This window comes from Cellulosimicrobium sp. XJ-DQ-B-000, assembly GCF_031119065.1.
Taxonomy (GTDB): Bacteria; Actinomycetota; Actinomycetes; order Actinomycetales; family Cellulomonadaceae; genus Cellulosimicrobium; species Cellulosimicrobium funkei.
Map to the genome: position 1 here is coordinate 448,565 of NZ_JAVHYN010000001.1, position 115,343 is coordinate 563,907.

General features: G+C 74.4%; 105 protein-coding genes (2 of these 105 running past the window's edge). 36 read left to right on the plus strand and 69 right to left on the minus strand.

What is annotated here, in order from left to right:
* The 9 genes from RDI86_RS02400 to RDI86_RS02440 all read right to left on the minus strand — a co-directional run.
* Window positions 1–856 carry the 5' portion of a WxL protein peptidoglycan domain-containing protein gene (locus RDI86_RS02400; protein WP_308820613.1) on the minus strand. 368 nt of this gene lie to the left of the window's left edge, so the window shows 856 of its 1,224 coding nt (coding positions 1–856); it begins with the start codon at window positions 854–856; its stop codon lies beyond the left edge, outside the window.
* Between the two features lie 132 nt (window positions 857–988).
* Window positions 989–1,603: a hypothetical protein gene (locus RDI86_RS02405; protein WP_076405409.1), complete on the minus strand. Its 615-nt coding sequence runs from the start codon at window positions 1,601–1,603 to the stop codon at window positions 989–991.
* 189 nt (window positions 1,604–1,792) lie between these two features.
* Entirely contained in the window at window positions 1,793–2,368 is a 576-nt protein-coding gene (locus RDI86_RS02410) for a hypothetical protein (protein ID WP_308820614.1), read from the minus strand.
* Window positions 2,365–2,838: a TadE/TadG family type IV pilus assembly protein gene (locus RDI86_RS02415; RefSeq protein ID WP_308820615.1), complete on the minus strand. Its 474-nt coding sequence runs from the start codon at window positions 2,836–2,838 to the stop codon at window positions 2,365–2,367. The genes RDI86_RS02410 and RDI86_RS02415 overlap by 4 nt, the downstream gene beginning before the upstream one ends.
* A complete protein-coding gene (locus RDI86_RS02420) occupies window positions 2,835–3,242 on the minus strand; it encodes a TadE/TadG family type IV pilus assembly protein (protein ID WP_061267678.1) in 408 nt (135 codons plus the stop codon). The genes RDI86_RS02415 and RDI86_RS02420 overlap by 4 nt, the downstream gene beginning before the upstream one ends.
* A gap of 1 nt (window position 3,243) precedes the next feature.
* A complete protein-coding gene (locus tag RDI86_RS02425; RefSeq protein ID WP_061267677.1) occupies window positions 3,244–3,459 on the minus strand; it encodes a hypothetical protein in 216 nt (71 codons plus the stop codon).
* A gap of 68 nt (window positions 3,460–3,527) precedes the next feature.
* Window positions 3,528–4,469 carry a type II secretion system F family protein gene (locus RDI86_RS02430; RefSeq protein WP_308820616.1) on the minus strand — a complete coding sequence of 314 codons (942 nt, stop codon included), beginning with the start codon at window positions 4,467–4,469 and terminating at the stop codon, window positions 3,528–3,530.
* Window positions 4,466–5,326 (minus strand): type II secretion system F family protein, encoded by an 861-nt coding sequence (locus RDI86_RS02435; RefSeq protein WP_076405276.1) that lies wholly within the window; start codon window positions 5,324–5,326, stop codon window positions 4,466–4,468. The genes RDI86_RS02430 and RDI86_RS02435 overlap by 4 nt, the downstream gene beginning before the upstream one ends.
* A gap of 2 nt (window positions 5,327–5,328) precedes the next feature.
* Window positions 5,329–6,612: a CpaF family protein gene (locus tag RDI86_RS02440; protein ID WP_128957593.1), complete on the minus strand. Its 1,284-nt coding sequence runs from the start codon at window positions 6,610–6,612 to the stop codon at window positions 5,329–5,331.
* A 199-nt stretch (window positions 6,613–6,811) separates the two neighbouring features.
* Between RDI86_RS02440 and RDI86_RS02445 the strand changes: the two genes are divergently transcribed.
* A complete protein-coding gene (locus RDI86_RS02445; RefSeq protein WP_308820617.1) occupies window positions 6,812–8,035 on the plus strand; it encodes a pyridoxal phosphate-dependent aminotransferase in 1,224 nt (407 codons plus the stop codon).
* Window positions 8,036–8,041: 6 nt separating this feature from the next.
* Here the strand turns inward: RDI86_RS02445 and RDI86_RS02450 are convergent, their stop codons facing one another.
* Both RDI86_RS02450 and RDI86_RS02455 read right to left on the minus strand, forming a co-directional pair.
* Entirely contained in the window at window positions 8,042–9,409 is a 1,368-nt protein-coding gene (locus tag RDI86_RS02450) for an LCP family protein (RefSeq protein WP_241005624.1), read from the minus strand.
* Window positions 9,410–9,488: 79 nt separating this feature from the next.
* A complete protein-coding gene (locus RDI86_RS02455; RefSeq protein WP_308820618.1) occupies window positions 9,489–10,724 on the minus strand; it encodes a multidrug effflux MFS transporter in 1,236 nt (411 codons plus the stop codon).
* Window positions 10,725–10,858: 134 nt separating this feature from the next.
* Between RDI86_RS02455 and RDI86_RS02460 the strand changes: the two genes are divergently transcribed.
* A complete protein-coding gene (locus RDI86_RS02460) occupies window positions 10,859–11,626 on the plus strand; it encodes an SOS response-associated peptidase (protein ID WP_061267671.1) in 768 nt (255 codons plus the stop codon).
* Window positions 11,627–11,680: 54 nt separating this feature from the next.
* On the opposite strand, the gene RDI86_RS02465 is transcribed toward RDI86_RS02460, so the two are convergent.
* Window positions 11,681–12,763 (minus strand): adenylate/guanylate cyclase domain-containing protein, encoded by a 1,083-nt coding sequence (locus RDI86_RS02465; RefSeq protein ID WP_369824877.1) that lies wholly within the window; start codon window positions 12,761–12,763, stop codon window positions 11,681–11,683.
* Between the two features lie 132 nt (window positions 12,764–12,895).
* Complete coding sequence (locus RDI86_RS02470; protein WP_168945759.1) at window positions 12,896–13,771, minus strand: biotin--[acetyl-CoA-carboxylase] ligase; 876 nt, start codon at window positions 13,769–13,771, stop codon at window positions 12,896–12,898.
* A gap of 154 nt (window positions 13,772–13,925) precedes the next feature.
* Between RDI86_RS02470 and RDI86_RS02475 the strand changes: the two genes are divergently transcribed.
* The 8 genes from RDI86_RS02475 (at window position 13,926) to RDI86_RS02510 (ending at window position 22,523) form a co-directional block, all read left to right on the plus strand.
* Complete coding sequence (locus RDI86_RS02475; protein ID WP_308820619.1) at window positions 13,926–15,557, plus strand: acyl-CoA carboxylase subunit beta; 1,632 nt, start codon at window positions 13,926–13,928, stop codon at window positions 15,555–15,557.
* A 61-nt stretch (window positions 15,558–15,618) separates the two neighbouring features.
* Window positions 15,619–16,128, plus strand: coding sequence for a hypothetical protein (locus tag RDI86_RS02480; RefSeq protein WP_076405268.1), 510 nt, complete (start codon window positions 15,619–15,621; stop codon window positions 16,126–16,128).
* Entirely contained in the window at window positions 16,125–16,391 is a 267-nt protein-coding gene (locus RDI86_RS02485) for an acyl-CoA carboxylase epsilon subunit (RefSeq protein WP_244550457.1), read from the plus strand. The genes RDI86_RS02480 and RDI86_RS02485 overlap by 4 nt, the downstream gene beginning before the upstream one ends.
* On the plus strand, window positions 16,388–17,101 hold the full coding sequence (locus RDI86_RS02490) for a hypothetical protein (protein ID WP_163184679.1): 714 nt from the start codon (window positions 16,388–16,390) through the stop codon (window positions 17,099–17,101). The genes RDI86_RS02485 and RDI86_RS02490 overlap by 4 nt, the downstream gene beginning before the upstream one ends.
* A 10-nt stretch (window positions 17,102–17,111) precedes the next feature.
* Complete coding sequence (locus tag RDI86_RS02495) at window positions 17,112–18,854, plus strand: DUF885 domain-containing protein (protein WP_061267666.1); 1,743 nt, start codon at window positions 17,112–17,114, stop codon at window positions 18,852–18,854.
* 72 nt (window positions 18,855–18,926) lie between these two features.
* The gene (locus RDI86_RS02500) at window positions 18,927–19,847 is read left to right on the plus strand and encodes an AEC family transporter (protein ID WP_061267665.1); all 921 of its coding nucleotides are present in this window, start codon (window positions 18,927–18,929) and stop codon (window positions 19,845–19,847) included.
* Window positions 19,848–19,882: 35 nt separating this feature from the next.
* A complete protein-coding gene (locus tag RDI86_RS02505; RefSeq protein WP_168945758.1) occupies window positions 19,883–20,542 on the plus strand; it encodes a nucleoside triphosphate pyrophosphatase in 660 nt (219 codons plus the stop codon).
* 181 nt (window positions 20,543–20,723) lie between these two features.
* Window positions 20,724–22,523: a biotin carboxylase N-terminal domain-containing protein gene (locus tag RDI86_RS02510; protein ID WP_233140235.1), complete on the plus strand. Its 1,800-nt coding sequence runs from the start codon at window positions 20,724–20,726 to the stop codon at window positions 22,521–22,523.
* Between the two features lie 148 nt (window positions 22,524–22,671).
* Here RDI86_RS02510 and RDI86_RS02515 read toward each other — a convergent pair whose 3' ends face one another.
* Entirely contained in the window at window positions 22,672–23,970 is a 1,299-nt protein-coding gene (locus RDI86_RS02515) for an MFS transporter (protein WP_061267663.1), read from the minus strand.
* Between the two features lie 108 nt (window positions 23,971–24,078).
* Between RDI86_RS02515 and RDI86_RS02520 the strand changes: the two genes are divergently transcribed.
* The 4 genes from RDI86_RS02520 (at window position 24,079) to RDI86_RS02535 (ending at window position 27,858) form a co-directional block, all read left to right on the plus strand.
* Window positions 24,079–24,615 carry an NUDIX domain-containing protein gene (locus RDI86_RS02520; RefSeq protein ID WP_374990513.1) on the plus strand — a complete coding sequence of 179 codons (537 nt, stop codon included), beginning with the start codon at window positions 24,079–24,081 and terminating at the stop codon, window positions 24,613–24,615.
* A gap of 91 nt (window positions 24,616–24,706) precedes the next feature.
* Window positions 24,707–26,719: an endonuclease/exonuclease/phosphatase family protein gene (locus tag RDI86_RS02525; protein ID WP_308820621.1), complete on the plus strand. Its 2,013-nt coding sequence runs from the start codon at window positions 24,707–24,709 to the stop codon at window positions 26,717–26,719.
* Between the two features lie 82 nt (window positions 26,720–26,801).
* Window positions 26,802–27,275 (plus strand): hypothetical protein, encoded by a 474-nt coding sequence (locus tag RDI86_RS02530; protein ID WP_034653947.1) that lies wholly within the window; start codon window positions 26,802–26,804, stop codon window positions 27,273–27,275.
* A 1-nt stretch (window position 27,276) separates the two neighbouring features.
* Complete coding sequence (locus RDI86_RS02535; protein WP_308820622.1) at window positions 27,277–27,858, plus strand: shikimate kinase; 582 nt, start codon at window positions 27,277–27,279, stop codon at window positions 27,856–27,858.
* A gap of 30 nt (window positions 27,859–27,888) precedes the next feature.
* On the opposite strand, the gene RDI86_RS02540 is transcribed toward RDI86_RS02535, so the two are convergent.
* Window positions 27,889–29,328, minus strand: coding sequence for an NAD(P)H-quinone dehydrogenase (locus RDI86_RS02540; protein WP_143311159.1), 1,440 nt, complete (start codon window positions 29,326–29,328; stop codon window positions 27,889–27,891).
* A gap of 145 nt (window positions 29,329–29,473) precedes the next feature.
* On the opposite strand from RDI86_RS02540, the gene RDI86_RS02545 reads away from it, so the two are divergent.
* Both RDI86_RS02545 and RDI86_RS02550 read left to right on the plus strand, forming a co-directional pair.
* On the plus strand, window positions 29,474–30,325 hold the full coding sequence (locus RDI86_RS02545; protein ID WP_031316850.1) for a purine-nucleoside phosphorylase: 852 nt from the start codon (window positions 29,474–29,476) through the stop codon (window positions 30,323–30,325).
* Window position 30,326: 1 nt separating this feature from the next.
* Window positions 30,327–32,171: a phospho-sugar mutase gene (locus RDI86_RS02550; RefSeq protein ID WP_308820623.1), complete on the plus strand. Its 1,845-nt coding sequence runs from the start codon at window positions 30,327–30,329 to the stop codon at window positions 32,169–32,171.
* Between the two features lie 101 nt (window positions 32,172–32,272).
* On the opposite strand, the gene deoC is transcribed toward RDI86_RS02550, so the two are convergent.
* The 14 genes from deoC to RDI86_RS02620 all read right to left on the minus strand — a co-directional run bounded on the left by deoC (window position 32,273) and on the right by RDI86_RS02620 (window position 46,151).
* Complete coding sequence (gene deoC / locus RDI86_RS02555; RefSeq protein WP_061267656.1) at window positions 32,273–32,998, minus strand: deoxyribose-phosphate aldolase; 726 nt, start codon at window positions 32,996–32,998, stop codon at window positions 32,273–32,275.
* Window positions 32,995–34,125: an adenosine deaminase gene (locus tag RDI86_RS02560; protein WP_043651295.1), complete on the minus strand. Its 1,131-nt coding sequence runs from the start codon at window positions 34,123–34,125 to the stop codon at window positions 32,995–32,997. The genes deoC and RDI86_RS02560 overlap by 4 nt, the downstream gene beginning before the upstream one ends.
* 63 nt (window positions 34,126–34,188) lie before the next feature.
* The gene (locus RDI86_RS02565) at window positions 34,189–34,428 is read right to left on the minus strand and encodes a hypothetical protein (protein WP_009863298.1); all 240 of its coding nucleotides are present in this window, start codon (window positions 34,426–34,428) and stop codon (window positions 34,189–34,191) included.
* A gap of 28 nt (window positions 34,429–34,456) precedes the next feature.
* Window positions 34,457–35,416: a hypothetical protein gene (locus tag RDI86_RS02570; RefSeq protein ID WP_009863297.1), complete on the minus strand. Its 960-nt coding sequence runs from the start codon at window positions 35,414–35,416 to the stop codon at window positions 34,457–34,459.
* Window positions 35,413–35,763, minus strand: a complete 351-nt coding sequence (locus RDI86_RS02575) for a DUF202 domain-containing protein (RefSeq protein ID WP_076405250.1) — start codon at window positions 35,761–35,763, stop codon at window positions 35,413–35,415. The genes RDI86_RS02570 and RDI86_RS02575 overlap by 4 nt, the downstream gene beginning before the upstream one ends.
* The gene (locus RDI86_RS02580) at window positions 35,760–36,101 is read right to left on the minus strand and encodes a YidH family protein (RefSeq protein WP_081599759.1); all 342 of its coding nucleotides are present in this window, start codon (window positions 36,099–36,101) and stop codon (window positions 35,760–35,762) included. The genes RDI86_RS02575 and RDI86_RS02580 overlap by 4 nt, the downstream gene beginning before the upstream one ends.
* A gap of 68 nt (window positions 36,102–36,169) precedes the next feature.
* Window positions 36,170–37,504 carry a thymidine phosphorylase gene (locus RDI86_RS02585; protein WP_061267697.1) on the minus strand — a complete coding sequence of 445 codons (1,335 nt, stop codon included), beginning with the start codon at window positions 37,502–37,504 and terminating at the stop codon, window positions 36,170–36,172.
* Between the two features lie 29 nt (window positions 37,505–37,533).
* On the minus strand, window positions 37,534–37,998 hold the full coding sequence (locus tag RDI86_RS02590; protein WP_076405248.1) for a cytidine deaminase: 465 nt from the start codon (window positions 37,996–37,998) through the stop codon (window positions 37,534–37,536).
* Between the two features lie 7 nt (window positions 37,999–38,005).
* Complete coding sequence (locus tag RDI86_RS02595; protein WP_061267651.1) at window positions 38,006–39,301, minus strand: ABC transporter permease; 1,296 nt, start codon at window positions 39,299–39,301, stop codon at window positions 38,006–38,008.
* Complete coding sequence (locus RDI86_RS02600; protein ID WP_076405246.1) at window positions 39,298–40,614, minus strand: ABC transporter permease; 1,317 nt, start codon at window positions 40,612–40,614, stop codon at window positions 39,298–39,300. Before RDI86_RS02600 ends, RDI86_RS02595 begins: the two co-directional genes overlap by 4 nt.
* Window positions 40,611–42,233: an ABC transporter ATP-binding protein gene (locus RDI86_RS02605; protein WP_061267649.1), complete on the minus strand. Its 1,623-nt coding sequence runs from the start codon at window positions 42,231–42,233 to the stop codon at window positions 40,611–40,613. The genes RDI86_RS02600 and RDI86_RS02605 overlap by 4 nt, the downstream gene beginning before the upstream one ends.
* A 204-nt stretch (window positions 42,234–42,437) precedes the next feature.
* A complete protein-coding gene (locus RDI86_RS02610; protein ID WP_061267648.1) occupies window positions 42,438–43,550 on the minus strand; it encodes a BMP family protein in 1,113 nt (370 codons plus the stop codon).
* Between the two features lie 226 nt (window positions 43,551–43,776).
* The gene (locus tag RDI86_RS02615) at window positions 43,777–45,006 is read right to left on the minus strand and encodes an amidohydrolase (RefSeq protein ID WP_076405241.1); all 1,230 of its coding nucleotides are present in this window, start codon (window positions 45,004–45,006) and stop codon (window positions 43,777–43,779) included.
* Window positions 45,003–46,151, minus strand: coding sequence for a mannose-1-phosphate guanylyltransferase (locus tag RDI86_RS02620; RefSeq protein ID WP_308820624.1), 1,149 nt, complete (start codon window positions 46,149–46,151; stop codon window positions 45,003–45,005). Before RDI86_RS02620 ends, RDI86_RS02615 begins: the two co-directional genes overlap by 4 nt.
* 234 nt (window positions 46,152–46,385) lie before the next feature.
* Between RDI86_RS02620 and sdhC the strand changes: the two genes are divergently transcribed.
* The 4 genes from sdhC to RDI86_RS02640 all read left to right on the plus strand — a co-directional run bounded on the left by sdhC (window position 46,386) and on the right by RDI86_RS02640 (window position 49,898).
* Entirely contained in the window at window positions 46,386–46,769 is a 384-nt protein-coding gene (gene sdhC, locus RDI86_RS02625) for a succinate dehydrogenase, cytochrome b556 subunit (RefSeq protein WP_021481379.1), read from the plus strand.
* Complete coding sequence (locus RDI86_RS02630; protein ID WP_021481378.1) at window positions 46,769–47,227, plus strand: succinate dehydrogenase hydrophobic membrane anchor subunit; 459 nt, start codon at window positions 46,769–46,771, stop codon at window positions 47,225–47,227. The genes sdhC and RDI86_RS02630 overlap by 1 nt, the downstream gene beginning before the upstream one ends.
* A 71-nt stretch (window positions 47,228–47,298) precedes the next feature.
* Entirely contained in the window at window positions 47,299–49,131 is a 1,833-nt protein-coding gene (gene sdhA / locus RDI86_RS02635; RefSeq protein WP_076405240.1) for a succinate dehydrogenase flavoprotein subunit, read from the plus strand.
* A complete protein-coding gene (locus RDI86_RS02640; RefSeq protein ID WP_034651163.1) occupies window positions 49,131–49,898 on the plus strand; it encodes a succinate dehydrogenase iron-sulfur subunit in 768 nt (255 codons plus the stop codon). Before sdhA ends, RDI86_RS02640 begins: the two co-directional genes overlap by 1 nt.
* A gap of 216 nt (window positions 49,899–50,114) precedes the next feature.
* Here the strand turns inward: RDI86_RS02640 and RDI86_RS02645 are convergent, their stop codons facing one another.
* The 7 genes from RDI86_RS02645 to sigE form a co-directional block, all read right to left on the minus strand.
* Window positions 50,115–51,290, minus strand: coding sequence for a YihY/virulence factor BrkB family protein (locus RDI86_RS02645; RefSeq protein WP_076405238.1), 1,176 nt, complete (start codon window positions 51,288–51,290; stop codon window positions 50,115–50,117).
* Window positions 51,291–51,300: 10 nt separating this feature from the next.
* Entirely contained in the window at window positions 51,301–51,864 is a 564-nt protein-coding gene (locus RDI86_RS02650; RefSeq protein ID WP_061267643.1) for a 2'-5' RNA ligase family protein, read from the minus strand.
* A complete protein-coding gene (gene trpS, locus RDI86_RS02655) occupies window positions 51,861–52,952 on the minus strand; it encodes a tryptophan--tRNA ligase (RefSeq protein WP_076405236.1) in 1,092 nt (363 codons plus the stop codon). Before trpS ends, RDI86_RS02650 begins: the two co-directional genes overlap by 4 nt.
* A 67-nt stretch (window positions 52,953–53,019) precedes the next feature.
* Window positions 53,020–53,361, minus strand: a complete 342-nt coding sequence (locus RDI86_RS02660; RefSeq protein WP_163184652.1) for a twin-arginine translocase TatA/TatE family subunit — start codon at window positions 53,359–53,361, stop codon at window positions 53,020–53,022.
* A gap of 9 nt (window positions 53,362–53,370) precedes the next feature.
* Window positions 53,371–54,810 carry a S1C family serine protease gene (locus RDI86_RS02665; RefSeq protein WP_251177068.1) on the minus strand — a complete coding sequence of 480 codons (1,440 nt, stop codon included), beginning with the start codon at window positions 54,808–54,810 and terminating at the stop codon, window positions 53,371–53,373.
* Window positions 54,807–55,775 (minus strand): zf-HC2 domain-containing protein, encoded by a 969-nt coding sequence (locus RDI86_RS02670; RefSeq protein ID WP_076405233.1) that lies wholly within the window; start codon window positions 55,773–55,775, stop codon window positions 54,807–54,809. The genes RDI86_RS02665 and RDI86_RS02670 overlap by 4 nt, the downstream gene beginning before the upstream one ends.
* The gene (gene sigE, locus RDI86_RS02675; protein WP_061267693.1) at window positions 55,772–56,389 is read right to left on the minus strand and encodes an RNA polymerase sigma factor SigE; all 618 of its coding nucleotides are present in this window, start codon (window positions 56,387–56,389) and stop codon (window positions 55,772–55,774) included. Before sigE ends, RDI86_RS02670 begins: the two co-directional genes overlap by 4 nt.
* 243 nt (window positions 56,390–56,632) lie before the next feature.
* Between sigE and RDI86_RS02680 the strand changes: the two genes are divergently transcribed.
* Complete coding sequence (locus RDI86_RS02680; RefSeq protein WP_369824879.1) at window positions 56,633–57,238, plus strand: O-methyltransferase; 606 nt, start codon at window positions 56,633–56,635, stop codon at window positions 57,236–57,238.
* A 41-nt stretch (window positions 57,239–57,279) separates the two neighbouring features.
* Here RDI86_RS02680 and RDI86_RS02685 read toward each other — a convergent pair whose 3' ends face one another.
* The 6 genes from RDI86_RS02685 to dapE all read right to left on the minus strand — a co-directional run bounded on the left by RDI86_RS02685 (window position 57,280) and on the right by dapE (window position 63,396).
* Window positions 57,280–58,905: a M17 family metallopeptidase gene (locus tag RDI86_RS02685; RefSeq protein WP_308820625.1), complete on the minus strand. Its 1,626-nt coding sequence runs from the start codon at window positions 58,903–58,905 to the stop codon at window positions 57,280–57,282.
* On the minus strand, window positions 58,906–59,073 hold the full coding sequence (locus RDI86_RS02690) for a DUF3117 domain-containing protein (protein WP_064506638.1): 168 nt from the start codon (window positions 59,071–59,073) through the stop codon (window positions 58,906–58,908). It abuts the gene before it with no gap.
* Window positions 59,074–59,195: 122 nt separating this feature from the next.
* Window positions 59,196–60,413 (minus strand): hypothetical protein, encoded by a 1,218-nt coding sequence (locus RDI86_RS02695; RefSeq protein WP_308820626.1) that lies wholly within the window; start codon window positions 60,411–60,413, stop codon window positions 59,196–59,198.
* Window positions 60,410–61,405, minus strand: a complete 996-nt coding sequence (gene folP, locus RDI86_RS02700; RefSeq protein WP_083711866.1) for a dihydropteroate synthase — start codon at window positions 61,403–61,405, stop codon at window positions 60,410–60,412. Before folP ends, RDI86_RS02695 begins: the two co-directional genes overlap by 4 nt.
* A gap of 13 nt (window positions 61,406–61,418) precedes the next feature.
* Window positions 61,419–62,258, minus strand: coding sequence for a TIGR00730 family Rossman fold protein (locus RDI86_RS02705; protein ID WP_061267638.1), 840 nt, complete (start codon window positions 62,256–62,258; stop codon window positions 61,419–61,421).
* Window positions 62,259–62,268: 10 nt separating this feature from the next.
* Entirely contained in the window at window positions 62,269–63,396 is a 1,128-nt protein-coding gene (dapE, locus tag RDI86_RS02710) for a succinyl-diaminopimelate desuccinylase (protein ID WP_251177071.1), read from the minus strand.
* A gap of 36 nt (window positions 63,397–63,432) precedes the next feature.
* On the opposite strand from dapE, the gene dapD reads away from it, so the two are divergent.
* Entirely contained in the window at window positions 63,433–64,425 is a 993-nt protein-coding gene (gene dapD / locus RDI86_RS02715) for a 2,3,4,5-tetrahydropyridine-2,6-dicarboxylate N-succinyltransferase (RefSeq protein WP_308820627.1), read from the plus strand.
* A 32-nt stretch (window positions 64,426–64,457) separates the two neighbouring features.
* Window positions 64,458–65,435, plus strand: a complete 978-nt coding sequence (locus tag RDI86_RS02720; protein WP_206158305.1) for a hypothetical protein — start codon at window positions 64,458–64,460, stop codon at window positions 65,433–65,435.
* 102 nt (window positions 65,436–65,537) lie between these two features.
* On the opposite strand, the gene RDI86_RS02725 is transcribed toward RDI86_RS02720, so the two are convergent.
* The 3 genes from RDI86_RS02725 to fdxA form a co-directional block, all read right to left on the minus strand.
* Complete coding sequence (locus RDI86_RS02725) at window positions 65,538–66,836, minus strand: citrate synthase (protein ID WP_308820628.1); 1,299 nt, start codon at window positions 66,834–66,836, stop codon at window positions 65,538–65,540.
* A gap of 115 nt (window positions 66,837–66,951) precedes the next feature.
* A complete protein-coding gene (gene dapC, locus RDI86_RS02730) occupies window positions 66,952–68,094 on the minus strand; it encodes a succinyldiaminopimelate transaminase (protein ID WP_308820629.1) in 1,143 nt (380 codons plus the stop codon).
* A 19-nt stretch (window positions 68,095–68,113) separates the two neighbouring features.
* Window positions 68,114–68,431: a ferredoxin gene (fdxA, locus tag RDI86_RS02735; RefSeq protein ID WP_024841122.1), complete on the minus strand. Its 318-nt coding sequence runs from the start codon at window positions 68,429–68,431 to the stop codon at window positions 68,114–68,116.
* A 153-nt stretch (window positions 68,432–68,584) separates the two neighbouring features.
* On the opposite strand from fdxA, the gene RDI86_RS02740 reads away from it, so the two are divergent.
* Window positions 68,585–68,887: a hypothetical protein gene (locus RDI86_RS02740; protein ID WP_034651460.1), complete on the plus strand. Its 303-nt coding sequence runs from the start codon at window positions 68,585–68,587 to the stop codon at window positions 68,885–68,887.
* 97 nt (window positions 68,888–68,984) lie between these two features.
* On the opposite strand, the gene RDI86_RS02745 is transcribed toward RDI86_RS02740, so the two are convergent.
* From RDI86_RS02745 to RDI86_RS02785, 9 genes are all read right to left on the minus strand, one after another.
* Window positions 68,985–69,986: a prephenate dehydrogenase/arogenate dehydrogenase family protein gene (locus tag RDI86_RS02745; RefSeq protein WP_308820630.1), complete on the minus strand. Its 1,002-nt coding sequence runs from the start codon at window positions 69,984–69,986 to the stop codon at window positions 68,985–68,987.
* Entirely contained in the window at window positions 69,983–70,930 is a 948-nt protein-coding gene (locus RDI86_RS02750) for a prephenate dehydratase domain-containing protein (protein WP_240696653.1), read from the minus strand. Before RDI86_RS02750 ends, RDI86_RS02745 begins: the two co-directional genes overlap by 4 nt.
* Window positions 70,927–71,826 (minus strand): hypothetical protein, encoded by a 900-nt coding sequence (locus RDI86_RS02755; protein ID WP_168946174.1) that lies wholly within the window; start codon window positions 71,824–71,826, stop codon window positions 70,927–70,929. The genes RDI86_RS02750 and RDI86_RS02755 overlap by 4 nt, the downstream gene beginning before the upstream one ends.
* A gap of 31 nt (window positions 71,827–71,857) precedes the next feature.
* Complete coding sequence (locus tag RDI86_RS02760) at window positions 71,858–75,148, minus strand: VanW family protein (protein WP_308820631.1); 3,291 nt, start codon at window positions 75,146–75,148, stop codon at window positions 71,858–71,860.
* A gap of 76 nt (window positions 75,149–75,224) precedes the next feature.
* Complete coding sequence (locus RDI86_RS02765; RefSeq protein WP_174526024.1) at window positions 75,225–75,674, minus strand: hypothetical protein; 450 nt, start codon at window positions 75,672–75,674, stop codon at window positions 75,225–75,227.
* Between the two features lie 10 nt (window positions 75,675–75,684).
* Complete coding sequence (locus RDI86_RS02770; protein WP_240696654.1) at window positions 75,685–76,695, minus strand: PIG-L family deacetylase; 1,011 nt, start codon at window positions 76,693–76,695, stop codon at window positions 75,685–75,687.
* A 13-nt stretch (window positions 76,696–76,708) separates the two neighbouring features.
* Window positions 76,709–78,619 (minus strand): translational GTPase TypA, encoded by a 1,911-nt coding sequence (gene typA / locus RDI86_RS02775; RefSeq protein WP_021479795.1) that lies wholly within the window; start codon window positions 78,617–78,619, stop codon window positions 76,709–76,711.
* Between the two features lie 182 nt (window positions 78,620–78,801).
* Window positions 78,802–80,619, minus strand: coding sequence for a BCCT family transporter (locus tag RDI86_RS02780; protein WP_374990510.1), 1,818 nt, complete (start codon window positions 80,617–80,619; stop codon window positions 78,802–78,804).
* A gap of 282 nt (window positions 80,620–80,901) precedes the next feature.
* Window positions 80,902–82,734, minus strand: coding sequence for an ABC transporter ATP-binding protein (locus tag RDI86_RS02785; RefSeq protein ID WP_076405225.1), 1,833 nt, complete (start codon window positions 82,732–82,734; stop codon window positions 80,902–80,904).
* Between the two features lie 65 nt (window positions 82,735–82,799).
* On the opposite strand from RDI86_RS02785, the gene RDI86_RS02790 reads away from it, so the two are divergent.
* Window positions 82,800–83,378 (plus strand): PH domain-containing protein, encoded by a 579-nt coding sequence (locus tag RDI86_RS02790; protein WP_308820632.1) that lies wholly within the window; start codon window positions 82,800–82,802, stop codon window positions 83,376–83,378.
* 65 nt (window positions 83,379–83,443) lie between these two features.
* Here the strand turns inward: RDI86_RS02790 and RDI86_RS02795 are convergent, their stop codons facing one another.
* The 6 genes from RDI86_RS02795 to RDI86_RS02820 form a co-directional block, all read right to left on the minus strand.
* On the minus strand, window positions 83,444–84,481 hold the full coding sequence (locus tag RDI86_RS02795) for an ABC transporter permease (protein ID WP_061267630.1): 1,038 nt from the start codon (window positions 84,479–84,481) through the stop codon (window positions 83,444–83,446).
* Window positions 84,478–86,007, minus strand: coding sequence for an ABC transporter permease (locus RDI86_RS02800; RefSeq protein ID WP_061267629.1), 1,530 nt, complete (start codon window positions 86,005–86,007; stop codon window positions 84,478–84,480). The genes RDI86_RS02795 and RDI86_RS02800 overlap by 4 nt, the downstream gene beginning before the upstream one ends.
* Before the next feature lie 239 nt (window positions 86,008–86,246).
* On the minus strand, window positions 86,247–88,103 hold the full coding sequence (locus RDI86_RS02805; protein WP_061267628.1) for an ABC transporter family substrate-binding protein: 1,857 nt from the start codon (window positions 88,101–88,103) through the stop codon (window positions 86,247–86,249).
* A gap of 326 nt (window positions 88,104–88,429) precedes the next feature.
* On the minus strand, window positions 88,430–89,515 hold the full coding sequence (gene ychF, locus RDI86_RS02810; RefSeq protein ID WP_061267627.1) for a redox-regulated ATPase YchF: 1,086 nt from the start codon (window positions 89,513–89,515) through the stop codon (window positions 88,430–88,432).
* 51 nt (window positions 89,516–89,566) lie between these two features.
* Window positions 89,567–91,153 carry a hypothetical protein gene (locus RDI86_RS02815; RefSeq protein WP_308820633.1) on the minus strand — a complete coding sequence of 529 codons (1,587 nt, stop codon included), beginning with the start codon at window positions 91,151–91,153 and terminating at the stop codon, window positions 89,567–89,569.
* Complete coding sequence (locus tag RDI86_RS02820) at window positions 91,135–92,013, minus strand: ABC transporter ATP-binding protein (protein WP_168946179.1); 879 nt, start codon at window positions 92,011–92,013, stop codon at window positions 91,135–91,137. Before RDI86_RS02820 ends, RDI86_RS02815 begins: the two co-directional genes overlap by 19 nt.
* Before the next feature lie 120 nt (window positions 92,014–92,133).
* Between RDI86_RS02820 and rmuC the strand changes: the two genes are divergently transcribed.
* Window positions 92,134–93,642 (plus strand): DNA recombination protein RmuC, encoded by a 1,509-nt coding sequence (rmuC, locus tag RDI86_RS02825; RefSeq protein ID WP_308820634.1) that lies wholly within the window; start codon window positions 92,134–92,136, stop codon window positions 93,640–93,642.
* 45 nt (window positions 93,643–93,687) lie between these two features.
* On the opposite strand, the gene RDI86_RS02830 is transcribed toward rmuC, so the two are convergent.
* Window positions 93,688–94,716 carry a 4-hydroxy-3-methylbut-2-enyl diphosphate reductase gene (locus RDI86_RS02830; protein WP_308820749.1) on the minus strand — a complete coding sequence of 343 codons (1,029 nt, stop codon included), beginning with the start codon at window positions 94,714–94,716 and terminating at the stop codon, window positions 93,688–93,690.
* A 248-nt stretch (window positions 94,717–94,964) separates the two neighbouring features.
* Here RDI86_RS02830 and RDI86_RS02835 point away from each other — a divergent pair, with 248 nt between their 5' ends.
* From RDI86_RS02835 to RDI86_RS02850, 4 genes are all read left to right on the plus strand, one after another.
* Window positions 94,965–96,371, plus strand: a complete 1,407-nt coding sequence (locus tag RDI86_RS02835; RefSeq protein WP_308820635.1) for a polysaccharide deacetylase family protein — start codon at window positions 94,965–94,967, stop codon at window positions 96,369–96,371.
* Window positions 96,372–96,453: 82 nt separating this feature from the next.
* The gene (gene xseA / locus RDI86_RS02840; RefSeq protein ID WP_374990511.1) at window positions 96,454–97,782 is read left to right on the plus strand and encodes an exodeoxyribonuclease VII large subunit; all 1,329 of its coding nucleotides are present in this window, start codon (window positions 96,454–96,456) and stop codon (window positions 97,780–97,782) included.
* Window positions 97,783–97,839: 57 nt separating this feature from the next.
* The gene (locus tag RDI86_RS02845; protein ID WP_051028398.1) at window positions 97,840–98,133 is read left to right on the plus strand and encodes an exodeoxyribonuclease VII small subunit; all 294 of its coding nucleotides are present in this window, start codon (window positions 97,840–97,842) and stop codon (window positions 98,131–98,133) included.
* A complete protein-coding gene (locus tag RDI86_RS02850; RefSeq protein ID WP_308820636.1) occupies window positions 98,130–99,089 on the plus strand; it encodes a carbohydrate kinase in 960 nt (319 codons plus the stop codon). The genes RDI86_RS02845 and RDI86_RS02850 overlap by 4 nt, the downstream gene beginning before the upstream one ends.
* A gap of 132 nt (window positions 99,090–99,221) precedes the next feature.
* Here RDI86_RS02850 and RDI86_RS02855 read toward each other — a convergent pair whose 3' ends face one another.
* From RDI86_RS02855 to RDI86_RS02870, 4 genes are all read right to left on the minus strand, one after another.
* A complete protein-coding gene (locus tag RDI86_RS02855) occupies window positions 99,222–100,475 on the minus strand; it encodes an ABC transporter ATP-binding protein (protein ID WP_021482413.1) in 1,254 nt (417 codons plus the stop codon).
* A 91-nt stretch (window positions 100,476–100,566) separates the two neighbouring features.
* Window positions 100,567–101,418: a carbohydrate ABC transporter permease gene (locus RDI86_RS02860; RefSeq protein WP_061267621.1), complete on the minus strand. Its 852-nt coding sequence runs from the start codon at window positions 101,416–101,418 to the stop codon at window positions 100,567–100,569.
* Window positions 101,418–102,464 (minus strand): carbohydrate ABC transporter permease, encoded by a 1,047-nt coding sequence (locus tag RDI86_RS02865; RefSeq protein WP_082774421.1) that lies wholly within the window; start codon window positions 102,462–102,464, stop codon window positions 101,418–101,420. The genes RDI86_RS02860 and RDI86_RS02865 overlap by 1 nt, the downstream gene beginning before the upstream one ends.
* Window positions 102,461–103,753: an extracellular solute-binding protein gene (locus tag RDI86_RS02870; protein ID WP_308820637.1), complete on the minus strand. Its 1,293-nt coding sequence runs from the start codon at window positions 103,751–103,753 to the stop codon at window positions 102,461–102,463. The genes RDI86_RS02865 and RDI86_RS02870 overlap by 4 nt, the downstream gene beginning before the upstream one ends.
* Window positions 103,754–103,882: 129 nt before the next feature.
* On the opposite strand from RDI86_RS02870, the gene RDI86_RS02875 reads away from it, so the two are divergent.
* Together RDI86_RS02875 and RDI86_RS02880 are read left to right on the plus strand one after the other, a co-directional pair.
* Window positions 103,883–104,560 carry a carbonic anhydrase gene (locus tag RDI86_RS02875; protein WP_076405215.1) on the plus strand — a complete coding sequence of 226 codons (678 nt, stop codon included), beginning with the start codon at window positions 103,883–103,885 and terminating at the stop codon, window positions 104,558–104,560.
* Window positions 104,561–104,705: 145 nt separating this feature from the next.
* Entirely contained in the window at window positions 104,706–106,151 is a 1,446-nt protein-coding gene (locus RDI86_RS02880) for a class II fumarate hydratase (protein WP_043659762.1), read from the plus strand.
* Between the two features lie 90 nt (window positions 106,152–106,241).
* On the opposite strand, the gene RDI86_RS02885 is transcribed toward RDI86_RS02880, so the two are convergent.
* Complete coding sequence (locus RDI86_RS02885; protein ID WP_061267618.1) at window positions 106,242–106,730, minus strand: MarR family winged helix-turn-helix transcriptional regulator; 489 nt, start codon at window positions 106,728–106,730, stop codon at window positions 106,242–106,244.
* 75 nt (window positions 106,731–106,805) lie between these two features.
* Here RDI86_RS02885 and RDI86_RS02890 point away from each other — a divergent pair, with 75 nt between their 5' ends.
* Window positions 106,806–108,149, plus strand: coding sequence for an FUSC family protein (locus tag RDI86_RS02890; RefSeq protein ID WP_308820638.1), 1,344 nt, complete (start codon window positions 106,806–106,808; stop codon window positions 108,147–108,149).
* Window positions 108,150–108,208: 59 nt separating this feature from the next.
* Here RDI86_RS02890 and RDI86_RS02895 read toward each other — a convergent pair whose 3' ends face one another.
* From RDI86_RS02895 to RDI86_RS02905, 3 genes are all read right to left on the minus strand, one after another.
* Window positions 108,209–109,585 carry a PhoH family protein gene (locus RDI86_RS02895; RefSeq protein ID WP_061266974.1) on the minus strand — a complete coding sequence of 459 codons (1,377 nt, stop codon included), beginning with the start codon at window positions 109,583–109,585 and terminating at the stop codon, window positions 108,209–108,211.
* 341 nt (window positions 109,586–109,926) lie between these two features.
* Window positions 109,927–111,567, minus strand: coding sequence for a DHA2 family efflux MFS transporter permease subunit (locus tag RDI86_RS02900; protein ID WP_083711861.1), 1,641 nt, complete (start codon window positions 111,565–111,567; stop codon window positions 109,927–109,929).
* A complete protein-coding gene (locus RDI86_RS02905) occupies window positions 111,564–112,184 on the minus strand; it encodes a PadR family transcriptional regulator (RefSeq protein WP_228485268.1) in 621 nt (206 codons plus the stop codon). Before RDI86_RS02905 ends, RDI86_RS02900 begins: the two co-directional genes overlap by 4 nt.
* 211 nt (window positions 112,185–112,395) lie before the next feature.
* Between RDI86_RS02905 and RDI86_RS02910 the strand changes: the two genes are divergently transcribed.
* The 3 genes from RDI86_RS02910 to nhaA all read left to right on the plus strand — a co-directional run.
* On the plus strand, window positions 112,396–113,850 hold the full coding sequence (locus RDI86_RS02910; RefSeq protein ID WP_308820639.1) for an amidase: 1,455 nt from the start codon (window positions 112,396–112,398) through the stop codon (window positions 113,848–113,850).
* The gene (locus RDI86_RS02915) at window positions 113,847–114,401 is read left to right on the plus strand and encodes a DUF1697 domain-containing protein (RefSeq protein ID WP_043655497.1); all 555 of its coding nucleotides are present in this window, start codon (window positions 113,847–113,849) and stop codon (window positions 114,399–114,401) included. The genes RDI86_RS02910 and RDI86_RS02915 overlap by 4 nt, the downstream gene beginning before the upstream one ends.
* A gap of 161 nt (window positions 114,402–114,562) precedes the next feature.
* Window positions 114,563–115,343: the 5' portion of a Na+/H+ antiporter NhaA gene (gene nhaA, locus RDI86_RS02920; RefSeq protein WP_137280203.1), read on the plus strand. 536 nt of this gene lie beyond the right edge of the window; only the first 781 of its 1,317 coding nucleotides appear in the window; it begins with the start codon at window positions 114,563–114,565; its stop codon lies off the right edge, out of view.

Genomic DNA, 115,343 nt, shown 5'->3' on the forward strand with positions numbered 1-115,343 from the left:
GCGGCTCCGCCGTCGCCTCGTCCGTCACGGCGCCGAAGAGGGCGGACGTCGCGACCTGGCCCTCGGCGCCGAGGCGCACGTTGCCGTCGTTGGCGACGTCGTAGGAGACACTGAGGTCGCCCGCGGCGAACGGGTTCCACGACGGCGCGTAGGACGCCTTGACGTCCTCGACGGCGAGCGCGGGCTGGACCTCGCCGGTGACGCGCGTCGTGACGCGGAACCCGACACGGCTCTCGACGCCGACGCTCGTCCCGCCCTCGCCGCCGCCCGTGCTCGTGACCGACGCGGCGATGCCCGCCGGGTGGTCGCCCGGGGTCGCGTTCTCGGGGACCGTGATCGTGTACGGGACGACGACCGTCTCCTTCGGGCCCACATCGACGCTCTCCTGGACGGTGAACCACGTCCCCGCGTCGGTGGACTCCTGGTCCGAGGAGAGCATGTTGAAGCGCCCGTTGGCGGTGAGGTAGCCGTCCGCGGCCTTGAGCGCGAACGTGGCCGGCACGTCGCTGAAGTTCGAGACGGCGATGTGCTCCTCGACCGTCGTGCCCGGGTCGGCGACGAGGTCGACGCCGCGACGCCCGTCGGGACCGTTCGCGTCCGCGGGCTTGGCGCCCCACGTGATGCGGTCCTCGGTGTCGAGGGGCAGCGCCGTCGGCAGAGCGCTCACGACGTCGGCCTGCGCGTTCGTGACGCCGGCGTGCGCGCTCGTGGCGGCGGTCGTCGCGGACGCGCCGACGGCGAGCGGGGTCGCGGGCAGGAGGCCGAGGGCGAGGGCGGTCGCGGCCAGGACGAGACGACGCCCGCGGCGGCGGGACGGGGACCCGGTGCGGGCGGGGTGCGTTGGTGCGGGGATCACGCAGGGGCTTCTCTCCGTACGACGACGGGTCGCCCGCCCGGCACGACCGTGGTCGTGCGGGACGGTGCGACCCGTCGTGTGACTACTCGGTCGGTGCCCGGTCGGAACCGGTCACCGGGACGTCGGGACGGCTCAGTCCTCGAACAGGGACAGCGTGATGGTCGAGTTGTACGCGCCCGGCGCGACGTCCTCACCCGTGCGCAGCGTGAGGTTCGCGCCGGCGGTCCAGGAACCCTCGGGGTTGACCTCGGCCGAGTCGAACGTCGAGACCAGGAGCTCCTGGTCGACGAGACCCGGGCCGTTCTCGAGGGAGGGCTCGACCGGCTCGCCCTCGGAGACCAGGCCGGTGTCGCCACCGTCGACGAGGGTCGGGGCCCAGCCGAGGTTGTCGGCACCGATCTCGCCCGCGTCGCCCGTGAAGGCCGACGCGCTGCCCAGCACGTACCAGTAGGCGCCCTCGGGCACCTCGGTCCGCGTGTCGGTGACGGTGACCTCCGGCAGCGCACCGTTGAACTCGCGCGTGCCCTCGACCGACGACTCGTCGGCCTCGGTCAGCGTGGTCGAGCTCGCGGCGACGGTGAGGGCGAGGTTGCCCGGCTCCACGTTGGACTCGATCTCCACGGAGACGTCGACGTCGGTGCCGTCCACCGGGTCGGCGGAGGCGGCGGACGCGAGGGCGACCGTGCCGATGAGCATCGCACCGAGGGCACCCCCGGCGACGAGCTTCTTCGTTGCTCGTGCGTTCATGTTGTAGCTCTCCATCGTTGGAGTTGTTGTCGGACCGGATCACCATAGCGGCGAACCTGGGGTTTTGACAGGGCCGAACCAGAAGTGGCCATCCAAAGTTAAGAAAGTGAACAAAGGCGCGCGAGCGCGCTCACGCGACGTTGCGGTATTCCTTTCCCTGGACGTTCTTCGTCGAACAGCAACAGGTGCTCACCACGCTCTGGCACGTGACTCTGCACGCACGATGATGCCATCACTCCACGCCCCGGTCACCCAGCTGATCATCGCGGGTCGCGCCCGCGCGGCGAGGCCGACCGACGCCGTGCGCCCGTCGCCGGTCGACGCTTCGGTCACCGCGACCTCGCTCAGACCGGCGAGCGCCGCGGGGTTCCGGGCGAGATAGTCGTCGACGTCCGCGCGGATCCCGGCGTCGGTCAGCGTGAGGACGGCACCCTCGACCGGCGGCGCGGCGCCGCCGGAGTAGAACGTCTCAGGGGTCGTCGAGTCGGCCGCCGTGAGGGCGAGCGCATCCGCGAGCGCGTAGAGCCGCTTGCGTTCGAGGTGCACCTCCGTGGCGCTCACCACGACCGTCACGAGGAGCAGCGCGAACGCGACGAACGCGCTCGTGAGCAGCAGGATGCGGCCGTCCTCCTCCCGCTCGTCCGAGCCCCGGAGCCGCGCGACGAGCGCCGCCGACCCGCGGACGACCGCCCCGGACCGTCGCCCGGCGACGGGTCCGGGCGCATCACCCGGCGCCGGGGCGCCCAGGGGTGTCGGGGCGCTCACGGCCGCCGCGCCGCGTACGCGTCGACGGACGCGACGTGGCGCGCCTCCACGGGGACCGCGAGGGGGACGACCCCCCGCACGAGCTCGGGCACGAGCGGGAGCGGCACGTCGAGCCGGACGTGCGCCGTCACCTCGCCGCCCGGCTCCAGGCAGACCTGTGACGAGCAGGCGATCGTCAGACCGCCCGCGCTGGGGGCGAACCCCTGGTCGCCGAGCGCCAGGGCCACGGCCGCCGAGGCGAGCCGGGCGCCGTCGTCGCTCGACGGCGCCGTGACGAACGCACGCGCCGCCTCGCGGGAGGCGCCCTCCACGGCGAACGTCGCGGCCTGCACCCGCCCCACCGTGAGCACGAGGTACAGGACCGGCAGGAGGAGGACGAGCGCGACACCGAGGAACTCGACGACCGCGCTCCCCCGGTCCGCGCGCTGCCCCGTCAGCCTCGCGCGGAGCCGAGCGAGCAGGCGCGTCACGGGGCCTCCTCCAGCGCGTGACCGCGGACGGTGAGTGCTCCGGCCGGGCCGAGCAGTCCGACGACCGGGAGCGGCGCGGTCACGGTGACCTCGACGACGGGCAGACCGTCCACGACGGTCCGGCGCGCGACGACGTCCTGCGCGTACCGCGCCGAGAGCGCGGACACGACGAGGTCGCGCGTGCGGTCCGCGCCGTCGTGCGGGCCACGGTCGGCACGGCCCGCGACGCGGGCACCTTCCGCCGCGCAGTCCACCAGCGTCGCGCGCACGTGGACGGCGAGCGCGACCTGGACGACCCCGAGGAACAGCACGAGCACGAGGACGGAGACGAGGGTGAACTCGACGACGGCGGAGCCCCGCTCCGGGTCCTCGACGCCGGCTCCCGGACCACCGCGACGCACCATCTCAGGGGGCGCCGACGCTCGAGATGGCGTTGCTGAAGGCCTGCGTCAGCGCCGGCCCGGCGACGGCCCAGAGGGCGATCACCAACCCGGCCGTCATCAGGGTGATGAGCACCCAGCCCGGCACGTCGCCGCGTTCCGGGTCCTGACCGGTCAGCCGCCCGAGCGCGCCGCGCGCTGCGGCGCGCACCGCCTGGTTCCCTCGATTCCACCCCTGCATGGTTCTCCTTCGTCGTCGTTTCGATCGGTCGTGCCGGGCGGTCGTCCCGGACACTTGGTCGCTGCTGCTCAGAAGCCGAGCCGCAGGGTCGCGAGCGACGGGAAGACGGCGTAGACCACCGTCACGGGGAGGATGAGGAAGACGACGGGGACCATCATCAGGACCTCTTTCCTCCCGCCCGCCTCCATGAGCGCGCGACGTCCCGACTCACGAACGTCCTGCGCCTGCGCCCGCAGCACGTCGGCGAGCGGGGTCCCCCGTTCCACGGCCACCGCGACACCCTCCGCGAAACGGGTGAGGCTCGGCAGCCCGGTGCGGTCGGCGAGCTGCTCGAGCGCCCGGGCGAGCGGGGTCCCGGCACGCACGGTCGCGAGGGTCGTGCGCAGCTCGCCGGAGAGCTCGCCGTGCGCGGTGGTCGCGACGCGCTCGAGCGCCGCGACCGGCCCCTCGCCCGCGTTCACCGCGAGCGCCAGGAGCTCGGCGACCGTGGGGAACTCGGCGAGCATGCGCTCCTCCCGACGTCGCACGGCGCGGGTCAGCGCGTGGTCGCACGCGAGCACACCGCCGACGCCGCACAGCAGCACGAGGACCACCAGTGCGGCGACGGACGACCCCCGCGTCGCCGCGAGCAGCACGGCGAGCGCCGTCCCGCCGCCGAGCCCGACGACGCCCCACACGAGCTGCCGTGCGCGGAACTGCTCGACGCTGCGTCCGCGGCCGGCACGGTCGAGGCGGCGCCGGACGTCGGACGCCGTCGAGCCGAACCGTTCCAGCGCGCGGCCCGCGTCGGCGAGCAGCGGCGCGAGGAGTCGTTCGAGGGTCGGGAAGGGTGATCGCACGGGGTGGTCGCGCAGCAGGACGGACGTGCGGTCATGGGTGCGCAGATAGGGCGCGAGCCGCTCGTCGAGGCGGATCGACCGCCCCCGGAGCCCGGCGACCACGAGGAGGACACCCAGCCCGCCGAGCGCGCCGAGCGCGGCACCGGTCCAGGACACGTCGACGGCGCTCATCGCAGCACCCGCTCTTCCTCGGGCAGCCGCCCGATCCGCAGCATCAGCTGGTACGCCGCCGCGGAGCACGCGGCGCCGGCGGCCAGGACGACCGCACCCGCCATCGTGTTGTACGCGGCCGCCGTCTCCGGGCGCGTCGCGAGGAAGCCGAGCACGACCCACGGGCCGGCGACCGCGAGGCGCGCCCCGTTCACGGTCCACGACTGGCGGGCCTCGAGCTCACCGCGCGTGCGGGCGTCCTCGCGCAAGAAGGTAGACAGGGTGCGCAGGAGGCGACCCAGGTCGGTGCCGCCGACGTCCCGCGTGATGCGGAGCGCCTCGACGATGCGGTCGGCGACAGGGTCCGCGAGCCGGTCCTTGAGCAGGTCGAGGCACTCCCCGAACCGGCCGGACGCGCGGTAGTCCCGCGCGAACTGGGTGAACGGCTCGCGCAGCTCGACCGGACCGCGCTCGCCGAGCTGACCGACGGCCTCGGGCAGCGACAGCCCCGCGCGCACGCCCGAGGACAGGTGGTCCAGCACCTCGGGCCAGACCTCCCGGAGCCGCGCACGCCGCCGCCGGGCGCGGGACCGCACGAGGAGGGAGGGCGCTCCCGCGGCGATCACACCGAAGCAGGCCGCGATCGTCCACGACCGCGCGAGGACGGTCCCGACCACGAGGACGACGAGCCCGACGCCGACGCTCGCGACCACCAGGGCACCGGGTGTCACTGCCGGTGCGCCGGCCTGGACGAGCAGGTCCTGCGTGCGTGCCGCCCACCCGTCGGCACGACGCACGCGCGGGGGCCCGGGCGCCCAGAACGACCACCAGACGCAGAACAGCCCCGCGCCGAGGAGGAGGCCCACCGCCACGCCCACGGTCAGCCCACCCTCGTCGGCGCGGCGCCGTCGAGCACGTCGGCCCCGGCCGGGCCCGCCCGCAGGACCGCTGCCAGGTCGATGCCCGCGCGGGCGAAGCGCTCGGCGCGCGGCGGGAAACCGCCCGCGCGCACCAGACGGTCGCCCGAGCGGACGAAGATCTCCGCGGCCTCCACGACGCCCTGCTCGACGCGGCCCGTCACACCGAGGATCTCGCGCACGCCGCGACGCCCGTCGGCGTCGACGCCCAGGTGCACGACGAGGTCGATCGCGGACGCGACCGTCGGCACCACGAAGCGGTCCGAGACGTTCTCGCCCGCGAGCAGGGGCAGCGTGCACATCTTGGTGATCGCCTCCCGGGCGGAGTTCGCGTGGATCGTGCACATCCCCGGGACTCCGGCGTTCAGCGCGACGAGCAGGTCGAGGCTCTCCGCCTCGCGGACCTCGCCGATGACGATGCGGTCCGGGCGCATGCGCAGCGCCTCCTTCACCAGGCGCCGCAGGGGGATCTCGCCCGTGCCCTCGAGGCTCGGCTGCCGGCACTGGAGCGACACGACGTCGCGCACGGCGAAGCGCAGCTCGAACACCTCCTCGCACGTGACGACGCGCTGCGCGGGCGGGACCGACCCGGCGAGGGCGTTGAGCATCGTCGTCTTGCCCGCCTGCGTGGCTCCCGCGACGAGGATGTTCAGCCCGGCCCGCACGGACGCGTCGAGGAAGGCGGCGGCCTGGGGCGGGAGCGCGCCGAGCCGGACCAGGTCGTCCAGGTGCGACGCCCGGACGACGTGCTTGCGGATGTTCACCGCCCACTCGCTGCGCGTGACGTCGGGGATGACGACGTGCAGCCGCTCCCCGCCCGGCAGGCACGCGTCGACGAACGGGCTCGACAGGTCGAGCCGACGCCCGGACGACCGCAGCATCTGCTCCACGAGGTCGCGCACCTGCTGTGCCGTGAGGATCGTCGTCGTCAGCTCCGACGAGCCGCTGCGCGCCACGAACACCTGGGAGGGCGCGTTGATCCAGATCTCCTCGATCTCCGGGTCGTCGAGGTAGGGCTGGAGCGGCCCCAGCCCGGCGACGGCGTCGACGACCGCGCGACCGGCAGCGGCGGGGTCGGCGAGCGGCGCGACGGCCCCGAGCGCGCTGCGCGTCTCGTAGTCCGCGACGACGTCGCGCACGAGCTGGTCGACGGCCGCGCGGTCGCGCGCGGGGTCCACCCCGCGCCGTCGGACAAGCTCGCGCACCTCGCCCTCGAGCACGCCGACGGCGTGCGTGTCCGTAGACATGTCGAGCATTCCCCCTGCTCCGTCGGCCGGCTGCCCCGCCGGTCGTCAACGATCTGCGCCAGAGAGTAGGGCATGGACGCGCCCCCGTGAACCGCCCCTGTGGACAAGGTCGCGGGCGCCCCGGAATCCCGCGCCGTCGAGAGGGGACCCCCCTTCCGGCGTCCCACATCGTGGTCGTCGCGACGGCTAGGGTCGGGCCATGACGGACCTCCCGCCCGGCCGCTGGCAGGCCGCCGCGCGCGCCACGGGCCTCCTGGGGGCCGACGGCGCGGTCGCGGCGACGATCTTCGCCGAGATGACGGCGCTCGCGCAGCGCACCGGGGCGATCAACCTCGGGCAGGGCTTCCCGGACGTCGACGGCCCGGCCGCGGTGAAGCACGCCGCGGTGCGCGCGATCGAGGACGGCCACAACCAGTACCCGCCGGGCCCGGGCGTCCTCGAGCTGCGCAACGCCGTCGCGAGCCACCAGCTCCGCCACTACGGCCTGGACCCGGACCCGGAGACCGAGGTGCTCGTGACGACGGGCGCCACCGAGGCGCTCGCGGCGACGATCCTCGCGCTCGCCGGGCCGGGCGACGACGTCGTGACGCTGGAGCCGTTCTACGACTCCCACGCCGCGTGCATCGCGCTCGCGGGTGCGCGCCACGTCACGGTTCCCCTGCTCCCCGGCCCCGACCGCTTCCGGCTCGACGTGGACGCGCTGCGCGCCGCTGTCACCGACCGGACGCGCCTGATCGTCGTGAACTCGCCGCACAACCCGACGGGCACGGTCCTCGACCTCGACGAGCTCGACGCGATCGCCGCCGTCGCGCGCCGGCACGACGTCGTGGTCGTCACGGACGAGGTGTACGAGCACCTGACGTTCGACGACGCCCGGCACGTGCCGATCGCGACGCTGCCGGGGATGCGGCAGCGGACGATCACCATCTCCTCGGCCGGCAAGACGTTCTCGTTCACGGGGTGGAAGGTGGGGTGGCTGCACGGGCCCGCGCCCCTCGTGACGGCGGTCCGCACGGTGAAGCAGTTCCTCACCTACACGTCGGGCGCGCCGTTCCAGCCCGCGATCGCCGACGCGCTCGCGGACGACGAGACCCCGCGCGCGCTCGCCGACTCGCTCGCCGCACGCCGTGACCTGCTGTGCGAGGGCCTGGTCCGCGCGGGGTTCGACGTCGTCGTGCCGCAGGGCACGTACTTCGTCATCGCCGACGGCGCCGCGCTCGGATTCGAGGACGGCACAGCGCTGTGCCGCGAGCTGCCCGCCCTCGCGGGCGTCGTGGCCGTCCCCGTGAGCGCGTTCTGCACCCCGGGGTCGACGACGGCGCGCGCGCTCGCGTCGCGCGTCCGGTTCACGTTCGTCAAGCGCGAGGACGTCCTGCACGAGGCCGTGCGACGCCTGGCCGCGCTCGGCGCGTCGCGGCCCTGAGCGACGTCAGGGGCACACGCCGTCGCGTGGCGCTTCCGTCGCGCCGGCACCCGGGTCGGTCCCCGCTCCCGGGTCCGTCGCGCCCGTGCCAGGGTCGACGGCACCGGTCCCGGGGTCGGTGGTGCCCGGGTCGGTCCCCGCTCCGGGGTCGGTCGCGCCGTCCGCGGGGGCCGTGGCGTCGTCGCGCGGGTCCGTGACGGGCTCGTGGCCGGGCGGGGGTGCGTCGTCGATCAGCCGCTGCCAGATCGCGTCGGCCTCCGCCGTCCACTCGACGCGGTTGCGGTCGCTCGCCGCGTCCACGACGGGGACCTGGGTGAAGACGACCTCGGAGGGCTTGATGGCCCGCAGGCTGAACGCGAGCCCGGCGAGCGCCGTCGGGTCGGCGATGGTGGGGTCCGCGCTGATCGAGCCGAGCACGGCCTCGATGACCCCGTAGAGCTGGGGCGAGTTGGTGATGATGTTCTGCGAGAGCAGCTCGCGCACCGCCGAGTCGATGAACGCCTGCTGCCGGGCGATGCGCGTGAGGTCGGAGCCCATCTCGAGTCCCATGCCCTTGCCGTGCCGTGCCCGGAGGAAACCGATCGCCTCGTGACCGTTGAGCGTGTGCTCGCCGGCGGGCAGGTCGAGGGTGCCGTACCGCGGATCCTCCTTGATCGGCTCCGGGAAGCACATGGTCACGCCGTCGATAGCGTCGACCACGCCGACGACCCCGGTCATCTTGACCACGACGTGGTTGGTGATGGGCACGCCCGTGAGGCTGTAGACCGACGAGATCGTGCAGCCGGCGGCCGCGTCCATGTCGTCGACGCCGCCCGACCCGATCTGGAACGCCTCGTTGAACATGGTGTTGCGGCGCGGCGAGGACATCGACCCGTCGGGAAGCTTGCACGCGGGCAGGTCGACGAGCGAGTCGCGCGGGATCGACACGACCTCCATGCGCGTGCGGTCGCCGGACACGTGCACGATGAACGTGGTGTCGGACCGCATTCCCTCCTCCTCGCCCGCGAGCGCGGCGTTCTCGGCGTCGCGGTAGTCCGTGCCCATGACGAGGATGTTGAGCGCCTTGCCGGCGAACGGGTCGGACGGGTCCTTCGGTGGTTCCTCGGTCGGCATGCCGACCACGTACTCGGACACGTCGCTCACGGTGATCTTCGACTTGAGGTCGAGGTACACGGCTCCGGCGCCGACGGCCAGGAAGACGAACGCGCCGGTGAGGACCAGCCCGATCGCCCGGGCGACGCGGTGCGAGCGGAGCGCGCGGGCGTGGTGCGGGCCCCCGGCGGGCTTGTCCGTCGCCCCCTTGCGGGAGCGTGTCTCCTGCGTCGCGCGGGACCTCGCGCGTGCGGGCGGCGAGGCGGGGGCGGTCTTCGGCACGGTCCGAGAGTAGAGGGTCGGGCGCGAATGCGTGCGCCGGACCAGCGGGAGGACGTGTGAAAGGGCGGCGAAGACCGGGTCAGACGGGCGTGTGCCAGCCCCCGCGGCGGAACGCCGGCGTGGCGAGCGCGAGCACGAGGATCGACGCGACGACCGCCCCGAGCATGACGGTGGACATCGCGACGGCGTCGCCGCCGAGGACGCCGACGAGCGGGCTCACGAGCCCCGCGACGCCTGCCTGGAACGCGCCGATGACCGCGGCGGCGGTGCCGGCGATCTCGCCGTGCCGGGTCAGCGCGAGCGCGGAGGCGTTCGCGGGGATGAGGCCCTGCATCGACAGGACGAGGAACAGCGCGGCGACGATCCCGACGATCCCGCCCGCCCCCGTCAGGGCGACCACGAGGAGGCCGACGGCGAACACGCCCTGCACGACGAGCGCCGTCCGCAGCAGCCGCACGGGTGCGACGCGGCGGACGAGCGCGGCGTTCGCCTGCGCCGACAGCACGAGCCCGATGCCGTTCACGGCGAACAGGAGCGCGAACTGCCCGTGGCTCAGCCCGTACCCCTCCTGCAGGACGAAGGGTGAGCCGACGACGTAGCTCATGAGGACGGCCTGCCCGAGGCCGGGGAGCACGGCGAGCGCGACGAAGTGCCGGTCGCGCAGGAGGCCTGCGTACCCGCGCAGGACGGTGCGCGCCCCGGCGGGGCGACGCCGCTCGAGCGGCAGGGACTCGGGCATGAAGAACAGGACGATCGCGCCGAGGACGACGCCGCCGAGCGCGAGGACCCAGAAGACCGCCCGCCAGGTGGCGTGCGCGCCGATGAACGACCCGAGGGAGGGCGCGAGGAGCGGCGCGAGCCCGATGACGAGCATGAGCCGCGACAGGACGCGCGCGGCGTCGGACCCGGTGAACCGGTCGCGGATGGCGGCGATCGCGACGACGGACGCGGACGCGTTGAAGAACCCCTGGAGCACGCGCAGGCCGACGAGGATGCCGATGTTGGGCGCGAACGCGCACAGGAGCGACGTGACGACGTGCAGCGAGAGCCCGACGAGCACGGGCAGACGACGGCCGTAGCGGTCGGAGAGCGGCCCGATGACGAGCTGCCCGACCGCGCCACCGAGGAGCATGCCGGACAGCGTGAGCTGCGCGAGGGAGTCGGGCGCACCGAGCTCGGCGCCCACCTCGGGCAGGAGCGGGAGGTACATGTCCACCGTGAGCGCGGGCAGCGTGGCGAGCGCGCCGAGGAGCAGGACCCAGCGGGCGGACGATCTCGGTCGGGGCACGGCGGGGTCGACCGAGGAGGGTGGCATGACTCCCATCGTAACGATTCGATCGCGTGCGGACCGGGCTTCCGGGCGTGACCCTGCTCTCCCCCGGCGGCCCTCCCCGTGCGCGCGCCCGCCGGCCCGGCGCGAGCGTGGGTGGCGTGCGGCACCCTGGAGGCATGTGCGGACGCTATGCCTCCTTCCGGGACGCCCAGGACCTCGCGGACGAGTTCGCGATCGCCGACGTGGCCGACGACGCGCGCCTCCTCCCGCCGTCGTGGAACCTCGCGCCGACGGACCCGGTGCGAATCGTCGTCGAGCGCGCCGCGAAGGACACGGGAGAGGTGCGCCGCTCGCTGCGGCTCGCGCGCTGGGGCCTCGTGCCGTCGTGGTCGAAGGACCCGAAGGGCGGCGCGCGGATGATCAACGCGCGCGCGGAGTCGATCCTGGACAAGCCGGCGTTCGCCAAGCCGTTCGGCGTGCGACGGTGCCTCGTGCCCGCCGACGGCTACTACGAGTGGCGCGTCCTGCCCGACGGCGCGTCCCCCGCCGGGTCCGCGGGCGCGCCGGCGCGCCGGGGCAAGGTCCCCAAGCAGCCGTACTGGATCGCGCCCGGCGACGGGCGCAGCGCCGCGTTCGCGGGGCTCTACGAGTTCTGGCGCGACCGCACCAAGGCGGACGACGACCCGGACCGCTGGCTCGTCTCGACGACCATCATCACGACCGACGCGGCGCCCTACCTCGCCGAGATCCACGACCGCATGCCGCTCGCCCTGCCGTCCGACGCCTGGGACGCGTGGCTCGACCCGGCGGTCGACGCGCGGGGCGCCGCCGACCTCCTCGGGCTCGGCGGCCCGCACGACGACGTCCCCATGGTCGCGCGCGAGATCTCGACCCTGGTCAACTCGGTGACGAACGACGGCCCGGGGCTCCTCGAGGCCGTCTGACCGGGCCCTGCGCTGGCGGGCGGACGTCGGCGACCGCGCGCCCGGCGCAGCCGGTCAGCCGCGGTAGGCCCACTGGAGGCGCACGGGCTCGATCGTGCCGAGACCCTGCACCTCCGTCTCGGGCTGCGCCGTGAGCGCGAACCGCTGGTCGCCGGCGAGCAGGCCCGCGGTCTCGCGGTCGACGAGCACGGTCGTCGGGTCGGCGATGTCGACCAGTCGCGCCGCGAGGTTGACGCTCGGGCCGAACACGTCGCCGAACCGGGACAGCACGCGTCCCCACACGAGGCTCACGCGCACGGGCGGCACGTCGACGTCCTCCTCGCGGCCGCCCGCCGCGGCCAGGCCGAGCGCGACGCGCGCGCCGGTCGCGACGTCGTCGGCCACGTAGAGCACCGCGTCGCCGATCGTCTTGACGACGCGACCGCCCGCCGCGGTGATGACGTCGCGCGCGCTCGTCTCGAAGAGCTGCACGAACTCGGCGAGCTCGCTCGAGCCGAGCCCGCGCGTGCGCTGCGTGAAGGAGACGATGTCCGCGAACCCGACCGCACGCGGGAGCGGGAGCTCGTGCTCGTCGACCGCGGTCGCGCGGGCGTCGGAGAACTCGACCGCGAACCTCCCGGCGACGGCCGCGAGCTGGCGCCGCCACGCGTGCAGGAGCTGCTCCTCGAGGACGGGCGCGAGCTCGGGCAGCCGGTCGAGCACGAGCAGGCGCGCGCTCGTGTCGTCGAGGTCGAAGCGCCGCGTGAGGTGCTCGACGAGCGCCTCGACCTGCCACAGCACGAGGCGCTCGGTCGTGTGCCCCGTCGAACGGATGAGCGTCGTGAGCGCGCGCTGGTCGAGCTGCTCCTGCTCGGCGAACGCGAACACGTCCGCGAGCGCCTGCGCGTCGCGCTCGGTGAAGGCGTGCTCCTCACCCTCGGTGAGCGGGAGGCCGAGCGCCTGCCAGTAGGCGCGGACGCGGTCCTCGTCGACGCCGGCCCGCTCGGCGAGCCGTTCGACGGTCAGGGTGCGGGGTCCTCCGAGGAGCGCCTCGTCGAGCACCGCCTCGGTCGCCTCGGCCTCGGTGGTCGGCGCGCCGTCCTCCGCGGTCGTCGCGGACGGTGCGGGGGCGAGCTCGTTCTCCGGGTCCACTGGCACCCGGCGATCCTATTCCTCGGCCGGGCTCGTCGACGTCGGCAGGCGCACGCGAGATCGGCACGCACGACCGCCGATCCGGCCGCGGACCGCCGATCTCGGGGGGCCGTCGGGGGCCGGTCAGGCGTGGGCCGGTCAGGCGTGGGGGCGCAGGTGGTGCACGTCGCCGCTGTGGTGGACGGTCGTCGTGCCGTCGTCGAGGCGGACCTCGAGGCCGCCGTCGGGGGCGAGCCCGGTCGCGAGCCCGACGACGTCCCCGCCCGCGACGCGCTCGACGCGCACGCGCGTGCCGAGCGTCGCGCTGACCTCGGCGCAGTCGGCGTCGAGCCCGGCGGCGTGCGCGTCGCCCCCGGCGTCCTGCCAGCGCGCGAGGACCTCGCCGAAAGCCTCGTGCAGCGCGACGAGCACGACCTCCCGGTCGGTGGTCGCGGCTCCGGCGAGGGCGAGCGAGGTGGCGGTCGGGACGGGCAGCTCGTCGCGCCGCTGCGCGACGTTGAGGCCGACGCCGACGACGACCCCGCCGTCGGGCAGCACCTCGGCGAGGATGCCGGCGACCTTGCGCAGCGGTGCGGGCTCGCCCGCGCCGGGGTCGGGGACGAGGACGTCGTTGGGCCACTTGACGACGGCCTCGACGCCGGCGGTGGCGCGCAGCGCGCGGGCGGTCGCGAGCCCGGCGAGCAGCGGGAGCCAGCTCAGGGCCTCGCGCGGCACGCCGGGCCGCAGGAGGAGGGAGCCGAGCAGGGCGGTGCGGGGCGGCGTCGTCCACGAGCGGCCGAGCCGGCCGCGGCCCCCGGGCTGGTGCTCGGCGACGAGGAGCGCGGGAGCGGGCCACGCCGCCGGGTCGCGCGCGACGGCGTCCGCGAGCTCCGCGTTGGTGGACGCGGACTCGGGCACGACCTCGAGCCGGGCGAGCGGCCCGGCGGGCGCCACGAGCAGCTCGCGCAGGAAGTCGGCCCGCAGCGGGGGTCGCTCGTCGCCGGACGGGGTCTCGGGGTCGTGCGCGGTCGCCATGCCCGCCATCCTCGCGCACCGCGCGGGCGCCGCACGAGGCGGGGACCGGCCGACCTGCGACCGGCCGAGTTGTGGGTACCCACCAACCCAGGCCCCCGCGGTGCTGGCGGCGGCCGCATCGAGTGGGTGCGATCCTCCAACTAGGCTCGGGTGCGTGACGGACTCTGCGACGACCTCGCCCGCGACGACCGAGAGCGCCGACGCGCCCCGCCTCACCGGGACCGCGGCGAAGCTCGCCGACCTCGACCGCCGTCGTGCGGAGGCGGTCGGGCTGCCCGAGGAGGCAGCGCGGACCAAGCAGCACGCGCGCGGCAAGAAGACGGCCCGCGAGCGCATCGACGCGCTCCTCGACGAGGGGAGCTTCGTCGAGCTCGACGCGTTCGCGAAGCACCGCTCCCACAACTTCGGTCTGGAGAAGAAGCGGCTGGCGGGCGACGGCGTCGTCGTCGGTCACGGCACGATCGACGGCCGCCAGGTGTGCGTGTACTCGCAGGACTTCACGGTGTTCGGCGGCAGCCTCGGCGAGGTCCACGGGCAGAAGATCACCAAGGTGCAGGACCTCGCGCTGCGCACCGGGGTGCCGCTCATCGGCATCTCCGACGGCGGCGGGGCCCGCATCCAGGAGGGCGTCGCGGCGCTCACGCAGTTCGCGGAGATCTTCCGCCGCAACGTCGCGTCGTCGGGCGTGATCCCGCAGATCTCGCTCATCCTCGGCCCGAGCGCGGGCGGCGCGGTGTACTCCCCGGCCCTCACGGACTTCATCGTCATGGCCGACAAGACGTCGAACATGTTCATCACCGGGCCGGACGTGATCCGCGCGGTGACGGGCGAGGACGTGGGCTTCGAGGAGCTCGGGGGCGGCCTGACGCACAACGAGAGGTCCGGTGTCGCGCACTACCTGGGCAGCGACGAGGACGACGCGATCGACTACGTGCGCCACCTCGTGTCGTACCTGCCGCAGAACAACCTGTCGGACGCGCCGTCGTTCCTGCCCGACGACGTCGAGCTCGCGGTCACGGAGGAGGACGAGGAGCTCGACGCGCTCGTCCCGGACTCGGACTCGCAGCCGTACGACATGCGCACGGTGATCGAGCACGTGCTCGACGAGGGCGCGTTCCTCGAGGTGCAGCCCCTGTTCGCGAAGAACGTGCTGGTCGGGTTCGGGCACGTGGAGGGCCAGTCGGTCGGCGTCGTCGCGAACCAGCCGCTCGCGATGGCGGGCACGCTCGACATCGACGCGGCCGAGAAGGCGGCGCGGTTCGTGCGCACGTGCGACGCGTTCAACATCCCCGTGCTCACGCTCGTGGACGTCCCGGGCTTCCTGCCGGGCGTCGACCAGGAGCACCAGGGCATCATCCGCCGCGGCGCGAAGCTCATCTATGCCTACGCGGAGGCCACGGTCCCGCTCGTCACGGTCATCACGCGCAAGGCGTACGGCGGCGCCTACATCGTCATGGGGTCCAAGCAGCTCGGCGCGGACGTCAACCTCGCGTGGCCGACGGCGCAGGTCGCCGTCATGGGCGCGGGCGGCGCGGTGAACATCCTGCAGCGCGCGGCGCTCAAGCGGACGGCCGACACGGGCGACGACGTCGAGGCGGAGCGCGCGCGCCTCGTCGCCGAGTACGAGGACGCGATCGTCAACCCGTGGGACGCCGCGGAGCGCGGCTACGTGGACGCGGTGATCCGCCCGTCCGAGACGCGCGTGCAGGTGGTGCGTGCGCTGCGGGCGCTGCGGACCAAGCGCGCGAGCCTGCCGCCCAAGAAGCACGGCAACATCCCCCTGTGAGCGTCGCGGACCGCACGCCCCCGACGACCCGCCGCACGAGCGGCCCGAGAGAAGGACGGTCATGAGCCACGAGGACGCCACGCACGGCCCCGCGCCGCTCGGCGCTGTCGACCCGGCACCGATGCACGCCGTCGTCGACGCGCTCGCCGCGGCGCTGCACGAGTACGTCGGCACCGCCGTGGGGGTGCGCGCCGAGTTCGGGGCGTCGGAGGCGGACGAGGACCCGCGCGTCCTCGCGCTCGAGGCGCGCGTCGGCGCGCTCAACGCCCAGCTCTTCGACGTGCTGCACGAGGCGCTCGGCATCCACCCCGACCTCACGTCGTCCGTGTGGGAGCCGACGGAGGGCGAGGAGGCCGACGACGCGGACGCCGCGCCCGCGGACCTGGAGGACGACACGTTCACCCTGGAGTACGTCGTCGTCTCGCGCCCCGGCGGCCCGGACCTGGACGACGTCGTCGGGCTGCTGGACTCGTGGGGCCACGAGGCGCAGGCGCGCCTCACCGAGGCGGGCTACGACGTCCCGGAGTGGGGCGTGGGCCGCGGCACGGACGAGCACGAGGACGACGCGTGAGCGAGCAGCAGCCGGTGGGCGCCACCCCGAGCGTGCGCGTCGTGCGCGGCGCCCCGGACGAGCTCGAGGTCGCCGCGCTCGTGGCCGGGCTCGCCGCGGCGGCCGCGGCCGGCGACGAGCCCGACGACGTCGCGCCCGTGGACGAGTGGACCAACCGGGCGCGCGTGCTGCGCGGGACGGGCGACGGCGCGACGGCGAAGAGCTTCGGTGGGCGCTCGGGACGGCACAACGCCGACTCCTGGCGCTGGAGCCTGCGCTCGTGACGACGCCCGGCACCTCCCCGCGCGTGCGTCGGCTGCCCGAGCGGGCGGTGCTCGTGGAGCAGGCTCCGACGGCCGACGCCGTCGAGACCGACCCGACGGCGCTGCCGCCCGTCGCGCCCGTCGCGGCGTGGCGACGCTGGGCCTGGGCGGTCGCCTTCGTGCCGACGGTCGCGCTCCTCGTCTACCAGCGCGCGGGCGCGTCGCGCGGCTGGCCCGTGCCGGAGGCGCTCGTCGTCGTCGCGACCTTCGGCCTGCTGCTGACGGCCGTGCTCGCGCTCGTGCGCTACCAGGACGACCGCGCCACGGCGCGCCTCGCGCGCGGTCGCGACGCGCTGCTCGCCGCCCCCGTCCGGGCCACGGGCACGCTCACCGTGCCCGCACCGGCCACCGACGCCCCGCAGCCCGGTGCGCACGACGTGCGCGGGACGCTCGTCGTCACGACGAGCTCGGGCGCGGCGACGGCGCGCCCGGTGCGCGTCGTCGCGCCCACCGGCACGGCGGGCCCGCGCCCGGGTGACCCGGTCGCCGTCTGGCACGCGACCGACGACGAGGACGCGACCGGCGTGCTGCTCGTGCGCTACCACCGTGACTGGGCCGACGACCTGCTCGCCGCGCTGCGCGGGGGACGCCCGGTCGCGGGCGACGGGGCACCTCAGGACGGGCCGAAAGTCCCGGAGGATCCGACGGAGCGCCCGCCCCGCGCCGAGTAGTCTCGTCCGGGTGAGCGACACCACCACCACCCCCGCCGGCGCCTCCGCCGGGACCCCCGACCGCACTCCCACGCCGATCGACGCCGTCGCCGAGGCGTACGTCACGCAGGTCGCCGAGCTCGACCCGCTGGCCGCCACCTCGATGGGCCTGTCCGGCTACGACCACCTCGTCACCGACCTGTCCCCCGCCGGGCACGAGGCGCGCGCCGAGGCCGACCGCGCGGTGCTGCGCGAGCTCGACGGTCTCGAGCCGGTCGACGACGTCGACCGCGTCACCCTCGCGGCGATGCGCGAGCGCATCGGCCTGCAGCTCGAGCTGCACGAGGCCGGCGAGCCGCTCGCGAGCCTCAACAACATCGCGTCGCCCGTGCAGGAGCTGCGCGACGTCTTCGACATCATGCCGACGGGCACGGTCGAGGCGTGGGAGAACATCGCGGCCCGCCTGAACGGCCTTCCCGGCGCGATCGACGGCTACATGGCGTCGCTCGCGGAGGCGGCGTCGCGCGGCAACGTCGCCGCGATCCGCCAGGTGCGGATCGGCGTGGCGCAGTCACGCGAGCTCGCCGACCCGCAGGGCTCCTTCTTCACGACGTTCGTCTCGGGCCCCGAGGCCGACGCCGTCCTCGACGACTCCGCCGCGTGCTCGCTCGTGCGCAAGGAGCTCGAGCACGGCGCCGCCGCCGCGCGCGAGGCGTACGGCCGGCTCGCGGACTTCCTCGAGACGACCCTCGCCCCGCAGGCCCGCACCGAGGACGCCGTCGGCCGCGAGCGCTACGCCCTCTTCTCGCGCACGTTCCTCGGCGCCGAGGTCGACCTCGACGAGACGTACGCGTGGGGTCTGGAGGAGCTCGCGCGCGTCGTCGCGGAGCAGGAGGAGATCGCGCGCCGCATCGCCGGCCCCGGCGCGAGCGTCGAGGACGCGGTCGCGGCGCTGGACGCCGACCCGAGCCGCAAGCTGCTCGGCACGGACGCGCTCAAGGCCTGGATGCAGGAGACCTCGGACGCCGCGGTCACCGCGCTGAACGGCGTCCACTTCGACATCCCGGCGCCGGTGCTCGACCTCGAGTGCATGATCGCGCCGACGCAGACCGGCGGGATCTACTACACCCCGCCGAGCGACGACTTCTCCCGCCCGGGCCGCATGTGGTGGTCCGTGCCCGCGGACGTCACCGAGTTCAACACGTGGCGCGAGAAGACGACCGTCTACCACGAGGGCGTCCCCGGCCACCACCTGCAGTGCGGCCAGGCCGTGTACGCGCGCGCGACGCTCAACACGTGGCGCCGCCTCGCGTGCTGGGTCTCGGGCCACGGCGAGGGCTGGGCCCTGTACGCGGAGCGCCTCATGGCGGACCTCGGGTTCCTCGACGACGACGGCGACCGCCTCGGCATGCTCGACGCGCAGCGCATGCGTGCCGCGCGCGTCGTGCTCGACATCGGCGTGCACCTCGGGCTCCCCGCCCCGCAGGAGTGGGGCGGTGGCACGTGGGACGCCGACAAGGCGCTCGCGTTCCTGCGCGCGAACGTCAACATGCCCGACTCGTTCGTGCGGTTCGAGCTCGACCGCTACCTCGGCTGGCCGGGGCAGGCGCCGTCGTACAAGGTCGGGCAGCGCCTGTGGGAGGCCACGCGCGACGACGCGCGCGCCGCGGCGCAGTCCCGCGGCGAGCAGTTCGACGCGAAGGCGTTCCACGAGCGTGCGCTCAACCTCGGCTCCGTGGGCCTCGACGTGCTGCGCGACGCGCTCTCGTCGTGACCCCCGCGCACGGCCGGCCCGGGACGGCGGCGCGCCGTCCCGGGCCGGTGGGCGCCCGGGTGCTCTGAGCCCATGGGCGCCGTCCTCACCGGCTTCGCGGTCATCGCCGTCGTCGTGGCCGCCGGGTACGTCACCGCACGTCTCGACGTCGGGGGCCCTGACGCACGGACCGCGCTCAACCGCGTCGGATTCTTCGTCGCGAGCCCGGCGCTGCTGTTCACCGTCCTCGCCCGGGCCGACGTCGGCGCGCTGTTCCATGCGCCCCTCGCGGTGGCCGCGACCTCCGCCGTCGTCACGGCCGGCGTCTTCGTGGCCGTCGACCGGCTCTGGCTGCGGCTGCCAGCCCCGGAGGCGACGGTCGGCGTCGTCGGCTCGGGATACGTGAACGCGAACAACATCGGCCTGCCCGTCGCGGTCTACGTGCTGGGCGACGCGACGGCCGTCGTGCCGGTGCTCCTGCTCCAGCTCCTCGTGCTCGCGCCGCTCACGCTGCTCGTGCTCGACGCGACGACGACCGGACGGACGTCGTGGCGGCTCGTGCTCGCCCAGCCCGTGCGCAACCCGATCATCCTCGGGTCGCTCGCGGGCGCCGTCGTCTCCGTGAGCGGCTGGACGCCGCCGGTCGCGGTCATGGCCCCGCTCGACATCCTCGGCGGCGCCGCGATCCCCATGATCCTGCTCGCGTTCGGCATGTCGCTGCACGGCACGCGCCCGCTCCGGCGCGGCGAGCCGCGCGCGGCCGTCGGCGTCGCGAGCGCCGCGAAGCTCGTCGTGATGCCGGTGGTCGCGTTCGTCGTCGCCCGGCTCGTGCTCGGGCTCGACGACGCGGCCGTCGCCTCGGCGGTCACGCTCGCCGCGCTGCCCACCGCGCAGAACGTCTACAACTACGCGGCACGGTTCGGGCGCGGCGAGATCCTCGCGCGCGACACGATCCTCGTCACGACGGTCGGCTCGCCCGTCGTGCTCCTCGCTGCCGCGCTGCTCCTGGCGTAGCCGGGGCCGCGAGCCGCGCCGGGTAGTCTGCGCGGGTGCTCCGACTGCTCCTCGCCTCCCGCTCCCCCGCCCGCCTCGCGACGCTCCGTGCGGCCGGCGTCGACCCGCTGGTGCGCGTGTCCGGGGTCGACGAGGACGCCGTGCTGCGCGACGCCGCCGCGGAACGTGGTGGGCTCGCGCCCGTCGACGCCGTGCTCGTGCTCGCGCGCGCCAAGGCGGAGGAGGTCGTGCGCACGCTCGACGCGACCGCACCAGGGACGCCGGAGGACGACGCCGCGCTGCTCGTCGGGTGCGACTCGATGCTCGAGCTCGACGGCGAGGTGCTCGGCAAGCCCGCCGACGCGGACGACGCGCGCGCCCGCTGGCGCGCCATGCGCGGCCGGGCCGGCGTCCTGCACACCGGGCACTGGCTCGTGGACCTGCGCCCGGCCGACGCCGGGGGGACGGGTGCGGCGGTGGGCGCGACGAGCTCGACCGTCGTGCACTTCGCCGACCTCGCCGACGACGAGATCGACGCCTACGTCGCCACCGGCGAGCCGCTCCACGTGGCCGGCGCGTTCACGGTCGACGGCCTCGGCGGCCCGTACGTCGAGCGGATCGAGGGCGACCACCACGGCGTCGTCGGGATCAGCCTGCCGCTCGTGCGGTCGCTCCTGCGCGAGGTCGGCGTGGCCTGGCACGCGCTGCGCGCCTGACGCGCTGCGCGGCGCCCGTTGTCGAGGCCGGACAACGCCGCGCACCTCACGGAGCCCAGGGACGGGCCGCTATGGAGGTTTCCGACAACCGCCCTCGGCGCGGCTTGGTTCGTTCTCCAATCTTGTCCGGTACCGCGCGCAGGAGCGTGAACCGCGCCGTGCGCACGCGTTACCGTGAGCCGTGCCCGCGAACCCCACCCGCCCCCTGAGCAAGGTCCTCGTCGCCAACCGTGGCGAGATCGCCGTCCGGATCGTGCGCGCGTGCGCCGACGCCGGCATCGCGTCCGTCGCGGTCTACGCCGACCCCGACCGCCAGGCCCTGCACGTGCACCTCGCCGACGAGGCGTTCGCGCTCGGCGGCACGCGCGCGGCCGAGACCTACCTCGACATCGCGAAGCTGCTCGACGTCGCGCGCCGCTCCGGCGCCGACGCCGTGCACCCCGGGTACGGCTTCCTCGCCGAGAACGCCGAGTTCGCGCAGGCCGTGCTCGACGCCGGGCTCGTCTGGATCGGCCCGCCGCCCGCCGCGATCGACGCGCTCGGCGACAAGGTCAGCGCCCGCCACATCGCGCACCGTGCGGGCGCCCCCCTCGTGCCCGGCACGCCCGACCCGGTCGCCGATGCGAGCGAGGTCCACGCGTTCGCGGCCGAGCACGGGCTGCCCATCGCGATCAAGGCAGCGTTCGGCGGCGGGGGCCGCGGCCTCAAGGTCGCGCGCACCACCGACGAGATCGACGAGCTCTACGAGTCCGCCGTCCGCGAGGCGACCGCGGCGTTCGGGCGCGGCGAGTGCTTCGTCGAGCGGTACCTCGACACCCCCCGGCACGTCGAGACCCAGTGCCTCGCCGACGAGCACGGCACGGTCGTCGTCGTCTCCACGCGCGACTGCTCGCTCCAGCGTCGCCACCAGAAGCTCGTCGAGGAGGCTCCCGCGCCGTTCCTCAGCGCCGCGCAGGAGGCCGAGCTGTACAAGGCGTCCGAGGCGATCCTCCGGGAGGCCGGGTACGTGGGCGCCGGGACGTGCGAGTTCCTCGTGGGCGCCGACGGCACCATCTCCTTCCTCGAGGTCAACACCCGCCTGCAGGTCGAGCACCCCGTCTCCGAGGAGGTCACCGGCATCGACCTCGTGCGCGAGCAGCTGCGCATCGCCGCCGGGGAGCCGCTCGGGTACACCTCCACGCAGGTGCGCGGCCACTCGATCGAGTTCCGCATCAACGGCGAGGACCCGGCGGCCAACTTCCTCCCCGCCCCGGGGCGCATCACGCGCCTGCGCTTCCCGTCCGGGCCGGGCGTGCGCGTCGACTCCGGCGTCGTCGAGGGCGACACGATCTCCGGCGCGTTCGACTCGATGATCGCCAAGCTCGTCGTCACCGGCGCCACGCGCGAGCAGGCCGTCCAGCGCGCCCGCCGCGCCCTGCGCGAGCTCGAGGTCGAGGGCATCCCGACCGTCGTCCCGTTCCACCGGGCCGTGCTCGACGCCGAGGCGTTCGTCCCCACCGACGACGAGCCGTTCCGCGTGCACACCCGGTGGATCGAGACCGAGTTCGCCGACCGGCTCGCCACGCTCGCGCCCGCTCCCGCCGCGCCCGCGGACGAGGACGACGAGCCGCTCGCGACCGAGCGCGTCGTCGTCGAGGTCGGCGGCAAGCGGCTCGAGGTCGTGCTGCCCGCCGGGCTCGGCATGGCCGCCGGGCGTGCCCGCACCGCGAACGCCGCCCGCCGCCCCGCGCGTCGCAGCGCCGCGAAGTCCAACGGCGGCGGGTCGGGCACGACGCTCGCGTCGCCCATGCAGGGCACCATCGTCAAGGTCGCCGTGGCCGACGGCACCCAGGTCGCCGAGGGCGACCTCGTCGTCGTGCTCGAGGCGATGAAGATGGAGCAGCCCCTCCTCGCCCACCGCGCCGGCACCGTCCGTTCGCTCTCGGCGACCGCGGGCGCGAGCGTCAGCTCGGGCACCGCCATCTGCGAGATCGTCGACTGACCTGCGCGTCCCGCCCCGGCACCTTGTCGGGGTGGACGCGGTCGTCCCGAGATCGGCACCTCCGACCGAGCTCGGCACCCGAGGTCGAGTTCGGTAGCACCGACTGCCGATCCTGACCGCGGGTGCCGAGCTCGCCGTCTGCCTGCTGTCAGCCGGGCTGGGCGGCGGCGCGCATCGCCCGCCGTCCCGAGGGCAGCGCGACGGCGACGGTCACGACCACGAACATGAGGACCCCGGAGACGACGAGCAACGACTCGACGGAGAAGCGGTCCGCGAGCGGGCCGAACACGACCATGCCGAGCGGCATCGAGACCGCCATGACGATGCCGACGAACCCGAAGACCCGGCCCTGGCGCTCCGGCTCGACGGTCTCCTGGAGCACGGTCATCGACGTCGTGGAGAAGGGCGGCACGGAGAGCCCGAGCAGGAACATGAAGACGAAGAACACCCACATGTTCGTCGAGACGCCCATCGCGACCGACAGCAGGCCGAAGACGAACGTCGAGCCGACGATCATCGCGATCCGGTTCTTGAGGCCGCCCCACGTCGCGAGCAGCACGCCCCCGAGGAGCATCCCGACGGAGAACGCGACCTCGTTGACAGTGAGCTTCCAGACCTCCTCGCCGAAGGTGCGCGCGACCATGAGCGGCGTGAGGTACGACGGCGCGACGATGAGCAGGAACACGACGGCGTAGAGGCCCAGCACCCACCGGACGAACGGGTGCGACCCGAGGTAGCGGAACCCTTCGACGAGGTCGTCGAAGTACCCGGCGCGCTCACCCGCGGCGGCGCGCGCGAGGGTCGGGACGGGCACGAGCAGGAGGAGCCCGATCCCGATCGCGGCGGTGACGACGTCGACGAAGAACACGGCGACCAGGGACAGGCTCGCGTACAGGGCCGCAGCGACCGCGGGGGCGAGGAGCATCATCGCGGACTGGATCGACTGGTTGATGCCGTTGACCCGCAGGAGCCTGCTCGTGGGCACGATCTGCGGGAGCAGCGCCGCGACGGCCGGGGTCTGGACGCCGGCGCCCGTCGAGCGGACGGCCAGCGCGGCGTAGATGAGCCAGAGGTCGTCGGCCCCACCCAGCATGAGGAGCGCGAGCGCGAGCGTCGTCACGGCGATCGTGGCGTCGGCGGCGATCACGAGCACCTTGCGGTTCACCCGGTCCGCCCACACGCCGCCGAAGATGGAGACGACGGCCTGCGGCAGGAACCCGAACAGCGTGCTCAGCGCGAGCACCGAGCCGGACTTGGTCTCGATCGTCAGGTGCCACATGACGGCGTACTGGACGAGCATCGAGCCGAACAGGGAGACCGTCTGCCCCGAGAGGAACACCGCGGTGTCCCGGCGCCACCGGGGCCGGGCGAGCGTGTCGTCCTCGGCGGGACGGTCGACGGCGTCCGCGGGCGCGGCGTCGGTGTTCTCGTACGGCGTATGGCTCACCCGGACATCGTGCCGGGCGCCACCCACACGGTCCACGGAATTCGCCGACGGCGCACCGCCGCGCGCGGCGGGGCACGGCACCGGGCTGGCAGCATGGGGCTCGTGACGATCCCGACCGCCCCCCGCGACCCCGACGAGCCGCCGACCCGGCTCCCCCGCCACCTCCAGCCGGGCGACGGCTGGGTCGAGTGCGCGTGCGGACGTCGGCACTGGGGGCTGTTCGGGGCGGCCGGGCTGCTGCTCGCCCGGCGCGACGGCACCGGGCGGCCGACCGACGTCGTGCTCCAGCACCGGGCCCCGTGGTCCGACCAGGGCGGGACGTGGGGCGTGCCGGGGGGCGCCGTCGGGCCGGACGAGACCGCCGCGCAGGGAGCCCTGCGCGAGGCGGAGGAGGAGGCAGGGATCGACCCCGCGACCGTGCGCGTCGTGGGCGAGCGCGTGCTCGACCACGGCCCGTGGCGGTACACGACGGTCCTCGCCGAGGTCGTGGACGGCACGCCGGTCGAGCCGCGTGCGACCGACGCCGAGAGCATCGAGGTCCGGTGGGTCCCCGTCGACGACGTCGCGGGCCTCGACCTCCTCCCGGCCTTCGCGGACGCCTGGCCGGGGCTGCGTGCCCTGCTCGAGGGCCCGTCCGAGGACTGAGGGCCCGGGCGGCGTCCCGAGCACCGACGCCGCCCGCCCGCACGCCGGCCGTCCTGTGCCGCGCGCGCCCGGGGCGGTAGCGTCACACCTCGTGAACCCCGCGCCGGCCCCCGTCGTCCCGCGCGACCGCGCCGACCTCGCCCTCCTGCTCCTCGTCGTCACGGTCACGGCGACGGTGGTCGAGCTCGTGCGGTCGAGCGGCCCGCTGCTCGACCACGCGTTCTCCGCGGGGGTCGTCACCGTGGCCCTGACGGCCCTCGCGACGTACGCGGCGCCGGGGCTGCTCGTCGCGATGATCGCCGCGCGGCTCGAGCTCACCGGCCGCGTCGTGCTGCTCGCCGTCTCCGCGCTCGTCGTGGCGCGGCTCGTGCTCCAGGGGCTCGGCACGGCGATCGCCTCGGGCGCGGACCTCGGGCTCGTCCGGTACGGCGTGGGCCTGGCGACCGTCGCGCTCGGGATCGGCGTGCTCGTCCTCGTGGCGGGGTTCGTGAGCGGCGCCCGCCCCGGCGCGGCCGACGGCCTCGCGCGGGGCCGCCTCGTGGCCCTGGGCGTCGTGCTCGGCGCGCTCCTCGCCGCGGCGCTGAGCGCGGCCCTGGGCACGTGGGACGCCTACTGGCGGGTCGACGTCGGCGCGTGGGTCGTGACGGTCGTCGTCACGGGGGCGGCGCTCGCCTGCGCGTGGGTGCTGCGCGGGCGCGACGCCGTGCCGGGGTCGCGCGGGCTGTGGGTGCTCGGCCCGTTCGTCGCGCTCGCCGTGCAGGTGCTGGTCAACCCGGCGTTCGCGGCGGCGCAGACGGGGGTCGCGCTCCCGTTCGCGGTCGCCGGGCTCGCCGTCGCCGCGCTGCTCACGGCCTGGGCCGTCCCGCGACCCGCGCGGTCCCGGCCCGGTGTGTGGCTCCCGCCCGCGGTGCTCGTGGTGGGCGTCGCCGTCGTCCTGCTCGCGGTCCCCCGGGTCGACGGGCCGGGCGCGTGGGGCTGGGTGCTCCTCGCCCTGCTCGTGCTGCTGGTCCCGGTCGCGGGGCGCACGCTCGCCCTCGCGCTGACCGGCCCGGCGCTGCCGCTCACGTGGCTCCGGCTCGCCGGCGCCGCGAGCGCCGCGGGTCTCGGCGTCGCCGTCCCGCTGCTGGGCTACCAGCTCGAGTACGACGTGCCGCTGCCGTTCCCTCACACCCTGCTGCCCGTCGCGGCCGCGCTCGCGGTGGCCGTCCCCGCCGTGGTCGCGGGGAGGCGTGCGCACCGCGCCGCGCCGACCCCGGACGACGAGCGGCCCGCCCCTCGGGAGCGCGGGCCGCTCGCACTCGCCCTCGGGGGCGCGGTCGCGCTGCTCGCGCTCGTCGGCGTCACCCAGGTCCACGTGCCGACGACGACGTCCGCCGTCGCCGACTACCCGGTGGGCGACCCCCGGCTGCTGGACTGGAACCTGCACTACGGCGTGAGCGCCGACCCGTCGGTCCGGCTCGACGAGATGGCGGCGACGATCACGGAGTCCGGGGCCGACGTCGTGACGCTCCAGGAGGTGTCCCGCGGCTGGGTGCTCGGCGGCGGTGCCGACATGGCGACGTACCTCGCGCGCGCGACCGGCATGCGGGTCGTCTTCGCGCCCGCGGCCGACCGCCAGTTCGGCAACGCGATCCTCTGGGACCCGCTGCGGGGCGACCTCACCGACGTCGTGCGCCACGCCCTCCCCTACGGGGCCGGCCCCCAGGAGCGCTCGGCCCTCTCCGCGACGGTCGACGCCGCGGGCGTCCCGGTGCGCGTCACGTCGGTGCACGTGCAGCACCGGGAGGAGAACACCCCGACCCGCCTCGACCAGCTCGACGCGCTCCTCGCCGCGGAGCCGGTCGAGGACGCGTACGTCCTGGCGGGCGACCTCAACGCGGAGCCCGGCTGGGACGAGATCTCCCTCCTCGAGGACGCCGGTCTCGAGAGCGGGCAGGACGTCGCGGGCGACCCCGCGGCGCTCACGTCGCCCGCCGTGGCCCCCGCGCACCGCATCGACTGGGTCCTCGGCTCCCCCGCGGTGACGTTCCGGTCGGTCGAGGTCCTCGACGTCACGACGTCCGACCACCGCCCGCTGCTCGCCGAGCTCCGCGCGCAGGACTGAGACCCGTCCCGACCGCCCCCGCCCGGGATCCCGGCGCCCGCGGCCCGACCCGGGCGCGGGGCGGCGGGGTTAGGGTCGACGGGTGCGCATCGAGCTGACCGTGACCGAGGCCGTCGAGATCGCCCGCGCGACGGGCGGTCTGCCGCCGTACGTGCGGTCGGTCGCGAGCGAGGGCGACGACGTGCGGGTCGTCGTCGACCTGCGCGAGGTGCCCGACCCGCCGTCGGCCCTCCGGCTCGCGGCCCGGCTCGTCCCGGTCGTCCGCGCGACGCTGCGCGTGGAGTCCGTCGTCGCGGGCACCGCGGTGCTCGCGGTCGAGGCGAGCGCGGCCGGCCTGCCCGCCCACAAGCTCCTCGGCTTCGTCGAGGCGCCGCTGCAGGGCGCGCTGCGCTCGCACGGCCTGCCCCCCGAGGCGGTGCGCGTGCTGCCCGAGGCGCGCGTCGCGGTCGACGTGCAGGCGCTCCTGGGCGGCGTGCTCGAGCACACGTTCCCCGGCTTCCAGCTCACCGAGCTCGCGTGGTCGGACGGGAGCCTGCGTCTCGACGGACGGCTCTGACGTGCCGGACGCTCGTCCCCCGGCGCCCGTCCTCGTCCTGCTCGGTCCCGCGGCGACCGGCAAGTCGACGCTCGGCGCGCTCGTCGCGCAGCGGCTCGGGGTGCCGTTCGTCGACCTCGACGCCGTGGCCGACCGCTACTACCCCGAGGTCGGCTGGAGCGTCGAGCGCCTCGTCGAGCGCGTCGGCGTGGTGGGCCGCGTGGCGGCCGAGCGCGAGTGGGAACCGGCCCGCGCGCACGCGACGGAGCGCGCGGTAGCGGAGCACCCGGGCTCGGTGCTGGCGCTCGGCGCGGGGCACGCGTCGTACACCGACCCCGCGCAGCTCGCCCGCGTCCGCGCCGCGCTCGCGTCCGTCCCGCACGTCGTCCTCGTGCTGCCGAGCACCGACCGCGAGCACGCGCTCGGCGTGCTGCGCGCCCGTTCCCTCGCCGCCAAGGGCACCGACTGGCGACCCGCGGGGCACGACTTCCTCGCCGAGTGGTTCGACGACCCGGGCACGCGGAGCCTCGCGCACCGCACGCTCGTCACGGGCACCGAGGACCCCGCCGCGAGCGCCCGTCGGCTGGTCGCCGCGCTCGGCTGAGGCACCGCGCCCGCCGGGACCGCCGAGTGCTCAGTCCTCCCGGTGGTGCAGCATGCGCGCCACCTCGGCGATCGAGCCGCTGAGCGACGGGTAGACGGTGAAGGCCGACGCGACGTCGTCGACCGTGAGGCGGTGCGAGACCGCGAGCGTGATGGGGAACACGAGCTCGCTCGCGCGCGGCGCGACGACCACGCCGCCCAGCACGACCCCCGCCTCCGGGTGGGCGAACAGCTTGACGAAGCCGTCGCGCATCCCGAGCATCTTGGCGCGCGGGTTGCGCGCGAGCGGCAGGACGGTCGTGACGTACTTGCTGCTCTGCGCCTTGAGCTGCTCCTCGCTGTACCCGACGGTCGCGATCTCGGGCGCGGTGAAGATGTTCGCCGCGACGGTGCGCAGCTTGATCGGCACGACGGCGTCGCCGAGCGCGTGCGACATGGCGACGCGGCCCTGCATCGCCGCGACGGACGCGAGGGGCAGCACGCCGGTGCAGTCGCCCGCGGCGTAGATCCCGCGCACCGACGTGCGCGACACCTTGTCGACCTCGACGTGCCCGCTGGGCGTGAGCCGGACCCCGGCCTCCTCGAGGCCGATGCCGCTCGTCGAGGGGATCGCGCCGACGGCGATGAGCACGTGCGAGCCCTCGACGACGCGGCCGTCGGAGAGCGTGACGCGCACGCCGTCCGCGGTGCGCTCGGCGGACTCGGCGCGCGAGCGGGACATGACCGTCATGCCGCGCGAGCGGAACACGCCCTCGAGCAGCTCGGCGGCGTCGGCGTCCTCGCCGGGGAGCACGCGGTCACGGCTCGACACGAGCACGACGTCCGAGCCCAGCGCGTTGTACGCGCCCGCGAACTCGGCGCCGGTGACGCCCGACCCCACGACGACGAGCCGCTCCGGGAGCTCGGAGAGGTTGTAGAGCTGCGTCCACGTGAGGATGCGCTCGCCGTCGGGCTGCGCGGTCGGGAGCACGCGTGGCGTCGCGCCGAGCGCGAGCAGGATGACGTCCGCGTCGAGCACGAGCGGGCCGTCGGTGCCGTCGGGCGCGTCGACCACGACGCGCTCGGGGCCGTCGAGCCGGCCCTCGCCGATGACGACGCGCACGCCCTCGCGCTCGAGCCGCGCGTGGATGTCGGCGGACTGCGCCGCCGCGAGCGCCATGACGCGCGTGTTCACGGCCTCGAGGTCGACGATGTGCCGCCGCATCGCGGGGTGCTGCGCCTTGGCCGTGTCGACGGGGAGGCGGATGCCGAGCTCGGCGGCGCGCTCGGCGATCGTCATCCAGTCGGCGGTGGCGATGAGCGTCTTCGAGGGCACGACGTCCGTCAGGACGGCCGCGCCGCCGAGCCCGTGGCGCTCGACGACGGTGACGTCGGCGCCGAGGCGACGGGCGACGAGGGCGGCCTCGTAGCCGCCGGGCCCACCCCCCACGACGACGATGCGGGTGCTGTCCGGGGCGGTCGAGGAGTCCATGCTCACGTGCGTCACGCCGGACATTCTGTCAGGCCGTCGCATCCCTCGGTGTCAGCATGCGAGACGTCGCGGCAGGTCCGGCGCGCCGCACGGGACGGCGGTGCTCGTCAGGTCGCGGGCCCGGGGACGGACTAGCCTTGCGACCATGACGACGACGCCTCCGAGCACACCCCCGCTCGACGATCCCGCGACCGACCCCTTCCTCGTGGCCCGGGCCGCGGCCGACCACATCGCGCAGGCCACCGGGGTCGAGGGCCACGACATGGCCCTCGTGCTCGGGTCGGGCTGGGGCGGCGCCGCGGAGCTGCTCGGCGAGGTCGTCGCGGAGGTCCCGACGCACGAGATCCCCGGCTTCTCCGCACCCGCGGTCGCGGGACACCTCTCGGTGACGCGGTCCATCCGGGTCGAGCGCGCCGACGGCTCGGTGCGGCACGCCCTCGTGCTCGGCTCGCGCACGCACCTGTACGAGGGCAAGGGGGTGCGCGCCGTCGTGCACGGCGTGCGCACGGCCGCCGCGACGGGCGCGGAGACGCTCATCCTCACGAACGGCTGCGGCGGGCTCAACCAGGAGTGGGGCGCGGGCACGCCCGTCCTCCTCTCCGACCACATCAACCTCACGGCCCGCAGCCCTCTGGAGGGGCCGACGTTCGTCGACCTGACCGACGTGTACTCGCCGCGCCTGCGCGAGCTCGCGCACCGCGTCGACCCGACGCTCCCCGAGGGCGTGTACGCCCAGTTCCCCGGGCCGCACTACGAGACGCCCGCCGAGGTCCGGATGGCCGGGATCCTCGGCGCCGACCTCGTGGGCATGTCCACGACGCTCGAGGCCATCGCGGCCCGGCACTGCGGCCTGGAGGTGCTCGGCGTCTCGCTCGTGACGAACCTCGCCGCCGGGATCAGCCCGACGCCGCTCTCCCACGCCGAGGTGATCGAGGCCGGCCAGGCCGCGGGACCCCGGATCAGCGCCCTCCTGGCCGACATCGCGAAGCTGGTGTGACATGACGGACCGCACTGCGGGGCACCGGGCCGACCCGGCCGACGACCCGACCTTCGACCCGGGGACCGACCACGCGGCGTTCCTCGCGCGCGTCACGGCGTGGATCGACGACGACGTCGACGCGGGCGACCAGGACGAGCTGCGCCGTCTGCTCGAGCTCGTCGACTCCCCCGACCCGCGCAAGCACGACGTGCGCGTGCGGGCGCTCGCCGACCTGCAGGACCGGTTCTCCGGCCCGCTCGAGTTCGGCACGGCGGGCCTGCGCGGGCGCATGGAGGCGGGGCCGCACCGCATGAACCGCGCGGTCGTGATCCGCGCGGCCGCGGGCCTGGGCGCCTACCTGCTCGACACCCTCGGCCCGGCGGGCGCGGGCGGCGCGGCGCGACCGCGCGTCGTCGTCGGGTTCGACGCGCGGCACCGCTCCCGCACGTTCGCGGTGGACAGCGCGGCCGTGCTCACCGCGGCGGGCCTCGACGTGCTCGTCCTGCCGTCGGCCCTGCCGACGCCCGTCCTCGCCTTCGCGGTGCGCCACCTCGGCGCCGACGCGGGTGTCATGGTGACCGCGAGCCACAACCCGCCTGCCGACAACGGGTACAAGGTCTACCTCGGCGGCCGCGTCGTCACCGACTCGGGCCAGGGCGCCCAGATCGTCCCGCCCTACGACGCGCACATCGCCGCCGCGATCGCGGCCGTCGGGCCGGCGCGGTCCGTCCCGCGCGCGTCGTCCGGGTGGACCGTGCTGGACCGCGAGGTCGTCGTCGCCTACGAGCGGTCGGTCCTGGCGCTGTCCGACGGCGCACGGCGCGAGCTCAAGGTCGTCACCACGGCGCTGCACGGCGTGGGCGGCGAGACGGTCGCGCACGTCCTGCGCGACGCGGGCTTCACGACGGTCGTGCCGGTCGAGGAGCAGCTCGACCCGAACCCCGACTTCCCGTCCGTCGCGTTCCCCAACCCGGAGGAGCCGGGCGCGATGGACCTCGCGCTCGCCGTCGCGCAGGACGCGGCGGCCGACGTCGTGCTCGCCAACGACCCCGACGCCGACCGGTGCGCCGTCGCGGTGCTCGACCCGCGCGTCGGGACCTACCAGGGCGCGGAGACGGCCCGGTCGAACGGCTGGCGCATGCTGCACGGCGACGAGGTCGGCGCGCTCCTGGGCGACGACGTCGCGCGCCGCGTCGCCGCGTCGGGCGCCCCGGGGGGCGTGCTCGCCTGCTCGATCGTGTCGTCGCGGCTGCTGGGCAAGATCGCGGCCGCGCACGGGCTCGGCTTCGCGACGACGCTCACCGGGTTCAAGTGGATCTCGCGCGTCGACGGCCTCGTGTTCGGCTACGAGGAGGCGCTCGGCTACTGCGTCGACCCGGCCCACGTCCGGGACAAGGACGGCATCAGCGCGGCGCTGCTCGTCGCGCAGCTCGCGAACCGCCTCAAGGCCGAGGGGCGCTCGATCGTCGACGCGCTCGACGACCTGGCGCGCGCCCACGGCCTGCACGTGAGCGACCAGCTCTCCGCCCGGTTCGAGGACCTCGACCGCATCGGCGAGACGATGGCCCACCTGCGGGCCGCTCCCCCGCGCACCCTCGCGGGGGCCGGCGTCTCCGACGTCACCGACCTCTCCGCGGGCCTGGACGGGCTCCCGCCGACGGACGGCGTGCGGATCCTCACCGCGGACGGCACGCGCGTCATCGTGCGCCCGAGCGGCACGGAGCCGAAGGTCAAGTGCTACCTCGAGGTCGTGGTCCCGGTCGCCCCGGACGCCTCGCACGACGACCTCACCGCGGCCCGGGCCTTCGCCCGTGACCGCCTCGACCGCGTCAAGGCCGACATGACGCGCGCGCTCGGTCTTTGAGCCACCACGAGCCGGGGTCCCCGGTCACCGGAACGTTCCGGTGACCGGGGACCCGGCTCGTCAGGCCTCCGCGACGACGGTCACCGCCGCCGTCACGACGCTCAGTAGCCCGCGTCCCCGCCGGCGGGGGCGTCCGCGCCGCCGAACCCCGCGAGGACGGCGGCGGTGCCGGACAGCCCGAGGCGCGTGGCGCCGTGCTCGATCATCGCGAGGGCGTCGGCGAGCGTGCGGACGCCGCCGGACGCCTTGACGCCCAGGCGACCGCCGACGGTCTCGGCCATGATCGAGACGGCGTGCGTCGACGCACCGCCCGCGGGGTGGAACCCGGTCGAGGTCTTGACGAAGTCCGCGCCCGCCGCCTCGGACGCGCGGCACGCCTCGACGATCTCGTGGTCCGTGAGCGCGGCGGACTCGATGATGACCTTGAGGACCCTGTCGGCAGGGACGGCGGCGCGGACGGCCGCGACGTCGTCGCGCACCGCGTCCCAGGCGCCGGCCTTGGCCGCGCCGACGTCGATGACCATGTCGACCTCGTCGGCGCCGTCGCGGACGGACCGGGCGGCCTCGAACGCCTTGACGTCGCTGTGGTGCTTGCCCGACGGGAAGCCGCACACCGTCGCGACGAGCAGCCCGCGCTCGCGCGTGGTCGCCGGGTCCAGGGGCAGCATCGACGGGGAGACGCACACGGAGTAGACGCCCAGGCGGACGCCCTCCTCGACGAGCGCCGCGACGTCCGCGGGGGTGGCCTCGGGCTTGAGCAGCGTGTGGTCGACGAAGCGGGCCAGGCCCGCCGCGTCCAGAGGCTGCGTGCCGGTCGCGTCGCTCACAGCTGCGCTCCTTCGATCTGCTGGTAGCCGGGGAGGATCACGTCGTCGACGAGCGCACGACGCTCGTCGTGGTGCACGAACGCGCTCCACGCGGCGGTCATCGTGACGTCCGCGAGGTCGTCGATGGTCCAGCCGGCGTGCTCGACGAGGAGCGCCATCTCCTGGGTCATCGTCGTGCGCGACATGAGCCGGTTGTCGGTGTTGAGCGTGACCGCGAAGTCGAGCTCCTTGAGGCGGGTGATCGGGTGGTCGGCGATCGACGTCGCCGCCCCGGTCTGCACGTTCGACGACGGGCACAGCTCGAGCGGGATCTGGTGGTCGCGCACCCAGTGCGCGAGGAGGCCGAGCGCGGCCGTCCCGGGCTCGCCCTCGGCGCTGTGCGGGAACTCCGGGTCGAACGCGATGTCCTCGACGATGCGCACGCCGTGGCCGATGCGGCTCGCCTGGCCGAGGTGCACGGCCTCGGCGATCGACTGCGGGCCCGCCGCCTCCCCCGCGTGGATCGTCACGGGGAAGTTCTGCTCGGCCAGGTAGCGCCAGATCTCGACGTGGCGCGAGGGCGGGAAGCCGTCCTCGGCGCCCGCGATGTCGAACCCGACGACGCCGTTCCCGCGGTTCGCGACGGCGAGCTCCGCGATCTCCGACCAGCGGTCGGCGTGCCGCATCGCGGTGACGAGCTGCCCGACGCGGATGGTCCGCCCCTCGGCGGCCGCCTCGGCGACGCCCTGCTCGATGCCGGACTGCACGGCGTCGACCGTCTCCTGGAGGGTGAGGCCACGCTGGAGGTGCTGCTCGGGCGCCCAGCGCTGCTCGGCGTACACGACGCCGTCGCGCGCGAGGTCGAGCACCGCCTCGCGCGCCACGCGGGCGAGGGCGTCGCGCGTCTGCATGACGGCGATCGTGTGGTCGAACGTCTCGAGGTAGCGCACGAGCGACCCGGAGTCCGCGGACTCCGCGAACCAGGCGCCGAGCGCCTCGGCGTCGTCCGCGGGGAGCTGGTGCCCCACGTCGGCGGCGAGCTCGAGGATCGTGGCGGGGCGGAGCCCGCCGTCAAGATGGTCGTGCAGCACGACCTTGGGCAGCGCGCGGATGACGTCGACCGTCAGCGGGGCGTTCTCGGTGGTCATGCGCTCACGGTACCGGCCGGTACGCCCCGCCTCGCGCCGAGCGCACCGGCCGGGTGCGGACGGTCAGGCGTAGTCGTCGTCGCTGCCCGGCACGGCGGACGCCTGCTCGACGACGTCGGCCTCGGCGGCCTCGCCCTCCAGGTCGGGGCGCGGGGTCCGCGGCTGGTACTCGTCGACCTCGTGCACGGGGTCCTCGACCCCGGGGTCGTCGTCCTCGACCTCTTCCACCAGGCTGACGGCGTCCTCGCCCTGCTCGTCCAGTCCGGCGTCCCGCCATGCGTCGTTCCCGGGCACGGTGCTCATCGCGACTCCTCCTCGACGATCGGCGTGCTCACCACGGTCGTGGCGGCTGCGCCCATCCTGCCGCCGGGCGCGCCCCCTCGCCAGCGCGGCCGTCGGGCAGGAGCGCCCAGCACACGTGCGGCCAGCCCCCGAGCGCGCGGCGCACGGCGGGCACCCGGGCACCGTCGAGGAGCGCGCCCGCCGCGACGGTGCGGAGCGTTCCCGACGACGGCTCGTAGACCCGGCACCATCCCGCCCCGGCGTCGGCGTCGGTGAGGAGCACGACGTGGCGCGGGACGGCGGTCGCGAGCCCGAGCGCGAGGTCTCCCCCGGTGAAGAGCGGCACGGGCAGGCCGCGCGCCGCCGCCGCGAGCGCGGCGCCCACGACACGCTCCGCGCCCGGCCCCGCGACGACCCGGTCCACGAACCGCACGTCTGCGTGGCGTGCGGTCCGGGCGGCGCCCCAGGGCGGCGTCCCGAGCGCCGCGGGCCACGGCAGCGGCCCGAGCGCGCGCCGGTTCGTGCGGCGCTTGAGCGCCTGCTGGAGCGTCCGGAACCGCTCGACGCCGCCCCGGGCGCGAGCGTCCGCCCGGTCGTGCCGCGCGGCGTCCCCCGGGCGCAGCCCGGTGGCGAGCCACAGGGCGAGCACCGGGTCGCCGGCCGCGGCGAGGAGGCCCAGCACGGCCGAGCCGCACGTCGTCCCGTCGGTCTGGCGGGCGGGCGCGCCCGCGATCTCCAGCGGCCGGACCGCGGGCCCTTCGCCAGGTCCGTCGAGCCGGCGCAGCGGGTCGACGACGGCACGCCGGTCCGCGGGCCGCAGCCCGTCGAGGGTCGTCGCGAGCGCGCGCACGCGGTGCTCGGGGTGCCCTGCGCGGCGCGCGAGGTCGAGCAGGTGGGGGGTCGCGGCGTCGGGCGCGTAGGCGCCGGGCGGCGGGGACGGCGGCAGGGTGCGTGCCGGGAGGAGGCGCGCGACGTCGGTCGCCCGCAGCGCCCCCGGCCCGCGCCTCACGCGGCACCGCCGAGGACCCGGCCGAACGCCCAGGCCGCGCCCACGAGGGCGAGCACGACGACGAGGCCGCCGACGCGCACGAGGAACGACCACGAGTGGAGCCGCCCGTCACGCGGGAGCCCGCCGGTCGGCGGGCGCAGCACCGCGGGGACGAGCGCGAGCACGGCCACCGCGACCGCCGCGCACACCGTGACCACGGAGCCGGAGCGCAGCCCGGCGGCGGCGAGCACGAGCGCACCGACCACGACCCCGAGCACCGTGCGCTGCCACGCGAGCGCCGTGCGCTCGGGCTGCAGCCCCTCGTCCCGCGGCGGCACGGCGCCGGGCTCCCCCGACGGCACGCTCACCCTCCGGTCGCCGCCCCGACGGCGTAGCCCGCGAGCAGCAGTGCCAGCACGACGACGCCGACGACGAGCACCGGCAGGCCGCTCGGCGCCGGGAGGCGCCACCGCAGCCGCAGGGCCCGCTCGTTACGGCGCCACGACACGAGCGCGTAGCCCGCGAACCCGGCGCCGGCGAGGCACGCGACGCCCGCGACGACGTCGAGCAGGCCCGCCATGCCCGCGAACGTCGCGAACGACGTCAGCGCGACGCCGCCCGCGACCAGGCCCAGCCCGGTGCGCACCCACGCGAGCGCGGTGCGCTCGTTGGCGAGGCTGAACCGCGCGTCGGGCTCGGTCCCCACGCCGTAGACCGACCTCGGCCGGCGCGTGTCGGCCGGCTCAGGTGGGCCCTGCTCGTCGGCCGACACGCTCAGTCGACGCGGTCCAGGACGACCGAGCCGCGCTCGACCACGGTGCCGGGCTCCGCGACGGACCATGCGCCGTCGAGGGCCTGCACCGCGCGCTCGAAGCGCTCCGGGGTGTCGGTGTGCAGGGTCATGAGGTGCTGGCCCTTGCGGACGGTGTCCCCGGGCTTGGCGAACAGCTCGACGCCCGCGCCCGCCTGCACCGGGTCCTCCTTGCGGGCCCGGCCTGCCCCGAGGCGCCACGCGGCGACCCCGACGGCGTACGCGTCGAGCCGTTCGAGCACCCCGTCGCGGTCGGCCACGACGTGCTCGCGCTCGCGCGCGACGGGCAGCGGGGCGCGCGAGTCGCCGCCCTGCTCCGCGATCATCTCGCGCCACTTGTCGAGCGCGCGCCCGCCCAGGAGGGCGTGGCGCACGTCGTCCTCGTCCTGCGGGCGGCCCGCCCCGGCGAGCATCTCGAGCGCGAGCGCGACCGTGAGGTCGACGACGTCCTGCGGCCCCTCGCCCTTCATCACCTCGACGGACTCGCGCACCTCGAGCGCGTTGCCCGCGGTGAGGCCGAGCGGGGTCGACATGTCGGTGAGCAGCGCGACCGTGCGCACGCCGGCGTCGGTCCCGAGGTCGACCATCGTGCGCGCGAGCTCGCGCGCCGAGCCGAGCTCCTTCATGAAGGCGCCCGAGCCGACCTTGACGTCGAGCACGAGCGCGCCCGTGCCCTCCGCGATCTTCTTGCTCATGATGGAGCTCGCGATGAGCGGGATCGACTCGACCGTGCCCGTGACGTCGCGCAACGCGTACAGGAGGCGGTCCGCGGGCGCCAGGCCCGAGCCCGCCTGGCAGATCACGGCGCCGACGTGCTCGAGCGCGTTCATCATCTGTGCGTTGGTCAGCGCCGCGCGCCAGCCGGGGATCGCCTCGAGCTTGTCGAGCGTGCCGCCCGTGTGGCCCAGGCCGCGGCCGGAGAGCTGCGGCACCGCGACGCCGTACACCGCGACGAGCGGCGCGAGGGGCAGCGTGATCTTGTCGCCGACTCCCCCGGTCGAGTGCTTGTCCGCCGTCGGGCGCGAGAGCCCCGAGAAGTCCATGCGCTCGCCCGACGCGATCATCGCCTGCGTCCAGCGGCCGATCTCGGCGCGGTCCATGCCGTTGAGGTAGATCGCCATCGCGAGGGCGGCCATCTGCTCCTCGGCCACCACGCCGCGCGTGTAGGCGTCGATCACCCAGTCGATCTGCTCGGGCGCGAGCCGCGCCCCGTCGCGCTTGGTCCGGATGACGTCGACCGCGTCGAACGCCTCCGGCGCCGGCCCCTCGGTGCCGCGGTCCTCGCCGTCGTCCTCGATGCCGTCCTGCGTGGCCACGTCGTCGCTGGTCACGAGCGCTCCTCCAGATCCTCGGGCCCGAAGGCGTCGGGCAGCACGTCCCTCATCGTCTTGATACCACGCACCGTCTCGACCAGCAGGTCGGGCCCCCCGTGCTCCCACAGGAGCTGGCGGCACCGGCCGCACGGCATGAGCGGCGCGCCGTGCTTGTCGACGCACGCGAACGCGACGAGGCGGCCGCCGCCCGAGCCGACGAGCGAGCTCACGAGCGAGCACTCCGCGCACAGCGTCACGCCGTACGCGGCGTTCTCCACGTTGCAGCCGACGACGACGCGGCCGTCGTCCACGAGCGCGGCCGCGCCCACGGGGAAGCCCGAGTACGGCGCGTAGGCGCGGGTCATGATGTCGCGCGCCGCGGTGCGCAGCGCGTCCCAGTCGACGGCCGGCCCGGCGGCGGACCCGTCCGGGTCCGTCCCCCCGCCCGGCCGGGTACCGCCGTCGTGCACGTCCGTCATGCCGTCCTCACTTGACGTAGGGGATGCCCTCGGCGGCCGGCGGGCGCACGCGCCCGACGAGGCCGGCGACGGCGAAGATCGTCACGACGTACGGCGTCATGAGCATGATCTGGCTCGGGATCGGCGTCCCGACGATGCCGAGCACCGTCTGGAGGTTGTCCGAGAACCCGAACAGGAGCGCCGCGACGAGCGCGCCGACGGGGTTCCAGCGCCCGAGGATCATCGCGGCGAGCGCGATGAAGCCCTTGCCGCCCGTCATCTCCTTGCCGAAGGCGAGCCCCGCGGCGACGGTGAAGAACGCGCCGCCGAGGCCGGCGACCGCGCCGCCGAGGATCGTGTTGCGCACGCGCGTCGCGTTGACCTTGATGCCGACGGTGTCGGCCGCCTTCGGGTGCTCGCCGACCGCGCGCAGGCGCAGGCCCCAGCGGCTGCGGAACAGGAAGACCTGCAGCAGGATCACGACCACGTACATGAGGTACACGAGGAGGGTCTGGCGGAACAGCACCGGCCCGACGACCGGGATCTGCGACAGCACCGGGATCTCGATGACGGGCAGCGGGTTGCGCGAGTTCCACGTCGCCGGGTCCGCGCTGAGGACCGTCGAGTAGAGGTAGCTCGTCACGCCGACGACCAGCACGTTGAGCACGACGCCGACGATGATCTGGTTCACCCAGTACTTCACGGAGAAGATCACGAGCAGCACGCCCACGAGCGCGCCCGCGATCGGCGCGGCGATGAGGCCGGCGTACGCCGACGACGTGAGCGAGGCGACGACCGCGGCGAGGAAGGCCCCCGCGAGGAGCTGGCCCTCGATCGCGATGTTGATGATGCCGACGCGCTCGCACAGCACGCCGGACAGCGCGCCGAACACGAGCGGGACCGCGAGGAAGAGCGAGCCCTGGAGCAGGCCCGTCAGCGGGATCGCCGACTTCCCGGCCCCGGCCCAGGAGAGGAACGCGAAGACGATCGCGACGCCGTACACGATCGGCAGCCACACGCCGACCTTGCGCCGGTCGCGCGCGGCCCAGAACGACAGGCCGGCGAGGAGCAGCGCGAGGATCGACAGGAACAGCGCCGCCCCCGTGGAGCTCACCGTGATCGGCTCGATCTGGAAGAAGTCCTTCGCCGTCGAGAGGCGGAACGTCGTCTGCTGGCCGCCCGCGGGGAGCAGCGCGAAGACGACGAGGGCCAGCAGCCCGATCACCCCGTACGCCACCGGGGCCTTCCAGCTGATGGGCGGCAGGGGCTTGGCCGCGCGCTCCGGCGCGGCGGCCGGTGCCGGGGTGGTGGTCGCGGTGCTCATGCTCCGGCCTCCTGGGTGGTCGTCGTGGTCGGGACGGCCTTCGCGCGGCGGCGGGCTGCCTGCCGTTCGGCGCGCGTCGGGCCGCCCGGGGTCGGGAGGCGGAAGATCGCCCGCACGAGCGGCGGCGCGGCGATGAAGAGCACGATGAGCGACTGCACGACGAGGACGATGTCGATCGGCGTCCCCGTGCGGGCCTGCATGACGAACCCGCCCGCGCGCAGTGCGCCGAACAGCAGGCCGGCGAGCACCGTCCCGAGCGGACGGGACCGCCCGAGCAGCGCCACCGTGATCGCGTCGAACCCGAAGCTCGCCGCGACGCCGGCCGTGAGGACGTGCTCCGTGCCGAGGACCTGCGCGCTGCCCGCGAGGCCCGCGAGCGCGCCCGCGATGGCCATGACCCACACCGTCGTCCACGGGACCGACATGCCTGCCGTCCGGGCCGCGTGCGGGTTCTCGCCGACGGCGCGGAAGCGGAAGCCGAGCGTCGAGCGCTCCATGAGCCACCACACGCCGACCGCGACGAGCAGCGCGAGGACGAACCCCGCGTGGAGGCGGAAGCCCTCGCCCAGCAGCAGCGGGAACTGCGCGTTCCCCGGGATGCGCGGGCTGATCGGGTTGGAGCTGCCCGGCGCCTGGAACGGCTTCGTCGTGAGCAGGTACGCGACGAGGTAGATCGCGATGTTGTTGAGCATGATCGTGACGATCACCTCGTGGGCGCCCGTGCGGGCCTTGAGCACGCCCGCGATGCTCGCCCACAGAGCCCCGCCGAGCGCGGCGCCCAGCACGGCGAGCAGGAGGTGCAGCCCCGGCGGGAGCGCGAACGTCCAGCCGACGAACCCGGCGAAGATGCCGCCGAGGATGATCTGGCCCTGCGCACCGATGTTGAACAGGCCCGCGCGGAAGCCGATGCCGAGCCCGAGGCCCGCGAGGATGAGCGGCGTCGCGACCGTCATCGTCTCGGTGAGGGGGCGCAGCGCCCGCGAGACGTCGGGCGCGTCGACGTTGAGGACCGCGCCCTGGAAGAGCGCGGCGTACGCGCCGAACACCGCGTCCCAGACGGCCTGGAAGAAGTCCGAGGGGCGCGCGAAGAAGTAGGACGCCGCCTCCTGGACCGCGGGGTCGGCGGCCGCGATGAGGACGCCGCCCAGGATCAGCGCGGCGACGATCGCGAGCAGCGAGACGAGCCAGCTGCTCTCGAGCATCTCGCGCAGGACGCCCTGCCCGGCCGGCGCCTCCGGCTTCTGGGGATCGCTCGGCGGTGCCGCCGTCGGCGGGAGCGCCGACGCGTCGTCGGGCGTGGCCTGCTGGGTCACTGGATCTCCTCCTCGCGGGCGGCGGCCGCGTCCTGCGCGGCGCCCGACGGCGCGTCCTCGGCGACGGCGTCCGCCTCGCCGAGGGTCGTGTGGTGCTCGGCGGCCTGCACGACAGCCTCCTCGAGCGGGACCCCGGCCATCATGAGGCCGAGGACGTCGCGGTCGGTGTCGCCGGGCACGACCCCGACGACGCGGCCGCGGTACATGACGGCGATCCGGTCGGCGAGGGCGAGCACCTCGTCGAGCTCCGTCGACACGATGATCACGGGGGTGCCGTTGTCGCGCTCCTGCACGATGCGCCGGTGCACGAACTCGATCGAGCCGACGTCGAGGCCGCGCGTCGGCTGCGACGCGATGAACAGGCGCAGCGGGCGCGACATCTCGCGCGCGAGGACGACCTTCTGCTGGTTGCCGCCGGAGAGCGTGCCCGCCGGGGTCTCGACCGACTGGGTGCGCACGTCGAACTCGCCGATGCGCTGCTCCGCGTTCGCGCGGATCGTGCCGCGCGCGAGCGCGCCGCCGCGCGAGTAGGGCGCGGACGTCACGAGGTCGAGCACGAGGTTCTCCTCGACGGAGAACGTCCCGATGATCCCGTCGGTGCTGCGGTCCTCGGGCACGTAGCCCACGCCCGCCTCGAGCACCTGGGACACGCTGCGCCCCACGAGCTCCTTGCCGTCGAGCAGGATCGAGCCCGCGACCGGCTTGCGCAGTCCGACGATCGTCTCCGTGAGCTCGGTCTGGCCGTTGCCCTGGACCCCCGCGACGACGAGGATCTCGCCGCGCGCGACCTCCAGGCTCACGCGGTCGACGACGGCCGTGCCGGCGTCGTCCATGACCGTGAGCTCGTCGACGTGGAACGTGGTGTCACCGTCCTCCGCGGGCGCCTTGTCGACCCCGAGGGAGACGGACCGGCCGACCATGAGGGACGCGAGCTCGGTCTCGCTCGCGCTCGGGTCGGCGGTGCCGACGACCTTGCCGCGACGGATGACCGTGATGCGGTCGGCGACGGCGCGCACCTCGCGCAGCTTGTGCGTGATGAAGACGATCGACGTCCCCGCCGCCTTGAGCTCGCGCATGATCGCGATGAGCTCGTCCGTCTCCTGCGGCGTGAGGACCGCGGTCGGCTCGTCGAGGATGAGGACGCGCGCGTCGCGCGACAGGGCCTTGATGATCTCGACGCGCTGCTGCACGCCGACGGGGATGTCCTCGACCATCGCGTCCGGGTTCACCTCGAACCCGAACCGGTCCGAGATCTCCTGGACGAGGCGGCGCGCGCGCCGCGCGTCGATGAGACCCGCGCCCTTCACGGGCTCGTGCCCCAGCGCGACGTTCTCGGCGACCGTGAACACCGGGACCAGCATGAAGTGCTGGTGCACCATGCCGATGCCCGCGGCCATCGCGTCGCCCGGGCCGGCGAACTGCACGGGCACGTCGTCGACGAGGATCTGCCCGTCGTCCGGGTCGTACAGCCCGTACAGCACGTTCATGAGCGTGCTCTTGCCCGCCCCGTTCTCCCCGAGCAGGGCATGGATCTCGCCGGGCTCGATGACCAGGTCGATGTGGTCGTTGGCGACCAGGGACCCGAAGACCTTCGTGATCCCTCGCAGCTCCAGCTTCACCGGTCTGCCTCTCCTCGTGCTTCGCAGTCGTACCGCGGTGTCGACCTCGATCCCGTCGAGGTACTCCATCGAACCGCACCCGCGGGAGCGCGGCGCGTCGTCGCGGCCCCGACGACACCGTCGTCGTCATGACGGTGGCCCGGGCGCTGGGCCCGGGCCACCGGTGCCGGTCGCCCGTGGGCGGCCGGCGGGTTCAGCGTCGCGTCACGGCGCGTTCGGCGACTCGACGACGAGGTCGCCCGCGATGATCTGCTCCTGGTACTGGGCGAGCTGGTCCTGCAGCTCGGCCGGGACCGCGTCCTCGAAGTCGTGGAACGGCGCCAGGCCGACGCCCTCGTTCTCGAGCGTGCCGACGTACGGCTCGCTCGTGAAGTTGCCGTCCGCCGACTCGCTCACGGTGTCGAAGACCGCCGGGCCGATCTGCTTCATCACGGACGTGAGGATGATGCTCCCGTAGTCCGTCGTGAGGAAGCCGTCCGAGTCGACCCAGATGATCTTCGCGCCGCCGCTCTCGGCCGCCGCGGCGGCACCGAGGCCGACCGGGCCGGCGACGGGCATGATGATGTCCGCGCCCTGGTCGATGAAGCCCTGCGTGACGTTCTGGCCGTTCGCCTGGTTGTCGAAGTCGCCCGTGAACGTGCCGGTCTGCGCTTCCTTGTCCCAGCCGAGGACCTTGACGTCGGTGCCGTTGTCCTCGTTGTACTTCGCGACGCCGTCGACGTAGCCGTCCATGAAGATGGCGACCGACGGGATCTGGATGCCGCCGAACGTGGCGACCGTGCCCGTCTCCGTCATGCCCGCCGCGAGGTAGCCGGCGAGGAACGCCGCCTCCGCGGTGTTGAACAGGATCGGCTTCGCGTTGTCGATCTCGACCGGCTCCGGCGGGTCGTCCGCCGTGGCGCCCGGGTTGCTGAACGCCGAGTCGATGAGGGCGAAGTGCACGTCCGTGTTGGCCTCGGCCGCCGACTGGATCGGGTCCTCGAGGAGGAAGCCGACGCCGATGATGAGGTTGCAGCCCTGCTGGACGAGGCTGTCGATGTTCGGGCCGTAGTCGGTGTCCGCCTGGGACTCGACCTCGTGCGTCGTGATGCCGAGCTCCGTCTTGGCCTTCTCGAGACCCTCGTAGCCCGACTGGTTGAAGGACTGGTCGTCGAACCCGCCGGCGTCGGAGACCATGCACGCGGAGAAGTCGGAGTTGCCGCCCGCGGTGCTGTCGCCGCCGCCGGTGGTCTCGTCGTCCTCGGGCGCGGCGCCGCACGCGGCCAGCGCGAGCGCGGCGACCGCCGCGAGGGCGGTGACCTGAGTCGCTCTCTTCACCTGATAGCTCCTGTCGTTCTCGTAGCAGTGCCGCGCAGGGAAGGACCCCTGGGCCCTCCCGAGCACCGTTGCACGGGAGGACCGGTCCGTCGGCCTCTATAGGACCGAAGACTAATCAGCCCGAGGGGTCCAGCACGTTACTTGCCGGTAACGCGGGCGCTTCGTTATGCAAGCGTCACTTTGCGTCTGAGGCGTGACACACCCCTGTCCACGGGTCGGGACCGGTTCACCCGTCCTGGCCCGCGGCGACGCGCGCGAGGAGCCGCATGCCCAGGCCGATCGCGCGCTCGTCCACCTGGAGGTCGCCCTGGTGGATGTCGTAGCTGCGCCCGCCCGGCGTCCGCGTGCCGAGGCGGGCCATCGCCCCGGGCACCTTCGTCAGGTACCAGGCGAAGTCCTCGCCCCCGAGCGACTGCTCGGTGAGCACGACGCTGTCCGGGCCCAGGACGTCGCGCGCGGCAGCCTCGAGCAGGCCGGTGCAGCGCTCGTCGTTCTCGACGGGCGGGACGCCCCGCGTGTGGTGCACGGTCACCTCGACCTCGTACGGCGCGACGACCTGCTCCACCGCGTCGTGCAGCACCTGCCCCGCGAACTCCCACGCGCGCACGTCCAGGCAGCGCAGGGTGCCGCGGACCGTACCGGTGCTCGGGATGGCGTTGTGCGCGGAGCCCGCGTGGACGGCGCCCCACGTGAGGTTCACGCCCGAGCGCGGGTCCAGCCGACGGCCGAGCACCGCGGGGACCTGCGTGATGACCTGGCCCAGCGCGTACACCACGTCGCCGGTCAGGTGCGGTCGCGACGTGTGGCCGCCCGGGGAGGCGATCGTCACGGAGACCTCGTCGGACGCCGACGTGATCGGACCGATCCGCGTGCCGATGCGACCCACGTCGACCTTCGGGTCGCAGTGCACGGCGTAGATCTCGTCGACCCCGTCCATCGCCCCGGCCGCGAGGACGTCGAGCGACCCTCCCGGCTGGACCTCCTCGGCGGGCTGGAGCACGAGCCGCACGCCGCGGCGCAGCTCGCCCTGCGCGTGCAGGTCCGCGAGCACGAGCCCGGCACCGAGCACGACGGCCGTGTGCACGTCGTGGCCGCACGCGTGCGCGACCCCGGGCACGGTCGACGCCCACGGGAGGCCGCAGCGGTCCTGCAGCGGCAGCGCGTCGATGTCCGCACGCAGGGCGACGCGGCCCTCCGGGACGGCCGCGCCGTCGGGCACGCCCGCGGCGGTCGTGCCCGGCTCCGGGCCGACGTCGCACACGAGCCCCGTGCCCGGCAGGAGCCGCGGCTCGAGTCCCGCCGCGCGCAGGCGGTCGGCGAGCAGCGCCGTGGTGCGCGTCTCGGCGCGCGAGACCTCGGGGTGGGCGTGGATGTCGCGGCGGATCGCCACGACCTCGTCCACGTGGCGCGCGACGGCGGCCCCGATGCGGGCGGCGAGGGTCACGTCGGCGCTCACAGGAGCTCGTCCATCCCGAGCTCGCGCACCGTGTCGACCATCGACTTCACCTGCTGCGCGCGCGCCCGCGTCGTGACGAGGAGCGCGTCGGGGGTGTCGACCACGACGACGTCGTCGAGACCGAGGACCGTCACGACCCGGTCGCTCGCGGGCACGACGACCGAGCCCGCGCTCTCGCGGCGCACGACGCGCCCCGTGTCGCCGAGCACCTTGGAGCCGGCACCGTCGACGGACGGGAGGAGCGCGGCGAGGGAGTTGAAGTCGCCCACGTCGTCCCACCCGAACGTGCCGGGGACGACGGCGACGCCCCCGACCGCGGCGACCGGCTCGGCCACCGCGTGGTCGATCGCGATCCGCTCGAGCGCGGGCCACCGCTCCGCGAGCACGCGGTCGCGGTCGGGGCCGTCCCACGCGGCCGCGATCGTGCGCAGGCCGTCGTGGAGCTCGGGACGCTGGTCCGCGAGGTGCCCGAGGAGCACGGACGAGCGCACGATGAACATGCCGGCGTTCCACCGGTACTCCCCGGACGCGAGGTAGCGCTGCGCGGTCGCGGCGTCCGGCTTCTCCGTGAAGCCGCGCACGTGCTGCGCGCTCGGCGCGCCCGCGACGCCGAGCGGGGCGCCGCTGTGCACGTACCCGAACGCCGTCGACGGCCGCGACGCCGCGATGCCGATCGTCACCACGTACCCGGCGCGCGCCGCCTCCACCGCCTCGCGCACCGACGACTCGAAGGCGGCACGACCCGTGATCACCTGGTCCGCGGCGAACGAGCCGACGACGACGTCGCCGTGCCGCTCCTCGAGCACCGCCGCGGCGAGCCCGATGGCCGCCATCGAGTCCCGGGGCGACGGCTCCGCCAGCACGTTCTCGGCCGGCAGGCCCGGGAGCTGCGTGCGCGCCGCCGCGACGTGCCGGTCGCCCGTGACGAGCACGACGCCCTGCTCCCCCGCGAGCGGGACGAGCCGGTCGACCGTCGCCTGGAGCAGGGAACGCCCCGAGCCGGTGAGGTCGAGCAGGAACTTCGGGGAGCCCGCCCGCGAGAGCGGCCACAGCCGGGTGCCGGCGCCTCCGGCAGGGACGACGGCGAAGAAGCCGGGGATCGGCGACCCGGACGGGCCGGAGGAGTCGTGCGGCGAAGAGGCCATGAGGGCCAGCATAGTGAGGGCCGCAGTTCCCCCGCGGGCTGTGGGATCAGTCACAAACCCACGGCACGGGGCCGTTCCGCCGCCTCCGGCGGTCCGCATCATGACGTCGATGTCACTATGGTGGAAGCCCTGAGACCGATGCCGACGACGGTCCCGGGGTCCGGACTGAGGGAGTTCCGGACCACGGCCGGAACGTGACATCTCCCCCTGATCTCGCCACAGGAGGCCCCCAAAGTGCCCAGTGCACCAGCCGGCACGCTCTACCGCGGCCGCGAAGGCATGTGGTCGTGGGTCGCGCACCGCGTGACCGGCGTGCTCATCTTCTTCTTCCTGCTCGTGCACGTGCTCGACACGGCGCTCGTGCGGGTCTCGCCCGAGGCGTACAACGCCGTCATCGGGACGTACCAGACGCCGATCATGGGTATCGGTGAGGCGGGCCTGGTCGCGGCCATCGTCTTCCACGCCTTCAACGGCATCCGCATCATCCTGGTCGACTTCTGGTCCAAGGGCCCGCGGTACCAGCGCACGATGCTCTGGGTCGTCGTCGGCCTGTTCGTCGTGACGATGGCCGGCTTCCTGCCGCGCCACCTGATGAACGTCTTCGGAGGGGGGCACTGATGGCCGCCGCACCCACGGTCGAGGTCGCGAGCCCGCGCGACCCGTACAAGCGCCGCAAGGCCACGCGCAGCAACTACGAGCTGTACAGCTGGATCTTCATGCGCGCCTCCGGCGTCGTGCTGATCGTCCTCATCTTCGGGCACCTCTTCGTCAACCTCATGGTCGGCGAGGGCGTGCACGCGATCGACTTCGGCTTCGTCGCCGGCAAGTGGGCCTCGCCGTTCTGGCAGATCTGGGACCTGCTCATGCTGTGGCTCGCCATGTTCCACGGCACCAACGGCGTCCGCACGATCATCAACGACTACGCCGAGCGTGACGGCACTCGCCTCGTCCTCAAGCTCGCGCTGTACCTCGCCTTCACGATCGTCACGGTCCTGGGCACGCTCGTGATCTTCACGTTCGAGCCCTGCCCCGCGAACGCCCCGGCCGAGCTCCTCGCGTCGTTCTGCACGGCCTGAGCACCGCACCACCGCACGCCCCCGTCTTCCTCTCGCTCCACCCGGCTCTCTCCCAGGAGGCATCGACCCCGATGCAAACCCATCAGTACGACGTCGTCATCGTCGGCGCAGGCGGCGCCGGGATGCGCGCGGCGCTGGAGTCGTCCGGCAAGGTCCGGACGGCCGTCATCTCCAAGCTCTACCCCACGCGCTCGCACACGGGCGCCGCGCAGGGCGGCATGTGCGCCGCGCTCGCGAACGTGGAGGAGGACAACTGGGAGTGGCACACGTTCGACACGGTCAAGGGCGGCGACTACCTCGTCGACCAGGACGCCGCGGAGATCATGGCCAAGGAGGCCATCGACGCCGTCCTCGACCTCGAGCGCATGGGCCTGCCGTTCAACCGCACGCCCGAGGGCCGCATCGACCAGCGCCGGTTCGGCGGGCACACCCGCAACCACGGCGAGGCCGCGGTGCGCCGCTCGTGCTACGCCGCGGACCGCACCGGTCACATGATCCTCCAGACGCTCTACCAGCAGTGCGTCAAGCAGGACGTCGAGTTCTTCAACGAGTTCTACGTCCTCGACCTCATCACCGACCACGACCTCTCCGCGGGCGAGATCCCCGACGACGAGACGGTCACCGCGACCGGCGTCGTCGCCTACGACCTCGCCTCGGGCGAGATCCACGTCTTCCAGGCGAAGGCGATCATCTTCGCCACCGGTGGCGCGGGCAAGATCTTCAAGACGACGTCCAACGCGCACACGCTCACGGGCGACGGCATGGCCCTGGCCTACCGCCGCGGCCTGCCGCTCGAGGACATGGAGTTCTTCCAGTTCCACCCGACCGGCCTCGCGGGCCTCGGCATCCTCCTGTCGGAGGCCGCCCGCGGCGAGGGCGGCATCCTGCGCAACGCGGACGGCGAGCGCTTCATGGAGCGCTACGCCCCCACCATCAAGGACCTCGCGCCGCGCGACATCGTCGCCCGGTCCATGGCGAACGAGGTCCGCGAAGGCCGCGGCGCCGGGCCGAACAAGGACTACGTCCTGCTCGACCTCACGCACCTCGAGCCCGCGCACATCGACGCCAAGCTCCCCGACATCACCGAGTTCGCCCGGACCTACCTCGGGATCGAGCCGTACACCGAGCCCGTGCCCGTGTACCCCACGGCGCACTACGCGATGGGCGGCATCCCGACGAACGTCGACGCCGAAGTGCTACGCGACAGCCACAACGTCGTCAAGGGCCTCTACGCCGCCGGTGAGGTCGCGTGCGTCAGCGTGCACGGCTCCAACCGTCTCGGCACCAACTCGCTGCTCGACATCAACGTCTTCGGCAAGCGCGCCGGCCGCACGGCCGCCGCCTACGCCGCGACCGCGTCGTACAGCGAGCTCCCGGAGAACCCCGCCGCGGCCGTCGTCGCGCAGCTCGAGGAGATGCGCAACCGTCCCGACGGCGAGCGCGTCGCCGACGTCCGCAAGGCGCTCCAGGAGACGATGGACGCCAACGCCCAGGTGTTCCGCACGGGCGAGTCGCTCAACCAGGCCCTCGCGGACATCCGCGACCTGCAGAAGCGCTACAAGAACGTGTCGGTGCAGGACAAGGGCCGCCTGTTCAACACCGACCTCCTCGAGGCGATCGAGCTCGGGTTCCTCCTCGACATCGCCGAGGTCACCGTGGTCGCGGCGATCAACCGCAAGGAGTCCCGCGGCGGCCACTACCGCGAGGACTTCCCGGACCGCGACGACACCAACTACATGCTGCACACGATGGCCTACCGCCGTCCGACGTCCGCCAGCGACGTCGCCGACGGGCACGTCGCGGGCTACTTCGACCACGTCGAGCAGTTCGACGGCTACAAGGTCGCCCTGGGCTCCAAGCCCGTCACCCAGACCCGGTACGAGCCCATGGAGCGGAAGTACTGATGACTGCCACACTCGAGAGCCCGGCCGCCGAGCCCAAGGCCGGGGAGATCCCCTCGTTCGAGGTCACGCTCCGCGTCCGCCGCTACTCCCCCGAGTCGGAGCACGGCGAGGAGGCGTACTGGGACGAGTTCACCGTCCAGGCGCACGGCACCGACCGCGTGCTCGACGCCCTGCACAAGATCAAGTGGGAGCACGACGGCTCCCTGACGTTCCGCCGCTCGTGCGCGCACGGCGTGTGCGGCTCGGACGCGATGCGCATCAACGGCCGCAACCGGCTCGCGTGCAAGACGCTCCTCAAGGACGTCAACCCCGACAAGCCGATCACGGTCGAGCCCATCAAGGGCCTGCCCGTGGTCAAGGACCTCGTCGTGGACATGGAACCGTTCTTCGCGTCCTACCGCGAGATCATGCCGTTCCTCATCACGTCCGGGAACGAGCCGAGCAAGGAGCGTCTCCAGTCCGCCGCGCAGCGCGAGCGCTTCGACGACACCACCAAGTGCATCCTGTGCGCCGCGTGCACGTCGTCCTGCCCGGTGTTCTGGACCGACGGCCAGTACTTCGGCCCCGCCGCCATCGTCAACGCGCACCGCTTCATCTTCGACAGCCGCGACGAGGGCGCCACGCAGCGCCTGGAGATCCTCAACGACAAGGAGGGCGTGTGGCGCTGCCGCACGACCTTCAACTGCACCGAGGCCTGCCCGCGCGGCATCGAGGTCACGAAGGCGATCCAGGAGGTCAAGCGCGCGATGATCACCCGCGCGTTCTGACGCTCCCCGCACCGCCACGAAGGGCGCCGACCGCACGGTCGGCGCCCTTCGTCGTGCCCCGGTGACGCCGCGCCCACCCGCCCCGCACCGCGACCAGCGGTCACGGCCGAGATCGGCAGTCCCGACCGAGATCGGCATCTGCGGCTGAGATCGGCAGCCGCACGTGCCGATCTTGGCAGCGCGTGCCGATCTCGACCTACCGCCCGAGCGCGACGGTCACGTCCCGCGCGGGCGGCGGGCCCGGCGGACACCTCGGACCACCGGGCTCCACGGGCGGTGCGACCCGTGACCGGCGCGGACGTGCTCCTCGGTCGACGGGACGACGGCGTCACGCGCGCCCTCGGCAGCGTCACGCCTGTCCTCGACGTGGTCGCGCGTGCTCTCGACGGCGTGACGGGGCGCCCGGAGGTGGCGGCCGTCGGTCGTCCGGTCGCCGTCGAGCACGGGCAGCTCGGGACGGCCGTCGCGCGCGTGCCGGGCGCCGTCGGGCACCGGGTCGGGCGGGCGCGGCGGGTTCGCCATCCACGCGCACACGGCCAGGAGGATGCGCGCGGTGAAGTTGACGAGGAGCAGCAGCGTCACGAGGACGGCGAACGACGCCAGGAGGGCGTTCCGCGTGGCGCTGCTCTCGACGAACGACGACCCGAGGTAGCGGAGCACGCCGAACCCGACGGCGGCGGTGAGCGAGCCGACGAGGAGGTCGCGGCGTCGGACCCGCACCCCGGCGAGGAGCCGCACGACGACGACCACGACGAGCGCGTCGAGCAGGACGCTCACGACGAGGCCCGCACCGGTGACGAGGACGGCGGGCCCGCCGGAGAGCCCGATCGCCTCGAGGATCTGGTTGCCGAGGGACGTGACGGCGATGCCGGCGACGGCGGAGACGAGGAGGAACAGCGCGAGCAGGAAGAACCCGAGGAGGGCGCGCGCCCGGGCGAGCACGGGGCTCTGGCCGACGTCGCTCACGCCGAACATGGTCCGCACGGCGCCACGCAGGTGGTACATGAACGACACGACGGAGAAGAGCAGCACCACGCTCGCGACGACGCTCGTGACGCTGAGCCCGGAGTCCAGCAGGAGCTGGTCGGGCCGGATTGCGCCCGGCTGGCCGTCGAGGGCGATGAGCCCGGGGACGAGCTCGTTGATCTCCCCGAAGACGACGTCCATGAGCTCCTGGCGGCCGCCCAGGACCCGCATGAAGACGGTGTAGCCGATCGTCAGCGCGGCGAACAGCGAGAACAGCGCGGAGTACGCGATGCCGCCGCACAGGAGCGCGCCGCGCGCGTACAGGTAGCGGTAGGTCGCGCGGCCGGGCCGGCTGTCCTTCCAGCGCTCGACGAGCGCGTCCACCCGCGCGCGCGTGCGCGGGGCGGCGGGGCGGGGCGACGTCACGCCCCGAACGCTACGAGACGGTCGCTCCCGCGGCATCCGCGCCGAGGGGGAACACCTGCTCGGGGCGCCAGACGCCGTCGTCCCCGTGCTCGTAGAGCGAGAAGCCGGCGACGTCGAACTGCGCGTCGTAGGTCGCCATCTGGTCGAACGCCGCGTCGAGCGCGGCCTCGGGCACCTCGTGCGCGACGGTCACGTGCGGGTGGTAGTTGAACCGCAGGTCCTGGGCGAGCGGGCCGGTGCGGATCGCGCTCTCGAGGTGCTCGCACTCCGCGATGCCCTCGACCACCTGGACGAACACCACGGGCGAGACGGGCCGGAACGTCGCGCTCCCCCGCAGGTGGAGGCGGAACGGCGCCGCGGTCGACGCGACCTCGGCCAGGTGCGCGCGCGCCGTGTCGAGCGCGGTGCGGTCCAGGACCGTCGGGCCGAGGAGCGTCACGTGCGGCGGGATCGACCGCGCGAGCGGGTCGCCGAACCGTGCGCGCGCGTCCTGGAGCTGCGTCGCGAACGGCTCGGGCACCTCGATCGCGATGCCGATCCGCACCTGGTGGGGCTCGCGCTCCGGGAGGTTCACGCGGTCGTCCCGCCCACGGGCAGCAGGCCGACGCGGTCGTAGACGCGGGCGAGCGTGCCGGCCGCGATCTCGCGGGCCTTCTGCGCGCCGCGCGCGAGCACCGCGTCGAGCTCGGCCGGGTCCGCCAGGTAGGTGTTCGCGCGCTCCTGGAACGGCACGAGGAAGTCGACGACGACGTCCGCCAGGTCCACCTTGAGGCGCCCGTAGCCCTGGCCGTCGTACTCGGCGGCGATCGCCTCGACGTCCCGCCCCGTGAGCGCCGAGTAGATGGTCAGCAGGTTCGACACGCCGGGCTTGGCGACCGGGTCGTAGCGGATCTCCGTGCCGGAGTCGGTCGCAGCCGACCGGATCCGCTTGGCGGCGACCTTCGGGTCGTCGAGCAGCCAGATGACGCCCTTGCCGTTGGACGAGGACTTGCTCATCTTCGCCGTCGGCTCCTGGAGGTCGTAGATCTTCGCGACCGACCGGACGATGTGGGCCTCCGGCACGACGGCGGTCCCGTCGCCGAAGCGGGCGTTGAGCCGCTCCGCGAGGTCGCGGGTGAGCTCGAGGTGCTGGCGCTGGTCCTCGCCGACCGGCACGAGCGCCGCGTCGTAGAGCAGGATGTCGGCCGCCATGAGCACGGGGTACGTGAACAGCCCGACGGTCGTGCCGTCGGCGCCCTGCTTCGCGGACTTGTCCTTGAACTGGGTCATGCGGCCCGCCTCGCCGAAGCCCGTCTGGCACGACAGCACCCACGACAGCTCGGCGTGCTGCGGCACGTGCGACTGGACGAACAGCGCCGAGCGGTCCGGGTCCACGCCGCCGGCGAGGTACTGGGCGGCCGTGCGGCGGGTGCGCTCGCGGAGCCGCTCCGGGTCCGGGTTGACCGTCAGCGCGTGGAGGTCGACGACGCAGTACAGGGCGTCGTACGCGTCCTGGAGGGAGACCCACTGGCGCAGCGCACCGATGTAGTTCCCGAGCTGCAGCGAGTCCTCGGTGGGCTGCATGCCCGAGAGGATCCGTGGCCGGGTGCCCGTCGGGCTCCCGGGCTCCTGCGTGGTCTCCGGGACCGGTGCCGGACCGATGTGCGTCGCCTCGATGGACATTGCCCCATTCTGACAGGTGCTCGGGCGCCGGAACGAATCGCCGTCGTACCGCGGTCGGACGACGGGGTCAGGTGGCCTCGTCGTCGAACGGGGCGGGCCCCGTCGGCGCGACGGGTGCGGACGGGCGGGGCGGGGAGACGCGCTCGGGCAGGGGGTCGTCGTCCAGGAGGGCCTCGCGGACGATCCGGCGCGGGTCGTACTGGCGCGGGTCGAGCTTGGCCCAGTCGACGTCCGACAGCTCCTCGCCGAGCTCCGCGTCCACGCGCGACTTCGCGTCACGCAGGTAGCCCCGCGCGGACCGTACGAACGCCCCGAGCTGCTCAGCGTAGCGCGGCAGGCGCTCGGGACCGATGACGACGACCGCCACGATGAGGAGCACGACGAACTCGGCTCCGTTGATCCCGAACACGCCGACAGACTACTCGCTCGTGGCCTCGTCGAGGACGACGCGCACGTCGCGCTCCTGGTCGCCGGTCCGCACACGCAGGGTCACCGCGTCCCCCGGCGCCTTCGCCCGGATCGCGACGATGAGCTCGTCCGACTCGGTGACGGGCCGGCCGTCGATGGACAGGATCACGTCTCCCGGCCGGATCCCGGCGGCGTCCGCCGGGCCGTCGGGCGTCACCGCGGGCGTCCCGGACTGCGCGTCGGTCGAGACCTGCACGCCCTCGCCCTGGTAGCGCTGGTCGAGGAGCACGCCGATCACCGGGTACGTCGCGACGCCGTCGGCGATGAGCTGCTCGGCGGTCCGGCGGGCCTGGTTCGACGGGATGGCGAACCCGAGCCCGATGCTCCCGGTGGCCTCGCCGCTCCCCGGCGGCTGCGCGATGGCCGAGTTGATGCCGACCACCTGGCCCCGGCCGTCGACGAGCGGGCCGCCGGAGTTGCCGGGGTTGATCGCGGCGTCCGTCTGGATCGCGTTGATGAACGCCGTCTCCGCCGCGGCACCCGCCTGGACCGGGCGGTTGAGCGCGCTGATGATCCCCGTGGTCACGGTCCCGTTGAGCCCGAGCGGCGCGCCGATGGCCACCACCGGGTCCCCGACGACCACCTCGTCGGAGTCGCCGAGCGCGAGCGGCGTGAGGCCCGAGTCCTCGACCTTGACGACCGCGAGGTCGTAGTCGACCGTCCGCCCGACGAGCTCGGCCGGGCTCTCGTGCCCGTCGGAGAAGAGCACGACGATGTCGCCGCCGTCGGCGGCCGACGCGACGACGTGGTTGTTCGTGAGGATGAAGCCGTCCTCCCGCAGCACGAACCCCGATCCGGTCGCGACGCCGTCGGCCCCGCGGACCTGGAGCGAGACGACGCTGGGCAGCACGGTCGCCGCGATGTCCGCCACCGAGCCGTCGGGGCGGTCCGCGCCGGGCTCGACGCTCGCGGGCGGCAGCGCCGAGACGGACGAGCCGGAGGGCTGCGGGTCGGCGAGGCGGTCGGCCGCGACGCCGCCGACGGCGCCCGCGACGAGCGCGAGCACCGCGACGCCCGCGACGGCGGCCGGGCGCAGGCCGCGTCGCGGGGCGGTGCCGGCGGGTCCGCGGGGCACGCCCACGAGGGTCGGGTCGACGGACCCGCCCGGGCGCGTCGGCGCCTCGGGCTGGCCGAACGCGCTCAGCCGCTCCCAGGGGTCCGTGGGCGCCGCAGTCGAGGGTTCCGCAGGCGCGGGCACCGCAGGCGGCGGCGGGACCGGTCCCGGACCGTACGCGGGCGCGGCGTGGCCCGACGCAGCGCCCTCGGTGAGCCGTGGCGCCTCGGCGGACGGCGGGACGGGCACGCTGCGGTAGGCCGACGGCGGCGCGAACGGGTTCGGCGCGGCGTCGCGCGGACCGGGCTGCTCCGGTCCGGTCTGGGGGTCGGTCATGAGGTGCCGAGCGCTCCTGTCATGGTCGTCCAGCCCCGGGAGATGCGCGCCGGGACCCCGGCATCGTAGTCACGGGCCGGGAACGCCGCCACGAGGGCGGCGACCGTCTCCTGCTCGGTGTCGGCGACGACGTCGATCACCGTGTCGCCCGACTGCCACACGACGTGCCACGGGGCCTCGGACAGCACGTGCACGCGGCGCCCGTCGACGTCCCACGTCTCGCCGCCCGCGAGCGCCGACGTGTCCAGCAGGCCGGTCTGCTCGCGCACGACCGCCTCCCCGCCCGGCGCCTCGAGGTCGATCTCCAGCACGCCGCGCCGCGCGTCGTCGCGCACGTCGGCCACGCGGAATCCCTCGGGGAGCGGCGTCGGGCAGGTCCAGCCCTGCGCGGCGAGCGCCGCGAGGGCGGACGCGCCGCCGTCGGCGACCGTCCCCCCGCCCGACCCGCCGTCCGGGGCGTCGGTCCGCGCGCCGCCGACGACGAGCGCGCCCGTGGCCCGGGGTGCGGCCTGCGCGAGCACGGTGAGCGGGTCGCTGCGGTGCAGGTCCGGCGTGACGAGCGGGCTCTCCCCGAGCGCGAAGAGGCCCACCGCCGCGACGCCGACGCCCCCGACGACGAGGCCGACGACCCGCCGCCGGAGCGAGCCGCGGCGCACCTCGCCGCTCCACGCGCCGCGCGGGAGCGTCGCGGGAACGGCCCAGGGGTCGCTCGGCGCGGGCGCCGCGCGCAGCGGGTCGCCGTCCGTCGGCGGGATCTGGGCGGACAGCGCGAGCAGGCGCGCGGCGAGGTCCGGCGCCGGCTCCACCGGCCCGGCCGCGCTCAGCGCGCGCCGGGCCGCCCGGGCCGCGGAGAGCTCCGCCGCGCACCGCGGGCAGCAGGCCACGTGCTCCAGGGCGCGCTCCGCCTCCGCGGGCGACAGCTGCCCGTCGACGAGCGCGGAGAGCCGCGAGCCGAGATGGGTCACGCCGCCCCCCGGGCGCCCACGGCGGTCGGTGCGTCGTCCGACGCCGGACGCTCGGCGGGGTCGCGGTGCGGCAGGGCGGCGCGGAGCTGGGAGCGCGCGCGGTGGATCCGCGAGCGGACCGTGCCGAGCTTGATGCCGAGCGTGACGGCGATCTCCTCGTAGGAGAGGCCCTCGATGTCGCACAGCACGACGGCGGCCCGGTACTCGGGCGAGAGCGCGTCGAGCGCGCGCTGCACGTCGCGGTCGAGGTTCGCGTGCTCGAACCCGCGCTCCGGCTGGGCCTCGGCGCGCGCCGGGTAGTGCCCGTCGTCGTCGCCCATGGCCTCCATCCGGATGCGCTGCTTGCGCCGGACCTGGTCGAGGAAGAGGTTCGTCGTGATCCGGTGGAGCCAGCCCTCGAACGTGCCCGGGGTGTAGCTCGACAGCGAGCGGAACACCCGGACGAACGTCTCCTGCGTGAGGTCCTCCGCGTCCTGACGGTTGCCGGTGAGGCGGTAGGCGAGCCGGTAGACCCGCGCCGAGTGCTCGCGCACGATCGAGTCCCACGACGGCGGCACCCACGTGCCCGCGTCCTGCTGGCCGTGCGTGCTGGTCCTCGGTCGTGCGTCGTCCACGTGGTCCATCGTCCCAGAAGAACGTCCCGCCCTCGGCGCGTGTTCCCCGGCTCGCGCGGGACGTGCGCGCGACGTCCACGGCCCGTGCACACGCACGCGGCGCGGGAACGGGCCGGCGTGGGAGGGGGCGGGTACGATCCGAGACAGTGCCGGCCCGGCCCCCGGGGCCGGACGACGGACCACCAGGAGGACCTGATCACCAGCGACGTCGGCACCCACCGCAGCGCCAAGGCGGCGAGCTGGGTGTACAGCGAGGAGTTCGTCCCCGAGGACGAGGTCCTCCTGCGGGCGCGCGACCGCGCGGCCGAGCTCGGCTGCCCCGCGGTCCTCCCGGGCGTCGGGGCCGTGCTCCAGGTCCTGGCCGCGTCCCTCGCGGCCCGCGCGGTCGTCGAGATCGGCACGGGCACGGGCGTCGCCTCGATCTGGCTCCTGCGCGGCATGCCCGCCGACGGCGTGCTGACGACGATCGACGTCGAGGTCGAGCACCAGCGCGCGGCGAAGGCGGCGTTCGCGGAGGAGGGCGTGCCCGCGTCCCGCACGCGCACGATCCCGGGCCGCGCGAGCGACGTGCTCCCCCGCCTCACCGACGGCGCGTACGACCTCGTCCTCGTCGGGGCCGACAAGCACAGCTACCCCGAGTACGTGGAGCAGGGGCTGCGCCTCCTGCGGCCCGGCGGCGTGCTGGCGGTCGACGGCGCGCTCTCGCACGACCGCGTCGCCGACCCCGCACGGCGCGACGAGGTCACGACGATCGTGCGCGAGGTCGGCCGGTCGCTCCGGTCCGACGAGCGCGTGCTGCCGGCGCTGCTGCCCAGCGGCGACGGCCTCCTGCTCGCCGTCCGCCGCTGACCCGCCGCGTCGGAGCCGGCCGAGATCAGAGCCGGTCGAGATCAGAGCCGGTCGAGCGCCTCGAGCAGCAGCCGGGCGCCGAAGCCCGTCGCCCCGGCCACGACCTCGTGCCGGTCGGCTGTCGCGCGCGCCGGTCCCGCGACGTCGAGGTGGGCCCAGGGCACGTCGCCCACGAACTCCCGCAGGAACAGCGCGGCCGTGATGGCCCCACCGCCGGGGCTCTCGACAGGGACGTGCCGCAGGTCGGCGACGTCGGAGCGCAGCGCACCCGCGTAGTCCTCGACGAGCGGCATGCGCCACACCTGCTCGCCCGTCGTGCGGGCGGCGTCCTGGAGCACGTCGGCGACCCCGTCGTCGGTGGCGAACAGGGCTCCGTGGCCACGACCCAGGCCCACGCTCGCCGCGCCGGTGAGCGTCGCGACGTCGACGAGCACGTCGGGAGCGAGCTCCTGCACGGCGTACCCGACGGCGTCGGCGAGGACGAGCCGGCCCTCGGCGTCCGTGTTCGCGACCTCGACCGTGCGCCCCGACCACGTGCGCAGCACGTCACCGGGACGGTACGACGCCGCGCCGACGTGGTTCTCCGCGAGCGGCAGCACGGCGGTGACGCGCCGGCCCGAGCGGGCCCGGGCGGCCCCGAGCACGACGGCGAGCGCGACGGCGGCGCCCGCCATGTCGGTCTTCATGGGCACCATCGCCTCGCGCGGCTTGATGGACAGGCCCCCCGTGTCGTAGGTGATGCCCTTGCCGACGACGACGACGTGCCGCGGCGCGGAGCGGTCCGTCGCCGGGGTCACGCCGTGGTCCGCGGGGTCGTACGTGACGGTGACGAGCCGGGGCCCGCGCGCCGAGCCGGCGCCCACGGCGAGGAGCGCGCCGAAGCCCTCCCCAGCGAGCTCGGCGGGGCCGCGGACGGTGGTGTCGAGGCCGAGCGCGTCGGCCAGCCCGAGCGCGCGGTCGGCGAACCAGGCCGGGTCCTTGACGTCGGACGGCGTGTTCGCGAGGTCGCGCACGAGCCACGTCGCGGCGGCCGCGCGGGTCGCCGCCTCGATCGGTGCCGCCACGTCGGGACGGCCGGGCGGCGTGAGCAGAACGAGCTGCGCGGCGGCGTCCTGCGCGCCGGCGGGCGCGTCGCCGCGGCGCGGCTGGGCGTACGCGGCGAGCAGGTAGCCCTCGACGTAGGCGCGGACCTCGGGCGCCCCGGCGTCCGCGGTCACGGCGCTCACGACCCGATCGAGGCCGCGGGACGCACGGGCCAGCGCGGCACCGGCGCGGCGCAGGTCCGTCGCGGTGCCGGCGCCCACGCCGAGCAGCAGGAGGCGGGGCGGCAGGCCCGCCCACGGCAGCCGGGTCGTGGACCCGACGTGCGCGCGCGGCAGGTCCACGCGCACGACCTCGCCGGCCGCGCCGCGGAAGCCCGGGCCGCCCGCACGCTCGGCCAGCTCGGCGAGGTCGACGCCGTACCGCAGGGTCGCGTCGACCGTGCCGGCGCGCGGCTGCAGCCCGTCCTCCGCCTCGCGCGGCGGCGCGACGGCGACCACGACCGCGTCGGCCTGTGCCTCGTCGACGAGCGGGGCGTCGCTCAGCGCGCCCCGTGCACCGACCACCTCCGGCAGCGCGCGCGGGATCTCCGAGGTTCCGGAGACCCGGCGCTCACGTGCGGGCAATCAGCCCACCACGGCCTGGAGCGCCTCACCCAGCTCGCTGGCCTCGGTCGCGTTGAGCTCGACCACCAGACGCCCGCCACCCTCGAGCGGGACCCGCATGACGATGCCTCGCCCTTCCTTGGTGACCTCCAGCGGTCCGTCACCCGTCCGCGGCTTCATCGCAGCCATCGATGGCACTCCATTTCCGTTTGTCCCGAGTCCACCCCGCACGCGCGAGGAGGGGCGTCCGACCTCGGACGACGCCCGGGGGACAGTCTAGTTCACGCGTGCCGACATCCCGGGCGTCCCGGTCACGGCGGCCAGCCCGACGGCGGGACCAGCCGCCACAGCGACCAGACCCACCACACCTGACCCACGACGCACGCGACGGTCACCGCCGCGAGCCACGCGCGCGACCGCGTCCACCCGACCGTCACCGCGCCGAGCGGGAACGCGAGCAGGAGGAAGCGCACGAGCGACGTGCCCGGCTGGACGGTCGCCACGAGGTACGCCAGGTACGCCCCGGACCACGCGTGCATCTCCGGGCCGAGACGCGCCGCCACCGGGTTGAGCACGAGCGCGGCGGCCACCACGAGCACGAGCGCGAGGAGCCACGGGCCGGCGTCGCCCGCGAGCCACCGCGAGACGTCCACCCACGGCACGAACGGCACGACCTCCGCGCCGCCGCGCCAGGCCTCCTGGGTGCGGAAGTACGCCTGGTGCACGCCCGTGACCGCGCCGCACAGCCAGGGCCACACGAGCCCGCTCGCGAGGGCGACGACGAGCAGCCCGCCCAGCCGGGCGGCGTCGGGCCCGCGCAGGTCACCGCGGCGCCACCGCACGAAGCCGTGCCACAGCACGACCGCCGCCATCGGCAGCGCGACCGCGCGGCAGAAGCCGAGGAGCGCGACGAGGAGCGCCACCCCGGCGTAGCGGCGCCGCGCGAGCAGGAGCAGCGCACCGGCCACGAGGAGCAGGGCGAGCGACTCGGTGTACGCGACCTGGAGGACCGGGCTGGAGGGGAAGACGCTGACGAGCAGCACCGTCGCGAGCGGCAGGCCCGGGCGCCGCTCGACGGCGGCCGCCCCGGCCGTCGCGACGAGCCGATGGACGACGAGCACCGCGCCCGCCCCGCACGCGAGCGCGAGCGTCGGTGCGAGCACCTCCCAGCCGAGCCCCGTGACGGCGTCGAGCGCGCGGACGAGCGCGGGGAAGAGCGGGAAGAAGGCCCACACGTTCTGCTGCACGGCGCCGTCGGGGCCCACGGGGAGCGTGTCCGGGTAGCCGGAGGAGTAGATCTGCTCGTACCAGCTCGCGTCCCACATCCGACCGACGTAGGCGAGGTACGAGGGCGCGGCGTCGGTCCACAGGTTCTGCTCCTGGGACCGCGCGGCGACGAGCAGCACGACGGCGCTCACCGCCCGGGCCAGGGCGTAGACCACGAGCACCTGCACCCACCACCGCCAGGTGGCGGGACGCAGCAGCCGCGCCCGCGCCGCGGGAAGGGCGGCCGTGCGCGGCGTCGTCACGCCAGGCCCCGCAGGGCCGCTGCCGGGGCCGTCTCGTCGCGGACGGCGGAGACCAGGTCGAGGACGCGGCGCGTCGCCGCCACGTCGTGCGCGCGGAAGACGCGCGCGCCGAGCCACGCGGCGACCGCCGTCGCCGCGAGCGTGCCCTCGAGTCGCTCGTCGGCCGGGAGGTCGAGCGTCTCCCCCACGAAGTCCTTGCGCGACAGGGCCATGAGGAGCGGGAAGCCGAGCCCCGCGAGCACCTCGGTGCGGCGGAGCAGATGCAGCGAGTGCCACGTGTTCTTGCCGAAGTCGTGGGTCGGGTCGACGAGCACCGACGCGCGCGGGACGCCGCACGACACCGCCCGCTCGGCCGCGGCCCGCAGCGTCGTCACGACGTCCTGCACGACGCCGTCGCGCGGGTCGGCCGCTCCGGGGCGGGCCGGGTAGGCGACGCGGACGGGGTCCGTGCGCGGCCGCGCTCCCCCGGTGTGGGAGCACACCACCCCGATCCCGTGCTGCCCGGCCACCTCGACGAGCCGCGGGTCGTGCCCGGCCCACGTGTCGTTGACGAGGTCCGCGCCCGCGAGCGCCGCCTCGTGCGCGACGTCCGCCCGCCACGTGTCCACGCTGACGAGGAGGTCCGGGAACTCCGACCGCACGCGGGCGACGAACGGGACGACACGGCGGATCTCCTCCGCCGGGGTGACCTCCGGGCCGACCCCGGCGCGCACGCCGCCCACGTCGAGGATCTCGGCGCCCTCGCGGACCGCGCGCTCGACGGCGGCGAGCGCCTGGCGGTCGTCGAGCTGGCGCGCCCCGGCGTAGAAGGAGTCGTCGGTGCGGTTGACGATGGCCATCACGGCGGGCCGGTCGAGCTCGCGCCCGCGCAGCACGAGCGAGGTGCCGCGCGGCGGCACCCCGAGGGGCGGCAGCGGGACGGGCGCGCCCTCGGGCGGGTGCGACCCCGGTTCGCCCGCGCCGGAGCCGGGCGCGCCGGGACCTGCGGTCATCGCGCCGCGCCCGTCAGCTCGCGTCGCCGGCCTGCGCCCGGACGAGCTCCTCCGTCGCCTCGCGCTCCTCCGCGCGCAGCTCGGCGCCGCGGTCGCACACGTACTCGACGGCCTCGGCCGGGTCGTCGCACAGGTGGACCAGGTCGAGGTCGTGCTCGCTGATCATCCCGCGCCCCACGACGGCGGTCCGCGCCCAGTCGAGCAGGCCGGTCCAGTAGTCCGTCCCGACGAGCGCGACGGGGAACTCGGTGATCTTGTGAGTCTGGACGAGCGTGAGCGCCTCGAACAGCTCGTCGAACGTGCCGAACCCGCCCGGCAGCACCACGAAGCCCTGCGCGTACTTGACGAACATCGTCTTGCGGGCGAAGAAGTAGCGGAAGTTCACGCCGAGGTTGACGTAGCGGTTCATGCCCTGCTCGAACGGCAGCTCGATCCCGAGCCCGATCGACAGGCCGCCCGCCTCCGACGCCCCCTTGTTGGCCGCCTCCATGATGCCGGGGCCGCCGCCCGTGATGACCGCGAAGCCCTCGTCGACCAGGAGGCGACCGACGTCCTCGGCGAGCGCGTAGTCGGCGTGGTCCGGCTTGGTCCGCGCCGAGCCGAACACGGAGACGGCCGGGCCGACCTCCGCGAGCGCGCCGAAACCCTCGACGAACTCGCTCTGGATGCGCATCACGCGCCACGGGTCGGAGTGCACCCAGTCCGCGTTGCCGCGCGAGTCGAGGAGGCGCTGGTCCGTCGTCTGGCCGGGGATCTGGTCGCCGCGGAGCAGCACCGGCCCCTTGCGGTACCCGGTGCCCGTCTGGGGCACGCCGTCGTCGGAACCCTGCTGGTCACGCACCGTGTCGCTCATGGTCACGAGCCTATGCCGCAGGGGTGGCCGTCAGCCACGCACGGAGCGCGTCGCGGCACAGCGCGAGCTGCCCGACGGGGCACCGCTCGTCGTCCTTGTGCGCGAGCAGCGGGTCCCCGGGGCCGAAGTTCACCGCCGGGACGCCGAGCTCGGCGAAGCGCGCGACGTCGGTCCAGCCGTACTTCGGGGCCGGTGCCCCGCCGGTCACGCCGAGGACGGCCGCCGCGAAGTCCGCCGCGAGCGGGTCGTCGAGACCGGGCCGCGCACCGGGCGCGGCGTCGGTGAGGGTGACCGCGAACCCGGTGAAGAGGTCGCGGACGTGCTGCTCGGCCTCGGCCACGCTGCGGGAGGGGGCGAACCGGAAGTTCACCGTGACGACGCACTCGTCGGGCACGACGTTGCCCGCGATGCCCCCCGTGATGCCGACGGCGTTCATCCCCTCCCGGTACACGAGGCCGTCGACCTCGATCTCCTGGGGGACGTACGCGGCCAGGCGGTCCAGCACCTCGTGCGCGGCGTGGATCGCGTTGGTCCCCGTCCAGGAGCGCGCGGAGTGGGCCGCGACGCCCGGCACGCGCACCTCGGCGCGCAGCGTCCCGTTGCACCCGCCCTCGAGGCCGGCCGACGTGGGCTCCCCGAGCACCGCGAAGTCCGCCTCCAGCAGGTCCGGGCGGGTGCGCGCGAGGCGCCCGAGCCCGTTGAGGTCCGCGGCGACCTCCTCGTTGTCGTAGAACACCCACGTGACGTCCTGCGCCGGGGCGTCGAGCTCCGCCGCGAGCGCGAGCGCGACGGCGACGCCGCCCTTCATGTCGACCGTGCCGCGGCCCCAGACCTCGGCGTGCGCGCCCTCGCCGACGACGCGCGTCGGCAGGTTCGGCGGGACCGTGAGCGGCACCGTGTCGAGGTGGCCCGCGACGACGACGCGCCGCTCCCGGCCGAGCGCCGTGCGCGCGACGACCGTGTCGCCGTCGCGGACGACCTCCAGGTGCGCGACCGTGCGCAGCGCGGCCTCGACCGCGTCCGCGAGCGCGCGCTCGTCCCCGCTCACGGACGGCACGTCGCACACCGCGCGGAACAGGGCGACGAGGTCGCCGTGGAGGTCGAGCACAGGTCCGGTGCCAGGGGTGGGAGAGGTCACGCCAGCACCCTACCGGCGCCGGATAGGGTGGGGCGCATGACTTCTGCGACCCCCGCGCCCGCCCCCTCGGCGGGCGCGTCCGAGCCGCGTACGGCGTGGGGCTTCGGCCTGGCGACCGTCACCGACGACGGCACGACCCTCGACGTCTGGTACCCCGCGCCGGCGCTCGGCGCCGCCCCGGCGGACGCCGCCGTCCCCGCGTCCCTCGATGCGCTCGCGGAGCGCGACGAGCTGCGCGGCGTGGACGTCGTCGTGGTGCGGACCGAGGTCGACCTCGACGCCGCCCCCGCCGACACCGCCGACGCCTACCTGCGCCTGCACCTGCTCTCCCACCGCCTCGTCGTGCCGCACGGCCTGAACCTCGACGGCCTCTTCGGCGTGCTGACGAACGTCGTGTGGACGAACCACGGCCCGTGCGCCGTCGACGGCTTCGAGGAGACGCGCCTGCGCCTGCGCGCGACCGGCCAGCCCGTGACCGTGCTCGGCGTCGACAAGTTCCCGCGCATGGTGGACTACGTCGTGCCGTCGGGCGTCCGGATCGCCGACGCGGACCGCGTGCGCCTCGGGGCGCACCTCGCGGCCGGCACGACCGTGATGCACGAGGGCTTCGTGAACTTCAACGCGGGCACGCTCGGCACGTCGATGGTCGAGGGTCGCATCTCGGCGGGCGTCGTCGTGGGCGACGGCTCCGACGTGGGCGGCGGCGCGTCGATCATGGGCACCCTCTCCGGTGGCGGCCGCGAGGTCATCTCGGTCGGGCAGCGCTCGCTGCTCGGCGCCAACGCGGGCCTCGGCATCCCGCTCGGCGACGACTGCGTCGTGGAGTCCGGCCTGTACGTCACCGCCGGGACCAAGGTGACGGTCGTCGGGCAGCAGGACGCCGCGGGCGAGCCGCTCGTCGTCAAGGCGCGCGACCTCGCCGGCCGGTCCGGCATCCTCTTCCGGCGCAACTCGCTGACCGGCGGGGTCGAGGCGGTCTCGCGGACCGGCGCGGGCGTCGAGCTCAACGCCGCGCTGCACGCGAACTGACCGGCCCCTCCCGAGCACGCCCCGCATCGACGATGACGACGACGCAGCCCCCGCGCTCCCCGAACGCCCCGGCGCCGGGGCGCGTCCGGTCGCGCCGACGCCCCCTGCGCACCGCGGTCACCCTCGTCACGGTGGCCGCGGTGGGGGTCGGCGCGGTCGTGGTCGCGCTCAACCGGCTCGACGACGCGACGCCCGTCGCGGAGCGCTGCGCCGCGACCGCCGACGGCCGCACGTGGTACCTCTCCGTGACGCAGGCGGACAACGCGGCTCTCATCAGCGGGGCTGCCGTGCGGCGTGGGCTGCCCGCCCGCGCCGCGACCATCGGGCTCGCGACCGCGCTGCAGGAGTCGCGGCTCGTCAACATCGACTACGGCGACCGCGACTCCGTCGGTCTGTTCCAGCAGCGCCCCTCGCAGGGGTGGGGAACCGTCGCGGAGATCATGGACCCCGTCTACTCGACCAACACGTTCTACGACGTGCTCGAGACGGTCGAGGGCTACGAGGGCATGGAGGTCACCGTCGCCGCGCAGACCGTCCAGCGGTCCGCGTTCCCCGACGCGTACGCGCAGCACGAGCCCCGCTCGCGCGCGTGGGCGTCCGCGCTGACCGGCTGGTCGCCCGCGTCGCTCACGTGCGACCTCGCGGCGGTCCCGGCGGAGGAGGTCCCGGCCGACGGCGACCCGGCCGAGCCTTTCCGGGAGCGCGCCGCGCGCGACCTCGGCGACGCCGTCCGCGTCGCGCCGTCGGACGGCGGGGACGGGGGCTTGGTCGTGGTCGACGCGTCCGCGCTCCCCGGCGCCGCGGAGGACGGCGGCGTCGAGCGGTCGGCATGGGCCGTCGCCCAGTGGGCCGTCGCGACGGCGGACGCCACGAACGTCGTCGCCGTCGAGGTCGGCGACCGCCGCTGGTCGCGCGACGGCTCGACGTGGACGACCCCCGACCCGGCCGACCTCGCCCCGCTCGACCCGGGCACCCTGCGCGTCCACGTCGCCGTCCCCGACGCGTCCTGACCGACCGTCGTCGGTCCCGACGCCGGGTCGCCGACGGGGCGGACGACGAACGCCGCGCCGCTCACCGGGAGGTGAGGGGCGCGGCGTCCGGAGGAGGGATCGTCAGCGGTCGGAGGCGGCGACGTAGTCGCGCTCGGTCTCGCCGACGTAGACCTGGCGCGGGCGGCCGATCTTGGTCTGCGGGTCCTTCATCATCTCGCGCCACTGCGCGATCCAGCCGGGCATGCGGCCCAGCGCGAAGAGCGGCGTGAACATGGCGGGCGAGAAGCCCATGGCCTTGTAGATGAGGCCCGTGTAGAAGTCCACGTTGGGGTAGAGCTTGCGCTCGATGAAGTAGTCGTCGTTGAGCGCGATCTCCTCGAGGCCCATGGCGATGTCGAGGAGCTGGTCCTTCTTGCCGAGGGTGGAGAGCACGGCGTCGGCCGACTTCTTGACGATCGCCGCGCGCGGGTCGTAGTTCTTGTAGACCCGGTGGCCGAAGCCCATGAGGCGGACGCCGTCCTCCTTGTTCTTCACCTTCTTCATGAAGGTGTCGACGTCGTACTCCGCGCCGGCGATCTTGTCGAGCATGGTGAGCACCGACTCGTTCGCGCCGCCGTGCAGCGGGCCCGAGAGCGCGTTGACCCCGGCCGCGACGGACGCGTAGAGGTTCGCGTGCGAGGAACCGACGACGCGCACCGTCGACGTCGAGCAGTTCTGCTCGTGGTCGGCGTGCAGGATGAGCAGCTTGTCGAGCGCGTCGACGACGACCGGGTCGGCCTCGTACTGCTGGTACGGCGTCGCGAACGTCATGCGCAGGAAGTCGTCGACGTAACCGCGCGAGTAGTCCGGGTAGAGCAGCGGCTCGCCGACGCGGCGGCGGTGCAGGTACGACGTGATGGTGCGCGACTTCGCGAGGAGCAGGACCGTCGCGAGCTCGACCGTCTCGTCGTCGAACGGGTCGAGGGACTCGGGGTAGAACGTGGACAGCGCGTTGATCGCGGACGACAGCACCGCCATGGGGTGCGCGTTGCGCGGGAACGTGCCCATGAACGTGCGGAAGTCCTCGTGCACGAGCGTGTGCCGGTTGACGCGCTCGACGAAGGCGTCGAGCGTTGCGGCGTCGGGGAGCTCGCCGTGGATGAGGAGGTACGCCACCTCGAGGAAGCTCGACCGCTCGGCGAGCTGCTCGATCGGGTAGCCGCGGTACCGGAGGATGCCGGCCTCGCCGTCGATGTACGTGATGCTCGACTCGCACGACGCGGTGTTCATGAAGCCGGGGTCGACGGTCACGAGGCCGGTCGACTTGAGCAAGGAGGACACGACGATGCCGTCGTTGCCCTCGGTCGCCGCGACCACGGGCAGGTCCTGCGCCTGGTCGTCGACGAGGAGGCGGACCTTCGCCTGCTGAGTGGTGGTCATGGTTCCCTTCCTGCTGCTGCTCGCGCCGTTGCCGCGCGGTCGACCGTACCCCGCCTCACCCGCACGTGACCAATCAGGAACCGTCACGAGAACACCACACCCGCTGTGATCCAGGTCACGCCAGCGGGAGGCCTCCGGAGAGTCGAGCCGCGGCCTCGTGGACCCGCTCGTCGGTCGCGGTGAGGGCGACGCGCACGTGCCCCGTGCCCTCCGTCCCGTAGAACGCCCCGGGCCCGACGAGGATGCCCCGGTCCGCGAGGGCGGAGACCGTCAGCCAGCAGTCGCCGGCCGCCTCGTCGGCGGGCCGCGTCCACAGGTAGAGGCCCGCCTCGGAGTGGTCGATCACGAGGCCCGCGCCGGTGAGGGCGTCGACGAGCACCTCGCGGCGGCGCGCGTAGACGTCCCGCTGCGCGGCGACGTGCGCGTCGTCGGACAGGGCCGCGACCATCGCGGCCTGGACCGGCGCGGGGACGATCATGCCGAGGTGCTTGCGCGTCGCGAGCAGGTCCGCGACGAGCGCCGCGTCCCCGGCCACGAACGCCGCGCGGTAGCCCGCCATGCTCGACTGCTTGGAGAGCGAGTAGGTGACGAGCAGGCCGTCGTGCGACCCGCCGCACACCGCCGGGTCGAGCAGGCTCGGGACACCGGTCGTCGTGAAGGGCTCGGTCCACGCGAGCTCCGCGTAGCACTCGTCGCTCGCGACGACCGCGCCGATCTCGCGGGCCGCGGCGACGACGCGCGCGAGGTGCGCGGCATCGAGCACCCGGCCCGTCGGGTTGCTCGGCGAGTTGACCCAGACCAGGCGCACGTCGTCGCGCCCGGCCCACGTGTCCACGTCGTCCGTGGCGAGGGGCGTCGCGCCCGCCAGGCGCGCGCCGACGTCGTAGGTGGGGTACGCCGTCCGCGGGTGCACGACGACGTCGCCCGGCCCGAGCCGCAGGAGCGAGGGCAGCAGCCCCACGAGCTCCTTGCTCCCGACGGTGGGGAGCACGGCGTCGGGGTCGAGCCCGGGGACGCCGCGACGGCGGGCGAACCACGCGGAGACCGCCTCGCGCAGGGCGGGCGTCCCGTGCGTCGTCGGGTAGCCGTGCGCGTCGGACGCGGCGGCGAGCGCATCGCGCACCACGGCGGGGGTCGTGTCCACCGGCGTGCCGATGGAGAGGTCGACCACGCCGCGGGGGTGCGCTCGCGCGCGCCCGGCGTACGGGGTCAGCGTGTCCCAGGGATAGGCGAGACCGGAGAGGTCGGCGAGTCCCACGAGCGCCGGCGCCGGAGGCTCAGGCCTGCGGCGGCAGGGCGGCGATCATCGGGTCGTCCTTCTCGATGAGACCCATCTTCGCGGCACCGCCGGGCGAGCCGAGGTCGTCGAAGAACTCGACGTTGGCGCGGTAGTAGTCGCTCCACTCCGTCGGCACGTCGTCCTCGTAGTAGATCGCCTCGACGGGGCAGACCGGCTCGCACGCGCCGCAGTCGACGCACTCGTCCGGGTGGATGTAGAGCGACCGCTTGCCCTCGTAGATGCAGTCGACAGGACATTCCTCGATGCACGCCTTGTCCTTGACGTCCACGCACGGCTGGGCGATCACGTAAGTCACGACCGAGTACCTTTCTGGGTTCGTCCGGACCCGGCCCGGCGAGGGGCGAGGTCATGACAGGGGCATGCACGACTAGTATCGCTCAGGTCGGGCGGTGCCCGACCCTCTCTGACCAGCCCGTGGACGAACGTCACACGCCCGAGGAGCCGCCCCGTGCCCGACTCGCCCTGGACGACGTGGGCGCCGGGGACGCGGGTCGTCGTCCGCCGCAGGCTCTCGCCCGACGACGCCGCCGCTGCGGGCAAGCCCCTCACCGACGTGATCGGGGTGGTCGTGGAGACCACCGCGACCACGCTCGTGCTGCGCGAGGACGCGGGCGGCAGCGCCCCGCCGCACCGCGGCCACGGCCCGCGCGACGACGCCCCTCCCCTGGTCTCCGTGCCGCTCGACGCGATCGTGGCCGGCAAGCCGGTCCCGCCGCGGCCACCGCGACGGCCCGCGTCGCGCCCGGACTGACGACCGGGGCCGACGGACGACCGGTCGGCGGGGCCTCTCGACGGGGCCCGGCGACGACGTGACCCGCCCCGGGCGACGCCGGGACCGCGGTCGCACCTCAGGCGACGACGACCGCCCGGTCCTCGACGTCCACGACGACGGCGCCGCGGGCCCCCGCGGCGGTGAGCGTCTCGCGCCAGGTGCCCGCGTCGTCGAGGTCGACGCGCACGGGCTCGCCGGTGCCGCCCGTCGCGGCGCGCACCGGGTCGGGCCGGTCGAAGAACTCCCCCACGGGCGCGTTGGTCTCCAGCGCGCGCACGAGCTGCTCGAGGTCGCGCACGACGACGCGCAGCGCGGACGCGACCCACGCGGCGTTGTCCGTGACCATGGCCTCGGTCCGGCGCGGGTCGGTGCGCCCCACGCGCGTCGCGTCGCGGAAGCTGCCCGCGGCGAGGCCCAGCGCGACGTCGCGCACGGGCGCGTCGGCGACGACGCCCAGGAGCTCGGTGGCCAGGACGTGCGGGACGTGGCTGACCAGCGCGGTGGACTCGTCGTGGACGTCGTCGGTGAGCACGTGCACCGTGCCGCCGAGCGGGCCCGTGACGAGCCGCAGCACGCTCGTGAACGCGTCCGGTCGCGTGGTCGCGTCCACCGTCACGGCCCAGCGCGCGCCCGCGAGCATCGCGGGGTCCGACGCCTCGAAGCCCGAGTGCTCCGTCCCGGCCATGGGGTGCGCCCCGACGTACCGGGCGTCGAGCCCGGCGGACCGGACGGCGTCGCGCACCGCGCCCTTGACGCTCCCGACGTCCGTCACGACCGTCGCGCCCCGCACGTGCCGGGCGACGTCGGCCGCGACCGCCCGCATGGCGCGCAGCGGCACGGCGAGCACGAGGACGTCCGGCTCGTCGGCGCAGACCTCCGCGACGTCGCCGACCACGCGCAGACCGGCAGCCCGCGCCGCCGCGCGCGTGGTCGCCGTGGCGTCGTAGCCGGTCACCTCGACCCCGCGGTCGTGCAGGAGCCGGGCGACCGAGCCGCCGACGAGACCGAGGCCGACGACGCCGACCCGGACCGCCGAGCGGGACGTTCCAGGGTCCGGCGCGGCACCCGCGGCGCTCACCACAGGAGCCCCGTCGCGAGGCCCGCCGCGCCGGTCGACGCGTCGACGCTCCCGACCGGGACGTGGGCGGCGTCGACGTCGGCGCGCACCGACCCGTCGAGCTCGCCGCGCGCCGGGACGACCCCGAGCGTCTTGAGCGCGTCCCCGGCCCCGACGAGGTCTTCCAGGACCGCGCGCACCGGCGCGTCCCAGGGCGCGCCGTCGACCACGAGGACGAACGCGTAGGTGCCCGCGACCGCCTTGAGCGGCCGGGTGATGAGGCTCGAGAGGTTGACGCGCCGCGCGCCGAAGGACTGGGTGATGCGCGCGAGCACCCCCGGTCCCGTGACGACGGGCGTCACCGCGAGCATCGTGCGCCACGCCGTCTCGCCGCCGCTGCGCGCCCGGCCGAGCGCCGCGGCGGCCTCCGCGCGCGGCGCCAGCACGAGGAACCGGGTGCGTGCGCCCGCGAAGTCCTCGACCGCGCGCTCGACCGTCTCCAGGCCGTAGAGCTCACCGCAGATCGTCGGGCCGAGGGCGACCTGGTGCGGGCCGGCGTCGCGGCACGCCGCGGCGTTCGACGACGCCGCGACCGGGGCGAGGCCCGTCCGGCGCACGAAGCCCTGGCACTGCGCGAGCCCGTGCGGGTGCGCCGTCACCTCGGTGAGGTCGCCGTGGCCCGGTCGCGCGAACGCGTCGAACGAGATGTCGAGCACGACCTCGTCGACCGCGACGACGCTCGCGCTCCCGACGATCGCGTCGAGCGAAGGCACGACGTACCCCTCGACCGTGTTCTCGATCGCGACGACGCCCCGCTCGTGCACGCCCGCGGCCACGCCCGCGAACACGTCTGCGACGGTCTCGCGGGCCGCGAGCCCGGCATCCACCGGGCCGTGCTCGGCCGACCACGCGGCCGCCGCCTGGTGGGTGAACGACCCCTCGGGGCCGAGGTACCCGACGCTCACGCGTGGACGGGGTCGGGGGCGGTCGCCCAGCGCGGCTCGAGCGCGTCCGGGCCGGGCACGAACTCCTGCCCGGGCAGGACCGCGAGCACCCGGTGCGCGACGCCCCGCTCCCCGAACCCCGCGACGAGCGCGTCGAGCGTCGTCGCGTCGGGGCACGAGAACGCGCAGAAGAAGATGTGCGGCCCCGCCTGCGAGCGGTGGCTGCGCAGGTGCTGGAGGTCGATCCCGGCGGCTGCGACGAGCGCGAGCGTCTCCTGGAGCGAGCCGCGGTGGTCGTCCCGGGGCCCGAACGCGAGCCACACCTGGGCGACGCCCTCCGCCCGAGGCGCCGCGTCGCGGCTCTCCAGCAGCCCGTACCAGACGGGCGCGCCCTCGCCGAGGAGCTCGCTCCCCGGGAGCTCGGCGTAGCCGAGCGCGGCGAGCGGCCCGCGGGCCACCGAGCGCTCCACGACGAGGCTGCCGTCGGCGCCGGCGAGCGCGACCCGCTCCTCCAGCGTGGTGCGGGTCGGGACGAGCGACGGGCTGACGCCCATCGTGCGCAGCACGTGGCGCCGGTCGCGCATGCCCGCCTCGTCGACCACCACGTGCCCCGTCAGGTCGCGGGCCGCCGTCGACCGGCCGACCCAGACCCACTGCGACGGCACCGCCGACGCGCCGGTCAGCACGAGCGACGGCGGCGCCGCGAGCAGCGCGCGCTCGAGCTCGTGCGACGGCTGCGCCGGGTGGCCCAGGTGCATGACGGCGGCCAGCGCGTCGATGCTCGCGACGGTCGACAGCGTCGCCGTCGTCGACCCGAGGTCGAGCAGCGCCTCCGTCGGGTCGCCGTCGACCCATCCCGCCGCCGTGGCCGCGAGCAGCGCCTGCGCTCCCGACTCCCGTTCGCTGCGTCCGAGCATGAGACCTCCGTGGTTCGTGGGTGGACCGGGTCTACTCGCAGACGACCGCGTTGTCCGGCTTGTAGGTCCACCGGTAGGACTCGTCCTTGACGAGCTCGCCCTCGCGGTAGACCTTGCGGTAGTTCGTGATGGAGAAGCCCGGGCTGCCCGCGGGCGTCGGGGCGCAGTCGGCGCCCGAGTGCGTGACCGTCGTCGGCTGGACCACGTTCGACTTGCCGCTCGACGACGTCTCGACGTCGTAGTACTTGGTGCTCCAGACCGCGACGTGCAGCTGGCCGCCGCCGACCCAGGACTGCATGAGGACGCCGTACGGGGTGTCGTTCTTGAACTTCATGTCGATCGAGCCCACGAAGATCGTCGCCTCGCGGCCCGCGGGGTAGCGCTCGAACCAGTAGCTGTGCGGGCGGTGCTCGACGTCCTCGAGCCCCGCGAAGAAGCCCGCGTTGTACGTGGTCGTGGCCATCTGCGACAGGCCGCCGCCGACGCCCTCGGTGTGGCGCCCGCTCTCGACGATGCCGGCCGCGTAGTAGCCGCCCTCGAGCGTGATGGGCGAGAGCGTGTCGACGAGCGAGAAGGTCTCCCCCGGCTTGACGAGCGTCCCGTTCACCTTCTCCGCCCCGCGCTGCAGGTTCGCGGTGCGGACGGGGACGTTGGGGACGGGCGTCGAGAACTCCGACACCTTCTCCTTGATCCCCAGCGCCTCGAGCGCCGCGACCGACTGCTCCGGGTCCGACTCGACGAGCTCGACCGTCGCCGTGCGCTCGTCGCCCGAGGCGGCCGTCGTGACGGCCGTCGCGATGGCCGCCGGGTCGATCGTCGTGCCGGGCTGGCCGCCCTCGATCACCGGCACGCCGTCCCGGAAGACGAAGTGCGCGTCGTCGGCCGCCGTGAGCAGGTCGTTCGTCCGGTCGACCACGGACTGCACGAGCGCCGGGCCGTCGAAGGTCAGGGTGAGGACGCCGTCCGTCGCCGCGAAGGAGGCGGCCGCGGCGAGCGCCTCGGGGGGCAGCTCCGGCGACTGGCCGCCGACGGAGACGACGACGGGCGCGGACACGACCTTCTCCGCCAGGGCGAGCGCGGCGTCCGTCTCGTCCTGCGTGATCGTGGGCTCGACGGGCTCGGTGGGCAGCTCGACCGGCCCGTCGGTGACGAGCCAGCTCTCCGTGATGGTGGCGGGCACCTCGTCCGTGACGAGCGCCGAGCCGTCCGCGGCCGGCGTGCTCGTGGGCGCGCCGTCGACGAACTGCACGGCCCCGTCCACGGGCTCGATCTCCAGGCTGCCGCGCAGCGCCTCGACCTGGGCGTCGAGGGCCGCGTCGTCGACCGTGACCAGCGGCTCCGCGTCCTTGCCGCCGAACAGGTGCTGCCACAGGCGCGCCGGGTTCATCGAGAACGACGTGAGCTCCTCGGCCGTGCCCGCGGCGTCGAAGGTCAGGCCCGCCGTCGCCGGGTCGAGCGTCGTGCTCGCCTCGCCCGCGGCGAGCGTGATCGGCTCGGCCGCGCGCGGCCCGAGCTCCGACTCGAGCCGGTCCTCGGCCGCCGTCCGGGACAGGCCACCGACGTCGACGCCGGCGACGCTCGTCCCGCTCGGGACCTTGTCGGAGTAGAACCACTGGGCGCCGGTGTACAGGCCGCCCAGGACCAGGACGGCGATCCCCGTCCACAGCAGCCCGCGGGCCCAGCCGCGCCGCGGCGCGTCCTCGTCGAAGCCCTCGAAGGGCGAGGCCTCGCGCGAGTCGTCGGGCGGGACCGGCGTGAACGCGCTCGGTGCGGCGGTCCCCGCGGCGACCGCCTGCGCCGTCGCGCCGAAGCCCTCGGCCGGGGCCTCCGCCGGAGCGGTCGCGCCGGCGGCGACCGGCGCCGGGCTCGCCGGCTCGTCGGGGGACGCGGGAGACAGGATCGACGTGCGCACGACGGGCGCGGGCCGCGACCACGGGTCGACGGGCGGGATCACCCGCGTCGCGTCGGGCGCGGCGTCGCTCCCCTCGTCCGCGGGTCGGCCCTGGTCGCCCGCCGGCGCGGAGCTCACGGGCACGACGGCGGTCCGCTCGGCCGTGCTCTCGTCGGCCGGGCCTCCCCCGGTCGCGTCGGCCGACCGGTCGGCCGACGTCGGGTCGTCAGGTGTCGCGCTGCTCGCGGCCGTCGCGTCCGCGGCCGTGTCGTCCGCGGCCGTGTCGGCCGAGGTCGTGTCGTCCGAGGTCGTGTCGTCCGGGGGGACCGAGGTGTGGGCGACGGGCGCCGGGGCCTCCCGGTCGGCGGTGCCCGTGGCCTGGGCGGCCGGGGCGTCGGCCTGGGCACCCGGTGCGGGGACGAGCACCGCCGGGACGTCCGGGTCGAACGCGAACACGCGCGGGACGTACGGCTCCTCGTCGGCCTCGTCTGCGTCGCTGCCGCCGGGAGCGCCGACCGTCCGCGGGCTGCTCTCGGCCGTGGGGCCGCCGTCCGGGGTGCCGACGGGGGCCGGGCTCTCGGCAGCGCCGGCGACCGGCGCGTCGGGGGTGGTCGACGTCGGCTCGCCGCTCGCCTCGGTCGGGTCGGCCGTCGACCCGCCCGGCGCGGACGCACCCGCGACGGGCGACTCCGCGACGGACGCGTCCGGACCGCTCTCGACCGGGGCGTCCTGGGCGTCGGGCTCGAGGGCGGCGCTCGCCGGAGCACCGGCGTCCACGTCCGTCCCGGTGGTCGTCGCGCGGGTCTCGGCGGGTGCCTCGTCCGCCGGAGCTGCGGGCATGGCGTGGGTGGCCGGGCTCGCGGCGTCCGGCACCGCGGAGCCCTGCTCCGAGGCGGCGGTGGGCTGCGCGGCCGTCCGCTCGGGGGTCGCGGCCGTCTGCTCGGGGACCGCGGCCGTCTGCTCGGGGACCGCGACAGACTCCGAGGTGACGAGCGGCTCCGAGGAGGCGAGCGGCTCAGCAGCGGCGACCGGCTCCGAGGAGGCGACCTCCGGGCGGCTCCCCGCCGCGGGAAAGCCGGCCTCGGACACGTCGGCGGTGGCTGCACCGGGGGCCGGCGCGTCGCCCGCCGGGGTCGCGCCGGGTAGGGGGCCGGGCTCGGCCGCGCCGGCACCCTCAGGACCGTGGTCCGCAGGCGCGGGGCCGTCCGGGGCGGTGTCCGTCGGCGCGCCCGTCGGTTCGTCCGTCGACGCGCTCGTGGACTCGTCCGTCGGCGTGGGAGCGACCGGGGCGACGTCGCCGGACGCGTCGGCACGCTGCGCGTCGGGGCCGGACGCCGTCTCGGGAGCCGCGGGCTCGACCGTCTCGGCGGGCTCCGGCACGGCGTCCTGAGGGGAGTCGAGATCGGCGTCTCGGTCGGTCGGCTGACCCATCCACTGTCTCCGTGACGAAAGGCGCGCGGCGGTCCGCGCGACGACGAGGGGTGTGCGGGGATCCGCACGGCGAATACTAGCGGGACGCGAGGGGGTTCTCGGGTCCGTCGTGCCTGGTGGGACGCCCGTGCTGGGCCGTGCGGACCGGGCGGTCGCTGAACCACGACCGGGGCAGGAAGGCCGCCGCGGCGACCACGAGCATGCCCCCGTAGATCCAGACGTACCCCACGGGCTCGGCCGGCACGAGCACGTCGCCACCCGGACCCTGCAGCGAGAGGAGCTGCACGACGACGACCCACCCGATGCCGAAGCCCAGGAGACCCGCCATCCCGCCCCAGGCGCGGGCCAGGGTGGCCGCCGCGAGGACGGTGAGCAGGGCGAGCACGATGCCGAGCCCGGCCCCGTCCGGGAGGTCGACGCCCAGGAGGTGCGCCCGGTGCGCGACCGTGCCGACGAGCCCGACGAGCGCGCCCACGAGCGCGCACGCCACCCCGCGGCCCACGAGCCGCCCCATACCGGTCTCCACGGGCCCCAGGCTAACGCGTGGGTCCGGGCGGGACCTGGTCGCTCGGGAGAGCAGGGCCGGAGGGAGCGTAGAACTCGTGTGAAGGGACGGGCGCCAGCACGTCGTTGCTCAGGGCGTACCACCCGAGCAGCACCGGCTCGCCCCCCGCGGCGGCCGTCACGTGCTGGACCTGCGTCGCGTGCGCGCGCATCGCGCCGAGCACGTCGTCGAGCACGGGACCCACCGGCACGCTGACGAGCGCGGGCAGCGACGCGTCGGGACGCGCGAGCGGGGGCAGCGCCTCGTCCGGGTCCGGGAGCGTGAGCCGCGCGTCGGCCGCGAGCAGCTCGCGCGCGCCGGGGTGCTCGGCGAGCGCGCGGCGCGCCGCGCGCACCGTGGTCTCGGGGGCGACGACCTGCCACAGCGCGGGCAGCGGCTCGCCGTCCGCGGCGAGGAGCTCGAGCGCGCGGACCGTGACGTCGTGCGCCCGGACGTGGTCGGGGTGGCCGTAGCCGCCGCCCGCCTCGTACGTCGCCACGACGGCGGGACGGCGCTCCCGGACCACCGCCGCCAGGTGGGCGGCGGCCTCGTCGAGCGGGACGCCGACGAACGCGCGCGGCGGGAGCTGCTCGGTCGCGACCCCGCCGGCCACGCCCGGCGCGACCCAGGCCATGCCCGAGTCCTCGAACCGCACGGTCGCGCCGCCGTCGGACGGCTCGACCGGGCTCGTGACGGTGTCGAGGAAGACGTGGTCCCGCACGCCCAGCGCGGCGAGCGCGCGGGCGAGCTCGGTCTCGCGGAACGCCGCGAGCGCGGGCCCGTCGCCCTCGAGGTGCCCGACGCCCGTCGGGTGCGCGGGGGTGTCGATCACCTCGCCCCGCTCGCCCCGCGTGCAGGTCACGACGGTGACCGGCTCCCCCGCGCGGGCCCAGGTCGCGAGCAGCGCGCCCGTCGCCAGGGTCTCGTCGTCGGGGTGGGCGTGGACGGCCAGCAGGCCGCCGTCGGGCACGACGGCGGCCTGCTGGCTCTGCGGGACGGTCACCCCGTGGGTGGCGTCAGGCGCGCTTCGCGCGCGAGACCGCGCGGGCGCGCTCGGTCTGGTCGAGGACGACCTTGCGGATGCGGACGACCTCGGGGGTGACCTCGACGCACTCGTCCTCGCGCGCGAACTCCAGCGACTCCTCGAGCGTGAGGTGGCGCGGCGGGACGAGGTTCTCGAAGTTGTCGGCCGTCGAGGACCGCATGTTCGTGAGCTTCTTCTCCTTGGTGATGTTCACGTCCATGTCCTCGTTGCGCGAGTTCTCGCCGACGATCATGCCCTCGTAGACCTCCTGCGTGGGGTCGACGAAGAACGAGCCGCGCTCCTGGAGGTTGATCATCGCGAACGGCGTCACCTTGCCCGCGCGGTCGGCGACGAGCGAGCCCGTCGTGCGGGTCTCGATCGCGCCGGCCCACGGCTCGTAGCCCTCGGAGATGGACGACGCGATGCCGGTGCCGCGCGTCTCGGTGAGGAACCGCGTGCGGAACCCGATGAGGCCGCGCGCCGGGACCATGAACTCCATGCGGATCCAGCCCGTGCCGTGGTTCGACATGGTCTCCATGCGGCCCTTGCGCTGGGCGAGGAGCTGGGTGACCGCGCCGAGGTACTCCTCGGGGACGTCGATCGTCATGCGCTCCATCGGCTCGTGCGTCTTGCCGTCGATCGTGCGCGTGACGACCTGCGGCTTGCCGACCGTGAGCTCGAAGCCCTCGCGGCGCATCTGCTCGACGAGGATCGCCAGCGCGAGCTCGCCGCGGCCCTGGACCTCCCACGCGTCGGGGCGGTCGGTCGGGAGCACGCGCAGCGACACGTTGCCGACGAGCTCGGCGTCGAGGCGGTCCTTGACCTGGCGGGCCGTGACCTTGTGGCCCTTGCCGCCCTTGCCCGCGAGCGGCGAGGTGTTGATGCCGATGGTCATCGAGATGGCCGGGTCGTCGACCGTGATGAGCGGCAGCGGGCGCGGGTCGTCGGGGTCGGTGAGCGTCTCGCCGATCGTGATGTCCGCGATACCCGCGACGGCGACGATGTCGCCGGGCCGGGCCTTGTCCGTGGGGACGCGGTCGAGCGCCTTCGTCTCCAGCAGCTCGGTGATCTTCACGCTCTGGAGCGTGCCGTCGTGGCGCGCCCACGCGACGACCTGGCCCTTGCGGAGCTCGCCGTTGAAGATGCGCAGCAGCGCGAGGCGGCCGAGGAACGGCGACGCGTCGAGGTTCGTCACGTGCGCCTGGAGCGGCGCGCCCTCGTCGTACGTCGGCGCGGGGATCTTCTCGAGGATCGTCGTGAACAGCGGCTCGAGGTCCTCGTTCGAGGGGAGCTGGCCGTCCAGCGGCTGGTCGAGCGACGCGCGGCCGGCCTTCGCGGACGCGTAGACGACCGGGACGTCGAGGATCGCGTCGAGGTCGAGGTCCGGCACGTCGTCCGCGAGGTCGGACGCGAGGCCCAGCAGCAGGTCCGTTGCCTCGGCGACGACCTCGGTGATGCGCGAGTCGGGCCGGTCGACCTTGTTGACGACGATGATCACCGGGAGCTTCGCGGCGAGCGCCTTGCGGAGCACGAACCGGGTCTGCGGGAGCGGGCCCTCGCTCGCGTCCACGAGCAGCACCACGCCGTCGACCATGGACAGACCGCGCTCGACCTCGCCGCCGAAGTCGGCGTGGCCCGGGGTGTCGATGACGTTGATCGTGATGCCGTCGGGCTCGCCCACCGCGGCGGCCGCCGGGCCGGCGTACCGCACCGCAGTGTTCTTCGCGAGGATGGTGATGCCCTTCTCGCGCTCGAGGTCACCGGAGTCCATGACGCGCTCGTCCACGTGCTGGTGCGCGGAGAAGGCGCCGGACTGGCGCAGCATCGCGTCGACGAGCGTGGTCTTGCCGTGGTCGACGTGGGCGACGATCGCCACGTTGCGCAGGTCGGAGCGCACAGACATCTACGGTTCTCATTTCGTGGGGTACGAGGGGCGACGACGGCCGGCCACCTCAGCGCGCACGACGGCGGGCTCGGCCCGCCGCAGCATCACGGAGCACGGGCCGTCACCCGGGCCCGGCTATCCTACCGGGTCCGCGCTCGGGACACCATGCCCGCCGTCGTGCACCGTTCGGATGCGCCTCCTCAGGAGGTGCCTCCTCCGGAGGGTGTCTTGCGCCGCGGCCGACGGACGAGCGCGCGCCATCGGTCCGGGCGGTCGGGGTAGAGCTCCTCCCACTGCTCGGAGATCGACTCCGAGACGCGCGTCGTCACGTGCTCCGTGAGCGCGGCGCGCGCGGCGCGCCGCTCGGCGCGCAGGATCGCGGCGTGCTCGACCCGGAGCGCACGCACCGTGGAGACGGCCATCCCGATCATCACCACGGAGAACGGCAGCGCGATGAGGATCGCCGCCGTCTGCAGCGCCTGGAGACCGCCCGCGAGCAGGAGCGCGATGGCCAGCAGGCCGGAGGTGCCCGCCCAGAAGATGCGGCTCCAGGTGGGCGGGTTCGGGTTGCCCCCGCTCGCGAGCATGTCGACGACGAGCGAGCCCGAGTCGGACGACGTCACGAAGAAGATGACGATGAGCACGATCCCCACCACGGCGAGGACGTTCCCGAGCGGCAGGCCGTCGAACAGCTGGAAGAGCGCGGTGTCCGTGTCGACCTCGCCGTCCACGAGCATGCTCCCGGGCTCCATGAGCTCGCGGTACAGCGCCGACCCGCCGAACACGGAGAACCAGAGCGTCGTGACGATCGTCGGGACGAGCAGGGTGCCGAGGACGAACTCGCGGACCGTGCGACCGCGCGAGATCCGGGCGATGAACACCCCGACGAAGGGGGCCCAGGAAATCCACCAGCCCCAGTAGAAGATCGTCCACTGCGACTGCCACTCGAGGCCGGCCTGTCCCTGGAAGGCGGTGGTGTCGAACGTGAGGCGCACGACGTTCTGCAGGTAGTAGCCGAGCGACTGGACCCACTCGCGCAGGAGGAACAGCGTCGGGCCGAGGACCAGCACGAGCGCCAGGACCACACCGGCCAGGATCATGTTGCCGTTCGACAGCCACTTGATGCCCTTGCCCAGACCGGACACGACCGAGAGCGTCGCGAGCGCCGAGATCGCCACGATGAGCCCGATCTGCAGCGCGGTGCTCGGCTCGACCACGTCGAGGTAGCCGAGCCCGGCGGAGATCTGGAGCACGCCGAACCCGAGCGACGTCGCGACCCCGAAGACGGTGCCGATGATCGCGACGATGTCGATGACGTCGCCGAGGCGTCCCTTCACGCGCTCGCCGAACAACGGCTCGAGCGCCCAGCGGATCGAGACGGGGCGGCCCTTGCGGTGGATCGCGTACGCGAGCGCGAGGCCCGCGACGACGTAGATCGCCCACGCATGGATGCCCCAGTGCAGGTAGCTCTGCCCCATCGCGGCCTGGGCGAGCGACGCGTCGCTCCCCTCGACACCGGGCTTGGGGCTCACGTAGTGCGAGAGCGGCTCGGCGACGCCCCAGTAGACGAGGCCGATGCCCATCCCGGTGGCGAACAGCATCGCGAACCACACGGGCAGCCGGAAGAGCGGCGTCTCCTCGTCCTTGCCGAGCACGATGTCGCCGAACCGGCTCAGACCCATCCACAGCGAGAAGACGACGAAGCCCGCGACGACGATCACGTAGTACCAGCCGAAGGCGCCGATGACGTCGGTCTGGAGCGTGTCCAGCACCGCCGTGACGGTGTCCGTGAAGAGCACCGTGAGCAGGACGAAGACCAGGATGATCCCCGCCGCCGGGTAGAAGACGCGCGGGTCCGGCCGACCCGTCCGGGGGGCGTCTGGATCGTGCGAGGACACGACCGGCGCGGAGCCGGTGTCCGGCCCGACGGCGTCCGTCGCCACGGCGTCGGCCGTCGCGGCGTCGACCGTCGCGGCGTCGGTCGTCACGGCGTCGGCCGTCGCGGCGTCGGTCCTCACGGCGCCCTCGTCGCGGGGCGCGTCGGCCCCTCCCCCGTCGGGCGCTGGCGCGGCCTCCTCGTCACGTGCTGGCTCGCGGGGCGTCTCGTGGTGCGGGGCGTTCATGGCCTCAAGGCTTGTCGGACGCGCGGGCCCCGGCAACCGGAACGCCCGCCCGGCAGCAAGAACGCCCGTCATGGCAGCAGGAAAGCGCGTCCTGCCAGCAGGAACGCCCCGGGAGCGGCCGCGTGCGCGGCCGCCCCCGGGGCGTCGTGAGGGCTCAGCGAGCCGTGAAGCGTGCGGTCAGAAGCCGGCGCCCGCGGTGGGCGGGGCGCTGCGCTCATGGTCCACGTCCTCGCGCGCCGCGGCGAGCGCGCGCTCCTCGTCCGCCAGCGAGGACACCTCGTCGTTCGCGATGTCGCGAGCGGCGGCCTCGAGGAGGGCGTCGCGCGCGGCGCGGCGCTCGCGCTGCGCGGCCGGGTCCGGGACGGGGACGGCGGCGAGCAGGCGCTGCGTGTACGCGTGCTTCGGCTCGTGCACGATCTGCGACGTGTCGCCCACCTCGACGAGCTTGCCCTTGTGCATCACGGCGATGCGGTCGGACAGGAGCTCCACGACCGCGAGGTCGTGCGAGATGAACAGGCACGCGAACCCGTGCTCGCGCTGCAGGTCGGTGAAGAGGTCGAGGACCTTCGCCTGGACCGACACGTCGAGGGCCGACGTCGGCTCGTCCGCGACGAGCAGCTTCGGCTCCAGCGAGAGCGCCCGCGCGATGCCGACGCGCTGGCGCTGACCGCCGGAGAGCTCGTGCGGGTAGCGGTTGCGCATCGCCCGGGGAAGCTCGACCTGGTCGAGCAGGCGCTCGACCTCGCGGCTGAGCTCCTTGCCCTTGACGCCCTTGTGCAGCATGAGCGGCTCGCCGATCGACTCGCCGATGGGCAGGCGCGGGTTGAGCGACGACCCCGGGTCCTGGAAGACGATGCCGACCTCGGTGCGCAGCGGCTTGAGGTCCTTGGGCCGGGCACCCACCATGTCCGTCCCGACGATCTTCAGCGAGCCGCCCGTGACGGGCAGCAGCCCGACGGCCGCGCGGCCGATCGTCGTCTTGCCGGAGCCGGACTCGCCGACCAGGCCGACGACCTCGCCCTGGTGGATCTGGAGCGAGACCTCGTCGACCGCCCGGAACGCCGCCTGCCGGCCGCGGCCCGGGTACTCGATGACCATGTCCTGCGCGTCGAGCACGAGCGGCCGCTCCGGGGCCGGGGCGCCGCCGGGAACGCGGTCCGTGGCGGTCGTCGTGCCGCGCTTGGAGCCGAGGTGCGGCACGGCCTCGAGGAGACGCACCGTGTACGGGTGCTGCGGGTTGCCGAAGATCTCGGCCGACGTGCCGCGCTCGACGACCTGGCCGTCCTTCATGACCATGATCGAGTCCGCCATGTCGGCGACCACGCCCATGTCGTGCGTGATGAGGATGATCGCCGCGTCGACGCGGTAGCGCAGGTCGCGCAGGAGCTTGAGGATCTCCGCCTGGACCGTGACGTCGAGCGCCGTGGTCGGCTCGTCCGCGACGAGGAGCTTCGGGTCGCACGCGAGCGCCTGCGCGATCATCGCGCGCTGGCGCTGACCGCCGGAGAGCTGGTGCGGGTACGCGTCGAACCGGCGCTCGGGCTCGGGGATCTCGACGAGCCGCAGGAGCTCGATCGCGCGCTTCTTCGCGTCGGCGGGGCCGACGTTGAAGTGCGTCCGGATGGTCTCGACGATCTGGAAGCCCACGGTGTAGACGGGGTTCAGCGCCGTCATCGGCTCCTGGAAGATCATGGAGATCTCCTTGCCGCGGACGTGCCGCAGCGAGCCGTGCGACATGCCGATGAGCTCGCGGTCGCCGAGCTTGGCCGAGCCGCTGGCGCGGCCGTTCGGCGGGAGCAGGCCCAGCAGCGCGAGCGACGACTGGGACTTGCCCGAGCCGGACTCGCCGACGATCGCGAGGACCTCACCGGAGTGGAGGTCGTAGCTCACGTCCGCGGCCGCGGGGTACCAGGCCTTGTCGACGTAGAAGTCCACGCCGAGGTTGCGCACGGTCAGCACGGGGCTGCCCTGGCGCGCGGCCGGGGCCGCGGGAGACGTCTCGATGGCCACGCTGATCAGTGTCCTTCCTGCTGGAGCCGGCGCTCGTGGCGCCGCGACTCTGCGAGCATGGGCGCATGGGTCCCACGCTGGTCTTCCGTTCGACGTACGGCCGAGTCCTCACGCTGGCGACGGGCGCCGTCGCCGTCGCCCTGGTCGTGGTCACGGCCGTGACGGGGGACGTCGTCGCGGTCCTGGGGGCTCTGCTCCCCGCCGCGCTCGTGACGTACCTCGTCTGGATGCTGTTCTGGCGTCCCGCCGTCGAGGTGTCCGACGGCGGGGTCGAGGTCCGCAACGTCACGCGCACCGTGCACGTGCCGTGGACGGCGTACGAGGGCGTCGACCCCCGCTACTCGCTCGAGGTGCGCTACGCCGGCGGACGCGTGACCGCCTGGTCCGCGCCCCGCTCGAGCGGCACGGCCCGCTGGCTGCGCAGCTCGCGACGGCGCGCCGTCGGCCAGGAGCAGGTGGTCGCCGGCGCGAGCGCCGAGGCCGTGGCCGACGCCGTGAGGCAGCGCCACGCGATGCTCGCGGCGGCCGGCCACCTCGACCGGGCGGTCCAGGGCGCCCCCGGCGCCCGCTCGACCTGGCACGTCGTGCAGCTCGCCGTGCTGGGCGCGCTCGCGGTGGGGACGGTCGTGGCGCTCACCGTCTGACCGCGGCGCGCCGCGCCGCCCGAGAGGTCCACGACCTCCCGGGCGGGCGGCGACGACGGCGGTCATCAGCTGGCCCCGGCCTCGCCGGTCGCGCTCGGCGCCGTGGCGGCCGTCGGGCGGGCGACGCGCTTCGCACGGGCCATCTTGCGCTCGGAGGGGATGCGCTTCTGACGGGGGTCGAACGCGTCGCGCAGGCCGTCACCGATGAAGTTGACGCACAGCGCGATGGCGACGATGAACAGACCCGGCCACCAGAACAGCCACGGACGCGTCGCGAACGCCTCCTGGTAGTCGCTGATGAGCTTGCCGAGCGAGGTCGCCGGCGCCTGGATGCCGACGCCGAGGTAGCTCAGCGCGGTCTCCAGCAGGATCGCCGAGCTCATGAGCAGCGTGACGTTGACGATGATCACGCCGACCGCGTTCGGCAGCATGTGCTTGAAGATGATCCGCGCGTCGCTCGCGCCCGCGACCCGGGCGGCGTCGACGAACTCGCGCTCGCGCAGCGAGAGGAACTCGCCGCGCACGAGGCGCGCGAGCGGCGGCCACAGCACGAGCCCGAGGAACCCCCCGAGGATGAGCGCGTTGCTGCCGCCCGAGAGCAGGGCCAGCACCGCACCGATGACGATGACCGGCATCGTGATGATGAGGTCCGTGAACCGCATGAGCCACGAGTCGGTACGACCGCGGTAGTACCCGGAGAGCGCCCCGACGAGGACGCCCGCGATCGTCGCGATGACGCCGACGGAGAGCACCACGAGGAGCGACGTCTGCGTGCCTTGCATGACGCGCGCGAACACGTCGCGACCCGCCTCGTCCTGGCCGAAGATGTGCGCCTCGGACGGTGCACCGCCGTTGACCAGGGGGTACGTGGACCCCTGCCCGGACGGCTTGTAGGCGTACCAGCCCTGCCAGCCGCCGATGCCGATCGAGGTGATCGCGAGCGCGACGATGCCGATGAGCACGACGAGCGCGACCACGGCGCCCTTGTGGTGGAAGAAGCGCCGCCGGACGATCTGGCCCTGGGACAGGCCCTCGACCTCGCGCAGCTCGATCTGGTTCTCGACCGCGCCGCTCTGCGACGCGTCGTTCGGTGTGTTGGTCATGCGTTCACCCGGATCCGCGGGTCGAGGGCTGCGTAGATGAGGTCAGCCACGATGTTGGCGATGATGGCGAGGGCCGCGACGATGACGAGGTACGCCATGACGGGGTCGATCTCGCCGCGTTGCAGCGCGTTGAGGAAGAGCAGGCCCATACCGGGCCGGGCGAAGACCTTCTCGGTGATGATCGCGCCGCCCAGGAGCGTGATGACGTCGATCGGGACGATCGTCGCGAGCGGGATCAGCGTGTTGCGGAACCCGTGGCGCATGACGACGGTCCGTTCCGGCAGACCCTTCGCCCGCGCCGTGCGGATGTAGTCCTGGCTCATCACCTCGAGCATGCTGGCGCGCGAGTAGCGGGTGTACCCGGCGAACTGGATGAGCACGAGCGCGATCGTCGGGAGCAGCAGGTGGGTGTACTGGTCGAGGACCTGCACCCAGAAGTTGCCGCCAAGGTTCGGCGTGCTGTTGCCGATCGTCGGGATGGGCCGGCCGTTGATCGCCGGTGCGCCGAAGTACGCGGGCCAGACCGACATCACCTTGTCGACGAAGACCATGGACCCGACGAGGAACGCGGTGATGGCGGCGGCACGCGCGGACACGCCCTTGTCGGGACCGCCCCACGCGTACCCGACCCCGATACCGACGCCGACGGTGACCACGGCGAGCACCAGCACGATCCACCAGTTGTCGACCTGCTTGAGGACCGACTGGATCGGGAAGTAGACGACGACCCCGATCAGGACCGTGGTGAGCGACGCGTACAGGGCGCGGCGGTTCTTCAGGCCCGAGACGAGCGCGGTGATGGCGAAGGCCAGCGCGGCGCCCGTGACGACGATGATGACCGGGCCGAGGTTCGGCTTCTCCCACCAGCCCGAGAGCTGCAGGTAGAGCAGCGCGAGCGCGCTCGCCGCGAAGCCCAGGCCGAAGACCGTGAGCCGCCGCCGCGCGGTCCCGCCGAAGGCGAGGGACCACAGCAGGCCGGAGATCGCGCCGATGCCCACGATCACGAGGATCGAGAGGTTCGGGTCGCGGAGGAAGTCGTTGAAGCCGATCGCGCCCCACTGCTTGAGCAGGACGGCGACCCAGAAGGCCGGGAGGGAGTAGAGCACGAACGAGACGAAGATCGTCAGGTAGTCGAAGGTGCTGTACTGCCGCAGCGCGCTGACGATGCCGACCATGACGCCGAAGATCACGGCGAGGACGGTCGCGGCGGCGACGAGCTGGATCGTCGAGATGACCGCGCCCTGGAGCAGGGTCGAGACGGACTGGCCACTCTGCCAGGCCGTGCCGAGGTCACCGGTGACGAAGTCGCCGAGCCACTTGAAGTAGCGGATCACCGACGGGGTGTCGAGATCGAGGTCGGCGGTGCGCTGGGCGATCAGCTGGGCCTTGTTGGGCTTCGTGCTCGACTCGAGATCCGCGAAGATGTACGGCCGGATCGCGGCGTCGACGAGCAGGTACATCGCGAACGTGGACACGAGGAGGGTCGCCAACCCTGCCAGCACACGCCGCGAGATGAAGGAGAACATCGGAGGTCTTACCTCGCTGGTCGGTAGGGACCCCGGGTCAGGGGCCGGTCGATTCTACGCGCGGGTCTCGCGTGGTCGTGAACCGAGGGCCCGGGACGCCGCGGGTCTGGGCGTCGGGGCGGGTGCACGCGAGGACCGGGGGCCCCGGCGGACAGACCGCCGGGACCCCCGGTCTCACACCCGGACGCGCCCCGCCGCCGCCGGGGCGGCGGCAGGGCCCGTCAGGGGACTCAGGGCACTCAGCCCTCGAACGTCCAGTTCCAGAACCCGTGGAAGATCGTCGGGCTGATCGTGATCGACTCGACGCCCTTCAGGTTCTCGTCCCAGCCCTGGATGGCGGGGAACTGGAAGATCGTCACGCCGAAGCCGTCAGCCCAGAGGTTCTTCTCGACCTCGAGCTGGAGCTGGAACTGCTCCTCCGGGTCGGTCGAAACCTGGAGCTTGTCGAGCGCGGCGTCCACGGCGGCGTTGTTGTACTTGCCGTAGTTGTTGACGCCCGGGTTCGGCGCCCAGCGGAAGTTGGCGTCCGACTCGGTGACCGCGGTCGAGGTCGACTGCCAGCCGAAGAGCGACGCGTCGTACTGGTCCTGGCCGGTGGCGAGGAGCGTGCCCCACTCGGCGGCCGGGCGGCCCGTGTCGACGATCTCGAAGCCGGCCTGCGCCGCGGTGTCGGTGATGAGCGCGAGCTCGTTCACGCGACGCGTGTTCTCGTTGTTGTACGCGAAGCGCACCTGGACCGGGGTGGCGACCCCGGCGTCCGCGAGCAGCTGCTTCGCCTTCTCGATGTCACCGGCCGGCGGGTAGAAGTCCGAGCCGTTCTCGGCGACCATCTGGTCGTAGTTCGGCGAGCCCGGGAGCAGGATGTTCGAGTTGCGCACCTCGGCGTCCGGGTTCAGCGGCTTGATGAGGTTGTCGACGATCGTCTGGCGCGGGATCGTCAGCAGGAACGCCTGGCGCACGGCCTTGGCCTTCTCGGTGTCGCCACCGTAGGTGTTCGGGTCGAACGGACCACCGTTCTGGAAGACCAGGTCGACGTGCTCGTACGTACCCTCGATGCCCGAGTGGGTCTCGACGCCGTCGAGGCCCTCGAGCGCCGTGCGGACGTCCGCGGAGGCCTGCGGGCCGATCAGGTCGACCTCACCGTTCTCGAGCGCCTGGACCTGGGCCATCGGGTCGTCGATGTACCGGACCGTGATGGTCTCGACCGAGCCCTTGTTCTTGCCCTTGAAGTCCGGGTTCGCCTTGAGCGTGAGGTACTGGTTCTCCTTGTACTCCTCCAGCGTGTAGGCGCCGTTGGAGACGTAGAGCGACGGGTCCTCGGGGAGCGAGGTGAACTCGAAGCCCTCGTTCCAGAACTTCGAGATCTTCGCCAGCGCCGCGGTGTCGTTGTTGAGGATCGCGTCGCGGACGGCGGCCTTGGCCTCCTCCGGGTCCTCGATCTCGAGCGCCTTCTGGCCCACGACGTGCGCCGGGACGAACTCGTTCGTCCAGCTGAGCTCCCAGTCACCGAACGGCTTGTCGTACACGACGGTGATCGACTTGTTGTCGTCCGAGATCTCGGGGTTCTGCGAGATGAGCGCGACGCCCGGGTCCGAGCCGTCGAAGTAGACACCGGCGTCCACCTCGGCCTGGTTCGTGACGTTGCCCTCTTCGTCCGTCTGGGCCTCGACCGTGTTGAACTTGCCGGACTGACCGGCCCAGTCCAGCAGGATCTCCGTCGCGTCGACCGGCGTGCCGTCCGACCACTTGGTGTCGTCGCCGAACGTGTACTTCACCGTCAGCGGGTCGTCCGAGAGCTTCTCGTACGTGCCGAACGACTCGTCCTTGACGATGTTCAGGTCGGCGTCGTAGTAGCTGAAGCCCGAGTTGAGCATGTAGTTGATGACGGCGTTCTGCGTCGCGTTGCCGTTCTGGGAGCTCAGGTTGAGCTCGTTGAGCGGAGCCTCCCACGCGACCGTGACGGCGGTCGCGGTGTTGATGCCCGCGTCGTCGCCGCCGTCGGTCTCGCCCTCACCCGACGTGCCGCTGCACGCCGAGAAGAGCAGTGCCCCCGTGACCGTCACGGCGAGGGCGGCACTCGTGCGCCTGATCTTCAATGTTCCTCCTCCAAGGGATGGTGGGCGCGGACGAGCGGACGTCGATCGCCCCTCGGCCGCCCCGTCCGTCGCACGCTCGCCCTGCGGCCGGCGCGCGTGGACGGGCATGCCCACCACGGTTTGGGCCCACGCTACCCAGCAAGTTGCGAAGGATCTCCCCCTTGCCCGGTTGCGGCAGGTGATCGTTACCGAGTTGATACTGGCCGGTACGGGCGCGTTTCCGGGCCGCGACGGCCGGGAAACACGCGCGAAACCTCCGGCCCCGGACGCACGGACGCCCGCCGCGTCTCACGATGCGGCGGGCGCCCAGGCCTGTGACCTGCGTCTCAGACGTTGAAGCGGAACTCCACCACGTCGCCGTCGGCCATGACGTAGTCCTTGCCCTCCACGCGCGCCTTGCCCGCCGCGCGCGCCGAGGCGACGGAGCCGGTCTCGACGAGGTCCTCGAAGGAGACGACCTCGGCCTTGATGAAGCCGCGCTCGAAGTCGGTGTGGATGACCCCGGCCGCCTGAGGCGCCGTCCACCCCTTGCGGATGGTCCACGCGCGCGCCTCCTTGGGCCCGGCGGTGAGGTACGTCTGCAGGCCGAGCGTGTCGAAGCCGACGCGCGCGAGCTGGTCGAGGCCGGCCTCGGTCTGGCCCGACTCCGCGAGCATCTCCTTCGCCTCGTCGGGCTCGAGCTCGACGAGCTCGGACTCGAACTTGGCGTCGAGGAAGATCGCCTGGGCGGGCGCGACGAGCGCGCGCAGGCGCGCCTGAAGGTCCTCGTCGGCGAGGCCCGCGTCGTCGGTGTTGAAGACGTAGATGAACGGCTTCGCCGTGAGGAGCTGCAGGCTCGCGACGTCCGCGAGGTCGAGGCCCGCGGCGGCCGCGCCCTGGAAGAGGGTCGTGCCGGCCTCGAGGACCGCCTGGGCCTTCTGGGCCGCGTCGAGGAGGGCGGCGTCGCCCTTCTTGATCCGGACCTCCTTCTCGAGGCGCGGGACCGTCTTCTCGAGCGTCTGGAGGTCGGCGAGGATCAGCTCGGTGCTGATCGTCTCGATGTCGCCCTCGGCGTCCGTCGAGCCCTCGACGCGGACGACGTCCGGGTCGGAGAACGCGCGCGTCACCTGGCAGATGGCGTCGGCCTCGCGGATGTTCGCGAGGAACTTGTTGCCGAGCCCCTCCCCCTCGCTCGCGCCCTTGACGATGCCCGCGATGTCGACGAACGACACCGTGGCGGGCAGGACGCGCTGGCTGCCGAAGATCTCGGCGAGCTTGTCGAGGCGCGGGTCCGGGAGGGACACGACGCCGACGTTCGGGTCGATCGTCGCGAACGGGTAGTTCGCGGCGAGGACCTGGTTGCGCGTCAGGGCGTTGAAGAGGGTGGACTTGCCGACGTTGGGCAGGCCGACGATGCCGATAGTGAGTGCCACGTCGGCCGAGTCTACGGGCCGGGACCGCGGCGCGCGGTCCCGGCCCGCGCGTCAGGCGTACGACAGCACGCGCTGGAGCAGCTCGGGCGCCCGGCGGTCGTAGGTGCGGGCACCCCACCGCACGCCGAGCACGAGCACGACGGCACCCACGACCACGCCCACCGCGAGGGTGACCCACCCGAGCACGGGCAGGTCGGCGACGATCGCGATGACGCCCGGGACGAGGAACGGGACCGACAGCGCCAGGACGAGGAGCATCGCGACCGTCTGGGCGGCGAGGGTGGCCATCGCGGCGCCCTGCGGCTGCTTGAACGGGCTGTCGCCCGGCTTGGGCACCGGGTAGAGCAGGCGCGCCGACGTCGCGCTCGAGATGCCCGTCGAGGTGAGCAGCGTGCCCGCGGTGAGACCGAGCAGGGCGGGCAGCGCGTCCCAGCGCCCGGCCACCGCGACGGAGACCAGCGCGAAGAGGAGGGTCACGGCCCCGCCGGCGACGAGCACCGGGAGCGCCCGGCCCCAGCGGTCCGCCCGCCCCGGGACGCCCGACGACACGTGGAGCGCGAACGCGGTGTGGTCGTAGGCGATGTCCGCCGAGATGGAGAAGCCGAGGATCCACGCCGTGAAGGGCGCGAGCGCGAGGAAGATCTCCGAGCCGGTCCCACCGCCGACGACGAGGAGCACCACGGGGATGAGCGGCACGACCGCGATCGACCCGGAGTAGCGCGGGTCGCGCAGCCAGTAGGTGGCCGTGCGTGCGGCGACGGCGCCCGTCGGCGTCGCGGGGAAGCGTGAGAAGAAACCGAGGCCCTTGGCACGGCCGCCCCCGCCGGAGGTGGGCGGCGTGACGAGGGCGCGCGCGAGCGCCTTGTCCCACACGACCCACGCGACCGCGAGGGTCGCCAGCGCGACGACGAGCCGCGCGAGCGCGAGGCCCCACGCGCCGTCGTGCACCGCGGCGCCGAGCCCCCACGGCGCGCCGAACGGCGTCCAGGCCGCGACGTCGGCGAGGCGCGTCACCATGCCGCGCACCGCGTCGCCGTCGACCGGGCCCCCGCCCAGCTGGGACCCCAGCCACGCGAACGCGGGCCCGATGAGGACGAGCGGCACGAACGCGGCGATCGTCACGACCTCGCGGTAGCGCCGCGACTCGAGCAGGGGCGCCAGCGCGGTCGTCGTCGCGCGCGAGCCGACGACGCACAGCGCGACCGCGACCACGGCGCCCACGAGCGCGGCGAGGACCGCGAGGGGCGTGCGCCACCACGCGAACGACGCGCCGAGCGCCGCCAGGGCCGTGACGATGCCCGGGATCGAGACGACGCCCGCGACGGCGAGGCCGGCGAGCAGCCGACGCTGCGGGATGCCGAACAGCACGAAGCGCTGCGGGTCGAGGGTCGCGTCCACGCCGAACGCGAAGAGCGGGATCACCCACCACCCGAGGACGGCGAGCGCCCCGGCGAGGATCGTGATCGAGCCCGCGAGCGCGGCGTCCTCGGTGCCGAGGAAGACCATCCCGACGACGAGCATGCCGACGACGAACAGCCCGTAGAGGACACCCACGACGAAGCCGATCGTCTGCCACACGCTCCGGCGGAACGCGTTCCCCATGAGCGTGAGCTTGAGCCTTACGAACTGCGCAACCACGCGAGGCCCTCCGTGCTCTGCCGACCGCCCACGAGCTCGACGAACCGGTCCTCGAGGCTCTGGTCGCCGCGCACCGCGTCCACGGTGCCGGCCGCGAGGACGTGCCCGCCCGCGACCACCGCCACGTGGTCGCACATGCGTTGGACGAGGTCCATGACGTGCGACGACACCACGACCGTCCCGCCGCTGGCGACGTAGCCGGCGAGGATGTCGCGGATGTTGGCCGCGGAGACCGGGTCGACGGCCTCGAACGGCTCGTCGAGCACGAGCGTGCGCGGCGCGTGGATGAGCGCGGTCGCCAGCGCGATCTTCTTCGTCATGCCTGCGGAGTAGTCGACGACGAACGTGTTGGCGTCCTTCGCGAGGTCGAGGGCCGCGAGCAGCTCCGTGGTGCGCTCCGCCACCGTGTCGCGGTCCATGCCGCGCAGCAGGCCTGCGTAGGTCACGAGCTGGGCGCCGGTGAGGCGGTCGAAGAGCCGGACGCCGTCGGGCAGGACGCCGAGCTGGCGCTTGCCCGCGACCGGGTCGGCCCACAGGTCCGTCCCGTGGACGTGCGCGGAGCCGGCGTCGGGCCGCAGGAGGCCCGTCGCCATGGAGAGCGTCGTCGTCTTGCCGGCGCCGTTGGGGCCCACGAGCCCGTAGAACGAGCCCGCCGGCACGTCGAGGTCGATGCCGGCGACCGCGATCTTCTCCCCGAAGCGCTTCCACAGGGCGCGCAGGGACAGCGCGGCGGTGGGGTCCGGGGGCGCGGGCTGCCCCGGCGGAGCCGTGGGCCGGGGGTCGGGCGCGACGCCCGGCACGGTGCCGGGGACGGGCGCGCCGGCGGGCGCGACAGGTGGGGCGGGGTGGGGATCGACCATGGCGCCAAGGTAGCCGAGCCCTCGGCCGCGGGGCGGTGCCTTTTGTCACGACCTGCGCGACGACGCCCGCCCCGCGCGCCGACCGACGGTGCTGTCGGTGCCCCGTGGGAGGGTGCGGCCATGGACTCCTCGGGATGGTTGCTCTTCGCCGTCGGACTCGTGCTGGGGCTGGTGGCCGGCGCCGCGCTCGTGCTCGCGGTGCGGCGCGCCTCGCCCGACGCCGCGGGCGCGGAGATCCGCCGTCTCACCCAGCTCCTGGGCCAGGCCCAGCAGGACGCGGCGCGCGGCGCGGGCCTCGCCGAACGGCTCGAGGCGGAGCGCGAGGGCTTCGCGCGCCAGCTCGGCGCGGCCCAGCGCAGCGCGGACGAGCGGCTCGACCTCGCCCGGGCCACCCACGAGCAGCAGCTCGCGGAGCTGCGGGCCGCGGCCGAGCGCCGCGTCGCGGAGATCCAGGGCGACCACCGCCGGCTCGAGGCCCAGTTCGAGGCGCTCTCGCGCAAGGTGCTCGCCGCGGGCACGGAGCAGTTCCTCGTGCAGGCGGAGGAGCGCATGCGGCGCAGCCAGGAGCAGGGGGCGGCCGAGCTCGCGCGCCGCGAGGAGGCGGTGCGCCACCTGGTCGAGCCGCTCGCCGGCGCGCTGGAGAAGGTCCGCGCGGAGGTCGCCGAGGCCGAGCGCGCCCGCCTCGCCGCGCACGGGAGCCTCACGGAGCAGGTGCGCGGGGTGCGCGACGCGTCCGAGCTGCTGCGCGCCGAGACGTCGCAGCTCGTGACGGCCCTGCGCTCGTCGCAGGTGCGGGGCGCGTGGGGCGAGCTCCAGCTCCGCCGCGTCGTCGAGGCGGCGGGCATGCTCCCCCACGTCGACTTCGTCGAGCAGGACCAGGTCGCGACCGACGACGGCGCGCTGCGCCCGGACATGGTCGTCCGGCTCGCGGGCGGCAAGCAGGTCGTGGTCGACGCGAAGGTCGCGTTCCTCGGCTACCTCGACGCGCAGGGCGCCACCGACCCGGCCGTGCGCGCGGACCGGCTGGCCGCCCACGCCCGCCACATGCGCAAGCACGTGGACGACCTCGGCGCCAAGCGCTACTGGGACCAGTTCGGCCCGGCACCGGAGTTCGTCGTCATGTTCGTCCCGGCGGAGTCGTTCCTCTCGGCCGCCGTCGAGCAGGACCCGTCGCTCCTCGAGCACGCGGTGTCCAAGAACGTCGTCATCGCGACGCCCATGACGATGGTCGCGATGCTGCGGACGATCGCCTACGCGTGGCGGCAGGACGCCCTGGCCACCAACGCGCAGCAGGTCCTCACGCTCGGCAAGGAGCTCCACGGGCGGCTCGCGGTCATGGGGTCGCACCTGGCGAAGCTCGGGCGCCAGCTCCAGAGCGCCGCGGACTCCTACAACCGGACGGTCGGCTCGCTCGAGACGCGCGTGCTCGTCAGCGCGCGCCGGTTCGCAGACCTGCACGTCGTCGACGACGAGCTGACGACGCCCCCGACGGTGAACCCGCAGCTCAGCGCGGTGAGCGCACCCGAGCTGCTCGCGTCCGTCAACGAGTCCGTGGTCGCGATCGACGAGCGCCCGGACGACCGCGACGAGCCCCGGCGGGAGCCGTCGGCCGGCGGGGCGAGCGCCTGACCGCTCCCCCGGGGCCGACGGCCGCGGAGGGCTCCGGCGCGGGCGTCAGACGGGCTGGACGGAGAGCGAGGTGCGGCCGCCGCGGGTGGGGCGCCCGCCGTCGGCCGTCGAGCCCTTGAGGTCGGCGCGCAGCTCGCGCGGCAGCGAGAACATGAGGTCCTCCGTCGCCGTGCGGACCTCCTCGACCGCGCCGAACCCGCGCTCCGCGAGGTAGGCGAGCACGTCGTCCACGAGGATCTCCGGCACGGACGCGCCCGAGGTCACGCCCACGGTCGTCGCGCCGTCGAGCCAGGCCGGGTCGATCTCCTTCGCGTGGTCGACGCGGTACGACGCCCCGGCCCCCGCCTGGAGCGCGACCTCGACGAGGCGCACGGAGTTGGACGAGTTCGCCGAGCCGACGACGATGACCACGTCCGCGTCGGGAGCGAGCTTCTTCACCGCGACCTGGCGGTTCTGCGTCGCGTAGCAGATGTCGTCGCTCGGCGGGTCCTGGAGGGTCGGGAACTTCTCCCGCAGCCTGCGGACCGTCTCCATCGTCTCGTCGACGGAGAGCGTCGTCTGGGAGATCCACACGACCTTGTCCGGGTCGCGGACCACGACGTCGTCCACGTGGTCGGGCGAGTCGACGACCTGCACGTGGTCGGGGGCCTCCCCCGCGGTGCCCTCGACCTCCTCGTGGCCCGTGTGGCCGATGAGCAGGATGTCGTAGTCGTCCTTCGCGAAGCGCACGGCCTCCTTGTGCACCTTCGTCACGAGCGGGCACGTGGCGTCGATCGTGTCGAGGTTGCGCGCGGCCGCGGCCGCCTTCACGGCGGGTGACACGCCGTGGGCGGAGAACACGACGCGGGCGCCCTCGGGCACCTCGTCGGTCTCGTCGACGAAGATCGCGCCGCGCTCGCTGAGCGTCTCGACGACGTACTTGTTGTGCACGATCTCCTTGCGCACGTAGACCGGCGCGCCGTAGTGCTCGAGCGCCTTCTCGACCGCGACGACGGCGCGGTCGACGCCCGCGCAGTAGCCGCGCGGTGCCGCCAGCAGGACGCGCTTGCGGGTCCCGTCGACGGCAGGGGTCACGACGGGGCGGTCGGTCGGGGACGCGGACGAGCCGGCGGGGAGGACGCTCACGCTCCCGAGTCTAGGCGAGCGGCGGTCGCCCGACCCCGGTGAGCCCGCTCACCCACGGCCCGGCCCCGACGTCGTCACGTCCCGCGCGCGAGGAGCACACAGACCCTCCGCAGGCGCGGCGTGCGGCACGCGTGTCGCACCGGTCCGCCGGGCGCGCCGGGTCGACGTCCGTCCCGCCGCCCCCCAAGATCGAGGGCATGAGCGACGACCCGGGCGACACGACGTCACCCGTGCCCGACGCGCCCCGACGGCGCCGCCGCGTGTGGTGGTGGCTCGTCCCGCTGCTGCTCGTCGTCGTCGCGGCGGCGGTCGTGGTCGTCGGGACGCTGGAGCACCGCGCGTGGGTCGCCGCGGTCGAGCGCTACGACGCCGAGGTCGGGCGCGTGACGCAGGACGCGACGGACGGGCGCGCGCGGGCCGAGGCGGCGTATCTCACGCGGCTCGTCCCGACGGCCGCGGCGGAGGTCGCGGGCGCGGCGCTGCTCGCCGCGAGCGAGGGCCAGGTGGACGACCCGGCGGTCCGCGAGCCCCTGGCCGCGACGCTCCAGGAGGCCACCGCGCTCCGCACGACCCCGGTGACCTACCCGGAGGAGGACCGCACCGTGGACGCCCTGTCCCGCCCGAACCCGCTGCGCCCGGGCTCGCGCCCCGCCGTCCACGTCGAGGTCGTGACGGGCTCCGAGCCCACGGCGGACGCCCTGGACGAGGCCGCCACCGCCGTCGTCGAGGCGGCGGAGCCCGTCGCGACCGCGCAGCGGCAGTGGGCGTACGACGGTCTCGAGGCGGCGGCGACCGAGGGCCGGCCCGTCCTCGCGGAGTCGGCAGGCCTCGTCGCGGACGAGGGCACGCGCACGACCCTCGACGGGCTGCTCACGCAGGCGACGACGACGCTGGACGCCGGCCCGGGCGGCGCCCCGGTGGCCGAGACCGTGGCGCTGCGCGACGCGGTGCTCGCGGCGACGGAGGCCGTCTGGTCGGACCGTCTGGCGCTCCAGCTCGCCCAGCGGCGCGACCAGGCGCGAGCGACGGGCGTGGACTGCGCGGTCGAGCGGTGCGTGGCGCTCACGTTCGACGACGGGCCCGGGCCCGACACCGAGCGGCTCCTGCAGGTGCTCGCGGAGAAGCACGTCTCGGCCACGTTCTTCCTCGTCGGGAGCAACGTCGAGAAGCGGCCCGACGTCGTGCGCGACACGGCGGCCGCCGGCCACCTGCTCGCGAACCACACCTGGGACCACCCGCAGCTCACGACGCTCGACGACGACGCCGTCCGCGACGAGCTCGCGCGCACCCAGGCGGCGATCGAGAGCGCCGCGGGGGTCACCCCGACGCTCCTGCGGCCCCCGTACGGGGACGTCGACGACCGCGTGCGGTCGGCCGCGCTCCGCTCCGGGCTCCAGGTGGTGCTGTGGAACCTCGACACGCTCGACTGGAAGACGCGCGACGCCGCGGAGACGCGTCGCCGCGCGGTGGAGGGCGCGCGACCGGGCAGCGTGGTGCTCATGCACGACATCCACGCCTCGACCGTCGACGCCGTGCCCGGGATCGTCGACGACCTGCGCGCGCAGGGCTACCGCCTCGTCACCGTCGACCTGCTCGCGCCCTGAGCGCTCGACCGGCGCGCCGGTCGGCGCGCTCCGTACCGCGGCGCGTTGGGTGGGCGTGGGTGGGGTGCGGCAGGCTGGTCCCGTGACCGCCTCCCTCCCGCTGCCCGACGACGCCCTGCGTCCGGGTGCCGCGCCCGCCGGTCCGGCGGCCCGCGGCCCCCTGCCGGCGCGCGCGCTCGAGACGAGCGCGGAGCACCCGTGGCCGGTCCGGCTCCTGTCGCGCAAGATCGAGCAGTACGTCGAGCGGATGGCGCCGGTCTGGGTCGAGGGCCAGGTCGTCCAGCTCAACCGGCGCCCGGGCACGTCGACGGCGTTCCTCACGCTGCGCGACACGGACCTCGACATGTCGCTCCCGGTGTCGGCCGCGTCCCGCGTGCTCCAGGGCACGCCGGTGGAAGAGGGCGCGCACGTCGTCGTGCACGCGAAGCCGGTGTTCTGGACGCGGCGCGGCACGCTCCAGCTCCAGGCGCGCGAGATCCGTCCCGTCGGCGTGGGCGAGCTGCTCGCGCGGATCGAGCACCTCAAGCGCGTGCTCGCGGCGGAGGGCCTGTTCGACGCCGACCGCAAGCGGCCGCTGCCGTTCCTCCCGGCCGTCGTCGGGCTCGTGTGCGGTCGCGAGTCCAAGGCGGAGCACGACGTCGTGGTCAACGCGCGCGCCCGCTGGCCCCAGGTCCGGTTCGAGATCCGCGAGGTGGCCGTCCAGGGCGCGCACGCGGTGCAGCAGGTGGGCGACGCGATCCGCGCGCTCGACGCCGACCCGGAGGTGGAGGTCATCGTCGTCGCGCGCGGTGGCGGCACCGTCGAGGACCTCCTGCCCTTCTCGAACGAGGCGCTCGTGCGCGCCGCGGCGGCGTGCCGCACGCCGCTCGTGAGCGCGATCGGCCACGAGACCGACTGCCCGCTGCTCGACCTGGTCGCGGACTACCGCGCCTCGACCCCGACGGCGGCGGCGAAGCGCGTGGTGCCCGACGTGACGGAGGAGCGCGCCCGCGTCGCGCAGGGCCGTCAGCGCCTGCGCAGCGCTATCGCGGGGCGCGTGTCCCGCGAGCAGGCGGGACTCGACGCGCTGCAGTCCCGGCCCGTGCTCGCCGACCCGGGGCGGATGCTCACCGACCGGCACGAGCGGGTCGGGGCGCTGCGGGACCGCGCACGCCGGGCGCTCGACGCGCGGCTCGTGCGCGCGGCGGGCGAGGTCGGCCGGCTCGAGGCCCAGGTGCGCGCCCTGTCCCCGGCCTCGACGCTCGAGCGGGGGTACGCCGTCGTGCAGCGGGCCGACGGGCACGTGGTCCGCTCCCCCGGCGACGTCGCGACGGGCGACGCGGTGCGCGTGCGTCTCGCGCGCGGCGCGCTGGACGCGGCGGTCACCGGCGCGCACGACGACGGACCCGCCCCCGGCCGGGAGGCGTCGTGAGGCGCCCGCGCCGGTTCTCGACCGCCCGCCGGACGACCGTCGGGCCACGACGCACAGATGGGGTTGAATACTGCCGTGACTTCCTTTGACAACGCTGTCACGTCCGACGTGTCGACGCTCTCGTACGAGCAGGCGCGCGACGAGCTCGTGCAGGTCGTCGCCCGGCTGGAGGCCGGGGGCGAGCCGCTCGAGGACTCGCTCGCGCTCTGGGAGCGTGGCGAGGCGCTCGCCGCGCGCTGCCAGGAGTGGCTCGACGGCGCGCGCGCCCGCCTCGACGCGGCACGCTCGCAGGACGACGCGACGGCACGCGGCACGACCGACCCCGACGACCCGACCGGAGACGACGCATGAGCACGAGCACGGACCCCGCCCAGCCCGCCGCCGCGCCCGCCGGGCACGTCCTCGTCGTCGGCGAGGCGCTCGTCGACGTCGTGCACCGCGCGGACGGCAGCGTCGCCGAGCACCCCGGGGGCAGCCTCGCGAACGTCGCGCTCACGCTCGGCCGGCTCGGGCGGGACGCCCGGCTCGCCACGTGGCTCGGGCACGACGCGCACGGCGAGGCGGTGCGGGCGTGGCTCGACGACTCGGCCGTGACCCTCACGCCCGGCAGCACCGACGCCCCCACGACGAGCGTCGCCACCGCGCACCTCGACGCGAACGGAGCGGCCACGTACGAGTTCGACCTGGAGTGGCGCGTCCCCGTGGGCACGGCTCCCGACGCCGGCACGCTCGCCGTGCACACGGGCTCCATCGCCGCCGTGCTCGAGCCCGGCGCGTCCGACGTCCGCGCGCTCGTCACCGCGGCGCGCGACACCGCGACGATCACCTACGACCCCAACGCCCGGCCCGCCCTCATGGGCGACCCCGCCGACGCGCGCACCCGCATCGAGGCGCTCGTCGCGCTCGCCGACGTGGTCAAGGTGAGCGACGAGGACGTGGCGTGGCTCGTACCGGGCGCGGACCCGGTCGCCGTCGCGCGCGAGTGGCTCGCCCTGGGGCCGGCGCTCGTCGTCGTGACGTTCGGCGGCGAGGGAGCGGTCGCCGTCACCGCGGCCGGCGAGCAGCGCGTCACGGCCCCGCGCGTCGAGGTCGTCGACACCGTCGGCGCGGGCGACTCGTTCATGGGCGCGCTCCTCGACGGGCTGTGGGAGGCCGGCCTGCTCGGCGCGGACCGGCGCGAGGCGCTGCGCGCGATCGACGCCACCGTGCTCGGCGACGTGCTGCGCCGCTGCGTCGCGGTCGCCGCCGTCACCGTCTCGCGCGCCGGGGCCAACCCGCCGCGACGCGCGGAGCTCGCCCCCGCCTGAGCCCGGTCACGGCTCCGAGGTCGCGCCCGCGAGCCCGCCCACGAGCGCGGCCACGAGGCTGGCACGAGCGCGGCCACGAGGCTGGGCACGCCTCGGCCGCCCGGGCACGAGCCCGGGCGGCCGAGACCTGCGTCAGACCTGCGCGTCCTGCTTCTGCGCCCGCTCCAGGGAGCGCTTGCGGTCCTCGACGTTCTCCTGCTCGATGCGCTCGGCCTCCGCGGTGTCGCGCGTGAGGTTCTCGCTCGTCTCCGGGTCGAAGATCATCATCTTCGTCGGGTCGAACCACAGGTCCGTCACGTCGCCGTCCCGCGCGCGCGACGCCGAGTCGAGCGCCACGACGAACTGCGTGCGCACGCCCTCGCCGTCGAGCTCGCGGTCCAGCTCGTCGAGCTGCCCCTTCACGGACTCGTGCATCTCGAACGGGACGTAGGCGTAGAGCTCCGCGCCGAGCCACTCGGTGACGTCGATCTGCGCCTCGAACGTGTGGCCCCGGTCCTTCTTCGCCGGGTCGACGAGCCGCGCGTCCTCGAAGTGCTCGGGCCGCAGGCCGACGATCACCAGGCCGCGGTCTCCGACGGCCGTCGCGATGCTCTCCGGCATGTCGAACTCGCCGAACGGCAGCGTGATCTTCCCGCCCGAGACCTCGCCGGGCAGGAAGTTCATGGGCGGCGTGCCGATGAAGCCCGCGACGAACAGGTTGACCGGCTGCTCGTAGAGGCCGCGCGGGCTCGCGACCTGCTGGAGCACGCCGCGGCGCAGGACGGCGACGCGGTCGCCGAGCGTCATGGCCTCGGTCTGGTCGTGGGTGACGTAGACGGTCGTCGTGCCGAGCCGGCGCTGCAGGCGCGCGATCTCGGTGCGGGTCTGCCCGCGCAGCTTGGCGTCGAGGTTCGACAGCGGCTCGTCGAAGAGGAACGCCTTCGCGTCGCGCACGATCGCCCGGCCCATCGCGACGCGCTGCCGCTGACCGCCCGAGAGGTTCGCCGGCTTGCGGTCGAGGTGCTCGCGCAGGTCGAGCATGTCGGCCGCGCGCTCGACCTTCTCCCGGATCTCCTCCTCGCTGTGCTTGCCCTTCGCGAGGCGCAGCGGGAACGCGATGTTCTCCGCGACCGTGAGGTGCGGGTAGAGCGCGTAGTTCTGGAACACCATCGCGAGGTCGCGCTCGCGCGGCGCCTTCTCGTTGACGCGCACGCCGTCGATCTCGAGCTCGCCCGCCGTGATGTCCTCGAGCCCGACGATCATGCGCAGGACCGTCGACTTCCCCGAGCCGGACGGCCCGACGAGGATGACGAACTCGCCGTCCGCGATGTCGAGGTTGACGTTGTCCACGGCGAGGAAGCCGTCGCCGTAGCGCTTGACGATGTCCTTGAGGGTGATCGACGCCATCAGCTCTCTCCTCGGGTTCGGCGTGCGGCACGGTGCCCGGCGGACCGGGAGGGCGTGCGGTGGTGGGCGGGGCGGTCCGGGGACGCGGTGCTCATCCCTTCACCGCCCCCTGGGTCAGGCCCGAGACGATCTGGCGCTGGAACAGCACGACGAGGATGACCACGGGGATGGTCACGACGACCGCGGCCGCGGAGATCGCGCCCGTCGGCTCCTCGAAGTACGACGCCCCGGTGAAGAACGCGAGCGCCGCCGGGACCGGTCGGGCCGCGCTCGTCGACGTGAGCGAGATGCCGTAGACGAAGTCGTTCCACGCGATGAAGAACGCGATGAGCGCGGTGGTGAACACGCCCGGCGCGGCGAGCGGGACGATCGCCTTGCGGAACGCCTGCCACGGCGTCGCGCCGTCGACCTGCGCGGCCTGCTCGAGCTCCCACGGGATCTGGCGGAAGAACGCCGCGAGCGTCCAGATGGAGATCGGCAGGGTGAGCGACAGGTACGGGATGATCAGGCCGAGCCAGGTGTCGTAGAGGCCGATGTTGCGCCAGAGGTTGAACAGCGGCGTGACGATCGACACGACGGGGAAGATCGAGACGCCGAGCGCCGTGGTGAGGATGAGGCGCTTGCCCGGGAAGTTCAGGCGCGCGATCGCGTAGGCGCACAGCGTGGCGAGCACGACGGCGATGACCGTCGCGATGAGCGAGATGCCGATCGAGTTGCGCAGCGCGGACAGGAACAGCTCCTGCGCGGACCCGCCGGACGCGAGGATCTGCTCGTAGTTGGTGGTGCTCCACTGCGGCGGCAGGAACGTCCCGGAGTTGATGTCGCTGGGCCCCTTGAAGCTCGTCATGAAGATCGAGAGCACGGGGAACAGCGCCCCGACGAGCACGACGACCGTGATGACCGCCCACCAGATCTTGGCCTTGGTGCTGAGGACGCTGCCCATCACTTCTCCCCCCTCGCGCCGGCGAGATCCACCTTGAAGAGCTTGATCGCGATGAAGCAGATGAGCACGACGCACAGGAACAGCAGCACGGAGATCGCGGAGCCCATGCCGATCTGGAGCTGGCCGATCGACGTGCGGTAGGCCAGCAGCGACAGCACCTCGGTGCCGTTGGCGCCGTTCGTCATGATGAAGACGTTGTCGAAGATGCGGAACGCGTCGAGCGCGCGGAACAGGACGGCCACCATGATCGCGGCCTTCATGTTCGGCACGATGACGCGGGTGAACCGCTGCCACGCGGTCGCGCCGTCGACCTTCGCGGCCTCCTCCAGGTCGCCCGGCACCTGCGCGAGGCCGGCGAGGAGCAGGAGCGAGATGAACGGTGTCGTCTTCCAGACCTCGGACGCGATGATGACGAACAGGCTCGTGCCCTGCTGCGCGAACCAGTTGAGGTCGGGACCGACGCCCGGCACCCAGTCGAACCAGTGGTTGACGTACCCGGACGTGATGTCGAACGCGTAGAACCACGCGAACGCCGAGACGACCGTGATGATGCCGTAGGGCACGAGGATCGCGGTGCGCAGGAGCCCGCGCAGGCGCTTGATCGCGCGGTGCATGACGAGCGCGAGGGCGAAGCCGAGGATCAGCTCGATGACGACCGTGACGACCGTGATGAAGAGCGTGACCCCGAGGTCCCGCCACCACACGGAGTCCGTGAGGATCACGACGTAGTTGTTGAGCCCGACGAACGACCGGTCGTCCGGCGCGGTGAGCTTGTAGTTGAAGAGCGAGTCGTAGACGGCCTGGAGGATCGGGTACAGCGTCACGGCGAGCATGACGACGAACGCCGGTCCGGCGAGGTACCAGCCGAGGCGGGCCTCGGCCCGCGAGCGGTCGCTGCGCGCGGCCTTGGCGGCGGCGTCCGGCGCGCCGCGCGACCCCGACCGGGGAGCGGCCCCGCCGCGCGGCGGGGCGTCCTCGGTCGCGGTCGACGGCGTGGTGGCGTGCCGGCCGCGGGGTGCGGGCTCGGTCGGGGGTCCGGCGTTCACAGGAGTCGCTCCCCTCGCAGGACGGCGGTGATGAACTCGGTGGACTCCTGCGGCGTCGTGTCGGGGTCGACCGACGCGGGCGGGTACCACGTCTGCTGGAGGCCCGTGGAGACCTCGTTGTAGAACGGCGTCTGGGGCCGCGGCGCCGCCTGGTCGAGCGAGTCGCGGATGACGTCGTACATGGGGAACGCCTTCTGGACGTCCGGGTCGTCGTAGGCCTTGATGCTCGCCGCCGGGTTGCCGTTGGTGACGAAGTACTCGGCCTGGTTCTCGGGGCTCACGATGCACTGGGCCGCCTCGTAGGCGAGGTCGGTGTGCTTGCCGAACGCGCCGATGCCGAGCGAGATGCCGCCGTAGGGCGGACGGGCGTCCTCGCCCTCCGTCGTGCGCGGGTACAGCGCCCAGCCGATGTCGTCGAGGAGCGCCTGGTCGAGCGACCCGGCCTCGACGGCGCTCTGGGTGGACGACCAGACGAACGGCCAGTTCACCATGAACGACCCGCGGTCGCCCTGGAACTTGGTGAGCGACGCGGGCTCGTCCTCGCTCGGCAGCCCCGGCCCGCCGACGCCCGATGTGCCGATGCCGCCGATGATCTCTGCGGCAGCCTTGCCCGCGTCCGTGTCCAGACCGAGCTTCACCTCGTCGGCCGGGGCCTCGGGGTTGTCGATGATGTGGCCGCCCGCGCCCTCGACGAGCGCGTTGATCCACACCGTGAGCGACTCGGCCTTGGCGCCCTGGACGGCCAGGAGCTTGTCCTGGTCCTGGGCCGCCTGCATGATCTGCTCCCACGTGACGGGCTGCGACATGTCGAGCCCGGCGGTCTCGGCCACGGACTTGCGGTACCAGAGGAGCTGCGTGTTCGCCCAGAACGGGATGGCGACCAGCTCGTCCTTCCACGTCGAGGCGTCGATCGCGCCCTGCACCACGTCCTGCGTCGTCGCCTGCGCGACGTCGTCGGGCACGGGGGCCAGGAAGTCCGCCTCGGCGAACTCGGCGATGAACACCGGGTCGAGGCTCATGATGTCGATCGACGAGTCCTTCGCCGCGAGGCGGCGGGCGAGCTGCTCGCGCTGCGACGCCGCGTCGCGCGGGAGAAGCTCGGTCGTGATGCGGTACGCGCCCCCGGCGGCCTCGGTGCAGGCCGCCGCGATGTCGGCCTGGCCCCCGTTGTCCGGGTTGATGTACCACGTGAGCTCCGGCGTCCCGTCGTCGCCCGGGCCGCACGCGGCGAGCGGCGCCACGAGCCCCGCGGCGACCAGGACGGCGAGCGCTCGGGTGCGTCGGCGCACGTCAGCTCCCCTCGGTCGCGCTTCCCCGAGTACCGGGGGTGTCACCCTCCATGGATACCGCCCCCCGGCGCGGCCCGCCATGCGAACGAGCACGCGGAGCACGCCCCGACCTGCGCGATGATGGGAGCCATGACCTCTCCCGCCCCCGCACAGCCGGTCCGTTCGCTCACCCCCGCCGAGGCGTGGGCGACGCTGCGGACCGGGAACGACCGCTTCGTCGCCGACGCCCCGCTGCACCCGTCGCAGGGCGCGGACCGACGGCGCGAGACGTCGGCCGCGCAGCACCCGCACACGGTCCTGTTCGGCTGCTCCGACTCCCGCGTCGCGGCGGAGATCATCTTCGACCAGGGCCTGGGCGACATGTTCGTCGTCCGCACGGCGGGGCACGTGGTGGACACCACGGTGCTCGGCTCGATCGAGTACGGCGTCGAGGTGCTGTCCGCGCCGCTCGTCGTGGTGCTCGGGCACGACTCGTGCGGTGCCGTGGGCGCGGCGGTCGAGACCCTGCGGACGGGCGCGCAGGCGAACGGGTTCGTCCGGGCCGTCGTCGACCGCGTCATCCCCTCCGTGGCGAAGATCACGGGCGCCGGGAACGGCACGCTGGAGAACCTCGACCCCGCCGTGCTGCGCCGCGAGCACGTGCGCAACACGGTCGACATGCTGCACTCCTACTCGGCCGGCCTCGCCGCGGCCGTCACCGAGGGCCGCTGCGCGATCGTCGGCGTCGAGTACGACTTCGCCGAGGGCCGCGCGCACCTGGTCGACGTCGTGGGCGACGTCGGCGAGCAGCCCCGCGCCGACGCCTGACCCCACGGCCCGGGCTGCGCGGCTGCCCCGGCGCGCTCGTCGCCGGGGCAGCGCCCGCCGACCCGCGCACGACCCTCCCCGCAGCCCGCGTGACCTCGCTCACGCGGGTTGCGGGGGCCGGCGCGCGGTGCGGCAGGATGGCCCCATGACTGCATCTCCCGAGGCTCCCGGCGCCGCCGCCGGGACGGCCGCACCGACGACCGAGTACCGCATCGAGCACGACACCATGGGCGAGGTGCGCGTGCCCGCGCAGGCCCTCTACCGCGCGCAGACGCAGCGCGCGGTGGAGAACTTCCCCATCTCCGGCACCCCGCTCGAGCGCGGCCACATCGAGGCGCTCGCCCGCGTGAAGAAGGCCGCGGCCCGCGCGAACGCGGAGCTCGGCGTGCTCGACGAGGACGTCGCCGCCGCCATCGTCGCCGCGGCCGACGAGGTCGCGTCGGGCGCGCACGACGCGCACTTCCCGGTGGACGTCTACCAGACGGGGTCCGGGACGTCGTCGAACATGAACACGAACGAGGTCCTCGCGACGCTCGCGACGCGCTCGCTCGGGCGCGACGTGCACCCGAACGACCACGTCAACGCGTCGCAGTCCTCGAACGACGTGTTCCCCACGTCGGTCCACGTCGCCGCGACGGCCGGGGTCGTGCGCGACCTGGTCCCCGCGCTGGGCCACCTCGCCGAGGCGCTCGAGGCGAAGTCCGCCGAGTTCGCGACGGTCGTCAAGTCGGGCCGCACGCACCTCATGGACGCCACGCCCGTGACGCTCGGCCAGGAGTTCGGCGGGTACGCCGCCGCGATCCGCTACGGCGTCGAGCGCCTGGAGTCGGCGCTCCCCCGCGCCGCCGAGGTCCCGCTCGGCGGCACCGCCGTCGGCACCGGCATCAACACGCCCGCCGGGTTCCCCCAGCGCGTCATCGCGCTGCTGGTCGAGGACACGGGCCTGCCCCTCACGGAGGCGCGCGACCACTTCGAGGCGCAGTCCTCGCGCGACGGCCTCGTCGAGCTCTCGGGCGCGCTGCGCACGATCGCCGTCTCGCTCACCAAGATCTGCAACGACCTGCGCTGGATGGGCTCGGGCCCGAACACGGGTCTCGGCGAGATCTTCATCCCGGACCTGCAGCCGGGCAGCTCGATCATGCCGGGCAAGGTCAACCCCGTCGTGCCCGAGGCCGTGCTCATGGTCGCCGCGCGCGTGATCGGCAACGACGCGACCGTCGCGTGGGCCGGCGCGTCGGGCTCGTTCGAGCTCAACGTGCAGATCCCCGTGATCGCGCAGGGCGTCCTCGAGTCGATCCGCCTCCTCGCGAACGCGTCGCGCGTCCTCGCGGACAAGACCGTCGCGGGCATCACGGCGAACGTCGAGCGCGCCCTCGCGCTGGCCGAGTCGTCGCCGTCGATCGTCACGCCGCTCAACCGCGTCATCGGCTACGAGGCGGCGGCGAAGGTCGCGAAGCACTCCGTCAAGGAGGGCCTCACCGTCCGCCAGGCCGTGATCGACCTGGGCTTCGTCGAGCGCGGCGAGGTCACCGAGGCGCAGCTCGACGAGGCGCTCGACGTCCTGTCGATGACGCGCCCGCCGCAGGCCTGAGCGTCCGCGACCCGGGTCCACGGAGGCCGGGCGGAGCGGGACGACCCGCTCCGCCCGGCCTCCGTCGTCCCCGGGTCGTGCGGGAGGACGTCAGTAGTCGACGGGGTCGAGGCGGCGCAGTACGACGGCGAGCAGGCGCGCGAGCTCGGCGCGCTCGGCCTCGTCGAGGTCGACGAGCGCCGCGCGCTCGCGGTCGAGCTGCTGCGGGAAGACCTCGTCGACGAGCGCCGTCCCGGCGTCGGTGAGCGCGACGAGGACGCCGCGCCGGTCGCGCTCCGCGACGGTGCGCTCGACGAGTCCGGCGCGCTCGAGCCGGTCGAGGCGCTTGGTGATCGACGCGCCGGGGGCGCCGGTCATCGTCGTGACCTCGCCCGCACGCAGCGGCCGCCCGGCGCGGCGCAGCGCCGCGAGCACGTCGAACTCCGCGCGCGAGACGTCGTGCCGTGCCGCGGAGCGCTCCAGCGCCGCCTCGAGCAGCGCCGCGACGCGACGCAGCCGCGCCCCGACCGCCGACGTCGCGGTGTCGAGGTCCGGCCGCTGCTCAGCCCACTCCGCGCGCACGCGGTCGACGTAGTCCACGGACCCAGGATAGGGCGGGCCTCACACTCTTTCACTGGTGAAACACCGAGGAATCACCGCTAGGCTGGTTCGTCGATGCCCCTCTCCTCCCCCGCCCGCCCGGCGCTCGCGCCCGTGCGCGCCGCCGCCCAGGACGTCCTCGACCCCGCCCACCTCCGCGACGCCCTGCGCGTGAGCCCCGCCGACGCGACGGTCGCCGCCGCGCTGCGCTGCGGCGCCGCGGTCGCGCTCGCGATCGCCGTCCCGGGCCTGCTCGGGCGCCCCGACCTCGCGGCGTTCGCGTCGCTCGGCGCGCTCACGTCGCTCTACGGGCGGTACGACCCGTACCGGCGTCGGGCCACGCTCCTCGCGACCGTCGGCACGCTCATGACCGGCACGATCGCGACCTTCACGCTCTTCGCCGCGACGGGCACGCCCGCGCTCGTCACGACCGCCGCCGTCGCGCTCCTCGCCGCCGGGGCCACGGCCTTCTGCCTCCTCGTCCGCACGGGCCCGCCCGGCGCGACGATCGTCGTCTTCGCCGCGGGCGCGGGCCTCGCGGGCGCACCGACGCTCGCCGACATCGGGCCGCGCGCGCTCGCGGCGGCGTTCGGCGCGCTCCTCGCGGGGCTCGTGTGCACGGCCGGCGTGCTCGTCCGCCCGACGGCGCCCGCGCGCCTCGCCGTCCGCCGCGCCGCCGACGCCGTGCGCGCCGCCGAACGACCCGGGGCCCCGCCGAACGCCGCGCATGCTGCCCGCGGTGCCGTCGCCCGGGCGCGCGACGTCCTCGCGGACGACGCCTCCTGGTGGCGGACGCGGCCCGCCGTCCCCGCGCTCGCCGCAGAGCTCGACGCCGTCGAGGAGGCGCTCGACGCGACCGGCGTGCCGCGCGGCGACAACGGCCCGGCGGTCCGCACGACCCTGCGCGCCCAGGCGCGGGCCCGGGCCGCAGGACCCTGGCGGCTCCCGACCGTGCGCGTCGGCGTCGCCGGGCTCGTCGCCGGTGCGGTCGCCGCCGTCGCCGGCCTCGGGCACGCGGCGTGGGCGACCATGGGCTCGACCGCGGTGCTCCAGGGCGAGTCGGCGCGCCACGCCGTCGTGCGGGCGCTGCAGCGCGGGGCCGGCACGGTCGCGGGCGCGCTCCTCGCCTGGCCGCTGCTCGCCGCGCCGCTCGGGTTCTGGGGGACGGCCGCCGTCGTCGTCGTGCTCCAGACCGTCACCGAGACGATCGTGGGGCGCCACTACGGGCTCGCGATGCTCACCATCACGCCCATGGCGCTGCTCATGACCTCGCTCGCGCACCCCGCCGACCCGTCGGCGCTCGCGCTCGACCGCGCGCTCGACACGGTCCTGGGCGCCGTCGTCGGCGTCCTCGCGGTGGTCCTCGTCCACCCGCGGACCCGCCTCCGCGCGAGCGAGACCCCCGGTCCGCCGAGGTAGAGGCCTGGCACCGCGAGGTAGAGGCCCGGTCGTGACCAGGCCTCTACCTCGGCGGCGGGTCAGACCTCGATCGACTCCAGCATCTCCGTGACGAGCGCCGCCACGGGCGAGCGCTCGGAGCGCGTGAGCGTGACGTGCGCGAACAGCGGGTGGCCCTTGAGCGCCTCGATGACCGCGGCGACGCCGTCGTGCCGGCCCACGCGCAGGTTGTCGCGCTGCGCGACGTCGTGCGTGAGGACGACGCGCGACGACTGCCCGATGCGGGACAGCACCGTGAGCAGGACGTTGCGCTCGAGCGACTGCGCCTCGTCGACGATGACGAACGCGTCGTGCAGCGAGCGCCCGCGGATGTGCGTGAGCGGGAGCACCTCGAGCATCTCGCGGTCGATGACCTCGTCGAGCACCTGCGGCGAGACGAGCGCCCCGAGGGTGTCGTAGACGGCCTGCGCCCACGGGTTCATCTTCTCGGCCTCGGAGCCGGGCAGGTAGCCGAGCTCCTGGCCGCCGACGGCGTAGAGCGGCCGGAACACCATGACCTTGCGGTGCTGCCGGCGCTCCATGACGGCCTCCAGCCCGGCGCACAGCGCGAGGGCCGACTTGCCGGTCCCGGCCCGGCCGCCGAGCGAGACGATCCCCACGCTCTCGTCGAGCAGCAGGTCGATCGCGACGCGCTGCTCGGCGGAGCGCCCGTGCAGCCCGAACACCTCGCGGTCGCCGCGCACGAGCTGCACGTGCTTGTCCGCGGTGACGCGCCCGAGGGCGGACCCGCGCGGCGAGTGCACGACGAGACCCGTGTGGCAGTGCAGCGGGCCGGCCGCCTCGACGACCGCCGGGTCCAGGCTCGTGAGCTCGACCGACTCGTGCTCCCAGAGCGCCGCCGCCTCCGCGTCGGTGAACGAGATCTCGCCCATGCCGGTCCAGCCCGAGTCGACGGCGAGCTCGTGCCGGTACTCCTCGGCCCGCAGGCCCACGGCCGACGCCTTGACCCGCATCGGCAGGTCCTTCGACACGACCGTGACGTCGTGACCCTCGGCCGCGAGGTTCGCCGCGACGGAGAGGATCCGGGTGTCGTTGTCCCCCAGCCGGAACCCGGCCGGCAGCACGCCCGGGTCGGTGTGGTTGAGCTCCACGCGCAACGTCCCGCCGACGTCGCCGACGGGGATCGGGGCGTCGAGCCGGCCGTGCTTGACCCGCAGGTCGTCGAGCATGCGCAGCGCGCTGCGCGCGAAGTACCCGAGCTCGGCGTGGTGGCGCTTGGCCTCCAGCTCGGTGATGACGACGACCGGGAGGACCACGTCGTGCTCGGCGAACCGCCCGATGGCGCGCGGGTCGCTCAGCAGGACCGACGTGTCGACGACGAACGTGCGGCGCGCGCCGTCCGGTGCGTCGTCCTGCGGTGTGGGTGAGGTACCGGGGGTGGGTGAGGAATGGACCACGAGGGCTCCCCTCCGGCGCACGCGCGCCGTTCTCTCTCTGGGCGAGGCGGGCGACCGGCCGTCGGGCCGTGGGTGCCACGGCTCAGCAGCGCCGGTGCCGGCCCTCCTGAGCGGAGCGTGAACCCCATCGGCTGGCCTCCCGGAGGACGGCGAAGGTGCCGTCCGTCTCCTCGAAACTACGCCCGTGTGATTCGGGTCACCACCCCCGACACGCCTCCGCGCGAGGTTTAACCCCCCGTTCACGCGGAGGCCGCACCCGCGGGCCGCGCGAGATCGACCCGAGCGTCCGAGACCGGCCCTCCGGGGGCGGCGTCGTGACGGTCGGGTCGATCCCGGACAGGTCAGTGCTCGACGTGCTTCGGCGCCATCGCGATCGCGGCGACGAACCCGAGCACGAGCACCACGGCCGTGACCGCGAGCGTCTGCCCGACGGCGGTCGCGAAGCCCTGGTGGAACGCGGTGGTCGCGGCGTCCGTGACCTGGCGCGCGACGTCGTCGGGCACCCCCGGCGGGAGGTCGAACGACCCGCCCTGGCCCCCCTGGAGCGACCCCGCGTTCGCGAACCCGTCGACGAACTGCTGGCGGAACTGCTCGGGGAGCGAGGCCGCCGCGTCCCGCGCGGCCGCCGGGAGGGTCACCGCGAGGCGCGCGGTGAGCGTCGCGACGATCGCCGCCGACCCGATCACGCCGCCGACCTGGCGCGTCGTGTTGAAGGCGCCCGCGCCCGCCCCGGCGGTGCGGTGGTCGAGGCCCGACGTCGCGAGGTTCGCGAGCGGCGAGAAGACGCACCCGGTGCCGATGCCGAACAGCGTCATGGGGAGCACGATCGTCACCACCGACACGCCCGGCCCGACGACCGCCGCGAGCCAGCCGATCGCGACCGCGAGGACGCCGAACCCCGTCGCGACGACCCACTTCGCGGGCACGCGATCGGACAGGCGGCCTGCGAGCGGCGCGACGATCCCCGACACGAGCGAGCCCGGCAGGTTGACCAGCGCGGCGTGCAGGGGCGACAGCCCGAGGATCGACTGGAGGAAGATCGTCAGCGGGAAGAAGATGCCGATCATCGCGAACGACACGGACATGCCCGCGACGTTCGCGAGCGAGAAGTTGCGCGAGCGGAAGAGCCGCAGCGGCAGCAGCGCGTCGTCGCCGAGCCGGCGCTGCCACAGCACGAACGCGGCCAGCACGAGCAGGCCGACGCCGATCACGCCCCACACCGTGACCGGCCCGGTGATCGTGCCCCAGTCGTACGTCTGGCCCTCCTGGAGCCCGAAGACGACCGCGAAGAGCCCGACGACGGACAGCACGACGCCGACCACGTCGAACGAGCGCTTGTTCGTCGCGAGCCGCGGGAGCCGCACCAGGGCGAGCCAGAGCGCCACGACCCCGACCGGGACGTTGACGAAGAAGATCCACTCCCAGCCCCACGACTCGACGAACAGCCCGCCGAGCAGCGGGCCGGCGATCGTCGCGACGCCCGCCGTCGCACCCCACAGCCCCATCGCGGCGCCGCGCTGCCGCGGCGGGAACACGCGCGTGATCATGGCCATCGTCTGCGGCGTCATGAGCGCCGCGCCGACGCCCTGGACCACGCGGGCGGCGATGAGCATCCCGATCGAGCCCGACAGCCCGCACCACGCGGACGCGAGCGTGAACACCGCCAGGCCGACGACGAACACCGGCTTGGGCCCGTACCTGTCGCCCAGGCGACCCGCGAGCAGGAGCAGCACCGCGTACGAGAGCAGGTAGGCGCTGTTGACCCAGCCGACCGCGACCAGCGACGCGTCGAGCTCGCGCTGGAGCGTGGGGACCGCGATGTTCACGATCGTGGTGTCCACCATGATCATGAAGAAGCCGAGGATGAGCGGCGGCAGGATGCTCCAGGCGCTGCGGCCGTGGAGGTCGACGAGGGGCACGACGCGCGAGCCGGCCTCGGCGGGTGCCGGGGCCGGGCCGGTGCCCGGGGCGGGAGTGGTCACGAGGACTCCTGAGGTGAGGTCGTGCGGGAGTGGCGGAACGCGGGCCCGGGCTCCTCGGTCCAGCTCAGCACGCCGGACGTGACGTCCGCGACGGTCGCGTCGAGCCAGGCGATCTCGGCCCGGGTCTGGTGGAGCTCGAAGTGGGCGTCGAGCAGGTAGCGGCGGGGCAGGCCGCGCGCGACCACGTCGTCGAGGCGCTCGCGCACCCCGTCGATCGCGGCCGCGAGCGCCGCGCGACGCTCGCGGAGCAGCGCGAGGGCGTCCTCGCGCGGGAGGTCGTGCACGAGCGCGAGCCCGACAGGGAAGGCGGGGTACTCGCGCGGCGTCTCGCGGACGAGGTCGCGCGTGCGGGCGTCGTGCGCGGCCACGCCGGCCGGGGTGATGGCGTAGAGCGTGCGCTCGGGGCGGTTGCCGTCCCGGTCGACGCCCGCGCGCTCGACGAGGCCGTCCCGCTCGAGGCGGTCCACCGCGTGGTAGACGGCGCCGGGGTTGAGCCGCACGAGGCGGTCGTCGCGCCGCTTGCGCAGGCGCACGAGCATCTCGTACGGGTGCATGGGCTGCTCGAGCAGCACGGCGAGCACGAGGGTCGCCGTGGGGCTGAGGCGCGGGGAGGTCACGGTGGTCTCCGGGACGGGGTGGCGGGGTAGCAGGCCGGCGGGTGGGGAGCTCGCGCCCGGCTGGAATATTCCGGTTGGAATATACGCCTGCACTCGGCCGGTGTCGACCGCCGAGGCCGGCACGCGCGGCGTCGCGGAGGTCGCGCGCGCGGGGGGTCGCGGGGGGGGGCGGGGTCGCGCGGGTGCGACGGCGCGCGTAGGTTCACGAGCCATGAGCGCCCCCGAGCTCCTCGACCTCGACGCCACCGCGCTCGCCGGTGCCCTGCGCGCCGGCGACGTCTCCCCCGTCGAGGTCCTCGACGCGACGCTCGACGCCGCCGCCGGGGTCGGTGCCGCCGTCGGCGCCTTCACCGTGCTGACCCCGGACCTGGCGCGCACGCAGGCCCTCGCCGCACAGGACGCGCTCGTGGCGGCGCGGCGCGACGGCCGGGCCGGTCCCCACGACGGCCTCCCGCCGTTCCTCGGCGTCCCCTGCCCCGTCAAGGACCTCACGATGGTCGAGGGCGTGCCGATGCGCGCGGGCTCGGCCGCGATCGATCTGTTCCCCGCCCCGTACGACGACGGCGTCGTGACGCTCCTGCGGCGCGCCGGCACGGTGATGGTCGGCAAGACCTCGACCCCGGAGCTCGGCCTCCCCTGCTACACGGAGCCCGACGTCGGCCCGACCGCCCGCACCCCGTGGGACCTCGCGCGGTCCGCGGGCGGGTCGAGCGGGGGCGCGGCCGCCGCGGTCGCGGCGCGCGTCGTCCCCGTCGCGCACGGGAGCGACGGCGGCGGCTCGCTGCGCATCCCCGCGAGCGCGTGCGGGCTCGTCGGGCTCAAGCCGTCGCGCGGGCTCGTGAGCCCGGGCCCGTACGGGGTCGACGGCGCGGGGCTCGCGACGCACGGCGTCCTCACCCGGTCGGTCCGCGACACCGCCGCGTTCCTCGACGTGCTCGCGCGCCCCTGGCCCGGCGACACCTTCACCGCGCGGCTCGGCGCCCCGCCGGACGGGCGGCTGCTCCGCGTCGGGCTGCTGCTGGAGCCCGTGATCGCCGCCGGCGCCCCCGTGCACCCGGCGTGCGCCGACGCCGCCCGCGCGGCGGCGGAGCTCCTCGTCCGGCTCGGGCACGACGTCGTCGAGATCCCGCCCCCGTTCGGGGCCGAGCGCTGGGACGCGTTCGCGGCGCTGTGGTCCGTCGGGGCGCTCCAGGCACCCGTCCCGCCGGAGCGCGAGCACCTGCTCGTGCCGCTCACGCGGTGGCTGCGCGAGCGCGGGCGCGCGGTGAGCGGGCTCGCGTACGCGACGGCGCTCGCGGGCGTGCAGCAGCTCACGCGCGAGGTCGCCGCCGCGTGGTCGGGCGTCGACGTCGTGCTCTCCCCCACGCTCGCGCAGCCGCCCGCGCTCGTCGGCAGCCAGCGCGTCGACGACGACCCGGCCGCCGACTTCGCGGCGCAGACGGCGTTCACGCCCTGGACGAGCGTCTGGAACCTCACGGGGCGGCCCGCCGTCTCCCTCCCGCTCGGCGAGGCGCGCGTCACCGACCCCGACGGGTCTGCGGCGACCGTCCCCGTCGGGGTGATGCTCGGCGCGGACCACGGGGACGACGCCCTGCTGCTGGCCCTCGCGGCGCGCCTCGAGGAGACCGCGCCGTGGTCCCACCGTCGCCCGGGGACGTCGTCGTGACGGCGTACGCCTGCCTGCTCTTCGCCGTGAACGTGGGCGGGCGGAAGGTCCCGTCGACCGCGCTGCGGGACCTCGCGGGCGAGCTCGGCCTCGCGCACGCCCGCACGGTCGTGAACAGCGGGAACCTCGTCGTCGGGCCGGGGTCGTCCGGTGCGTCGTCGCCCGCGGACGTCGCGCGCCTCCTGCACGACGGCGTCGCCGAGCGGTTCGGCGTCGACGCCGCCGTGGCCGTGCTCACGACCGAGCGCCTCCGGAAGATCGTGCGCGGGAACCCGCTGCCCGACGACGCCGCCGACCGCCCGGCCGGGCTGCTGGTCCACGTGGGCGAGGAGCCGGTCGACCCGGACGCCGCCGCCGCGCTCGGGCCGCGCCTGACGACCGAGCGCGCCGTCGTCGCGAACGGCGTCCTCTACGTCGCCTACCCCGACGGCGTCGGTCGGTCGAGGCTGACGGCGGCCGTCCTCGCGAAGGCGGCCGGGACCCCGGTGACGGGCCGGAACTGGAGAACGACGACGCGCCTCCTCGCGCTCGCCGAGGACACCCCGCCCTGACGCGCGCGGCGGGACGAGCGCCAGGAGACTGGACCGCGAGCCGGACACGTCGACCGCGAGGGGTGCGCCGCCCCGTAGAATCGTGGGCGGTGTGCCGGGAAGTCTGGTCGGCCACGGTCCGCGACGCGGCCGTGCGACACGACAGCGACCCCGGGAGCACGATGACCCACCCCGCCCTGCCCTCCGGCCCCTCGGCCACCCCGCCGACCGACCGCCCCTCCCCCGGTGCACGCCTGCGCCGCTGGGTCGGGCGCGAGACGACGGGCGGCGCCCTGCTCATCGGCGCGGCGCTGCTCGCGCTGGTCTGGGCCAACTCGCCCTGGCGCGAGTCCTACCTCACGCTGTCGAGCACCGTCGTCGGCCCGTCCTCCCCGCTGCACCTCGACCTGACGCTGTCGACGTGGGCGGCCGACGGCCTGCTCGCGATCTTCTTCTTCGTGGTCGGCGTCGAGCTCAAGCAGGAGTTCGTCGCGGGCAGCCTGCGCAACCCGAGGCAGGCGGGCGTCCCGGTGCTCGCGGCGATGGGCGGCATGGCGGTGCCGGCCCTGATCTTCGTCGCCGTCCTGCTGACCACGGGCGACCCGGGCGCGCTGCACGGGTGGGCGATCCCCACGGCGACGGACATCGCGTTCGCGCTCGGCGTGCTCGCCGTCTTCGGCCGCGGGCTCCCCGTCGCGATCCGCACGTTCCTGCTCACGCTCGCGGTCGTCGACGACCTGCTCGCGATCGTCGTCATCGCGATCTTCTACACGGCGGAGCTGCAGTGGGGCTACCTCGGCCTCGCGCTGCTCGCCGTCGCGCTCTACGCCGTCCTCGTGCGCGCTCGCCGCACCCGCTGGTGGCTCCTGCTGCCCGTCGCGGTGGTCGCCTGGGCGTTCATGCACGAGTCGGGCGTCCACGCCACGATCGCCGGCGTCCTGCTCGGCTTCACCGTCCCCGCGC

Excerpts from the sequence above, each read along its gene's own strand:
- RDI86_RS02405 (WP_076405409.1), bottom strand. The coding sequence starts at position 1,603 with ATGAACGCACGAGCAACGAAGAAGCTCGTCGCCGGGGGTGCCCTCGGT.
- RDI86_RS02420 (WP_061267678.1), bottom strand. The coding sequence starts at position 3,242 with ATGGTGCGTCGCGGTGGTCCGGGAGCCGGCGTCGAGGACCCGGAGCGG.
- RDI86_RS02425 (WP_061267677.1), bottom strand. The coding sequence starts at position 3,459 with ATGCAGGGGTGGAATCGAGGGAACCAGGCGGTGCGCGCCGCAGCGCGC.
- RDI86_RS02430 (WP_308820616.1), bottom strand. The coding sequence starts at position 4,469 with ATGAGCGCCGTCGACGTGTCCTGGACCGGTGCCGCGCTCGGCGCGCTC.
- RDI86_RS02440 (WP_128957593.1), bottom strand. The coding sequence starts at position 6,612 with ATGTCTACGGACACGCACGCCGTCGGCGTGCTCGAGGGCGAGGTGCGC.
- RDI86_RS02445 (WP_308820617.1), top strand. The coding sequence starts at position 6,812 with ATGACGGACCTCCCGCCCGGCCGCTGGCAGGCCGCCGCGCGCGCCACG.
- RDI86_RS02455 (WP_308820618.1), bottom strand. The coding sequence starts at position 10,724 with ATGCCACCCTCCTCGGTCGACCCCGCCGTGCCCCGACCGAGATCGTCC.
- RDI86_RS02460 (WP_061267671.1), top strand. The coding sequence starts at position 10,859 with ATGTGCGGACGCTATGCCTCCTTCCGGGACGCCCAGGACCTCGCGGAC.
- RDI86_RS02470 (WP_168945759.1), bottom strand. The coding sequence starts at position 13,771 with ATGGCGACCGCGCACGACCCCGAGACCCCGTCCGGCGACGAGCGACCC.
- RDI86_RS02480 (WP_076405268.1), top strand. The coding sequence starts at position 15,619 with ATGAGCCACGAGGACGCCACGCACGGCCCCGCGCCGCTCGGCGCTGTC.
- RDI86_RS02500 (WP_061267665.1), top strand. The coding sequence starts at position 18,927 with ATGGGCGCCGTCCTCACCGGCTTCGCGGTCATCGCCGTCGTCGTGGCC.
- RDI86_RS02540 (WP_143311159.1), bottom strand. The coding sequence starts at position 29,328 with ATGGACTCCTCGACCGCCCCGGACAGCACCCGCATCGTCGTCGTGGGG.
- RDI86_RS02545 (WP_031316850.1), top strand. The coding sequence starts at position 29,474 with ATGACGACGACGCCTCCGAGCACACCCCCGCTCGACGATCCCGCGACC.
- RDI86_RS02550 (WP_308820623.1), top strand. The coding sequence starts at position 30,327 with ATGACGGACCGCACTGCGGGGCACCGGGCCGACCCGGCCGACGACCCG.
- RDI86_RS02560 (WP_043651295.1), bottom strand. The coding sequence starts at position 34,125 with ATGACCACCGAGAACGCCCCGCTGACGGTCGACGTCATCCGCGCGCTG.
- RDI86_RS02565 (WP_009863298.1), bottom strand. The coding sequence starts at position 34,428 with ATGAGCACCGTGCCCGGGAACGACGCATGGCGGGACGCCGGACTGGAC.
- RDI86_RS02590 (WP_076405248.1), bottom strand. The coding sequence starts at position 37,998 with ATGACGGACGTGCACGACGGCGGTACCCGGCCGGGCGGGGGGACGGAC.
- RDI86_RS02595 (WP_061267651.1), bottom strand. The coding sequence starts at position 39,301 with ATGAGCACCGCGACCACCACCCCGGCACCGGCCGCCGCGCCGGAGCGC.
- RDI86_RS02620 (WP_308820624.1), bottom strand. The coding sequence starts at position 46,151 with ATGGCCTCTTCGCCGCACGACTCCTCCGGCCCGTCCGGGTCGCCGATC.
- RDI86_RS02630 (WP_021481378.1), top strand. The coding sequence starts at position 46,769 with ATGGCCGCCGCACCCACGGTCGAGGTCGCGAGCCCGCGCGACCCGTAC.
- sdhA (WP_076405240.1), top strand. The coding sequence starts at position 47,299 with ATGCAAACCCATCAGTACGACGTCGTCATCGTCGGCGCAGGCGGCGCC.
- RDI86_RS02640 (WP_034651163.1), top strand. The coding sequence starts at position 49,131 with ATGACTGCCACACTCGAGAGCCCGGCCGCCGAGCCCAAGGCCGGGGAG.
- trpS (WP_076405236.1), bottom strand. The coding sequence starts at position 52,952 with ATGTCCATCGAGGCGACGCACATCGGTCCGGCACCGGTCCCGGAGACC.
- RDI86_RS02665 (WP_251177068.1), bottom strand. The coding sequence starts at position 54,810 with ATGACCGACCCCCAGACCGGACCGGAGCAGCCCGGTCCGCGCGACGCC.
- RDI86_RS02690 (WP_064506638.1), bottom strand. The coding sequence starts at position 59,073 with ATGGCTGCGATGAAGCCGCGGACGGGTGACGGACCGCTGGAGGTCACC.
- folP (WP_083711866.1), bottom strand. The coding sequence starts at position 61,405 with ATGACCGCAGGTCCCGGCGCGCCCGGCTCCGGCGCGGGCGAACCGGGG.
- RDI86_RS02705 (WP_061267638.1), bottom strand. The coding sequence starts at position 62,258 with ATGAGCGACACGGTGCGTGACCAGCAGGGTTCCGACGACGGCGTGCCC.
- dapD (WP_308820627.1), top strand. The coding sequence starts at position 63,433 with ATGACTTCTGCGACCCCCGCGCCCGCCCCCTCGGCGGGCGCGTCCGAG.
- RDI86_RS02720 (WP_206158305.1), top strand. The coding sequence starts at position 64,458 with ATGACGACGACGCAGCCCCCGCGCTCCCCGAACGCCCCGGCGCCGGGG.
- RDI86_RS02725 (WP_308820628.1), bottom strand. The coding sequence starts at position 66,836 with ATGACCACCACTCAGCAGGCGAAGGTCCGCCTCCTCGTCGACGACCAG.
- RDI86_RS02755 (WP_168946174.1), bottom strand. The coding sequence starts at position 71,826 with ATGCTCGGACGCAGCGAACGGGAGTCGGGAGCGCAGGCGCTGCTCGCG.
- RDI86_RS02760 (WP_308820631.1), bottom strand. The coding sequence starts at position 75,148 with ATGGGTCAGCCGACCGACCGAGACGCCGATCTCGACTCCCCTCAGGAC.
- typA (WP_021479795.1), bottom strand. The coding sequence starts at position 78,619 with ATGTCTGTGCGCTCCGACCTGCGCAACGTGGCGATCGTCGCCCACGTC.
- RDI86_RS02790 (WP_308820632.1), top strand. The coding sequence starts at position 82,800 with ATGGGTCCCACGCTGGTCTTCCGTTCGACGTACGGCCGAGTCCTCACG.
- RDI86_RS02795 (WP_061267630.1), bottom strand. The coding sequence starts at position 84,481 with ATGACCAACACACCGAACGACGCGTCGCAGAGCGGCGCGGTCGAGAAC.
- RDI86_RS02800 (WP_061267629.1), bottom strand. The coding sequence starts at position 86,007 with ATGTTCTCCTTCATCTCGCGGCGTGTGCTGGCAGGGTTGGCGACCCTC.
- RDI86_RS02820 (WP_168946179.1), bottom strand. The coding sequence starts at position 92,013 with ATGGTCGATCCCCACCCCGCCCCACCTGTCGCGCCCGCCGGCGCGCCC.
- rmuC (WP_308820634.1), top strand. The coding sequence starts at position 92,134 with ATGGACTCCTCGGGATGGTTGCTCTTCGCCGTCGGACTCGTGCTGGGG.
- RDI86_RS02835 (WP_308820635.1), top strand. The coding sequence starts at position 94,965 with ATGAGCGACGACCCGGGCGACACGACGTCACCCGTGCCCGACGCGCCC.
- RDI86_RS02845 (WP_051028398.1), top strand. The coding sequence starts at position 97,840 with ATGGGGTTGAATACTGCCGTGACTTCCTTTGACAACGCTGTCACGTCC.
- RDI86_RS02850 (WP_308820636.1), top strand. The coding sequence starts at position 98,130 with ATGAGCACGAGCACGGACCCCGCCCAGCCCGCCGCCGCGCCCGCCGGG.
- RDI86_RS02855 (WP_021482413.1), bottom strand. The coding sequence starts at position 100,475 with ATGGCGTCGATCACCCTCAAGGACATCGTCAAGCGCTACGGCGACGGC.
- RDI86_RS02860 (WP_061267621.1), bottom strand. The coding sequence starts at position 101,418 with ATGGGCAGCGTCCTCAGCACCAAGGCCAAGATCTGGTGGGCGGTCATC.
- RDI86_RS02875 (WP_076405215.1), top strand. The coding sequence starts at position 103,883 with ATGACCTCTCCCGCCCCCGCACAGCCGGTCCGTTCGCTCACCCCCGCC.
- RDI86_RS02880 (WP_043659762.1), top strand. The coding sequence starts at position 104,706 with ATGACTGCATCTCCCGAGGCTCCCGGCGCCGCCGCCGGGACGGCCGCA.
- RDI86_RS02890 (WP_308820638.1), top strand. The coding sequence starts at position 106,806 with ATGCCCCTCTCCTCCCCCGCCCGCCCGGCGCTCGCGCCCGTGCGCGCC.
- RDI86_RS02910 (WP_308820639.1), top strand. The coding sequence starts at position 112,396 with ATGAGCGCCCCCGAGCTCCTCGACCTCGACGCCACCGCGCTCGCCGGT.